Source organism: Flagellimonas algicida (assembly GCF_049629585.1).
In the GTDB taxonomy this organism is placed as follows: Bacteria; Bacteroidota; Bacteroidia; order Flavobacteriales; family Flavobacteriaceae; genus Flagellimonas.
This window is the reverse complement of record NZ_JBMYIX010000003.1, coordinates 403,355-518,697: the sequence shown is the minus strand read 5'-3', so window position 1 is coordinate 518,697 and position 115,343 is coordinate 403,355. Positions and strand designations below refer to the sequence as shown.

Sequence of the window (115,343 nt, the reverse complement as noted above, 5' to 3'; positions counted from 1 at the left end):
CGGTATCGACATTTATACAGAATACTTCAAATTTTCGCCCTCCATACGTGGCGTCTTTGCCCTAACGGATGAATTGGTCCCCGACGAAGACCCCAACAGTCCTTGGACCGGGAATATCAATGCCATGCGCACCCGGGGCATCTTTATCAATTTCACTTTTGAATAGGGTTGGATAGTTGGATAGTGAAGTTCAAAAAAATCCAAGAATCCACGAATCCAATCATCTTCTGATTTCATTGAGAAGAATGGCCGTGGCCGTGGCAACGTTCAGACTTTCGGTTGTGGTTTTTCCATATTGGGGAATGGAAATACGCGTAGTGACCAATCCACTAACAGCTTCAGAAATTCCATTGGCCTCGTTGCCCATCACCAAAACTCCTTTGGAGGGTAATTTTTGCTGATATACCGAGTCGCCATCCATAAAAGCACCATAAACAGGCAATGCCGTTTCTTCCAAATAGGCTCCCAAGTCCATGTAAGCCATATTGACCCGGGCTATGGAACCCATGGTGGCCTGTAGTACCTTGGGGTTAAAACAATCCACGGTATCTTGGGAACAGACCAAATGCGGTATCCCAAACCAGTCGCACAACCGTATAATGGTCCCTAAATTGCCCGGATCCCGAACGGCGTCCAAGGCAACCACCCAATCTGCCCCATCAACGGGTTTTGGAACGGGGATATGGAAAACGCCCAACACCCCATTGGGAGTGGACAGGCTACTCATTTGTTTCAATATGGTACTCGACACCAATTCCGGATTGTTAAAATCCGTTCCTTTTTCAACCTCATCCACAAACAGCCCAAAGGGCTTCAAGCCTGCGTTCAACAGCTCCGAAACCGTCTTTTCCCCTTCCACAACAAACAAACCGTGTTGAGTTCGGTACTTTTTTTGCTTTAGGTTTACAACTAGTTTAATTTGGTTTTTTGTAACCATCTAAATCGTGTATTTTTGGCGTCTATGAGGGGTTCTTTAGGTCTAATGCGCAACGTGACAAAAATAGGGTTATTGTTGCTTATATTGAGTGCGGCTGGTTGCAATACCCTTAAAAAGGTGGGAGATGATGAATTATTGCTCACCAAGAACTCCATTTATGTGGATGAGGAAAAGGTAAGCGATAGTGAAATCAAAGGCCTTATTTCCCAAAAACCCAACAGTAACGTCCTTGGATACCCCCTGCGCCTCAACCTCTATAATTTGGCCAAGGAAAATCCAGATTCTTCTTTTCAAGATTGGCTCCACCGCAAGGAAAAAAGGGAAAAAAGATTGAACAATCTCCTTTCCCAAAAACAGGTGAACCGTCTTCAGGAATCCTTTATTGTAAAAGGAGCCAGTGATTTTCTAAAACGGATCGGGGAACCTCCCGTAGTCATAGATACCGCACTTACCCGAAAATCGGTGGAAAGGCTGGAGGCGTATTACAGGAGCAAAGGGTATTTCAACAATTCGGGAAACTATGGCATCCTCGAAGGAAAAAGAAAAAAAAGGGCCGAGTTGGAATATAAACTCAATCTAGGAAAACCCTTTATCATTGACACCGTCCAAAAAAATATAACCTCCCCGGAACTGGATTCCATTTACGATGCATCATTGGATCTTACCTTGGTCAAAGAAGGCGATCAATTTGACCTGACCAACTTTAACCAAGAACGGGAACGATTGACCGCTTTGTTCCGAAACTCCGGGGTCTACAATTTTCAGGAAAGTTCCATCAGTTACGATATTCTTCGTGACACCACCCAACTGGCCGATGACCAATTGATGGACGTACAACTGAACATCAAAAAATTCAGAAGCACCTCGGACAGTACGGATGTCAACAGCCCGTATAGAATCCATCGACTTAAAAAAATAAATATCTATGCCGATTATGTAATCGGCGGAGAAACCGATTCGCTGCAATCCTTGGAATATGACAACTACACTATTTATTACAAGGACAGGCTCAGGTATAACCCCAAAGCATTGACCGACGCTATCTTTTTCCAAAAAGACAGCATTTACAGGGATCTGGACCGCATTCGCACCTACCGACAGATCACCAACCTGAACACATTCAAATATCCGAACATTGAATTTATTCCAGACACCACCCAAAACCAACTGATTTCCAATGTGTATTTGGCGCCAAGGCCCAAGTTTTCATTGAACCTCGACTTTGATGTGACCCACTCCAACATACAACAGGTGGGTACCGCATTCAGTACATCGGTCATTACAAGAAACGTTTTTGGCGGGGCAGAAACCCTGAACATTTCCGCAAGGGGTTCCATAGGCCTGTTGAGCGACGCCTCCCTCTTCTCCGACGAACCGTTTACCTCGGAGCTTGGTGGTGATGTGAACATTACCTTCCCCAGGATTTGGTTCCCGTTCAATACGGAGAAAATCATTCCATATTATATGCTTCCGCAAAGTAGGCTATCGGCAGGTACCAACTTCCAACGAAACATAGGGTTGGACAAACAGTCCCTGAATTCCATCCTATCCTACAATTGGTCTCCATCGACCCAATTAAAACACAATGTGGAATTGTTGAATGTGGAATTTGTGCGGAACACCAACCCGGACAATTTCTACAATGTATATCGAAATACCTATAGAAATCTGGACAATATAGCCGATGCCTTTGACCAAGACCCAGAATTTGCAGATTTCTTTAAGGAAGTGGACAATGAGGATGACCCATTTGAGTTAAACATCCCCGAAGGGGCCAATGGTTTTGTAGGGGCTGTCTTGAATAATGAAATACCCTTGGATTCCGAAGAGTTCAATGAAGTAAACCGTATAGAGGAACGTCGACAGCGATTGACGGAAAACAACCTCATCTTTGCCTCCAACTATACCTTTTTCAAAAATAGCCGGGTTGACATCAACGACAACAACTTCTATCAGTTCAGGGTAAAACTGGAAGGAGCCGGGAATTTGCTTTCACTACTGTCCAATGTGGTCCCGTACAACAAAAATGACCGAGATCAACTTTTGGTATTCAGCGTTCCCTTTTCCCAATATCTCAAAACAGAGGTTGATTTTATACGACACTGGGATGTGGATGACTCCAAGGTCATTGCCTTCAGGAGCTTTTTTGGCCTTGCGGTCCCTTATGGAAATTCGGACAACATACCCTTTGTACGAAGCTACTTTGGTGGGGGCTCTAACGACAACCGGGCTTGGAACGCCTATGAGTTGGGCCCTGGAAAGACCAATAACCTCAATGACTTCAACGAAGCCAACCTAAAACTTGCACTGAACCTGGAATATCGGTTTCCCATTGCCGGGGATGTAAAGGGTGCTTTATTTGCCGATGCGGGGAACATTTGGAACGTATTTGACAACGAGGACAACCCCGATGCCATCTTTACCGGCTTCTCCTCCTTGGCCGATATTGCCTTGGGTACAGGTCTGGGACTTCGCTACGATTTCACCTATTTTGTGTTCAGGTTGGATGTGGGATTCAAGGCCTACGACCCGGCCCGGCAGGGGTCAGACCGTTGGTTCAGTGGATACAACCTGAAAAATGCCGTTTTCAACATAGGGATCAATTATCCTTTCTAGAGTAAATATTTTAGGCAACGATATACTTGTGTAACCTTTGAAAGTTGATTGCTAGTTACTTTCAAATGCAAAGATAATATATGAAGTGAGTTCGTCTATACAAATGCATACATCAACACAATGAACTAATGGACTATTTTCTGATTTTTGGATTATGTCCATTTTTTGGTTACTAGATTAAATTTTCATTCCCTAAATATATATATGTAATGTGTGGAGGAAACATTTACATAGATAAATAGTGAATTTCTGATAGGATTATATAATCTTCATATATACAGTATTTTATAGTTATTTTCAATCACAAATGTTTTTCGTGTTAAAACTCAACTTATTAACGATCGTGTGTTGATAACATATTCTTTATGTTTTTGTGTTGTTTTGTTTAGATCTCTTAATTTTACGTTACTGAATCTATAATGTGATGAATAAGACAATAGAAGATGCTATTAGGCAACTTGAAGAAGAGATTTTATCGAAGCAGGCGGCTCTAAGGGAGTTGAAGCGTATGACGGGGGTACATTATGGCTCTAATAGCTACAATGAAAGTGATGTGGTTGCTGAAAAGGAATCTTCCTTAAATAAGGACTTCCCTATTGATGGTAGAAAAGATCAAAAAATAATGTACCTGTTTAATTATGTCATATCTAATGGGGTCAGAATGTCAGATTTACAAGAGTTTTTCAATCAGCACAATAAAGAATATGAGAAGGTCTCAAATGTTGTGAGAAGACTTAAAGATGGTGGAGAATTGGTTGCTATTAAATACAATAATCAAAATAAGTTGACTTTTTGGGGTTTGCCTGAGTGGGTAAATAAAGATGAGCAGGATTTTAAATCTGACTTTGCACCGAAAAGAGATTTACTTCCTATAAAAATAACGTCTCATGAAATTATTTTGACAAAAGATGAAGAAGAAAAAACAAGCCTCTTGTGAAAGAGGCTTAATGTTCAAGGGAAAAGAAGTTATGTTTTGCTCGTCCAAAATTTTCTTGGGTCCAAACCAAGAAAGTGTAGTTAAACTAAGCTTCCGAATCGGCCTCCAAAACCGATTCCCCTTTTTTTTAAAATATAGCGACGGGGGCTGAAGACTGTCTCATTAGCAGTAGTCGTGGGCCCTATCCCACTCTTAAGCCGAGTTTAGTAGACTCAACCCGTCAAGATTTCATTGGTCAGTCCTATTGGAAATACCGTCAACATACCAAGTTGGAAACTGGTTTCCAGTAGGGCTTTCTTAATACAAATATAAAGATAATAATGACTCGATCAAAGCGGACGTAAATTATTACGTATCATTTTTCACTATTTTGGTCAAAATTTCCTTGAACTTAGGTTTGTCCTTGTCAATGGTTACATCCTCTTTGGGGCGCTTAATATCCTCTTTCTTCTTTTTCTCTTTCACCGATTAATGTTTTATAATCCAGCCTTTTTGAACTGTTGGCGAGGCAAACATCAAATTTTGAACCCTCAGACAATTCGCGGTTGTTGTACCTAAAGGTAAACTCATTCACGTATTTATCCAAATGTTTTGGACTTACTTGGTGATAGATGCCATTGATTCCCCTTTTGAACAAAGACCAGAAGTTCTCAATACTATTGGTGTGGACAGTTCCATTGACATATTCGCTTGCATTGTGCTTCACGTATTTATGGTTGTAATCGGTCGCCAATGCTCTATATGGCCAATATTCATCGGTATATACATTCGCTCCATCAGCCACCTTTTCTCTCATAATTGGGATAATGGTAGCGCGTTGGGTATTATCAACTGGAATGGCGTATACTTTTCCATTTCTTTGTAGAATACCGAGAACTGGAGATTTGGTCTTTACGCTTCTTCCTTGCGTTCCCTTTACCCTTTTATTTTTGTGCTTATTGGATTGTTTCCCTCCCAAATATGTCTCGTCCAATTCCACTTCACCGTCAAATACTTCTTTATGGTCTGGGTTATAGGTTTCACGTATGCGCTGTAAAACGAACCATGCCGTCTTTTGGGTAATCTTTAGGTCACGGGCCAATTGGTGGGAGGACACCCCTTTTTTATGTGCTGTAACAAGGTAAATGGCTATGAACCATTTGCGTAATGATAGTTTGCTATCGTGGAATATTGTTCCAACCTTTACTCCAAACTGTTTTTTACAACCATAGCACTTGTACCTCCTTGTCTTTCCATTAAGATACTTTACATTTTCAGATTGACAATATGGGCATGTTGGCTGTCCGTTCCATTTGATAACTGCCAAATATTCCTCACACTTTTCCTCGGTTGTGAAGTAGTCCAATAAGTCGAATAAACTATCGAAATCACGTAAATCTTTTGTTGTCTGGCACATATCCTAAAATCTTATACGTAAATATATACGTATTATTTTACATGTACAAATATTTTTGTAAATATTTCCGTAATTATTTACATTTGGATATGATTCGAGACCTTAAGGCATTATATACGGCAGTGGTGGACAATGAGGTTGTCCTGTTCGAGACAAATCTTAAGCTTTTCGTTGAAAAATTGAACAAGATGGAACCTAGCTCAAGGAACTACCAATATTACTACCGACAGTTCCAGAAGAAAAAGCTATTGACACAGGAGTTGGGTAGCAAGAAATACCATATACAGGAATTGATGTAGGCGGTTATGTGTATGATCCCGCAGGTAATTCAACGAATATTGGTAATTATTTAGCTAATAATGTGTTAAAAGGTGTAATAATTAGCGTTATTGTACGTCTTAATAGTGTAGATAAGCTATGTCTAACAATGTTAAAGTTAGTGGTATAGTTATTGATATTATAAAAACATAACGTATTATTGTCTGTAACTAACACGTCAATTACCTCTAAGAAATGTTCCTTACTGTTAACCCTGGACATATCATTGAGCCTGTAGAAAGGCATAAAAGCCTAAGTGCTTTTGTGGCATCTAGATTAAAAAGGGTTATTGATTCATGGTACAAAAAAATTGTAAGTGATTTAATAACTGATTTAGATTCTGCAATTTTAGCAATAGAGGGAGGTATGCCTAGAATTGAGGATTTATCAATTGAGCAAGCCAAAGAATTATCTGTACGAAACTCTGATGCGATAGATCGCTTAGATAAAATAGCTATAAAGTTTTCCCATATTAATTTTTTTGAAAATGATGAGATTAAAAATAAAATGAAGTATTTACAAAAGTGTCTGTATCGTATGGACGCTAAACTTCATAAAAAAATCTATAAAGAATCTGAAAAAATTTCTACCCCCGAAGAGTTGCTTGATGGAGTAATTTCATTGAACTCAAATTACTCTAAAACGGGAAAAATCAATGGCTTATAATAGAGGCGACATTGTAGAAGTTTATTTTGACCTTCCTTACTCGAAAGAGACAAAATTACATCCTTCCGTAATTATATCTAATCAAGACGTGTATGATGCAGATGAAATATATATCTGTGCAATGATTACATCTTCTGACCAAACAGATCAGTTTTCATTTAAAATAACTGATGATATGTTGGTCAACAAATCCAAGAAGATCACCGGTCAAGTTAGATGTCATTTGGTCACATACATAAAAGAAAGTCACGTATTCAATGGGAGAGCATTAAATTCAATGAAACAACATGCGGTAAATAGACTAGTTGAAAGAATTAGTGAAGTTTCGTTGAGCGAAGATGAAGATTGATTTTTTTAAAAAACCTGATTGTTAAGTACTTAAAACCAAACCATAGATTTTCTCTATTTTCCGTGGTTACACAAGTATATCGTTGCCATATTTTATTACTTTTGTGGCCTGACTCAACTTAATAATCGTAATCAACAAAAATTATGTCCCATAATATTAAGCCTGGTGTTGCAACCGGTGATGAAGTACAAGCAATTTTTAACCACGCAAAAGAAAACGGTTACGCCCTTCCGGCAGTGAACGTGATCGGGTCCAATACCATAAATGCCGTATTGGAAACAGCCGCATCACTAAACTCTCCCGTTATTATACAATTTTCCAACGGCGGAGGCCAGTTCAATGCAGGAAAAGGACTTTCCAACGAAAACCAGAGAGCTGCCATCTTAGGAGCTGTTTCCGGAGCCAAGCATGTACATCAGTTGGCCGAAGCCTACGGTGCCACCGTAATTCTTCACACAGACCACTGCGCCAAAAAACTATTGCCTTGGGTAGATGGGCTTTTGGATGCCAGTGAGGAACATTTCAAGGCTACTGGAAAATCCTTGTTCAGCTCCCACATGATCGACCTTTCCGAAGAACCCATTGAAGAGAACATTGAAATTTGCAAGACCTATTTGGAGCGTATGAGCAAAATGGGGATGACCTTGGAGATTGAACTGGGAATTACCGGAGGTGAAGAAGATGGTGTGGACAATAGCGATGTGGATGATTCCAAACTCTACACCCAGCCCGAAGAAGTGGCATACGCCTATGAAGAACTGTCCAAGGTAAGCCACAGGTTCACCATAGCCGCTGCCTTTGGTAATGTTCACGGGGTATACAAGCCGGGGAACGTAAAATTGACACCCAAGATCTTGAAGAATTCCCAAGAATACATCACCAAAAAATATGGTGTTGAGGAAAACCATATCGATTTTGTATTCCACGGAGGTTCCGGTTCCACTTTGGAGGAAATCAGGGAAGCCATTGGATATGGTGTTATTAAAATGAATATTGACACCGATTTGCAATATGCATTTTTGGAAGGGGTACGGGACTATGTCCAAGAAAAATCAGCTTATCTTCAAGCACAAATCGGAAATCCTGAAGGAGATGACCAGCCCAACAAAAAATTCTACGATCCCAGAGTATGGCTTCGTGAAGGGGAGAAGACTTTTTCAAACCGTTTGAAAAAAGCCTTTGAGGATTTGAACAATGTAAACACCCTATAAGACTTTCGTTTAACTTAATTTTGATTGCATGTCGTCTTGGTTCAAAAGAAAGGAAAAAGGAATACAGACCACTACCGAGGAAAAAAAGGACACGCCCAAGGGGTTATGGTATAAATCCCCTACCGGAAAAATTGTAGAGTCCGAAGACCTCGCCAAAAACTTCTATGTCAGTCCCGAGGATGATTACCATGTTAGGATCGGCAGCAAGGAATACTTTGAGATTCTGTTTGATGACAACAAGTTCAAGGAACTTGATGCCAACATGACCTCCAAGGACCCTTTGAAGTTTGTGGACACCAAAAAATATTCCGATCGTTTAAAGACCGTACAGCAGAAAACGGGGCTTAAGGATGCCGTTCGTACCGCTGTGGGAAAATCCATGGGCAAGGATATTGTCATTGCCTGTATGGACTTCGGTTTTATTGGAGGATCCATGGGTAGTGTGGTAGGAGAAAAGATTTCCCGAGCCATAGATGAGGCCAAAAAGAAGAAAATCCCATTCTTGATGATTTCAAAGTCAGGAGGGGCCCGTATGATGGAAGCCGCGCTCTCCCTTATGCAATTGGCAAAGACCTCGGCTAAGTTGGCCCAATTGGCCGAAGCCAAAATACCCTATATATCATTATGTACCGACCCCACCACGGGAGGAACCACAGCTTCTTACGCCATGCTGGGGGACATTAACATAGCGGAACCCGGTGCCTTGATAGGTTTTGCCGGACCCCGGGTAGTAAAGGACACGGTAGGAAAAGACCTTCCCGAAGGCTTCCAGACCTCGGAGTTTTTGAAAGAACATGGGTTCTTGGATTTCATCTCCCATCGCAGGGACTTGAAAAAGAAAGTAAATCAATATATAGACTTGATCACCAATCAACCCATAAGAAAATAAAAAAATCCCCGAGTTCGGGGATTTTTTTTATTTTTACTATATGCATTGCGCATAATATTTTCTTCAGCCTCATCAATCCTGATAATGTCCAGCTATCATTGGATTGGATAATCTATAAGTATTGAAATATTAAAACTCCCACTACTATGGAAGTCAGTGCATCCTATTATTTATGGCACCCAAAGCTAGAAAAAAATGAAACAGCCATGAGTATCATTTCTTTCAATCTTACACCCACTCACCAAGATGATTTTCCCAACGGTCCCGAAAGTTTTTATGCAGAAATATTAAAAGATATGGATGTTCATTCGAGACCTTTAAAATGGCAAGTATTGCCCTATCGTTCCAACTATCTTGGAGAGGAAACAGAATATTGGGAAGATATGTGGAAAAAAGCTTGGCGTATTTCTATCCAATTAGCAGATAACATTGAAAAATTACCAAATTGGGATTGTGAAGAGCAAGAAACCTATGCCTTTTGTATAGAGGATGAATGGTACAACCAAGTGGAAGGCGACAAGATTCATTGTATTGTAATTGCTGATTTCAAAACATTACAAGATTTAAATAAAGCCAAACAAAAAATCATATCCGTTTATGAGCAAAATAGGTATAATTATTTTTCATCTTATCAGCCAAAATTTGAAGAGGTGAGTATAGGAAACGGTATGTTTTATCAATTACAAATTGATATAGGAACATTTGCAGATGATTTTTTTGCCAATGGTGCTAACTACGCAAAAGAGATAGAAAATATTTGTCGAGCTATGGGAGGAATTACCAATTTTGATGAAAGAATAGATAAATGGGATGAATATATGGGAGAGGAAGATTAGCCCCACTTTGCCAACATATAATGAAACGCCCCAATTTCAGAGCGTTTCATTATTATAAAATTAATTCTTAAACCGACGTAAAAATATTTCTTCTTCTGTTCCATCTGGATATGTGAGCACACCCTTGGCATCGCAGCTGCCATCCCCAAAATCCAAACTCACCGTATTGCCCAAACGTGAAATTTCCATGACACCACTTACAATGAACCTACAGGAAAGCTCCCTTCGCAACGGAGTGATCACCTCCTTGACAAACTCATTGCCTGCCCTGCTCACATAGGTTCTTTTCCCTGTGATCAAGAATACATTGTCTCCCCAAAAACCGGTTCCAAACCCTTCAATCCACTCCCGGGTTCGAGTCCCCGTATAGGATGCCGTGGTTGCATCTGGCCAAGTGGTTGAAAAACTGGCATTGGCCACCCCTTGCGGGTTTCCATTTTCGTTGGAACGGGACCGAACAATACTCGCCGAACCTTCCACGGCCACACTATTGAACATAAAATCCTCCAAGTTCAGCTCAATGGTATTTGTGGCTGCCTCCATATCCAAAGCATAGCTTAAATAGATAATTCCACTCAAGGTATTTCCATTGGGCATTTCACAGCCTTCACCAAAATCAAGGGTCACTTCTTTGGTCGTCTCGGTAAGCTCTATGGTTACAGTGGTGCAATCTGGTAAATACCCCGAGTTATAGTCTATTTTGGAAGTGGTCGAAATCTCATCGGCAGCATACATTTCTTCGGCAATGGCCGTAACCTCTTCGGAAATCATTTCGGTTTCATCACTGAATTTCAATTCTGTTGCCGATATGACCTCTGTCTCGGAGAGTTCCTCCCCCGTAGATCCATCCTCACTACAGGATACAACCGACAACATTAGCAAACCGGTCAGCGCAGGGGCATAACTTTTCAAACGCATTGGAATACGATTCTTTTTCATAATGATTGAATTTAAATGGTTTGGTGCTTTGACCCGCTAAAGCCAAAAAGGTTTAAAATGTTGCCAAAATTCATAGATTCAAAAAAAAGAACTTATCTTTGCACGCTGATTGCTTGTCCCCTGAAAGCCAGGGGAACTGTCAATCCATACATAAAAATCATTTAAATAAATATTGGAATGTATTTAACAAAAGAAGTAAAAGCCGAGATTTTCAAGAAACACGGTGGCTCTGAGAGCAACACCGGTTCTACGGAAGGGCAAATTGCATTGTTCACACACCGTATCAACCACTTGACACAACACCTTAAAAGGAACCACAAAGATTTTAACACAGAGCGTTCTTTGGTGGCGTTGGTAGGTAAAAGACGTAGTCTTTTGGATTACCTAAAGAAAAAAGATATTGAAAAGTACCGTTCTCTAATTAAGGAACTAGGTATCAGAAAATAAAAACGGTGGGGAAGCTTTGGCTTCCCCTTTGTTTTAGTTGGACGGGCTCCAACGACACAAAGTCCCATTGAATTGGGCAAACACAAAAAGCTTCAAATAGTTTTTCATTGGTCAGTGCCGAGAGGCAAACACAACAACAACACAACCCGACCGCCCGGATGGCGGTAGACCAAATGTTTAACGACCCGTATCTTTTTTGACGGGTAAGACGAATTCTTATGATTCCAAAAACTTTTAAAGAGGTCATTGACCTTGGTGACGGTAGGGAAATCTCTATTGAAACCGGAAAATTGGCGAAACAGGCCCATGGTTCTGTGGTAGTCCAATCAGGCAAGTGCATGTTACTATGTACCGTTGTCTCCAACTACAAACAAAGCGATGTTGATTTTCTACCACTTACCGTGGATTATCGCGAAAAATTTGCCGCTGCCGGACGTTATCCCGGCGGATTCTTCAAGCGTGAGGCAAGACCCAGCGATGGCGAGGTATTGACCATGCGTTTGGTGGACAGGGTTTTGAGACCTTTGTTCCCCAAAGATTATCACTCAGAAACACAGGTGATGATCCAATTGATGTCTCACGACGAAAACGTAATGCCCGATGCCATGGCAGGATTGGCCGCTTCTGCAGCCATCCAATTGTCCGACCTTCCTTTTGAATGTCCAATTTCCGAGGTTCGCGTAGGTCGTATCGATGGTGAGTTGATCATCAACCCAACCATGGAGCAATTGAAGAGTTCCGATATCGACATGGTGATCGGTGCTTCTGAAGATTCCGTAATGATGGTGGAAGGTGAAATGAGTGAAATTTCCGAAGAGGAAATGGTGGAAGCCATCAAATTTGCCCACGAAGCCATTAAAGTTCAATGTGCCGCACAGGTTAGATTGGCCGAAGCTTTCGGTAAAAAAGAAACCCGTGAGTACGAACCTGAAGTAGAAGATGAAGATCTTCAGAAGAAGGTTTATGACTTGGCCTATGACAAAGTATATGCTGTGGCCAAGGCAGGTTCTGCAAAACACGAGCGTAGTGCTGCTTTTGAAGAAATCAAGGAAGAAATCAAAGCTACTTTCTCCGAGGAAGAATTGGAAGAAATTGGCGGATTGGTGTCCAAATACTACCACAAAGCCGAAAAAGAAGCGGTTCGTAACCTAACCTTGGAAGAAGGACTTCGTTTGGACGGTCGTAAGACTACCGATATCCGTCCTATCTGGTGTGAGGTGGATTATTTGCCAAGTGTACACGGTTCTTCCATCTTTACCCGTGGTGAAACCCAAGCTTTGGCAACCGTTACTTTGGGAACCTCCAGAGAGGCCAACCAAATTGACATGCCATCTTATGAAGGTGAAGAAACCTTCTATTTGCACTATAACTTCCCTCCTTTCTCCACTGGTGAGGCAAGACCTATTCGTGGTACTTCCCGTAGAGAGGTTGGACACGGAAACTTGGCGCAACGTGCCCTTAAGGGCATGATTCCTGAAGATTGCCCATATACCGTTCGTGTGGTATCCGAGGTATTGGAATCCAACGGTTCCTCTTCCATGGCCACCGTTTGTTCAGGTACTATGGCCCTTATGGATGCCGGTATCCAGTTGAAAAAACCAGTTTCCGGTATTGCCATGGGATTGATCACCGATACCGAGTCCGGTAAATATGCCGTACTTTCTGATATCTTGGGTGATGAAGATCACTTAGGGGATATGGACTTTAAGGTAACCGGTACCGAAGACGGTATCACCGCTTGCCAAATGGACATCAAGGTAAAAGGACTTTCCTATGAAATCTTGGTAAAAGCTTTGATGCAGGCCAAGGACGGAAGATTGCACATTTTGGGCAAACTTACCGATACCATTGCAGAGCCAAGACCTGAGGTGAAGTCTTACGCACCAAAAATCATTACCAGAATCATTCCTGGTGAATTCATTGGAGCATTGATCGGTAAAGGTGGTGAGGTTATTCAAGACCTACAGAAGAAGTCCAAGACTACGATCGTGATCAACGAAGATCCAGATACCGAAGAAGGTATTGTGGAAATCTTGGGTACCGATCAAGATGGCATCGATATGGTATTGGCCAAGATCGATGCGCTCATGTTCAAGCCTGAAGTAGGCAGCGTTTATGAGGTCAAAGTCATCAAGGTGTTGGAATTTGGTGCCGTTGTGGAATATACCGATGCCCCTGGCAACGAAGTATTGCTACATGTATCCGAACTGGCTTGGGAACGCACAGACAATGTTACCGATGTGGTAAATCTAGGCGATGTACTTGATGTAAAGTATTTTGGCCTGGACCCAAGGACCAAAAAGGAAAAGGTTTCCAGAAAAGCTTTGCTTCCAAAACCTGAAGGATATACCGAAAGACCACCACGAAACGACAGAGGTGGTGATCGCAGAGGCGGTGATCGTAGAGGTGGTGACCGCAGAGGTGGTGATCGCGACAGAAAACCGAGAAGGGATTAATATCAATCTTTTATCAAAACAAAACCCCGGAATATCCGGGGTTTTTGCATTATTAAGAAATGTTTTACAAAAAAAACGCATCAAAATGTAACTTTTCTTCTTTTTCTACGTATAACCTAATGAGCTTCGGTTCACAAATTTAATTTGAAGGAGAAATTTTAGATGAGACAGTTAAAGATTACAAAGCAGGTTACCAATAGGGAAACCGCATCGTTGGACAAGTATTTGCAGGAAATCGGCAAGGTGGATTTGATTACCGCCGATGAAGAGGTGGAACTGGCACAACGCATCAAAGCGGGAGACCAAGTGGCCTTGGAAAAATTGACCAAAGCCAACCTTAGATTCGTGGTTTCTGTTGCAAAACAGTATCAAAACCAAGGATTGACCCTACCTGATTTGATCAATGAAGGAAATTTGGGATTGATTAAAGCCGCACAACGTTTTGATGAAACCCGTGGATTCAAATTTATTTCCTATGCTGTTTGGTGGATTCGTCAGTCCATCCTACAAGCATTGGCGGAGCAATCCCGTATTGTACGTTTGCCCTTGAACAAAATTGGATCCATCAATAAGATCAACAAGACTTTTGCGTTCTTGGAGCAAGCCCATGAGCGTACCCCATCTGCCGAGGAAATTGCCAAAGAATTGGACATGACCGTGGAAGATGTAAAACAATCCCTAAAAAATTCAGGTCGTCACGTATCCATGGATGCCCCATTGATCGATGGTGAGGATTCCAACCTCTACGATGTACTCCGTAGTGGTGAATCCCCTAACCCTGACAAGGAATTATTGCACGAATCCCTACGCACTGAGATTGAACGTGCCTTGGAGACCTTGACCCCCCGGGAAGCTGATGTAATAAGGCTTTACTTTGGTTTGGCCGGACAGCACTCCATGACCTTGGAGGAAATTGGAGAGACTTTTGACCTTACCAGGGAAAGGGTTCGTCAGATCAAAGAAAAAGCAATCCGACGCTTGAAACACACTTCCAGAAGTAAGATTTTGAAGACGTATTTGGGATAAAACGTAAGATTATGCCAACAAATTACAGTTAAACAAACCTTAAATTTGTTTTTTGGCAAGAAAGTTGTAATTTGTAAACCTACAACAGTTTATCATGACTGTTCGTTTTTTGATTGATGAATAAACTCCGGCTGATTACCGGAGTTTTTTCATTTATATACCTTTTCTTTTTTCCAACAAAAATGGTATTTACCGCCAAAAAGAGGTTATCCACGGGAGGTTTGCCATACACATGCCTCCTATTTTGTACTTTCATCTTTAAAATGGTGTTACTCCAAGGGATTTTCCGCCAAAATACTCTTGGAGGGAATATATATCAATATGATTGAAAGGATACTCAGCAGTCAGAACAGAATAACCTACCACGTCCTTTTTTGGTTGGGCTACATCTTGTTCTACACTGTTCTGTGGGGCAGTTATGAGGATAATTATTGGGACCAGTTTCTACAATTGCTGTTTTTATTGCCTTGGAAAATTATCCCTACCTACATTACCCTCTACTATTTGATGCCCAAGTACCTGTATCCCAAAAAAATGGTACAGTACATTGTGTTGTCCATAATTTTGGCACTGAGTATGGCACTGATAGACCGCTACATGAATTGGAGATATCTCTACCACTGGTTCTATCCGGAAGAGGAACATTGGAAAACCCCGGTCCTGTACCTTCCCAAGGTATTGAATTCCCTTATTGCCGTTTATACTCCCGTGTTTGTGGCCATGGCCATCAAATTACAACGGTTTTTCTATCAAAAGGAACAAATCAATAAAGCCTTGGAAAAGGAAAAAATGGAAACTGAGCTCAAATTTCTAAAGGCACAGATACATCCCCATTTTCTTTTTAACACCCTCAACAGTATTTATTCGCTCTCCTTGGAGAAATCCTCGAAAACCCCGGATGCTGTTCTTGGCCTATCCAAATTCTTGGATTATATGCTCTACGAATGCAATGACCGCTTCATCACCGTGGAAAAAGAATGGGAAGAATTGATGAACCTTGTGGCCTTGGAGCAATTGCGCTATGGAGATAAGCTTACCATTTCCACCCAGATAGAAAATGATAGCAGCGAGACGTTCATCCCTCCCCTTTTGTTGCTTCCCTTTGTTGAAAATGCCTTTAAGCATGGGGCCGACACCCTTCTTGATGACTCTTATATTAGTATCGATCTAAAACTGAAGAACCAGCAGCTCCACTTTGTAGTGGAAAACAGTAAATCTTCCACTCAGGAAACCACTGGACTGGACACAGACAAGAACATAGGACTGAAAAATGTAAAAAGGCGGTTGATGCTCTTCTTTCCGGAGAAACATCAGTTGGACATTCAAGAAGAACCTGACCGTTTTTTGGTAAGTTTGGAAATCGACCTAAGTGACATTAATTCGCAGACCACCTATGGATAGAAAAATCAGGTGTATTATAGTGGATGATGAGCCCCTGGCCCGAAAAGTTCTGGTGAAACACACCGAGCAGATTGACCAATTGGAGGTAGTGGCGGTATGCGCCAACGCGGTCGATGCATTTTGCCATCTTCAAAAAGGGAATATTGACTTGGTCTTTTTGGATATTAAAATGCCCAAAATCAACGGATTGGAGCTTTTGGAATCCCTCAACCCTGTCCCGTTGGTCGTCTTCACTACCGCCTATCGTGAATTTGCCATCAAAGCTTTTGAACTGGATGCCATTGATTATCTCCTAAAACCCATTTCCATGGGCCGGTTTATGAAAACCATAGCCAAAGCCAATAAATACTTGTCCGGGCAGTCCATTTCCACAACAGAACAACCGCCAAAAGCCGTTTCTGAAACAAGTTCTTCCACTGAACCGGAGCCATTGTACATCAAGGCCCAACGTAAGATCATAAAATTGGACCTGTCCCATATCACCTATTTGGAGAGTCTGAACGACAAAGTCATCATCCATACCTTGGACAATGAGATTACCACTTCGCAAAGGATTGGCCATCTTTCCGAAAAACTGCCCAAGGAACGTTTCATCAGGATACACCGTTCTTTTATGATTGCCGTGGACAAAGTATCTGCCTTCAATAGCATCATGGTGGAGATTAATGGAAAGGAACTCCCCATCGGCAGAAATTACCGATCGCACGTTTTGGACATCCTTCAAAATACATCCGATTAGAAAGCTTTTTCTAGGTCAACGCTGTTAAGCATTCCTTAAATCGCGGGTCAAGGTTCCCAAAATACTGTTTTCGACCCATTACATTACGTTTTCGGCACCAAACGCTCTCTCAACGACATTTACGGACCATACCAAGGCATTCCCCAACATCTCTTGATATTGATGTTACCAATACTGTTCTTTGGAGCCATCATCAAAAAACGAGCAGTTCATGAAAAGATTCTGGGCCGCGTCCTTATTAGCATTGGTCCCACTTGTAACCGTATCCCAAAATGGGGGTGGCAATACAAGGGCTTTGTTCAAGTATCAAATCCGAAAAACCACAGAGCCTATTGTACTGGACGGAACCATTGGGGAAAAAGAGTGGGAGCCACATCAACTAGCAACCAATTTCTTCAATCATTGGCCCAATGACGAGGGACAGGCCCAGAATCAAACTGAAGTACGGATGACGTATGACCATGAAAATGTCTACATCATGGCCAAATGCTATGATACAGGCAAGCGTATTGTGCAATCGCTGGTACGCGACAATGACGATGATTATTGGGGGAGCGATAATTTTTCAGTGGTCCTGGACCCCGTAAACACCAAACAAAGCGGATGGCTGTTCGGGGTTACCGCCGGAGGGTCGGAGCTGGAGGGCAGTTTGGTCATTGAAGATGGACAAACATGGATGTCCCCAAATTGGGACAACAAATGGTCTTCCAAAACCACACAATACCCCGACTACTGGGTGGCAGAAATAGCCATTCCCCTGAAAACCTTGCGCTACAACCCCAACCAACGGGATTGGGGCATTAATTTTATACGTGGGGACAAACAGAACAACGCCTATACCACCTGGACCCAGTTCCCGGTAAACTTCAATGGCGTGAGCATCAACTATATGGGAACCTTGGAATGGGACCAAAGTCCCGAAAAAGCTAAGGGAACCTTTATTTTGAATCCCTATGTCACCAGTTCTTCAATACGTGATTTTGAGGACGGTGAACAGGAAGAGGCCGAGCTCAACAATGACCTTGGTGGTGAGGTAAAAGTGGCCTTGACCAGTAGTTTGAATCTAGACCTTACCCTATTCCCTGATTTTTCCAATGCCGATGTGGACCAGCAGGTGACCAACATTACACGCTTTGATATTTTTTTACCGGAGCAGCGCAATTTCTTTCTGGAGAACAATGACATTTTCTCCAATTTTGGCACATACGATATTAAACCCTTCTTTTCCCGAAGAATCGGTATCATGGAAGGCGAAGCCATTCCCATTGATTTTGGAGGCAGGCTAACCGGGAACATCACCCAGAATCTTCGGGTTGGGGTCATGAACGTGCAGACCCGACGCACCGATGAATTTGCGGCACAGAACTACAGTGTCGCAGCTTTTCAGCAGAAAGTATTGCAGCGTTCCGCCATCAAGGCATTGTTCATCAACAGGCAGGCCACCAGTGCCACTTCGGAGATGGAGTATTCCAGAAATGCAGGGTTGGAGTTCAGTTATATTTCCGAAAGTGGTAAGCTCAACAACACCTTCATGTACCATACTTCCCTGACCCCAGAAAACTTGGAGGACACCCATTTTTATGGTTTTACCGGAAATTACCTGACCAAACGGTTCAGAACAGGATGGTTACTCAACGTAGTGGGTAAAAATTATATCACGGAACTTGGGGTGAACCCCCGTTTGGAAAATTACAATGCCCTTACCGAAGAAACCATAAGGTTGGGATATACCTTGTTCAATCCTTGGGTGCGCTATCTTTTCTTTCCTGAAGGGGAGAATAGCAAATTAAACTATCATGGACTACGGACCTGGAACAATCTCTATCTCAATTCCGATGGCAGTTTTAATGAGCTCGAGAACAATCTTGCCTACGATTTTGAATATCGGAATACCGCCAAACTCAACTTGATCGGTCGATATCAGAAAGTGGATTTGCTCTTCCCCACCGAATTGATCGGGGATGAATTCACTCCTATTCCCATAGGCAATTATTCTTTTTCCAGATTTGATGTGCAGTACAGCTCCGATGTTCGAAAAACCATCGTATGGAACACCAACGTGGGGTATGGCCAATTCTTTAACGGCACCCGCCTAGGGGCCATGCTACAGGGTTCGTTACGGTTTAGGCCTTGGGGAACCTTTGGTCTTACCTATGACTACAACGACATCCGTTTGGCCGAAGGATATGGGGAAAAGAACCTGCATTTGGCCCGATTCAATGGAAACATAAGCTTCTCCAACAAGCTTTTCCTCACCAATGTGGTCCAGTACAACTCCCGGGACAATAACTTCAGTGCATTTTCACGATTGCAGTGGCGTTACAGCCCCATGTCCGATATATTCCTGATATACAACGAGAACCATGACACCGAAGGTTTGGGCATCAAAAACAGGTCCATGGTACTCAAGGTCACCTATTGGCTATAGCAAATGAGTGTTTGATCCCATAAAGCCAGATCATTTGCTTATTTTTGTATCAGCTTTTAACGATCAAATGCAGAAAAAATTAGTTGCTCCCTCTCTATTGGCATCGGATTTTGCCAATCTACAACGTGATATTGAAATGGTGAACCAAAGTGATGCCGATTGGTTTCACTTGGATATCATGGACGGTGTGTTCGTTCCCAATATTTCATTTGGAATGCCCGTGGTACAGGCCATGGCCAAACATGCCCAAAAACCATTGGATGTACACCTGATGATCGTTGACCCCGATCGCTATATCAAAACCTTTGCGAAACTGGGTGTGCATCATTTGACCGTACACTACGAGGCTTGTCCCCATCTGCACAGAACCCTTCAGGCTATAAAATCCGAGGGTATGAAAGCTGGTGTGGCCTTAAATCCGCATACACCCGTAAGTTTACTGGAGGATATCATCCAAGATATCGACATTGTGATTGTGATGAGCGTGAACCCCGGTTTTGGTGGGCAGAGCTTTATCGAGAATACCTATCAGAAGGTAAAAGACCTGAAGGCACTCATTGAACGAAAAAAATCCAATGCCCTTATCGAGATTGATGGGGGTGTGAACGATGCCAATGCCAAAAAACTGGTGGATGCTGGAGCGGACATTTTGGTGGCGGGCAGCTTTGTCTTTAAAAGTGATAATCCCACCCAAACCATCAAGGGATTGAAAGAAAAAATTGCATAATGCAGGATTTTGATGTTGTCATTATTGGAGGCGGCCCCATTGGCATAGCCTGTGGGCTTGAGGCCAAAAAGCAAGGACTCACCTATGTGATCATTGAAAAAGGGCCCATTGTAAATTCCCTGTTCAACTATCCAATAAACATGCAGTTTTTTTCCTCATCGGAGAAACTGGAAATAGACGACATCCCTTTCATCAGCAAAGAAGCCAAGCCCAAACGCAATGAAGCCTTGGAGTACTACCGAAGAATTGTGACCTCCAACCAACTCAATATCCATCTTTTTGAAAAAGTATTGGATGTGGAGCAAAAGACAGCTTCCTTCAACATAAAAACGGATAAGGATACCTACAAGGCCAAGTATGTTATTGTGGCCACTGGTTTTTACGACCTGCCCAACAAAATCCATGTTCCGGGAGAGGATTTACCCAAAGTTTCCCACTATTACAAGGATCCCCATTTTTATGCCAGTCAAAAATTGGCCGTGGTGGGAGCCAGCAATTCCGCCATTGATGCCGCCTTGGAATGCTGGCGTAAAGGGGCCGAAGTTACCTTGATCATTCGTGGTCCCGAAGTGGGGCAACGGGTAAAATATTGGGTCCGTCCCGATATCGTCAATCGCATTGAGGAAGGCAGCATAAAAGCCTATTATAACGCCACGGTTAAAGAAATCACGGAAAGTGAAATTGTTGTAAACACCCCCCAAGGCGAAGTTACCTTGGCCAATGATTTTGTGCTGGCCCTGACCGGATACATGCCCAATTTTGATTTTTTGGAAAAACTGGGTATCCAACTTTCCGAAGATGGCAAAAGGCTACCTACCTACGACCCAGAAACCATGGAGACCAATGTACCCGGGTTGTTTTTGGCCGGTGTGATCTGTGGTGGTATGGAAACCCACAAATGGTTTATTGAAAATTCCCGTATCCATGCCCCCATCATCATGAAGGCCATCAAGCAAAAAAATGGCCTTGGAAGATAAGGCATCCTAAAACGTCCAAAATTTTGTATTTTCAGGGAACACACTCGGGTACCCATGAAAACCATCGAACAGTTCCATTTAGCAGCACAGTATCTTGCCATGGCCGGCAAAAGTTTCTTGCCTCACATGAAGGATGACAGCCATACGAATTTAGGTTTTTCCATAACCGACCAAAGCTTGCTCACTTGGCCCTTGGATGAATCGGGCATACAATTGGGATTGAATTACAGCACCTTTTCCCTTGACTGGAAATCCGACACCGTCCATTCGCTTTCCCTAAAGGGAAAGACCCATGGTGAAGTAGTGGAATGGATTTCCAAAATGGCAAAAATGTCAGGTCTTATGAAACCGTATCGGTTCGACCTTCATTACAGCTTGCCCTATACCATGGCAAATGACCAGGTATTTGAACTTTCCGATAGCAGTGAAGTCCAAGAACTCATTCGCTTGCGAAGTTTGGCCCAAAATGTACTTACCAATTTCTTGAAGGATGAAAAATTGGAATCTGAAGTGCGTGTATGGCCCCATCATTTTGATACGGGTGCTTTTGCACACTTGCACAACGGCTCTGGAAAATCTGTTGGATTGGGTCTAGCCATTCCGGATGAGATGGTAAACGACTTCTACTTTTACATCAGTGGTTACCGTGGCAATACCCAATTACGAACGTGGGCCTTTAAGCCGCTTTCCCAAGGCAAATGGAAAAACAACGGATTCAAAGGTGGCATTTTGCCCGCTTCCGATATGACCGAAGCTATGGTATTGAATTTTTTCAGGGAAGCCGTAAAGGCCTATAAGTCTTAAATTATATCACCTTTAATTTTGACTCCAAAGCCTCATGGGCCTTGAGCATGGCCCTACCATCCTTGAAGCTTAAATAGGAATGTCCTTTTTTATGGTTGAGGATACTCACTTGGTTCATATAGCCCCAATGTTTGGTGATTTCGCGCCATGCGAAAAACAGGGAATGCTTGGGATCGTAGATGTGTGTGGCCTCTCCCCCTGCCCCATTGATTTCGATCACACTAAAGTTTTTCCCTTGGCAAAGTTCCTCAAAAGAGTGGTACAGCACATCCAACCGACCATAGTGAAACTCTTTCATCTGGGAGCATATTCCATCAATCACACTTTCCAAATCATCATTCAGTTTATGGGTAATGTCCACAAATTTTGCGCCCCGAGTATGGCTTCCATAAGGCACCAGAATAAATTCCTCACCTTCCTTTAGCACTGTCTTTAACGTTTCTCCGAACTTCTTTTCCAAAGCCTTTAACTGTAAATGGCTACGATATTCCTTTTTGATCAGCTCTTCAATCGTATGGGTTCCATTTCCAATGACGGAAAGAAACTCTTTGGACACAATGCCCGTGACCCTACCCTTTTCAGCTCCCGGGATACGCACGTAAAAAATGCCCACTTCCTTGGTATAGGGAATGAGTTCCTGCACCAAAAAATGCGACGGGGTACGTTTAAGATAGTTTTTAAATTCGTCCTTATTGTGAATTTTATCCACCCCAAAGGCCTTCATCCCAATATCTGGTTTGGCAATGAAAGGAAAACCAATATCTGCTGCCAAAATCTTTTCCAAAGCCGATTTGGAAGATTCATTTTCACCAATGAACACGGTTTTGGGGATACACTGTTGGGGAATCATCTTGTAGATCTCCATTTTGGATTCCATGGCCATACCTCCGTTCTTCATGGCCGGGTTTGCGGCATTGAAAAAGAAAAAGGAACGTGCCTTGATGGAATAATACAGCCAAACCGGAAACAATGGATAGTAAATGGCCCAGAGTGGCCAGTACTCCCAATGGGTAAGTTTGTGCCATTTCAGTTTTAAGCTGCTCATTTTACAGGTACAATGGATGTAGTTGAAAAGGGCATTTCAAAGGTTTTGCCCTCAATAAGATCAAAATGTCGCAGTAACATCCCTTCTTGATCAATCACAGCTTGGGTAACGCTGAAGGTTTTAAGTCCGGTTTCACGATCAATGATAAAACCGTTTTCAAAATCCTCATGATTGTTGGAATGGAAATCTACCACATCGGAGGCTTCAATGTGATCTTGCTTCTTTAAAAAATCATCGAACATTTTGGCCCTTCGGGCAATCACCTCATCACTGTACAGGGTCGCCGAAGACCAAATATGGTTTTTGGACGTGTCCAATGGCCTAAAATACTTTTGACTGCCATCCCAGCGAAACTCCAATAGAGTTCCATTGAGCAACACCAAGGTAAAGGGTTCTATCTGGTGTAAATCCATTTTTTGCAACTGTAGTTCGGGTTCCATGGAAGCCATGACATCCAATACTATCAACCCCCTGCTCTTGGCATAGGGTCCTTGGGACTGATGCCGGACAAAGGCACCATTCAACAAAACGCCCACATGGCCCAGTTCATTGAGGGCAAACCAGGTGCCCCCAGCCTTGGGGTCTTTGGGAAACAACACCTTGACCGAACCTATCGTCTCCTCTCTCGGCTCAAAAGCCAAGGGGCGCGACACATGCTCATCCCGGTTGGAGGTCATAAAATATTTTCCCTTCTTGGAAATGAAGCTTACTGTGCACATGCCTGTTTATGTTGTATAGTGGAAGGAGCCACACCGAACGATTCCGGTAGCTCCATTTGGGTAAAATGCTGTATGCCCACCTTAATGAGCGCATGATGATGGATGGTATGTTCCAAATTGTACATAACCTCCCTAAAATAATTGGAATCCAAACAGGTTTCTGCCCCACATAATTCATAAGTGACCTTGATGGGTTTATTGGGACGTTCCAAGTGGGCTTGAATAAATTCCAACTGTGTCAGGGCATAGGACAGCTCTAATTCAATCCGTTGATTTCGTTCCCTACGGTCATAGGAAACATCGGCCTGATCATATCCCTTCAGCAGACATAAATAAAGTTCAATAATATGTCTGGTATGCTGACCAATGGTTGAGTTGGAAAGAACAGTGCATAATTTGGAGTAGCATTCCTCGGGGATTTGCTGGAGGATTTGCTTGAACTGCTCAATGGTGTCCACAGAAGATTTGAACATACTCATTGTGTTTTATAATTAAATCGTTTTTTGATGAATAGGTACATAAGATAGAAAGAAAATCCAAGGTACAGCAATCCCATAAGAAGATTGGTCACCTTGCTGTATTCGTTGTAATTGGTGAAAATATACTTCCCTGCCAGTACAAAAGCACCCAGTCCGATCAAGGTACCGATACCTATTCCCAATATATAGAAAGTATAATCCCTTCTGTTGGTTTCCAAAATACCCTTGTTTTCCAATACCTTGTTCCAGGTCATCCAAAAGGGAATTTGCAAGGGATTCAAGGCACTGAGTAAAAACCCGAGGACAAAAGTGGACTTGAACCTGGGCAATAACCCAATTTTGGAGTCCACTTCGGCTATCTTTGTTGAATCCATAAAATGGGATATGGAGAGATACATCAGCAATAAAATTCCCAGTGGAAGAAGGTAATCCATGACTTTTCCGTTCAATTGCAACTTTTCATTCCCGAACAAGGTCAATCGGACCACCACGAGCTCCACAAGTACAACGGCAATACAAAACCATAAGGCCGAGAGCAAGCCTTGGGAAGCAGCTATTTCAAAGGCTGTCAGATTCAGTGTTCCCAAGGGCAAAGCGCCCAAAAAACTGATGAGAAGACCGGAAAAAGCAACTTTTAAATAATGTATCATGCAGAAAAATGGGCCATGGGCTATAAAAAACAATACCCTAAAGTACTATTCTAGACCCAGTAAAAACAAATTACCTATCCAGTTTAGACTACCTTATATCCAAAAAGTTACCGCTTCTTTATTTTTTCCCAGTTTTTATCCGCTTTGGTTTTTAATTGGTCCGGGGATTCCTTCTGCCAAAGTTTCAGGGTGTTCGTATTTCCGGAATTATAGAACAGATATAGTTTATTGTCCCGGATTTCAAAGGTTTTGGGGTCAACATTCACTTTCTTTCCGGATACGGCCACGGCATAGGCACAATATCCTCCGTATTGGGGAAGATAATTATTGGGCATTGCCTTGAACTTGTCCAAATTTTCCTGGTTCTGGAACTTGAATTTTACACCATCGTATTCCGTGGAGAATTTCTTGAGTCCCTCTTTGGCCTTACCATCAAAATAAGCCACCACGTCATATCCATTGGCGGCATACCCTTTTTTAACGTTGTAATCCACAGACTGTGCCTGAAGAAAAGTTCCTATCATAAGGAACAGTACCACTGCTATTTTTTTCATGTTGATTGTGTTGAAGGTTACAAAAATGTTGGTTCCCTTGTGTAAAGACCAACCCATTTGTTCTTCTTAGTCCACAGAAAAGGGACTTCCTTTCAGAAAAAAGAAAAATAGCGCTAAAAACCTACTTGCTAATAGGTATGGAGCAGTTCGTGCATCATTTTTTTAAATCCGTGGGAAAAGGCATCTGAGACCTGAAACTCATTGCCATCCTCCATGATCAATTTTATGGTGCTTTTATTATTCACCAATTCACTGATGCGATGGTAGTTTACAATGGCCGATTTATTGACCCTAATGAAAGTTTGGGGCAACAGGCTTTCCAACTTCTTTAAAGATATCCGCAAAAGTTTTTTATCCCGGTCCATGACAAAATTGGCATAGTACCCTTCTGCATAAATGTATTGAATGGAATTTCTGTTGAGAAAATAATTTTTTATGCCTTCAGGGACCACGACGAGTTCTGTGCTAGACCATTTCAACCCCTGCATGACATCCTTCACCTTATGGAACTCAGCTTTGTCATTGCCCACCACTCTTTCAATGGCCTCATGGAAACGATCGGATTTAAACGGTTTCATCAGATAATCCAAAGCCCTAAGCTCAAATGCTTTTATGGCATAGTGGTCGTAGGCCGTTATGAATATGATTTTACCTTTGAATGTATCCTCTCCCAAATTTTCAAGAACGTCAAATGCAGTGGCGTCCTTAAGTTGAATATCCAACAACAACAAGTCAGGTTTGGTTTCGGAAATAATACGGATGGCATCCCCGGCGGTCATGGCAGTCCCCATCAATTCCAACAGGGGATGTTCGTTAACCATTTTAACGACCCTGCGCAATGCCGGGCCTTCATCGTCCACTACTGCCACTGAAAGCTTTTTCATCGTATCGGTATTTCGTTGATGACCCATCCATCCTCTTGGTACAATCTAAAGGATACACCATTGGGGTTATAGAGTTCCAATCGTTTTCTGACATTGGCCAGTCCATGACTTTCAATAACATTCGTTAGCTCCTGACCATTGTTTTTTACGATTATCATCCTATCTTTTGAGTTGATTTCCAATAGAATAGTGAGTTTTCCGGATTTCCCCTGAAATCCATGCTTGATCGCATTCTCCACTATGGGCTGAAGAATAAAGCTGGGGACCAATAGTTTTGAGCCCCCATCATCCATGTGTATTGTGTACTCCAACTGATCTTCGAACCTTATTTTTTCTATGGACAAATACTTTCCAACGTTTTCCAGTTCCTCCTCCAAAGTGACCAACTTTTTAAAATCCGAATTCAGGGTAATTCTTAGAAAATCACTTAGGTTGATGAGCATTTCCTGTGCCTTTACCTTGTTCTCGTCTATAATGGAAACCACACTGTTGAGCGAATTGAAAAGAAAATGGGGCTGCAATTGGCTCCTTAAAAGTTGTAGCTTGGATATCCCCAACTTTATTTCAAGATCCTTTTTATGGGTAATTTCTTCCCGCAAATTATGTACGAACTCATAGGCATAGATAATCGCTATCTGAAAAAGGTAATTCTTCAGGGTATGATTAAAGTTAGACAATATGAATCCCGTGAAGGCGTCTCTAAAATCCTCAAATGACCTTGCTATGAAAAGGGCATAAACACAGACCACCAATAAAACATACCATAGAACATACACCACCCCGAACAAGGCCAATAAAACAAGCCGCTTTCTTACCTTGAACTTGGCACAATAATCAAACAATGGAATCAAGTACACAAAAAGCAACAAAATTCCTATGACAAAGCTTCCCAGCGGAAAGACAAAAACTTCGGTCACCGTAATACTTTCGGGGTAAAGCACCCTCATCACGGTAAGTTGAATGAGGGTCAATACCCCTAAAAGACTCCATAATGCAATAATCCACTTGGTCCGGTTCATTTTGGGAAAAAATGAAACCCAATTTAGCTCTTTATGATGTGTTGTGCCCTTGAACAAGATGGTGTTGCTAACTTAAATCATGGAGGTTCATTGCAAGGTTTTCATGTTTTGTATCATACTTACCCTATTTCATATCAATTGGGCAAGTACTCTTTTGGGATAGGGTTTTCCTCGGTTTCTTGGGCCCAAAAAATGTTCATGACCCACCAACGTTCACCGGTATACAATAACTGGATGCTGTTGATTCCCCTCATGAACGGTTCAGCTTCCGTTCTGCCATGAAATGTTTCGTACGTGCTAAACACATGGGCAATAGGCCCAAATTGTTCCGTAGTCCTATGGATTTCATCTTCAAAAAACCCATTCGTCAACAACCAATCCCCCGAATTTGAAATATATTCTCCCGGGGTGAGGTAGCGCGCGCCCACTTGTCCCTCTGGGTTCTTTCCACTGGCAGCCATTTGTGCCCCTGGATAATAGAGGTACCGAAACAGTTCCCAGTCCCGTTCCTCTCCTTTTTCACCAGAAATTACGGAGTACAATGTGGCTATGGTACTATCCAAGGTTTTTACCTTTTCCCCATACTTCTTATCCAATGCAGCTTGTGCGCAGGTTGTGTTGGTCCATGCCATCAGAACCGTGGCCAAAACAAGTAGCTGGTTTTTCAACACAACCAGAATAGATTTCTTTTTCATGGATTGATTATCTAGAAGGGTAGTCGATATGTACCCGATTGCACCTCATCTATAATTTCTTGTACCCTTGGCTGAAATTGCTGTGGAGTTTCAGGTAAAACCGATTCCAATTCCTTTATGGCACGCTTGGGATCGTTCAAAAAATAGTGGCTTACCCCTTTATTGATTTTCAGAAACCAAGCCTCTGGATATTCCTTGATCTTGGAAGTGACAAAATCCAATGCCTTTTTTGGTTGATCCAACCGCAACATCAGCATGGAGGTACTATTGGCTTCCATAGCATTGTCCACCATTCCAGAAACCTCATCCAATACGGCAGACACCTCATCCGATCTACCCAATTGCTCCAAAAGCAATGCTTTGGTGGACATATTGGTCAGGTTATTGTCTGCCGCAAAGCCATTAAATCCTCCATTAATGGACCTATTGGCCCACTGCAAGGCTTCGTCCAGATTTGTATTGTGGTCCAAGCACCATCTTGCAGCATCGTTCCAAGCCTGCCAATGATACGTATTGATTCCCCGGAGCTCGCTTCTAAAACTTTCTACCACGGTGGTTTCCAAATCCACGGACACTTTAAATGGAACACGTTTGTCCGCCCACTCCAATCCGATGGTCACCGAATTTGGCGTCCAATCCAAAAACTCATAATCCAACTTTTCAGAAAATTCGCAGGCCTCCCCATTGACATTAACCGCTAGGGTAACATCATTTTCCCTATCCAGATAGTAGCTTCCCCATTGGTTATGGTTATGGGCAAATAGAAGTTCAAAATCATTCCCATCCGGAACAATATGATACCCATAGGTTCCCGCTTTAAGGGACTGTCCCTCAATGAGTACATCCGTACTAAAACTGATCGTAGTGTTCATATTGGCCCCTGCACGCCAAGCAATGGGTTGCTCTTTTTGGGGTATAATATTGGGATTGTTCCACACATCCCTACCATTTACGGATGGACTGCTGTAGCTTATAGTAATATCCGTCACGGCCAATTGCTGCGTTTCGGTGACCCGGTTACTGGTCTGTGGTATTTTTAAGGTGTGGAATTGGGCAAACGCCCCCAAAGGTGCACTTAGTAACAGGGCACATACAAAAAGTCTTATCATTATGTTTCTCATTTTCAACTTTATAATCGTTAACATTAATTGGCTTGCCATTAACCCATTGAATGGCTTATATTGTGCAAGCTTAGTTCGATTTTGGGCTTTTTCACTCCTGATTTTCGAATTCCGAAGATGTTTTTTATGAAAGATTTTCTTTTTTTGGCCTTCTTTTCAGGTATTGCCATAGCCTTGGGCTTCTTGATTTCCTTTTATCTCCTTTTTGTGCGAAACGAACAGCGTTTTAAACTAAAGTTTTTGGGTTTTCTCTTTATGGCCCTTTCCCTCCGGATTGTAAAATCCATTTTGTTTTTTTCGGGAGAGATTCCCAATCTCGCCGTGGCCATTGGATATTTGGGCCTTTCCAGTATTGGTCCCCTTCTTTGGTTATACTTTAAGTATTTTGATGCCGATGCTCCAAAGCTGGCCTCCAAAGACCTGCTTCATTTTTTACCGGCACTGATAGGCACAGTCCATATTGCCCTAGCCAAGAACCCAGTGGCCAACATCTACTATCTCTATACCACTTACGGACTTTTCATCTATGTATTGGCCGCTTGGCTAAAGTTTCGTCAGTATGGTGAAACCAAAGCCGTTTTCCATAAATGGAATTCTCTCTTAATACTGACCGTGGGATGTTTTGGGGGCATCTTTCTTTTTCAATTTTATACCGATACCATGTTCAATTATGCCATGGGAGCCGTAGTTGCCGCGATCATGGTCTTTGTGCTTTTGGTCTTTCTCCTGAACAATCCCGTGCTCTTTCCTTCAAAACGGAAAAGTATTTCTTTTGATTCTTCCCTGATCCATCACATCAAATCAGAGCTCAACACCCAAAAAATCTATCAGGAACCTTCACTTACCTTGGATAAGTTTGCAAAAAAATTAAATCGCCCTGCTTATCTGATTTCCAGAATCATCAAACAGGAATATGGGATGACCTTTCCTGAACTCATCAATTATTGTAGGATACAACAGGTGGCCACTTCCTTGTCCAACGGGAAGGGCAAAAATGTAAAAATTGAAACCCTCGCCTATGAAGCGGGTTTTAATACCCCTTCTACATTTTACACTGCCTTTAAAAAATTCACGGGAATGAATCCTACGGAGTTTCAAAAAAACCCGCCCAAGGTACAAGCAGAGGCGCTTTCCAACCCAAATCTGGCCTATTCAAAAAAATAGTCTTGCTTTTGGGAACAAAGGGAACAATCCAAAACAGATTGCTCCCTTTTCATCAATCGAATCAAAAAAATGTCAACCAAATGACTAATCTATATCCCAAAACAATTTGGTGGTCAATTGGTCACCTCCAATGGCGCTAGCAGCTGCCTCCCTATTGGCATTGTTCCTGTTTTGTTCATCTATGGGATAGGTAAGTCGTACTGGGATATCATCCAAGGTCAACTGCGGTGCCGCATTTAAGATGGGATAATCAAATCTGCGCCATTGCAACCAGCTTTCCTGGCCCCTGTTAAAAAGTGCTATCCACATCTGGGTCCCTATTTTTTGTTTGAAATCCCCCGCAGCTGTGTCATAGGCTACTTCTGGATTGGACAAATACGTATTGGCCTCTTCAGAAGTCAACCCCCAGTACTCAAAGGAGGCATGAATGGCTTCGTTATAAAACTCCTCAGGGGTACCACCTACACTATACCCCCTTGCAGAGGCATCGGCCAACAGGAATGACACTTCTGCATAATCCAATAGGTTCCCGGGAAGGTCTGGCTGTATAAAAGCCTCCCCAAAATGCGAAGTGGTATCAAAATCACCCCCTGCACCATACTCACCTCCCACATATTCCCCATCAATGGGATTGGAGAAAAATATATCCCTTCTTGGGTCATTGAGCCCATTAAGGGCATCCACAAAGGTATTGGCCATGAAATAGTCACTCCTACCGCTCTGTACCAGATCATCCCATAACGGATTATTGGCGGGAGGGCTTGCATAATAGGTCATAACCCCATTATCTGCATTGGACTGGAACACGTTTGGTGCCGCTTCTTCCACTAGACTTTTTGAGAGGGCAGGCTCAACATCGGCAAGGGTCATGGCCAACTTGAGCTTAAGGGAATTTCCAAACCGCAGCCACTTGTCAACATCGCCGGAATACATTAGATCTGCGGTCCCAAAGCTTTCAAAACCTGTATCAAGACTGGAAATGGCATTATCTATTCGGCTCAACAGGTCTTTATAGACCTCGAGGGCATCATCATAGGCCGGGGTCAGATTTTCCCCATCCAATGCTTGGCTATAGGGTATGTTTCCAAAAGTGTCTACCAATTGCCCTATGGTGTAGACTTCCAACAGTCCCAAAATCGCCAACCTATTGTCCCTGATCTTCAGTTCTGAAGAAGTGACATAGGAAGTAGAATTGTTCAACTCTTCCTTGGCCGCCTTAAAATCCGTGAGTACATCCCTGTACAAAGTCCTCCAATATACCCCTGGAATGGTCCTGCTCTGAAAATTGTATTGACTTTGCTGGGTATAGATTGGTGATGACACATACTGCGTCAGGAACCTAAAAATATTTAAATTGATGTTGATGGATGAATTTGCATCCACCAACTCCCGCTGGGCATTGGAAAAGAAAAGCTCATCCGGAACATTGGCTGTTGGGTTCTTGGGATCATTGTTGAGGTCGGACAATTTTTCATCCTTGGTACAAGATGCCAAAATTGCAAATCCTATCAGGCCTGTAATTATATATTTCTTCATTGTGATATTGTCTTAAAATTCCATTTTAATGTTCAAACCATAATTTTTGGTGGTTGGGTAGGCCCCTATTTGTACTCCTTGGGCATTTCCGGCACTGAACCCGGCCTCTGGATCACTGTATTTCAAATTTTTATGGATGATCCACAGGTTGGATCCCGTAAATGAGAAGGACAATCCTTCCACTCCCAATTTATCTGTAAGCTTGGAGGGCACATTGTACGTCAGTGCCACTTCCCTTAATTTCACGTAGGAACCATCTTCCACGTGGTAGGCTTGGGGCAGGTCGCCAAACAAACCTCCCGAATAAACCGCATCACTTACGTCTGCCAATACCGTATTGGAAGAGCCATCCGGGGCCACTCCCGGGAATACATATCCTCCACCGTCTTCCAAGTGATTTCTAATGGGATTGCCTAAAGCATTTGTGCCCACGGTCTCAGGATAGAGGCCACTTCCAAAACCGTAGTAGGTATCCAAAGAGTAGACATCGCCGCCTTTTCTCACATCAATGAGGAAATTGAAAGAGACGTTTTTATATCTGAATCCATTGTACAGTCCCCCTATCCAATCGGGGTTGGTGTCCCCAATTTCCTCGTTGGTATCTGAATGCAAATACGCTCCCGTATCTTGGTCAACCACAGGCTTGCCATCCAAATACACAAAATTTGAACCTCTCAATGTCCCATATGGTCTGCCCACCGTGGCATTGAAAGTAACACCAGACTGATAGGATTGCACCTCAAAATTGTCGACTCCATCGAACAAGGACAATACCTCACTCTGGTTTTTGGACCAGTTGGCCCTTACATTCCATTCGAAATCCGAAGTTTTAATCGGAGTTCCAAAGAGGGAGACTTCCAATCCCTTGTTCTCGATCTCTCCAGAATTCACATATTTTCTACTGTACCCGGTTGCCGTGGATACGGCCACATCGATAATCTGGTCGATGGAGTTGGTTTTGTAGGCGGCAATATCAAACCCTAAACGGCTCCGAAAAAAAGAAGATTCCAAGCCAATCTCGTAACTTTTGGTGCTTTCCGGTTTTAGCTTTGGGTTTCTCAAGGTGGAACTTATCGAGGCCAAGTTGGCACCCGAAAACGATCCCTGTCCATTCAACAGTACAGGGCTCACCAAACTTTGGGCCGTTCCAAAGTTCCCTACTTCGGCGTAGTTCAAGCGCAACTTTCCAAAATTCAGCCAATCCGCGTCCATCAAACTAGAAAAAACAAAGGATGTGGAAACCGACGGATAAAAGAAACTGTTGTTTTCCAAGGGCAAGGTCGAGGCCTTATCCTGTCTACCGGTCAAATCCAAATACAGGAAGTTTTTGTACCCCAATGATATGGACCCAAAAACCCCATCCACACCAATCTTGCTAAAATCCTCTGATGGCGGGTTGATGGGACTAAGTGAATTGGACAACGCATAGATTCCAGGGACTATGAGCCCACCATTGGTTTCGGCATAGATAGTCTCCGTAGACGTTCTTCTAATGTTGAGACCGGCCAAGGCCGTTACGCTTAAATCTTCCCAAAAGGTCTTGTTGAAATTTAGGGTCGCATCATAGTTATACTCACTGAACCTTCTGTTGAATGTTGAAAAGCTGGGAACCCCCACACTACCGGAGGCAATTCTTTGCTCCCTCAGTTCACTAAAATGATCCACAGATGCCCGCACATTGGCAGACAACCAATCGGTCATGGCGTAATTGAGGGCGATGTTCCCAAAAAAACGATTCCGTTGATCTTCGGCGATATTGTTGTTCACGGTCCAATAGGGATTGTCCCAATATTCGGGTTGTTGCGCATCTGGGGTTTTCCAGTTCCAGGTAATATTTCTACCAGTAGATTCATAGGCCCTGCGCAAGTCTTCCATATCCACGTTCACGGCCCACCATTGCCTAAAACTAGTCATCAGGTTTCTGGCATTGGCCCCATCATACCCCGTTCCATTTCTTCCTTTACCTCTTGTATTGGTATAGTTGGCACTGGTTGAGACCCGTAGTTTGTCGGACAAATTATATCCCAAGTTGATACTCATGTTGTTCCGTACAATCTCACTGTTGGGGATAATGCCCCTTTGGATGCTATTGGAATAGGTTGCCCTGTAATCCATTTTTTCATCACTCCCCGCAAATGAAATGGAATTGTTATAGCTATACGAAGTCTTAAAAAAAGTTGAAGGGTCGTTCTTGGCTGCCACCCATGGGGCTTTCTGCAAATACGTTGGTAATTCTTCCACCAATGCATTCCAATGGAACACATTGATATTTGGATCAAACCGTGGACCGAAGGACGCATCATCATTATATCTGGGCAATAGATCTATGGAACCGTCCCCATCAAGGTCCAAAGTGGTCCTGAAACCATTGGTAAAACTCCCCGAAGCAGTGGTTAAATCCCCAAAATAACTTTGTCCGTATTCTTTTTGATATCTGATAAAGGTACTCTTATCGTAATGTCCTACCGTGATTCCAGAGTTAATGGTAATCCCCAGTTTATTGTTTCCTTCCCCTTTTTTGGTGGTAATGATGATGGCACCATTCGCGGCTCGAGAACCATACAGGGCAGTTGCCGCTGCACCTTTCAAAATATTCACGGATTGTATCACGGAAGGGTCCAAGTCAGAAACCGGATTTCCATAATCATATCCACCCCTTCCCCGGGCCACATCATTGTTTCCGTTTCCGAAGGTTACATCCAAGTTCCCCGGTTCATTGTTTATGGGAACACCATCCACAACAAAAAGAGCCTGATTGTCCCCGTTGATGGAGGTAATCCCCCTAATGACCACATTACTGGACCCTCCCAAGTTGTTGTTCCTTGTAATGTTCACCCCCGCCGCTTTACCAGAAAGGGAATTAATGACATTGTTCTGTCCCGGGACATTGACCTGTTCCCCGTCGAGTTCCGTTGTGGCATATCCCAACGACTTTTTCTCCCGGGAAATCCCCAAGGCAGTCACCACCACTTCTTCCAATGCTTGATTGGACTCTTCCAAGATCACATTGATCTCATTGGCACCACCAACCCTCATGGTAACCGTTGCAAATCCAATGTAACTGAACTGTAATTGTTGCCCTTCACTTGCCTGAATGGTATAGTTTCCATCAAAGTCGCTCTGGGTACCCGTGGTAGTCCCCATCAGCACAATGGACACTCCCGGTAATGGAGTTGCATTTTGGTCTGTCACAGTACCCGAAATGGTTTTGGTCTGTCCGTAAATAAATGGACAAAATGCCATGAACAGCACTAATGCGTAGCCGCAATTTTTGAATTTCATTTAGTTAGGTTTTAATGTTAGAATTATTTGAGTTACTGTAGCTGGCAAAGCACGGAAAGGAGTTATCCCAGAACAGGGATGGGACTCCCATTTCCTACTTCCTACCAAGCTGACGCGTAAAACAACCCAATTCAATGACATCCCATTGGGCTTTGATATAAAACCTGAAAAGTTTGATATTAAGCTTGAAAAGTTTGAATCTTAAGACATAAACAATAGTGATACGCCCCAACCTGAAGTACTAAAAACCCACGGCACATAGCTAGTTTACGGCGGTACGATTCTTTAAAATTTTGGAAAGCATCTTAGGGCCAAGATGTATGTATCAGAATCTTGGGGTTTCATATCAAATAAAAAAAATGAAGTATGGTTGGGACTATTTTAGCCCCACATAAACATGAGCTTTGTTCTCATTTTATGATTTTTTGAATTAGCCAGCCTCCCAATGGGAGGCTTTTTTGTTTGAGCAGATTGATCTATTGTTAATCAGCCAAAAGGCCATTTTCAATCAAGGGAATCCTAAACCGTTCCGTTTCTGCATTGGTATGCTCTTGATCGAATATTTGCGCCGCTTTCTGGAGAATTTCGGGGTGGTCTTTTGCGACATTGTTGCTCTCAGCTGGATCTTGTTCCAAATCATACAGCTCCAAAGTGGGAGTTTCCTTGTCTTTTAAATGTTGACGCACCACTTTCCATTTTCCCATTCTGATGGCCACTTGTCCACCATACTCAGGAAATTCCCAGAACAAGAAATCGTGCTGTTGCTGCACCTCGGTTCCGAGCAAAGTGGGCAAAAAGCTAATCCCATCGGTGTCTTTAGGAGCTTCGTACCCCACAACATCGGCCAAAGTAGCCATGACATCATAATGGGCCGAAATATGATTGGATGTAGTGCCTGCCTTGATTTTTGCAGGCCATGAGGCGATCATGGGAACCCGTATACCACCTTCGTAAACAAACCCTTTGCCTTGACCATACGCCTCACCAAATGGACCTGAACTGTTAAAATAGGCTCCATCGGTCCCTCCCGTGAAGGTAACGCCATTGTCCGAGGAAAAAATGATCAGGGTATTTTCGTAAAGCCCTTCCGCTTTTAAATACGCCACCAATTTTCCCACGTTCTCATCCAAATAGGAGATCATGGCCGCGTAGCCCGCTTTCGGATTTTGATGAGGGAAATATCCCTTTTGTCCCAGATAAGGTTCTTCTTCCCCAAATTTTTGCTTGTAATGGTCCACCCATCGTTGAGGTGCCTGGATAGGATTATGGGGAATAGGTGACGCCCAGTAAAAGAAGAAAGGTTTCTCCTTGTTCTCTTGAATGAAGCCCATCATTTTTTCATACATCAACTCTGGAGCATAATCATTCAGATTATAATTCTTGTAGCTTTCTGGATCGTGAGGGTCCGCACCTTCCGCCAGTTTGGTGTTGGGGGCAATGGTATCATTGTTTAGGTATACCCTATTCTTGTTTTCATACAAATGGACGGGATAATAGGTATGGGCCTGCCTTTGGCAGTTGTAGCCAAAGAAATAATCGAATCCCATATGGTTGGGTACGGAATGGGTATGGGGTGCCCCCAAGCCCCACTTTCCAACAAGACCGGTAGTGTATCCCTTTTGTTGCAATAATTTTGAAAAAAACAGGGTGGAATCCGGTACAGGTCGTTGTCCTTCAAGAGTGGAATCCTTAATGGCTTCCTTATAATCCCATACTTTGCCCCGTTCACGCCATTCATCATTTCCTCGGATAAAAGCATGTCCGGCATGCCTGCCCGTGAGCAACATGTAACGGGCCGGAGCGCAGACAGGGGCCCCGGTATAATGCTGGGTAAAGCGCATCCCGTCCTTGGCCAAGGCATCTATATTGGGGGTTTCAATTTTTTCTTGGCCATAGGCCCCTAATTCCCCATATCCAAGGTCATCTGCCAAGATGTATATGATATTGGGCTTTTGATCAGATTGGGACGGTTTTGGCTCCTGCTTACAGGAAAGCATCAGCAGGAATACAGTACATGCGTATAAAAACTTTGTGGTTTGGAATGTTGGTTTCATAATATCATCTATGGCTATTGCCCCCTAAAATAGAAACTATTCGGAACCACCCCAAAACTTTCTCCTTTCCAAGAGGGTATTTATTGCACTCAAAACCTAGCCCAATGTGCATTTTCTCTATTATTCCCCTCAAAAGTGAAAACCTTATGTAAGCAAACACCAACTTACCCAAACACCCGTTTTTTTTCTGAATTTGGGTCAAATCTTTTCAAAAAATATATTTTTACGCGCCATAACCACTTACAATTTTCAAAAAACGAGTACATGAAATCCAACCTCTTCTTTTCCCTACTGTTGACTTCAATCTTATTGGCCGGATGTAAAAATACCCCTGAAGAAAGAAAAATACATAGGGTTGTCACCCATGATCACACCACTATTGTCTGTAACCCCAATAAGGGAAACAATCCGTTTCCTGCCTGGGGAGTTTTTCCCAGCAAAGAGGAGTCGGTAAGGCGCATCTTTATGGAAGTGGCATTAGGGCACCCAGACTCCATCAACATAGCCCATTGGGATTATCTGGACCCCATCCGAATAAAACGGGTCGGCGGAGTCAAAGGGGATACACTGGACTTGGAAATTGGCAAAATGCTGACTCCCTATGGCAGTAATTTCAAAAAGGATTGGCGCTGGCATTGGCGTATTGATGTGACCGACTTCGCAAATATTCTAAGGGACAGTGTTGAAATCGAATACAACCACACAGGCTATGAAGCCACTACTGTGGGTTGGGACCTTACCGTTAGTTTTGATATGGAATTGGGAGACCCCGTAGCCCAACCGATTACCTACAGCGAAGTATACGACGGCAACTTTAAATATGGTGATCCTGAAAACCCCATTGAAGAGTCGCTTACTCCCCAAAAGATAGCTATGGAGGAAGGAGCAGCATTCAGCAGGTTACGAATATTACATACGGGCCATGGCTATGATCGTCCCAAAGGCTGCAGCGAGTTTTGCAGCAGATGGCGTGAAGTTTTGGTAGATGGGAACAGTATTGATCAAAGGGACATGTGGAAAGAATGTGCGGATAACAATTTATACCCGCAAGGGGGAACTTGGATCTTTGATCGCGCCTATTGGTGCCCAGGGGACCTTCAGGCTCCGGACATCATTGATTTTCCGGTAACCAATACTTCCCATACCATAGATTTTGAGATGGAACCCTATACGGCCACCGAAAATATCCAGGCCAATGAAAGTATCAGTGCGGTACTCTTTCAATATGGAAAGCCCAACAAAAAATTTGATGTGTCCGTGGACCAAATACTGGTGCCCAATAGCGCTCCAGAATTGAATCGTTTTAATCCCTCGATTGTTGAACCAAAAATCGTCGTTAAAAACTTGGGCAGTGAGACCCTGACCGCATTGACCATTGAATATGGCACAAAAGGCTTTGAAAAGAAGTCTTTTGAATGGACCGGTTCACTAAAATTTTATGAGGAGGCAATCATTGTACTTCCCGGTACCATTGATTTCAACTTCGGGGAAAACACATTTTATGTGAAGCTGAAAAGCCCAAACGGTCAAACCGATGCCTGGCAGGCAGACAACCAGATGGAATCCAAATTCATTTCTCCCAAAGAAATGCCCAAGCAAATGGTGATATCCTATAAATCCAACAACACTCCAGAGGAAAACATAATTCGCATTGTGGATGAGGCCAATAGAGTAGTTTTTGAAAAAGATCCCGATACGGTCAAGAAGGACACCATTTATAAAGATACCATTGATCTTGGATCGGGACGATATCGGATGAACTTGGAAGATTCCGGCCACAACGGATTGGAATTTTGGTTTATGCCACAACAAGGGTTTGGTTATTTGCAGATATCGGACATGAACGGAAGGGTGCTGCATCGTTTTGAAAGTGATTGTGGAATCGGGGAACAATTTGATTTTACGGTAAAGAACGATCCCAAACTGGATGATTCCGTTGAGCAGAGCTTATTGAAACTTCATCCCAGAAGAATACAGGACCAAACACAATTGTTTGTGCAACTGGAGAAACCCATGGACGGGGAAATCCATATTTTAAAAGATGGCGATATACAAGAGAAGATTCCCTTCACCCAAATACGGGACACCACTTTTGATGTTGATATGACCCAGTACGAAGATGGTCGTTATGTAATAGAGCTGTTTCTGAACGGTGAATCCAAATTAAAACAGCGTATATCCAAACAAACGCGACAGCAATAGCGGAAAATAAGCCATGGCTGCTCCTTGGCTTGAGAGCTAAAAATACATCTCCTTGGGAATTAACAGAACTTTTACAAAACCTATGGCGCTCAAAGAGGTTAAAAGCGCAAAAAACACATAGTTTTATTCAAAAAATGACAAAAAAAAGATAATAGAGCAAAAAAAATATCATCATCTGTTAAAAAAAAGCAAATTCTGCTTTAAATTTTATTTACTTTTAGTCATGGCTATTGTACCATAAAATATTTTTTATAAAACAGTGCCAAAAACCCCATGGCAGGACTATTTGCACATACAGATGAAGTTTTGTTGAATCGTTTGCGAAACAACGATGAAAACGCCCTGACCGAACTGTACAACAGATATTGGAACCCAGTTTATCTCTATACATACAACGTACTCAGGGACAAAGAACTGTGTAAGGATATTGTACAAGACCTGTTCATGGACCTATGGAAAAGAAGGGAAAAACTCCATGTTACCTCTACTTTCAAGAGTTATCTTTTTTCCAGTGCCCGCTACCAAATATTTGCCCAAATACGTAAAAAGGAAAAAAACCTTGGTTCCCACCTTTTTGAAAATTTGGACCAACGATTGCACCATAATTCCCCAGAGTCCGAGTATCTCTATCAAGAACTGGTACAACGAATAAGTGCCACCGTGGAAAGCTTACCACAAAAGTGTAGGGAAGTATACACCCTTAGCCGGGAGGAACAGCTTAGTCATGCTGAAATTTCCCAATTTTTGGATATTTCCACAAAGACTGTTGAAAACCATATTACCAAGGCACTTAAAGTATTGCGCGGTTCGGTAGGCACCTATCTTTTGCCCATATTGTTCCTATTTCACGGATAATTCTCCACCACATACCCTTTGTTTACCACATAAACGAAAAAAAATAAAAAAAATACCTTCTTGGACTAGGGGATGTTTGCATTTACCAACACTATATAACTGAAGGACCCTAATTGGATCCACATTGCAACAATGGACAAAAAGAATTTTTTATCCCTTTTGGAGAGATATCAGGATGGGAACACCACTCCTGAAGAAGAGCAAATGTTATTGAACTATCTGGATAGCTTCCAGACTGAACAAGATGATCAATGGCCTTTGGCATTGGGAAATTCAGAAGCCCTTAAAAAAGATATTTTGGATGGAATACTCCAAAATATGGGCAACGAAAAGTCAAAGAATAGACTTCCCAAGCGGTTCTCTTCCCAAAAGTTTTTAAAGTATGCCGCTGGTATCACCATTTTACTTGGCTCAGCGTATCTGTTCTTTGAAATTGATGACCACAAGAAAGCGGACCTGCCCCTACTTCAACCGGAAAACAGTATAGTGTTGAAGTTGGATAACGGGAGTACCGATGTGATTTCAGAAAATGACCGTAAAAACATTACGGATTCGCAAGGAAACGTGGTAGGAGTGCAAACCGGGAACACCATTACCTATGCCCAGGAGAAAAAAGAGCAGAAGGAATTGGTTTACAATGAATTGACCGTTCCATTGGGCAAACGGTTCGATTTGGTTCTTTCCGATGGCACATCCATAAAACTCAATGCCGGGAGCACCATTAAATATCCCATTCAATTCATTGAGGGCCATAACAGGGAGGTTGAAATCTGGGGAGAAGCTTTCTTTGATGTTACCAGAGATGAGCACCATCCTTTCTTGGTGACCGCCAATAACGTACAGGTTGAGGTACTGGGCACAAAATTCAATGTTTCCTCCTATCCCGAGGACGATGACATCTCAACCGTTTTGGTGGAAGGTTCGGTGCAATTGACAAACAAGAACCGTTCAGATTTGGATGGTTCCATGGTTATTGTTCCCAACCAAAAAGCATCATGGGACAAGAATTCTCAGGAAATGACCATAGAGGAAGTGGAAACAGACATCTATACCTCATGGATCAACGGAAGGATAATTTTCAAGAACATTCCTTTCAAAAACATTCGTAAAAAACTGGAACGACGCTATAACGTTACCATCATCAACAACAATCAGGCCCTGGATGAAAAGTTTTACAACGCCTCTTTTGATATAGAGACCATAGAACAGGTCATGAAAGCTTTTAAAGAAAACTACTCAATAGATTACTCAATAATTGATAATCAGATAATTATTAACTAAAAACAAGAAAATACATGAGCGAAAACTAACAAACTAACAATTCCAAAAATCACAAAATCGGAGAATGGGCGAACATCCTCCGATCAGTAAAAAGTGATCAAACTAAAGTAAAACCACAATAACGTTTTTAAAAGTATGAAAAAAACAACTAATTCGGGTGTGTCCGCACGGTACATCCCGAAATTTGACCTCAAAATGAAACTCACTACAGTTTTGCTGATAGTTTCGTTGTTCAAGATCCAAGCTAGTTCATACTCCCAAACAACGAAAATATCGCTAAATCTAAAGCAAGTCAGTGTAGAAAAAGTGCTCGACGAGATTGAGCGTAACACTGAGTTTAAATTCTTGGCCGACACCCAAGAAGTGAAATTGGGACGGATTGTTTCAATCAGAGTAAGAAATGAAAAGGTTGAGACCATCCTTGATAGGATTTTCCGCAATAGCGGTGTCATCTATTCCATTTTGGACAAGCAGATTGTCTTGAAAAGGGATAGGGAGCGCCCAGCTGTGGAAGTCAAAACCACAACAGCGGTTCAAAGATCGGTATCTGGAACCGTTGTAGATGCAGACGGACAACCCTTGCCCGGGGTAAATGTCGTAGAAAAAGGAACGGGCAACGGAACTTCCACCGATTTTGATGGAAACTACAGCATTGCCGTATCCAATGATTCGGCAGTATTGGTATTCTCTTATTTAGGGTTTGTTTCCGTGGAAATCCCAGTGGGTGGCCAATCCACCGTCAATACTACCCTACAGGAAGATGTTGGCGAACTGGATGAGGTTGTTGTTACCGCACTAGGTATCCGAAAAGATGCCAAGGCCTTGGGTTACTCCGTGGCCAAAGTTGGTGAAGAACGGATTCTGGCCAGTGGTACTCCTGTGAATGCCCTACAATCCCTATACGGAACCGCTTCAGGGGTTACCGTGGCCTCAACAGCCACAGGCCCTTCAGGAGGTATGAAAATCAACATTCGTAATGCGGTATCCTTCGATGAGAACTCAACCACCCGCCCCTTGATCGTAGTGGATGGTATTCCAATTCACGATGAGAACACCAACATTACGGCCAACGCAAGGACAGGAAGGGACAATGGTACGGGTATCAACGACATTAACCCTGATGATATCCAATCCTTTGAAATCCTTAAAGGTGCAAAAGCATCCGTACTGTACGGTAGTGAAGGAGCCAACGGGGTAATCTTGATCACCACCAAGAGTGGTTCAAGAAACCGTGGATTGGGAATATCAGCTTCCTTTACCACTACCATGGAAGAAAGTGCTTTCATGCCCGAGTTGCAAAACCAATACGGGACAGGTAGAAGTGCCAGTACTTCCCAAACCGATGACCAAGGATACTTCTTGGATGAAAACAATGAAAGAACGTTGGATGTGGCAGGTTCTGCCTTTGGTCCTAAATATGACCCCAGCGTGGTATTGAACTGGTGGGATGGCTCCAGAAGGCCTTGGGTTGCCAACAACAAGTCTGTTTACGACCAGTTGTTCCGCACGGGCTCCCAACAAACGGCCAATGTTTCGCTAAGTTCCGGAGGTGAAAAAGGATCTATTCGTTTTTCCTATACCAATTTGAGGTACAACCCCATTTATCCTGGGGCAAAGTACACCAAGAACACCTTCAGTTTAAATACTTCTTATGAAATCAATGATAACATTTCATTGAAGTATGTCAGCAACCTGTTTACCACAAGCAACTACAACGCATCCTATGAAGGATCCTTTGATGCCCAGGGGGCCACGTCCAGTCTAGGGGCCTATTCCAGTGACATTGACGTTGACCTATTGCGAAGCTATTTGGTAACAGACAATGGTTTTAACTATTTCGCCAACCCAGAAAGACGAAGCAATTTCATTTCGAATGGTAGATCATCCGTGGTAAGCACCCTTTGGGACTGGACGCAGAACGTATCAGACTTTAACCGTTTGCACAGTCTGCAATCCCTTACTTTGGATCTGACGTTCAACGATAATTTGAGCGCCTCTATTTTGGGTGGATTGGATTACACCACTGAACGCAACATATACAAAGGGAAACTGCAAGACCCTGATTTGATAGGTCCCAATAGTGGATCTGTGTTCAGGGATACCAATAGGATCATTAGAAAGACCTACGGACAGGCCACCTTTAACTACGACTACACTTGGAACGACTTTGGTTTCAACGGATTTGTGGGTGGTGTTATCAGAAGCAACTATTTTGAGAGCAAAGGAGCCGAGAAAATTGGTGGTTTTGTAATCCCTAACTTCTTCTCTTTCTCAAACCTTCCTTCTGGAGTACAACCACAATATGTCTATGACAATGGTGAAGATATCCTGTATAGTCTCTTGGGTTCATTCCAAGTGGATTGGGACGATCAAATCTACGTAGAGGCCCAGGCCCGTCAAGATTGGTCTTCCATTTTGCCTCCTGGAAACAACAGTTATTTCTATCCTGGAGCAAGTGCCACTTGGATCGCTTCCAATTCATTTGAGCTTCCTGAGGCCATTCAGTTCTTAAAGGTGAGAACTTCTTGGGCCGATGTGGGTAGACCAGGTCCTTTGTATTTCAGTAACGTAAACCTAGGCGTATCTGCTTCTGGAGGTGGATTTATTTTGACTCCTCCTAACGACCTTCCTCCTATCGACGAAAACTTTGTTCCCAACTTAAAACCGGAACGTAAGCGTGAATACGAAGTAGGTCTTGAAGGATACTTCTTCCGAGGCAGGAGATTGGGGATTGATTTCTCTTATTACCACGCCAATACCTATGATCAGATCATGAAGGTGGCTGCACCTCCAGGATTGGGTGTGGACAACATCCGAATCAACGCCGGTGATGTGGAAAACAAAGGATGGGAACTTGCCCTGAGGACCAAGCCTGTTGCGGGCAAGGATTTTCAGTGGGATGTGGATATGACCTTCGCATCGAGCAAGACCAAGGTAAAAAGACTTGACGGTGATATTACTTCTCTATCGCTTTGGAGCAGAAACGGCTTGAATGCCGTTGCCGAAGTGGGTGGCGAATACGGACTTATTGTCCAGCAGAGCGGAAACTACCGCTACATCAACCCATCTGATGACAGCGACCCCAACAACGGGGAGCTTGTTGTGGACAGTAACGGACAGCGTTATGCCTATTCGACCCGAAGCAACAAAAAAGTTGGGAAATTGCTTCCGGATGTAACCGGAGGACTTTTTACAAGGTTCAACTACAAAAACTTCGGATTGGTCGTGAACATGGATTACTCCTTTGGGGCCACGTTCATCAACGAAGCGGAAACCTATATGATGGCTGCCGGTGTGCTTAACGAAAGTTTGGCCTACCGTGATGCAGCAAGCGGAGGTATTCCTTATTACTTGAACGATGAAGGTCAGAAAGTTGGCGGTACCAACCCCAATGGGGCAACGTACAACGATGGGGTATTGTTGAATGGTGTTCGTGCTGACGGTACACCCAACGCCCAAGTGGTATCTGCCGAAGAATATTATGGATCCTCTTACTTTTCAAACGGTTTCTTCCCTGAAGACAGGCTGTTTAAAAGCGATTATATAGCCTTACGGAACGTAGCTTTGGATTATAGGCTCCCAGACCTTTCAGATAAGATAGGCTTGCGGGATATCGTACTTTCCGTTTTTGCGAACAACGTTGCCTATATCTATAAGGCGGCACCGAACACCATTCCTGAATCTACCAATGGTACAGGATGGGCACAAGGTTCCTACGGAACCACGGCACTGCCATCACAACGTTCAATAGGATTGTCAATAAAGGCTAAGCTTTAATCAAAAAACATAACTATGAAAAATTCAGTAATTAAAACCCTACTATCCTTGCTTCTTGTATTTGGGGCAAACGGATGTCAAAGTGAACTGGAGGAACTCTACCAAGATCCCGATGGCTTTTCCAAAACCCAAGCGGACAAGGCAGGTGTTAGTATCATAGCAGGTTATTTTACCTCACAATTGACCCGCGGTTTTTTGCTTCGGGGCGATTATGGTTCCGCTTACCACCAATTAAGGAGTGGGTCGCGTATCATGGGAACCGGTGTTCAATTGTATTACACCACCAATGCATACGGATTTGCGTACACTTTATATGATGTGGAAAACGATTGGGGCTCCAATTCGTTCAATAGAACGGTGTTCAACAACATCAACAGTCCATGGATCAAGCAAGTACTATGGGGACAAAAGGAATATAACAAGATTCCCGAAGATCAAAGAACCCAGTCAGATGAGCTTTATATGCGATTGTTGCATGTATTGAAAGCCTATGGATACCAAAGGGCCATTGACCTTTATGACGAGGTTCCTTATTTCCAAACAGGTTCTGCTGGAGCCTTGGATGGGGAAAAGGCAGAATATCTGGGCCAAGAGGAAATTTATCCTATCATCATTGAAGAATTGAAGGAGATTGAAGAGTATTTGGCCAATTTAACATTGGACGATGCCACTCAAACCTCTTTTCAACAACAGGATGTAATTTTCAGCGGCGATATCACCCAATGGAGAAAGTACATCAACTCCTTGCGACTTCGTTGGGCCATGAACATCAGTGAGGTTATGCCCACTATTACCTCAACGGTAATTGCGGAATTGAGTGGAAAACCCATGTTCGATCAATCCACCGATGTGGCCGGATTGGCAGATATCGCCATCGTGGAGCCTTATCGCCTTCAGGTGGAACTGGGTATTACAAGAGCTTTCAGGGAACGTGCCGATGAGGCCCGTGCCCCAAAAAGATTCTTGCACGATGTGATGCACTGTATCCCTGAAGAGAAAAGTGTGGTGGTAAACGGGGAGACCCTTTATTATTACGACAGTGACAACGCCGAGGAAGGACTTGCCAATGGTACGGTAGATCCCAGGGTTGCCTATTTGTTCTCCAAGGACATTTTGGGTAGATATATAGGTGCCGAAACAGATTTTGACGATGGAAGTGACCCAAACAGTTACTTCAGTAGAGCCATGAGGGGGTACTATATCAACCACCCCATCATGACGGATTTGGCCGTGACCGAAATCACCTTTGGCGCCGCTGGAAACGAGCACACCATCAAACTAAATGATGAAGCTACCGCCGACCTTACCAAGCGGGAGGCATTTCTTTTGGATGCTTTTAGAACCTTTTGTGGGCAATACCAAGATATTGGTTGGGTAATTGGTACCGATAGAAACATGATCTCGGAATACAATGTACGTCCGCAGTTCAATTTTGACATACGCTATCCCACCCTTCACGCAGTGGAAACCGAGCTTTCCTTGGCGGAAGCTGCCGTAAGGGGACTTGGTTCTGTGAGTGGAAGTGCACGTGACCATTACAAAAGGGCCATTGAGCTGTCCTGCAAGTATTGGTACCAAATGAATACGGCCAATGCCTATTCAAAGCAGACCACACCATCATTCCCAAGCAACATGGACCAGTCCAGGATAGACCGTGACCGTCCAGATGTGGAGTATAACGAAAGTGCATATGCCGAATATGAGGCGCAGCGATTTGACGGATTGACCGATGAGGAAAAAGTAAGGTCCATCTTCAACCAGTTGCAGTTGCACTATAACATGTTCAACTTTGAGACCCCTTACACCAATGCCCGTCGTTTGATCAGTTACTTGGGCGACAACCCAGGGGCTCCTTATGAGGTATTCCAATGGAAGGAAAGATTCCTGTACAATCCAAGTATTCAGGCAACCGACCCAGAGAATTGGGCAAGGATCAGTCAACATGACGATTACAACCTGCCTATTTGGTTTACAGGTCGCCAGACGAAGTGGAAAAATGTTTTGGAATAAGATTATTAACCTTTAACCTAAAAGAAATGAAAAGAATATTGTTATTAGTATTCTCCTTGACCATATTTATTTCCTGTAGTAAAGATGACAGTGCCTCGATCATAGGTACGGCTAGCGCCAATGATGGGAATGTTGTTTCAGGAATCACGGTAAAACTCTATAACGAAAGTGCCTCTTTGGTAGAAAGTACCACTACCGGCAGTGAAGGAAATTTTTCCTTTACCGGACTGGAAGCCGGCAACTACTATGTGGGGGCCACCGTGACCATTGAGGGAAACGTCTGGGACACAGGAAATACACCACAGTTGGTTTATGTTAGTGACGAAATCGTTAAAGAGGTAGCCTTAACATTGAACCAAAAGTAAGAACTCATACCAAGTAGAAATCTTGGGTAAAAATGCAAATCCATTGTAAAAAATGGATGGGTAATGATTTGTTTTGAGTTAGTATAGTCGCGGGATGGCCGACCTATTTAGGTCGGCTTTCCTTTTTTATGGGCAGGGTTCCCTTTCCCAAATACATATTCTATTTGCCAAATATCTGGTCATATCCATTATAGGGCAAAAAAAACAACGCTAGAGGCAAATTTTGTATTAGCCATCGAATACAAATACACCTACCTTAACAGGTGTTTTCTTAACTTGAAAACCATCATATTCTAAACCAAACAATTACAAGTAGTTATAATGGACAGAAGAAAATTTGTCAAACAAAAACTTATGGCCACCACTGCCTTGGGGCTAGGAGGAATAGGTCTGGGTACTGCTGGACAGAAACTTGGCAATCCCACAGTAAAAAACACTTTCCAATTAAAATATGCTCCCCATTTAGGGATGTTCAAAAACCATGCAGGGGATGACCCAGTGGACCAACTCAACTTTATGGCCGATCAAGGGTTCACTGCCTTTGAAGACAATGGTATGAAGGGGCGACCTATTCAAACGCAAGAAAAAATGGCCAGCACCATGGCCAAACGCAATATGACCATGGGTGTTTTTGTGGCCCACGAGATTTTCTGGAAAGAACCCAATTTAACCAATGGCGACACGGAACTTCGGGAAAAATTCTTGAAGGAAATCCAGGAAAGTGTTGAAGTCGCCAAACGGGTCAACGCCAAATGGATGACCGTTGTTCCCGGACACATAGCCCCCCGCTTGAATATGGCCTACCAGACCACCAATGTGGTCGAATCATTGAAAAGGGCCTCGGATATTTTAGAACCCCACGGTATCACCATGGTTTTGGAACCCCTTAATTTTAGGGACCACCCGGGTCTGTTCCTATCTGAAAGTCCACAGGCATTCTCCGTTTGCAAATCAGTAAACAGCCCGTCGTGCAAGATTCTATTCGACATTTACCACCAGCAGATACAGGAAGGGAACCTTATTCCCAACATTGATGCTTGTTGGGATGAAATAGGATATTTCCAAATAGGCGACAATCCGGGAAGAAACGAACCCACAACCGGTGAAATCAATTACAAGAATGTCTTCAAACATATCCATTCCAAAGGATTCCAAGGAATATTGGGTATGGAACATGGCAATTCCATCCAAGGAAAGGAAGGGGAACTGGCCGTAATCGAAGCGTATAAAAAGAGTGATACTTTTTGAAGGAAAAATTAATGAACTTAAAAAAATATTTGATTCCCACGCTCTTGTGCCTTGGGATAAACCTAGGACAAGCACAAGACAAGGATGCTTACGTACAACAACTTACGGGAACTGATTTAAGCATCGATATGGTGGCCATCCCTGAAGGCGCTTTCATGTTGGGAAGCCCCGAAGGCGAACATGGAAGAAAAGAAGACGAAGGTCCCCAGCGAAACATGGACATCCCAAGTTTTTGGATGTCCCAATATGAAATAACCTGGGAATTGTACAATCTATTCCTTCAACGCAGCATAGACCAAATTGCAGAAGAACATAAAGGTTCCGATGTAAATTTGGAAGTAGATGCCGTGACCGGGGCAACCATCCCTTATGTGGACATGAGTCTGGGCATGGGTACGGAATCCGGGCTTCCCATTGGCAACGTGACCCAATTGGCGGCCTCCAAGTTTTGTGAATGGCTATCGGCCAAAACAGGACATTTTTACCGACTTCCCACAGAGGCGGAATGGGAGTATGCCGCTAGAGCCGGAAGCCAAGACCCATATTTTTTTGAGGAGAACAACCTAGAAGAATATGCTTGGTACAGCCAAAACAGCGATGACACCTACCACCCTGTTGGTGAAAAAAAACCTAATCCTTGGGGACTGTACGATATTTATGGCAATGTGGCCGAATGGACCTTGGACCAATATCAACCCGATGCCTACCAGAACAAGGACGCGTACTTTCAGCCTACACAAAAAGAATATCCGGTGGTGGTACGAGGAGGTTCGTTTAAGGATAAAGCCACGGAGCTGCGAAGTGCTTCGCGACAAGCTTCAAAACCACTTTGGAAACAAAGGGACCCACAGTTTCCGCGCAGCAAATGGTGGCATACCGATGCCCCTTTTGTGGGCTTCAGGATTGTACGTCCCAAGACCCCTCCACCCCCAGAGGATTATCACCTATATTGGATACATAAAAATTAACGACCCATTTGAAGAAAAAATCTAAGAAATGAAAAACCAAAACACCAAAAAAGAATCCCGAAGAAACTTTGTGAAGGGTACTGCGCTGCTCTCCACAGGGCTACTATTGCCCACTATGAAAATAGAGGCCATGGCCAATGTTTTCAACGAAAAGAAGCTAAAACTCGCTTTGGTCGGTTGTGGCGGTCGCGGAACAGGCGCTGCCAACCAAGCCTTGGAGGCCGATGATAACATTGAACTGGTTGCTATGGCCGATGCCTTTGAGGACCGATTGAACAGTAGCCTTGGAAGTTTAAGCGAAAAATATGAAGGTACTGGCAAGGTCAATGTCAAGGATCGCAATAAGTTTTATGGGTTCGATGCCTATAAAAAAGCCATAGATATGGCGGATGTGGTCATCTTGGCCACCCCTCCAGGTTTCAGGCCCTATCATTTTGCCTATGCGATTGAAAGTGGGAAACACGTCTTTATGGAAAAGCCTGTGGCCACAGATGCCCCAGGAATCCGAAAAGTGTTGGAGACCGCAAAATTGGCCGAGGCAAAAAAACTCAATGTTGTGGTGGGCCTTCAAAGAAGGTACCAAGAAAACTATTTGAACACTTTGGCGAGGATTAAAGCCGGTGATATAGGCAAGATTGTATCGGGGCAAGTCTACTGGAATAGTTCTGGAGTATGGGTGCGCCCTAGGGAGGCCAGTCAGAGCGAATTGGAGTACCAGATGCGCAATTGGTATTACTTTAACTGGCTATGTGGCGACCATATTTTGGAGCAACATATCCACAATATAGATGTGGCCAACTGGTTCATTGGCGAGTATCCCGTTTCCGCACAGGGCATGGGAGGAAGACTGGTTCGAAACGGCAAGGACCATGGTGAGATTTTTGACCACCACTTTGTCGAATTTACCTATCCCAGCGGAGCCGTAGTGGCCAGCCAATGTCGCCATCAGCCCAATACCATGAACAGGGTTGGCGAGGTGTTCCAGGGAACCAAGGGCTCTGTGAACACTAGTGATGCCGGAACCGCAAAACTCTATGATCTATCTGGGAATGAAATCCAGACCATTTCCAACTCGGAAGGACACAATCCCTACCAAGAGGAACACAACCAACTTTTTGCTTCCATCAGAAACAAAGGTGTGATCAATAATGCTGAATATGGGGCCAAAAGTTCCATGAGCGCCATTTTAGGACGGATGGCCACCTATAGTGGAAAAATAATCAACTGGGACGAGGCCATTAATTCGGAACTAAGATTGGTCCCCGAAGAAATGACTTGGAATTCCGAACCCCCAACCAAACCCAATGCGGAAGGAAAGTACCCTGTTCCCATCCCTGGCAAGACAATTGTTATTTAAAGGATGTCCGCTTAATTATAAGATAAAAGCCCGGAAATCAATATTTCCGGGCTTTTTACATTGAAAAAAGACGCAGCCTTAGCTGATTACTGCTCCTTTCCATCTACCAAACAAACTAACTAAGGTCAATACTTTTGCTGTGCTCGCTTGATTATCTGTGAAGGTTTTTACTTCTTAAAAAGTCGATGAGAATCTGTGGCCTATCTGTTTGGATCATATCGATATGATTTTCCAAGAACCACTCATACACGGAAGGGTCCAAAGCCGCTTTTTCATCATCATGCCCCCCATTATGCTGAGGCCATAAAGAGTTTACCCACACGGAAGCACCCTTTTCACGTATGTCATCGAAATCCCCAATAAGGGAAATGGTGTCCTGGGGTACGGTAAACTCAAAAGCCACTGGTATATCTTGTTCCAAGTATTCATCAATATGCTGTTTGGCCTTGGAATCGTTCAATCTAACAATAGGCATAAAAAACACCTTGTCCAAATAGGAGCCAAATTCTTCTTTAACCTGATTGTAAGGGATAGCTCCCTTAATGACCACTTGATTTTGGGTTCCCGTTTTCTCCATGACCTCATAGCACTTGTCAAAAATATCATAGCTCTTATCCAGGTTTACCAAGATTTTTCCCTTGCAAACTTCAAGGGCTTCTTCCAAGGTTGGAATCTTATGGGGGGTACTATGACCTATCCCATCCCTTAATTGTAGGCTCTGTAAATATTCCCAAGTCAGTTCAGATACTTTACCAGTCCCAGTGGTTGTCCTATCTACTGTAACATCATGCATCAACACCAATTGTCCGTCCTTGGTTTGCCGAACATCTATCTCTACCATATCCACGCCCATATCAATACAGTTTTGAATGGCCTGCAAGGAATTTTCAGGGGCATTTCGCCAATCCCCCCTATGGGCCACCACAATTACTTGATCATTATGGGAATCTTCAAGGTTGGCTATGAGCTCTTCAATGGAGACCGGGTTTGCATCCGCTTGTACAATTTGTGGTTCCACAGAGGCATTGTCCTGCTCTTGGACATTTTTTTCCTTGCACCCCATCAAGCCCAACAAACTGATCACGGTAATAAAAATGTACTTTTTCATATGGTTATGGTGTTTACTTTTTAAAGCTGTCAAAATTTCTGAGTCCTTTTCTATCCAAATACTTTATCAACTCCTCCGGACGATCCGTCATAATGGCATCGGCTCCCTGCTCCAATAACCACCCCCATGCACTATCAGGCCCTTCCAACAAGGCTTTTTCATCGGTCCTTCCCGCACATAATTCATCCCAGAGCGCAATGGCCAAAAAACCATCGCCTTTTTTCTTCATAATCGTCTTGGCAATGTTAAGGGGTTCGGCATCTTCAGTATCAAAGATTGTTTCGTAATAAAAGGGATCAAGATCATCCTCATAGTCTTGATGAAACTTTTTCACACTTGGATTTTCCGGCCATAGTTTGGGCATATAAATGATGCTATCCATCAAACTGCCGTATTTGTCCCGCATGGTCTTTACATCATCATTGCCCTTAAAAATGGCATGATCCACCGTACCTGTCCGTTGTAACACCTCATAAGCTTCCCGCACCCATTTACTTTCAGTCTTGTCCAAATTTACCATGATTTTGCCCTTGACCAATAGCATTACTTCTTCCAAAGTGGGTATTTGTTGCCTTGAGTGCCTTACCCCTGCCGCATTCTTTAATCGAAAGCTCTTGATTTCTTCAAGGGTAAGCTCACTTACCTTGCCCTTTCCATTGGTGGTACGGTCTACCGTGTAATCATGCATGGCCACCAAATGACCATCTTTGGTGAGTCGAAAGTCCAGTTCAATGACATCCACACCCAAATCGATGCAACGTTGAATGGCCATTAAGGAGTTTTCCGGGGCATACCGCCAATCCCCTCTATGTGAAATGACCACAATATAGTCTTCGGAAGGGTCCTTAAGGTGTTGTAATATCTGTCCTGCCCTGTTAGTTTCAGGGCCGTGGGCCTCTTGGCCCACAACCCCATGCAAACTAACCACAAATAACCATATGACCAGACCTATAATTTTATTCAGGTGAATGTCCATAATTCTTGTTGATGGATTTAAAATCAATATCCCGGATTTTGTTGTAAAGCGGGGTCTGCCGCTATCTGACTGGCAGGTAAAGGCAACAACAACTTATTGGCATCCGTAATGCCCAATATGGATTGTGCGCGGTCCTGCCTTAAAAGGTCAAACCATCGATGGCCTTCCCAAACCAACTCCAACCTTCTTTGAAGATCAATTTCTTCAAAGACCGATTGTTGGTCCGTTGCTCCGGCATAGTCTCCTAAATTGGCCCTGTTCCGAACCAGGTCCAAATAGGATATGGCCTCATCCGAATTGTCCAATTCATTTTCAATTTCAGCCAGCATGAGCAATACATCGGCATAACGCAATACCACCCAATCACTTCCCGAATCACCCACTACGGTAGAGGGAACAGCAATTTTGTTGGTATAGGCCAATCCAGACTCCAAGGCACCGACATAAACTCCTTTTCGGGCATCGTCATCAGCATACAAGGCATAAAAATCAGGTTTTAGCACTCCATGGCCCTTTGTTCCTGCCAACCCTCCATCTTGTCGTCCTGTAGGATTGAACATTCTGTAAGCATCGGAACCTTCACTATTGGAATTGATTCCAGAGGCATACTGTACTACAAAAATCAATTCCTCATTTAACTCGTTCTCCAAGGAAAACACTTCATCCACCACAACCAGATCATGCACATTGGAGCTTACCACCTCCAAAAGGCTTGATCTTGCACTGGAATAATCCTTGAGGGTTAGGTGTACTTTTCCAAGCAAGGCCTGAGCGGCAGTTTTCACCACTCTCCCTTTATTGCCATCATTCCGTACGGGCAATAGATCTATGGCTTCGTCCAAATCGGCAATAATCTGGGAATATACCTCACCAACGGGAGTTCTCACTTGACCAAAATATTCTTGGGGATTGGTCACCTCATCGGTAACCAAGGGGACATCACCAAAGGTGCGCACCAAATTAAAGTAGAGCATGGCCCTGATAAAGAGCATCTCCCCAATCCTTGTATTCTTTGTAGCGCCAACTTCAAAATCAATATCCTGAATCCGGTTGATGACAATATTGGCCCTTTGGATCCCTTTGTAGCTGTCTTCCCAAACATTGGCTATAAGGCTACTTTGGGGTATCACATTAAAGTCATCCAACATACCGTACACCCCTCCATCATTGGCAGGAGTCTCATCATAGGCGTCCTCACCGGGCAGTTCTCCCACGGCAGGCATTGCGGTATTGTACACCCCGGTAAACTGTAAGGTTGCAAAAACCGCATTCACAGCCTCTTCCAACTCGGCCTCATTGGTATAAAAATTATCCGCAACCTTGGTGGTCCTAGGATTTTGTATAAGCTCTTTTTCGCACGACGTTGTGACCATGGCCAAAACAGCGATCAATAGATATGAAAACTTTTTCATTGTACTAGCTTTGATTTTTTTAGTAAGATATTTTTAAGCCTACCGTATAGGTTTTGGCTATAGGATAATTACCACCGGTATTGTATCCCGATGTAAGGATATCACTTGAAGTACCGTCTGGGTTCCACCCCCTCCACTTGGTGGAAGTGAACAAATTGTTCCCGGAGAGGTAGACCTGCAGGCTTGACAGCTTGATCTTGTCCAAGAAGTTTTTCTGGAAGCTATACCCCACGCGCAAATCCCTGAACCTTAGATAATCGCCATTACCGTCTTCCACGGTCACAGAGCTTCTTAAAATCTTTCTGGAATTTGAAAAGTTTCCAAAATTGGGCTGTCCTAAAAATCCATCAGGGTTGTTCTCTGGATGGTATCTATTGTTGAAGTAATAGGTGGTAGGTAAGGCAAAACCTTCCCCTGCCTCGGTCAATGAGCTTAGGTCACCATCCAACAAAGTTCTACCCTCGACCCCCACAAAGTTGAAACTCAGGGTGAATCCCTTGTAATCCAGGTTTGCCCCAAAGCCATAGGTGAAATCTGGAGCAAAAGTGCCCTTTGCCACTTTATCATCATCATTGATGGTACCATCGCCATTCACATCCACCGCTCTAAGGTCCCCGGTAAGGGTTCCATCCAAGTGGGGATAGCTATCGATCTCTTCCTGTGTTTTAAAAACCCCATCGACCTTGTAACCATAGATCTCCGCAATGGGATGGCCAATCTGGGTGACAAACAATTGATCCCTACCTGTGGCAATCCTATCTTGACCAGGCCCAAGTGCCAATACTTTGTTTTCATAAGAAGTAAAATTAGCATTGAATCCAACCCCTACTTCGCCAATGGCAAAGCCATTACCAAAGACTTGGAATTCCCAGCCTTTGTTTTCCATTTCCCCAATATTGGCCAGAACATTATCGTATCCGGTTTGTTGCGGAACAGGAACATCCAACAAAAGATCTTTGGTATTGGTCTTGTAATAGGCCATATTAAGGTTCAACTTATTGTTGAAGAGACCCAAATCCAACCCAATGTTCAAGGATGAGGCCACTTCCCATCCCAAATCTGGATTGGGTGCTGAAGTGGTAATATACCCTGGGGCAATTCCACTATCGAACACATAATTGGAGTCGGTGACCAACGCTTTGGAACCATAGGTCCCAATCTGATTGTTCCCGGTCTGGCCCCAGCTAGCCGAGAGCTTTCCAAAACTTACGATATCGTTGCTTGGGAAGAAATTCTCCCTACTGAATACCCAGCCCCCTGAAACGGATGGGAAATTACCCCATCTGTTGTTGACACCAAATCTGGAAGAACCATCACGTCGGATAGCCGCGGAAAAGAGGTATTTCGAGTCAAAATCGTACTGCAAACGTGCCAGATATGATTCCAAGGTCCATATTCCTATACTTGCTGATGCCGTATATGCACTGGCCCCAGCGATATTCTGAATATTATCATCGGCAAAACCTGTTCCTGTGACCCTTGTATAATCCGTTCTTTCCTTTTGAAAAGTATACCCTCCCAAGAGGTTAAAATGGTGCTTGCCAAAATCTCTGTCATAGGTCAGGGTATTTTCAATGAGATAATTGACTTTGTTCTGCTTATACTGGTCGGCATTGGCATCGGCCCTCGGTGCCGGGGTTCGGTACGATCCCACTCCAATGGGATAGTAATAGTCCCTGACATAGGTATCGTAATCCCCTCCCAAAGACAATCGATAAGTCAACCCTTCAAGGATTTTGGCATCCATGAACAAGTTTCCAAAAGTTCTAAAACGTTGTTTCTTGTCCGTCACCAAGGTCGATGTCGCCACAAGATTTTCAACCGGTGTGCCATTGATACGAACCCCCTCTATTTCATGTTGTTCGTTCACCAATTGTTCACTGATATTTATACTACCATCTTCCTTGTAAGGGCTATAAAATGGAAAATTCAAAGGAATCAAGCCCAAAACACCATTGCTACGGCTCCCCTGATCCACGGAGTTTTCAATGGAGTAGGATGGTTTAAGATTAATCCCAAACTTGATCTTGTCATTTATCTTACTTTCCAAATTTACAGAAGCAGAATAGCGCTTAAAGTCGGTACCGATAACCACCCCTTCTTGATCGAAATAACCTAGGGAAGTGTAATATTTGGTTTTTTCATTTCCTCCTGAAACAGAAAGGGCATAGTTGGAAATGGGAGCGGTCCTAAATCCTTCATCCACCCAATCCGTATTGATGAGACCAGATTCGCCATTAAGGTATGGCAGCAGTTCCGGCAAGAACAGTTCCCGTCCATCTATCTGTTTTCCATTGATAAGCTTGGTCACCCGAACCGCATTGGGGTCGGATTCACTTCGATTGGCTGGGTCTTTTGACACATAGCCCCAGTTACGGGCCTCCGTCAAAAACTGGGCAAATTGATAGCCATCCACCAACTCTACCCCTGAACTTTGCTGCTGAACACCCCCATAGGTTTCCAAGGTGATTACGGGTTTTTGGTTCGCAGAAAAGGAACCTGCCTTGGTCGTGATCAAAATAACCCCATTGGCAGCCCTTGAACCATAAATGGCGGCAGAAGCGGCGTCTTTAAGAATGTTGATCTCTGCAATATCATTCGGATTCACTGAGCTGAGGGCACTGCCTTCAGTCAAAGGAAAACCATCTACCACGATCAAGGGGTTTGTCCCAGCCGTAAGGGTACCTGTACCCCTAATAATGATTTGGGAATCCGCCCCTGGTTGCGCATTGGACTGGTTAACGATTACCCCTGAAAGCTTTCCGGCCAATTGCTGGTCCACAGTGGCAGCGGTTACATTTTCTAGCTCTTCGTTCTTGATTTCCGAAACAGAACCTACCACTTTGGCACGTGCCTGCTGTCCGTAACCGATCAGTACCACCTCTTGTAACGCAGAGGAGGCCAATTGCAACTGAACAATAAGTCCACTTTGCCCGGCTACCAATACTTGTTCGGTGGTATAACCAATGTAGGAGACTTCCAAAATAGCTTCTGGACCCACTTCCAATGTAAAATGGCCATCAAAGTCTGTAGCCGTTCCATTCATAGTTCCCTTTTCAACCACCGATGCACCTGGAAGGGGATCTCCATTTTCATCTATGACCGTGCCCGTAACCTCTTGAAAGGCCACTTCAACCACTTTTTGTGGGGCATTGGGTCTTCTATCAATTGAAATATTCTCATCTATACGCCTAAAAGCCAATCCAGCATCCTTGGCCAACAACTCCAAAAGGGACCTCAGGGAAACATTCTGATATTTAAGACTGTACTTGTTCCTTAATCTGGAAATACCACGTCCGTATACAAAATTGAAAGTAGTCTGCTCTTCTATATTACTGAGAATCTCCTCAATTGAGGCATTTTTGACCGATATATCGACCGAAACCTGGTCCAACTTTTGCGCTTTTACCGTTGATGCAAAAATTGGGTTCAGAAGCGCAACAATCACAATAAGGAAAGAAATTTTCATTGTCAACGCTATAAATTGTTTTATCGTTAGTGAATTCATAACTTCACAAAATGTTTAATGGTTATTTTTTAATCGTTAAATGGCCGCAGTCTGTTGATCCTCGCCAAAGTGTCGCAGACTGCTTTTTTGTTCTAGGGGTCTTATATCATAGGCTTGTTTCTTTTTATTTTCATTTAGTTTAGTTCTTACAAAAACCCTTAAAAAGGATATTTTCTTGATCTATAAATTCGTAATCCATACCCTTGGTGGCATACTTGATACTTTCAAGGACCACTTGTAGTTTGGCATTTTCATACCGTGCCGTGACATGGCAATTTTTCAGTTTACTGTTTTCAAAATCAATATGGATGCCATACCATCTGGACAGCATCTTTGAAGCTTCCAAAAACGTAATGTCATTAAAGCGAATGATACCGTTTTTCCAATCCAAATAATTATCGTTGTCCAGTTTTGATTTTGTGATCATATCATTCTCCCTGCTGTACTCGGCCTTTTCATTGGGCAAGAGATATACGGTGTTCACATGACCGTTTTTTGAAGTGGATTGCACCTGTACCTTTCCGGTTTTCACGGTAACGGAAATATGGTCATTGAAGGCATATGAATTTACATTGAACGAAGTTCCCAATACTTTGGTGGTGACACCTTCGGTTGTGATGAGAAAAGGCTTGTTCGGATTTTTGGCCACTTCAAAAAAGGCTTCCCCATTCAAGGTCACTTGCCTTACCGTAGTTCCTTCAAAACTTTCTGGAAACTCAATACTGCTACCAGCGTTCAGGGTTATCTGGGTGCCATCGCTCAGCACAATATCACTCCTTTGCCCCCATTCAGTGGTTTTGGTAATAATAGACTGTGCCAATTCTTGTTCAGGCTGTGTCTTGGACTCCAAATAGACGGCAGAACCCAAACCAACCAATATAAGCAGTGAAGCTGCAATCTTGACCGCGTAGTTGTAAAAGGGCTTGGGAGTTTTTTTGGTTTCTGGGGCTATTCCTGCTTTTTCCGCGAAGCCCGAGTATATTTCTTCCTTGATGTTCTTTTCCCCATCAAAATAAATCCCGTCTTCTTCTTGATCATCATAAGAGTCAAGAATCTTGTCCAAAAGTTCTTTTTCTTGTTGGGTACAGCTACCCTCCAAATACTTATTGATAAGGTGTTTGATTTCTTTTTCGTTCATTCTTTGTTGTGGCCTCTACCTTATAAGAGGGAAAAATGAAACAGAACCCTAAAAAGAAAAACGATTTTTTTAAAAAAAAGATTCAGGATACCAACACAGAACCCCTTAATTGCTTGATGGACTGGGTAATATGATACTCTACCGTTTTTGTGGAAATGTTCAATTTATAAGCAATCTCCTTGTTTGTGAGTTCATCGTACCTGCTCATTTTAAAGATTTGTCGGGTCTTCGAGGGCAATAAATCTATACGCTTTGCCAAGATATTTTGGGTTTCCTTGAAGTGTATCTCCTTTTCCACATTGTTTTCCCCTAAAAAAAAGTGGGCCTTATCCAAAAAGGTAGTGTCCAACCTTTTTCGCCTTAAAGACTCCAGACATCTATATTTGGTGGTGGCAAACAGGTATGCTTTGATATTATTTATCTCGAGTTCCTTTCTTTTGGACCATAGTGTAAAAAATACTTCCTGGACCACATCTTTGGCTTCAGTTTCGTCTTTTAACAGCTTAAGGGAAAAAAGATAAAGCCTCTTCCAATGCCTATCGTAGAGTTGCCGAAAGGCAAGTCCATTGTCTTGTTGGGACAATAATAATAGATGGGCATCGGAGGTATCCATATAGTTGAGTGATGTGGTACAATACTACTTAGAATACTTAAATGCAGTATTAATTAAACTTTAATTTTTAGGGTATTCCTTAACAAGATATATCTCCATGACCCCAAAGCCACCAAATCAACACATATAATACATCAATATCCTATACGCATAAATTTACTGTCAGTCAAAGGACTGGGTCGCACCTTCCAGCTTTTCAAAAAATTTCATTTCCGCCAAAAACTGCCAATCAAAATTCAAGGATTGATTGGCCAAGTGCACATGGTGGTCCTGATCCAAAATATAGTCTTTGGGTTTCTGCAATATCCGGGTTTTGGAATACACTTCTTCAAAACCCTTGCGCAGTTCCGTGAAAGCTTCTTTTTGCGCAAGAATTTCCTGTAAGCCCTTTTTCCTTTCTTCAACAGACGGCAATGCGTCCACTTTTGCCAATTCCACAACAAGGTTTGCTGAGAAAACGACCAAACCGGCCACTTCTTTGTACACCTCCAACGTATAGGTGTTCCTGTCCGCAACTTGGGAAAGTGAATCTATAATACCCAACACCTGTTCTCCCGTGGCAGAGATTTCTTTTGCATGGGCTATTCTTTCCAAATTGGCCTCGGTCCATTTACCTGGGTTGTTTACATCCGGCAAGTCCATCATTCCCTTTTCCATAGGTGATTCCATGGTCTTTAAGTAATTGCGTTGATTTCCTTTCAGGAGAATGTTTTTCCATTTGGCAACCGGGTCCTCCAATGCATCGATAAAGGCAAACTTCCCATCCATGGCCGTATCACCAAAATATCGAAAACGAAAAACATCCTTAAACTCCTCTTTTGAGCGTTTGTCACCAGCCCATGCATATTCGGCAAAGGCCAAGATGCCCCTTTTGTACAATTCAAAGTGGGGCGAATCGTCATCCCACAAGGTCAATAACAAGCCATTCAATCCATTGTCAATGGAACTTAGGGCAAAACTGCGGATGTTCTCAATATTACTCTCATTCTGGGGCATTAAAACCCATCGGGTTTGGCCTGCCGTGGCACCTATGGCTTTTAGTCCATGGTCTTCAAACCATTTCATGGCCCTTTTGTTGCCGTAAATCTGGGGAGATCTATAGTTCCATCTCATGTAGATGGTGTTTCTAGGAAAATCATCCAAAAACTGGTTCAAATCGGTTTCTTTGACAGCCCAAAGACTATCTACTTGTCCTTTGGTGTACTCATCGTAGTGCATGGTTCTATATACCCCTACCTCCTTGAATAGCATATCATCCGACATGATCGGGATGCGGTCATGTTCCTCTGCAAATTGGGAAACCTTGTCCAACCACTCCAATTGCAGGTCCAAACTGGATCTACCGCTATTGCCACCGGTGGTATGTACCTCATCCCCTCCCAAGTGCAGGTATCTACCATGCGGAAAAGCTTCCAAGGCATCTCGGTACAAATCAAACTGTACCTCATAGGTTTCATCCAATAAGGGATTGAAGGCCCAGTCACTTTTAGGATCGTCCCTCAAATGTTCAAAGGCTTTATGCTTCAAAACAAAAGATGCGTGGCCCAACCCTTGCACCAATGGACTGATCCTGATGTTGCGCTTTAGGGCATATGTACTGATTTCCTTCCATTGTTCCTTTGTCAAGGCATCTCCCGAAGCCACTGTAGGCCTTCTGGTATATTTAAGCTTATCCTCTATCTCAATAATGATGGCATTGATTTTATAGTCGGCAAGTTCATTGATCAGCTTAAGGTAGTAATCATAGGTATCCAAATGGTGTTTTACATCCAAATGGATGGGTCTATAGGCCAACTTGGGCGCATCAATGATTTTACAAATAGGTAAGTTGACATTTTGATCTTTGGCATCCTGAATCAGTTGTTCCAATGTCTTCATGCCATAAAAAGCACCCGCCTGATCCTTGCCAATAATTTGAATGGTTTCCTCCCCAATGACCAAGGAATACCCTTCAGCGTTGGTCTCCAGATTTTCATCAATGGTGATGGCAACATCTGCATCATCCATTTGTTCCGCCAAATTAAAGCCCCCACTCATTTGGAATTCCGTTTCAAAAGAATGCCCATAGGTTTGGATATCCTGGGGTTCAATCTTGCTGACTCCTGAGATCTCGAAGGAATCCGGCGAAGGTAAAATATGAAACTCACCCAAGGTTGTTGATTTTTCGCCACAGGCCATCATGATCACGGCCATCAGGCCATACACTACTCTATGAATCATCTACGTCTAGTTTTAAAAATTTAGAAAGATTTCGCAAGTTTTCTTATTCAAAAAAAGGTATTCAAAAGAAAAATACTTATTTAATCTTTTCTTTAAAACTACGCAATCTCATGAAAATTGGAAAATTTTATCGGAATTTTTAGTAAAAAACCTGCAACACCATTCGAAATAACAAACGTATAAGTAGGGACAACATCCTTCGCTATCCTTTTGGTTTTAGGATTTTCCTATTGGAAATGCTCGGTACAATTTCATCGCCAATGGCAAGGGTAGGATAATTGTCAACCCCCAATTCGGCAGGTGACTCTCCCTGCCATTCGCTTTTCTTTCCGGTAAGCGTTACGGTTCGTGTCTCGGGGTCTATGGTCATAAACGCAAACAACGAGTCCTTATAGGGACAGGTATAGGAAATCCATGGATGGTCTTCATGGATTTTTTCAGAGTAACTTTGGTGCTGATAATCCCCACCTACCCACAAATAGGAAGCAGAGTTAAGATGGAGATAGGGTATCCCGTCCTTTTCCAAAAGCATATCAATATGGGTATGCCCATTGATGGCAAATAAAATCTTCCCTTTTGCCGCAGAAAGAATACTTTGTATTTCCTCGGCATTATCCACAGCCAATGGCCCCAATAAAGGTTGATGGGAAACTATGATTATGGGACCTTCAATGGTTTTCAACTGGTCTACCAACCAAGACTGCTGTTCCTTTCCGATATAGGATGCGTACCCTCCCTCATGTGTGGGCGACCCTTTCTCATTACCATCCAAAACAATGAAATGGATGCCTTCCACCTCTTTGGCATAGTACCGTGCCGGCATGCCCCAGTAAGAAAGACATTGGTCCGTGGTATATCCCGCATCGGTATCGTGGTTGCCGATAACATGGAGTGCTTGCTCGTGGGCATTGTTAAAAAGCTGGATCACCTCTTTGTTCTTTTCCCCGGGATAGGCAAAATCCCCCAACTGCATTATGGCATGGGGTTGTTGCACCTTTACTTGCTCCACGAAGGCCTGCATACGTTGTACCCCATCATGCATAATGTCCTGGTGCAAATCCGTAATTAACCCGATTTTGACGGGAGCCGAGCCCTTGAAAGTTGAACATGCCATGTTTGGCAACGAAAAAGCCAGGCAAGATAAGGCCGTGCTTTTCACAAAATCTCTACGGGCAATACCCTTTATCGGTTTCTCCATGGTCTTTTCTCTCTTCAACATTCTAGACTATTTAATTGTTATTAAATGAAATATAAATCAAAATAATTCAACATCTGTTTTCCATGCATGACTTAGGCCACACTTCTACTTTGAGACACCCTTCGTCTGAAATAAAAAATAGTGACCAGCACCAAGAAAGCTATGGATAACCCAGAAATGAAATTCAAGGAGACGAAGAACCCTGTCCAAGTTCCCTTGTAATCCATAATCTCCTTTAAAAATAGGACACCCACACTGCACAAGTACCCCAAAGCATCCGCCGTATAGAACAAAAAGCCGACATTCCCCCGATAGTGAAGCAAAGCAATCAACCTTTCAAACAAGAGACAATGGAACAGGATATAGGGCAAATACACCCCCATACCGGTACTTATCATCCAAGCAATGGGAGAAATAAGGGATTCCTGAAACAAAAAAGTGGACAATAACAAGGTGGCCGTCCCAGCCAGGGTAAGCCACATACCCATGTTAAAGGCCCGTTGATTGTTACGGATAAGAATGCCCAATGCGGCCAATACCAATACCACCAAGGCCACTGGGATTTCGGTAAGGGTAATGAGCTCCGGCTCTTGGGCATAACCGAGCTCGGACCAAAACTCCACTACAAAATTGTCCCTAAAATCCCTGATGATGGTCAGAAATATATAAATCAACACAAGCCCCAAATACCCAAGACCGTTCTGCTTTAAAAAGGTTTTGCGCTTTTGTGCATCCATGGGCATACGCTCCGTTCGCTCTTCTATGTCTTCACTACTGGGCTTTTTGGAGCGATTGAGCATCCACACGGACAGCAAAAAAATGGGAAAGAACAGTAAGCCGGTGGCAAAGGGCATAACGTATTCATCAATTCCATATTCCTGGATCAAAATTACCCCTACGGTTTTCACCAAACCGGTCGAAAAAATAAAAGTGGCACTCAAGGCCGCGGCAAGCAATTCGGTATTCTTCCGCCCTTCCAAATAGGACAAAACCACTCCGAAGACCATTCCCAAGGGAAGGCCGTTCAAGAAAAGTGCAATAATCTTTAATTGTGGGGGCAGCACAGCAAAAACCAACAGCATTGCCAATCCAAAACTCACTAGGCCAATCAACCATTGTACCCGTTTTGAGGACTCCATCTCCGAAATCATCTTGATGCCAATAAACTTGGAAAGCATATACCCCAACACCTGGCTAATGACCAAAACGGTCTTGGGGTCTGCCTTAAAGCCCAGGGCCAAATCCACATACTGCCCGGCCAAAAAGGACTTTCTTACGGCATACATTCCCGTGTAGCATAGAAAACCCGCTACCATCAACCAAGAGGTATGCAACCATTTTTTATTGATCATCCGTGTTGCCATGGTACTTTTCCAATCTTTAAGGTTTACGAAATAGGATGTATCAAAAGTAGGTTTCGATGGTCTCTTATCTGTGAAGTAAATGTAAAACAACCATTAATTTTTCTTTATGATGAATTTTATTTCTTCTAAAGAAAATATTTCAGTTTACCTTTGATAAAAATTTTAGCAAGTGGACGAGAGCAAACACATTTTAAAGCACATGGGCTCAAAGATTCGTAACCTACGAATGGGCAGGGGGTGGAAGCTCGGGGAATTATCGGAAAAATCTGGAATAAGCATGGCCATGTTGTCCAAAATAGAGAATGGCAGGGTATACCCAACCTTTCCTACTCTACTCCGTGTATTGAAGACTTTGGAAGTAGACCTCAACGCCTTTTTTGAGGACATGTCCATGAACACTGATTTTCCAGGCTACATATTCCACAAAAGGGAAGACTATACCGAAATCACCAAAGAGGATTCAGTGGGTTTTCGGTACGAGAACATCTTAACCCAAAGCTTGAGCGGTATTTCTTTGGAAGTCTCATTGCTGACCCTTAGCCAAGATGCTGAACGGGAACTGTTGACCACGGACGGTTTTGAATATATCTTTTTGGTGAAAGGGGATATCAATTACGTTTTGGACAACAAAACATTCCACTTAAGGGAGGGGGACTCGTTATACTTTGATGGACGCCTGCCCCACGTACCCAAGAACAACTTGGAATCGGAAGCTATTCTATTGGTCGTTTATTTTATCACAGAACTTTAATCAAATCCTATCATGCAAAACCCACAAGCAAGAGCAATGGTCTTTGAAGCGGTCGGACAACCATTTTCCCAAGTTCAAATGGAATTGCCTGAGCTCAACACCGATGAAGCCCTGATCCAAATCGATTACACCACCATTTGCACCAGCGACCTACACACCTTTTACGGAAAAAGAGGGGGCGCTTGCCATAGTATCTTGGGGCATGAGATCATGGGGACCATTGTAAAGGTACCTGTTGAAGGTATCCAAGATTACCATGGCCACTCTCTTCAGATTGGGGATCGGGTCACTTGGTCGGTTTATGCCCACGACAAAAGCGACCCTATGGCCAAAAAAGGTATTCCGCAAAAGTCCGGTGACCTTTTTAAGTACGGACACGAACCCATGAATGGTCAGAACCCATTGAATGGCGGTTTTGCCACCCATTGTCATTTAAGGCATGGGTCAACCCTTTTTAAATTGCCGTCAAACCTTAGTCAAAAGGAAGCCGCCCCCTTGAACTGCACCCATGCCACCATGGCCGGAGCCATACGCTTGGCGGGTGATTTAAACGGAAAAAATGTTCTGGTAAACGGCGTAGGTATGTTGGGACTTTCAGCCTGCGTCATGGCCAAGGAATTGGGAGCAAAAACTGTTTTCTCCATGGATGTGGATGAATCAAGGCTCACCTATAGTAAAAAATTTGGGGTTTCCATGGGGTTGGACGCTGTCTTGACCGCCTCTGAAGTAGTGGAAATTGTCGCAAAAAAAGGAGGAATTGATGTGGTCATCGAAACCAGTGGTGTTCCCTCCGCAATTGAAAAAAGTATGGCCATCCTGAACATTGGTGGGATTTGTGTCATGGTCGGTGCAGTGTATACCCAACGGGACTTGGCCATCAATGCAGAACATATAGTGCGAAAGCTTTTAACCCTGAAAGGGTTGCACAACTACGCCCATGATGATTTGCGTTTTGCCATTGATTTTTTATCCAAGAACCACAAAAAATACCCTTTTGGGGAATTGGTGGGCGCTGAATTTCCACTACATCAATTGGATGATGCCTTTGAACTGGCCCATGAGGGTACCTATTATCGAGTGGGCATCCACCCGTAAGAACGGATGACCGTTCCCATCAACTCTCGGGCCAATGGGTTTCAAGACCTTGGGTCCTGATCCAGTCCTGAAATTCGGCAAGTAGGTTTTTCTGTTCCCGAACCGCTCGGGGAGGTACATTTTTCCGTTGGGCAAAAGCCACCAACATCCCAACTGCCTCTCCTATACTCCACTCCACAGGATGCAGTCGAAAACAGCCATTGGTAATGTGGGTGGTCCCGATATTTTTATTGGCCGGAAGCAAATTGTTCATTCTTTGGGGAAGCAATGCGCCCAGAGGAATCTGGAACGGCAACGATCCAAAATCCACATAATTGACTCCCTGATTGCTGGGATGCAAATCAATATGGTAGTATCCGGTCCCTACGCTATCGTAAAAATCTGCGGAGGTTTTTCCCGCTTCATCCCCCGCCACCATACGGCGGTTCTCAGCACCAACATGCTCCTCCAATACGGTAAACTCAGCTTTGACTCTTCTGGCTTCTCGGATGTAGGGATATTTGGCCATGCCGTCTTCGGTACCCATCACATCCCCTCGGAGCCGTAAGCCCGGCCATCCTTGTCCGCCATCAGGTCGTGGCGCCTCAGTTTGCAACCAGTAAAACAAAGAAAGGTTCAGTTGGCGGGCACCGTCCACATGTTTTTGGAATTCTTCTTCGCTGACATCGATTAGGTTGCCCATAAAATAGTCGTTTTGCGGCCAATTGACCACCGTGATGTCCCCATCATATGTACCAGATACAAAATTGGCTTTGTTGATAAGCCTGCGGTACAACCAAAGGTTGAGCATTTCCCCTGTTTTCTTTCCTTCGGGGTGGAACCCCAAGTTTTTGGGTTTCAGCGTCCGGGGATCGGAATAGTTCAACTCCAGTAATTTCCCGGCCCAAGGCGTATCCATTTGAGGAACATAGTTGCTCCAAAAATCATAATCCTTTGGCCGATCGATAATATTGTTGACCCCGGGTTGGTAATCCATTGCAAAGCACAAGGTAAATGCCTGATTGTTTTTGGGATTGGCCACTTCTGGAGCGTGTAATTCCCCAGTCTGACTTTTAGACTCCGTTCCGGTAACATACTCTGTACCCGTGAGCGGAAGCAAGTCACCACATTCGGTGGCATCAATAAAATAAGGGGCTTGAAGAACCAAAGCATTTCCATTTTTCAGATTCTTAGCCTGAATGGATCGTACCTCATCCCCAGTGACATCGGCCGCCTCAATCTTGTGTTCGGTCAGAAGGGTCAATTTTCCGGAACTGATGAAAGGAAGCAACATTTCTGTCAAAACCTCCACGGTTACGCGAGGTTCATGACAAATTCGGGAAACCGAACCATCCCCTGGATTCAAATGGGAACGACTTTTTGCATCAGCCGTAAGTGGATAGTTTCGTTTATAATACTCCCTAATTCGATTTCGGTATTCACGATAAGAGGCAGGAGCTCCGTGTGTTTCTATCCAATTATGTTCGTCCGGGGGCACTCCTTGCTGGGATACTTGACCACCTATCCAATCGGTCTCTTCGGTTAGAATAACTTTGAGCCCGTTTCTACAAACTGCCAAAGCGGCTGCAAAACCCCCTAATCCGCCCCCGGCAATGACCACATCGGCCTTTAATTCCTTCGTAGTTGTTGTAAAAGCATAACCTTTCTTGGGTGATTTTGCATTGGAAACCATAGGTCCTGCCAGCAATATCCCGCTAGTTCCGGCAGAAACCGAGGACAAAAAATTCCGTCTCTTCATATTTCGTTTTAAGTGAGGTTATATATCCTACGAAATATAGTCAAAAATACCTTTCTGGGGGCAGGCTCCAAATACCCGTTAAGATTGTCACTGCTTTGCCTTAACGATTTCCTCTTTCCCATCAAGCCTTATCTTCACCTTAACCTTGGGATTTCCGCTCACCACGGCGCAATCAAATTGTACTTGGTGATTGCCTTGCCCCAAATTGGGTAGGTTGTTCAGCTGACGCTGTTTCAAGATTTGGCCCTTACTATCGGAAATGGTCAGTAGGCCATTATCTATGACCAGTTCTTCACCAGACCGTACTGTTTCAGGGATATTGATTTTTGAATAGTTGCTTACTTCTATGTTGACATTGTCCACTGCACCGCCATTTTCGGCATCCAAATGAAGGATTGCCCTAAAAGGTTGTTCCTCTGCGTGGTCGTTGCTAAAACTCCATTCCGCATAGGTAGGTTGTCCAGGTTGAACTTCAACTTTTTCGAAAACAAAATCGTAGTCTTGGAACATCATCAGCTTCCACTCTTTATCCTGAATGGTTTCTTCCAAATGAAACTCTTTGCTTAAATCCTTCAATTGTAATTTTTGTTCATCCGAAAAAGCTCCACTAAGCCTCGCTTTTTCCCATATCCTGATCAAATCCAGAATAACGGATGTATGGGGGTTGTCCCGCAAAGCATCAGGATTGGCCGAAAACGCAAAACCTGCATTGTACGCCGCCCCCCTGGCCAACATCCATTCTATATCTGCAATAGTGGTGTAGGGTTTCAATGAAAACCAGCCTAGCATATTGGGCAAGTAATTGGCTTCCAAAAAGGGCTGGTTGTTAAAGCGGTATTCCGACTGACTCTGTCTAAATCCGCCATACCAAGGTTCCCCCCAATTGATGTAATGGTTGATATGCCAATAGTAATGCGTGGTTCGACTAGATCCGTTTACCAGATTTTTCTCGGTTCCCTCAAACACCCGTTTTGCAAAATCGTCCATGCTGTATGTGCCTTGCCCGGTGGCCAAGGCCCCCTCATGACCATCAAAGTCCATTTGTGTGATGCCCGTTTCATTAAAGAAATCGACCATATTCCCTGCCATTTCCTTTTGGAGATCAAAATCAGGAAAAAACACCTTGTAGGCATGGTCCAACAACTTCCCAACAACATCTCCTTTTTCATGATTTGAGGCGATGGTACCAAAGGCACCTCGCTCACAATCCAATAACCTGTAGGGCGCTTCCTTACTTACGGACCGATACCGAACAAGTTCATCCCCAATCTTTACGGTATGCATCCAGTTGTACTGCTCATTGTTGAAAAACTGATTGGTGCTCACAGGTATTTCCGTGGTAGTGGCATCAATATTCCCGGACAGTGTTCCCTGACCTGTAAAAACAAGCCCCTCGTTGGGCACAGGTGTCACGAACGGGTCATTCGGGGTAATAAACGTTGTCAAGGTATGGGCCCCAACCCGTATTCCCTGTGCATTGGCCCTTTCCACTAAAGCCTTCATACCTGCCCTGCCATTGGGAAACTGATCGGGAATCAGGTCAAAAGCTCCCCAATTCTCAAAAGGGTGTGCATGATAAATGGCATTCATACCCGCCTTTTGGGTATACGCCAACATCTCATCGAAATTCTCTTCGGTAAAAGTGGTAATCAGATAGGCTTTGCTCCGTTCCGGATGGGTCTTGATCCATTGTCCATCAACCATGGGGTGTGGCAGGCCTTCTTGCACTTCAATCCCACCTATGGTTTCCAGTACATTCTCCGGGGCACATCCAAAAACAGCAATTTTAGACCCTATTACCGTTTCACCTTCAATGGGCTCTACGGGCATATCCCTATAATGTTTGTCCCAAACATCGGCCGTACGCCCTATAGATCTATCTATTGAAAAGGCGTTGAGTGTACATCCGAAATCTGTTTTGGTCGCAGCTCCTTTCCGATTTTCAACACCACCCTCATCGTTTGTCAATTCCCCTCCAGTGGTTTTAAGGTTCAGTGCTTGCAATCCTATGGCAAAATCTTCATTTCGTGCCACACCAACCACTTCTCCCACAATGCCTTCAATAGAAACTGGGTAACTGCCCCAAACTATGGCAGGAACTTTTTCTATGGGCTGGGCCGAAACTACCTCAAAAGAGAGGTACCCTTCTTTCTCCGCGTAGGCCACTTCTATCCTTGCACCATTGTCAAAAGACAAACCTATGGTTTGGGCTTGGGAATCCATATCTGCAGACCGGGGGTACTGGGCAATACTGTCTTTCGGATTTTGAATGGACAGTAATGGTGCTTCTTGGTTCATGGCCAAGTATTCCGTGCCATCCCTTTTATCTTGAATGGAAGTCAATCTTCCTTGATTATCCAAGGAAATGGACAATGTTTTGGTTGATAATTCAAAATCCTTTGAATTGCACGACACCACTAAACCCATCAGTGCCATAAGAAACACTACAGCACTGATTCTTTTATTTTTTTGAAAGGCCATCTCTTTTTTTTAGTTAGACACATAAAAACCACAGAACCAGAATAAAGCAGCAGTTTTATTTTAGCATACCAAATAATCTGGGAACGGTTCGCATGAACTAAAAATAGGTAACGTACTTTCAGTTTTCTACCAAAATTTCAAGCAATCCGAATACTTTTTTTGCTTTTTCCTTCTTAATTGAAGCATGTGTAGCCATCAATACTGGCGAGACAGCAGAAAAAAGTTCCAAAAACAAAAAAGCCACGCTTATAGCGTGGCTTTTTTGTTGTAGTGACCGCGGGAGGATTCGAACCCCCAACCCTCAGAGCCGAAATCTGATATTCTATCCAGTTGAACTACGCGGCCTTGATACTTATGAACTTAATTTTGCCTTTACAATGTTTGAAATGGTCTTTCCGTCTGCCTGACCGGCCAATTCCTTGGAAACGATGCCCATAACCTTGCCCATATCCTGCATTCCCGAAGCACCAATGGAATCAATGGTCTGTACCACCACTTTTTCTATTTCCTCTTCCGTAAGTTGTTCCGGTAAGAACTTTTCAATAATGGCTACCTGTGCCAATTCGGGTCCAGCCAAATCTTCACGGCCTTGCTCCTGAAAAATGGCAGCACTGTCCTTACGCTGCTTTACCAGCTTTTGGACCAACTTTACTTCTTCCTCCTCGGAAAGTTCGGAACCAGCTCCTTTATCGGTTTTCGCCAATAAAATTGCCGATTTAATGGCTCGCAATGATTCCAGGGCAACAGTGTCCTTGGCCTTCATTGCAGCCTTCATTTCTGTCATCACCTTTTCTTGCAAATCCATTTGAACTTATTTTGGGCTGCGAAGATAAAAAATAAACCCGAAAGTCTATTAACTTCCGGGTTCATGATTTCCATTAAAAATGGATATCGATTTTAAACACTACTAATCAACATTATCGTGTAAAAATGAGTTGTTGGAACGCAATTGCAAATCGTCATTGCTATCCTCACCCAATGTGGTCCTGGATACCTTTTGTTCCTTGGGAACATCGTTCAGGTCCACTCCTTGTCTTTTATAGGCAGGCTGCTTTTCTATATCATCAATACTGTTCCGGTTGTTCTGGAATTTATAGTTGAAATTTTTCAGCTTTCTCCTGCGCTCGTCGGCCCTATCTTTTAAAATATCGCTTATGGAACTGTTAAAGGGGTCCATACTGGCAGTACTCTCTTCTTCCGCCTTGGCTTCAACCTTTACGGTCTTCTTTTCAAAAACAAGTTCGTTTTCGACCAATTTAGGCTCATGGGTCTCAGCCTTTGATTTTGCCCCTGTCAACTTGGTTTCCAACTCCATGTATTCTTCCAAATTGTATCGGGTCTCACCTTGGTTCTTATATTCCAGAACAGGTTTTACCTCTACGTAGTGGTTTACATCAATGTCTTTGACATCGTCATCCAAATTAAAGGTAATGGTGTGCTCCTTTTCATCTTCTTCCTCTTCAAAGGTATTGTTGAGGGGCATATCAAAACTCAAGGCAAACTGATCTTCATTTTCCTTGTTTTTGGGTGAAACCACTTCTGGGTCCACTACTTCTATTTCGTTGATGATATTCTTGGCCTCAATGATGATAAAATCATCATCCACGTTTTCAGGAACGACTTCATCATAGAATACATTGAAGTTTCGGATATAGTTTGTGGTCGGGATAAGGTCCATCTCTTGGATCTTGGGCTTCACCTCTTCTTCTTCCACCTCCAAAGTGTGCTTTACAATCTCTGGTTCAGGTTCAGGTTGAACCGGTGCCTTTTTAACGGGAACCTCCTGTACCGATGTGGCCTCTGGTCTCAACTCTTGTTGTGCAGTCTGTTCGTCTTCCAAAGTGTAAAATACCTTTTTGGATTCCGTGTTCACGATATCATCCTGCTGATCCACGTTAAATCCCGTGGCAATAACAGTTACAGCAATGGATTCTCCTAAATTTTCGTCTTCACCAACCCCCATGATGATGTTGGCCCCATGACCGGCCTCAATCTGGATATGGTCATTGATTTCCCCAATCTCATCAATGGTGATTTCTTGTGAGCCAGAAACAATGAGCAGCAATACATTTTTGGCCCCGTTGATCTTGTTATCGTTCAGCAATGGGGAATCCAATGCTTTCATGATGGCCTCACTTGCCCTTGCCGAGCCTGATGCCGTTGCGGAACCCATAATGGCGGTTCCACTGTTGGAAAGCACCGTCTTGGCATCCCTAAGGTCAATATTTTGTGTGTAGTGGTGCGTAATTACCTCTGCGATACCCCTTGCCGCAGTGGCCAATACCTCATCCGCTTTGGAGAAGCCGGCCTTAAACCCAAGATTGCCGTACACTTCACGAAGTTTGTTATTGTTGATCACGATCAACGAATCTACATTGGAGCGCAGTTTTTCAATCCCCAGTTGCGCTTGTTTGTTTCGCATGGCCCCTTCAAACTGGAAGGGAATGGTAACGATACCCACGGTAAGAATATCCATTTCCTTGGCCAATTTGGCAATGACAGGAGCGGCCCCTGTACCGGTTCCACCTCCCATACCCGCAGTGATAAAGGCCATTTTGGTGGTGTGCTCCAGCATACCTTTGATGTCTTCCATACTTTCCAAGGCAGCCTGTTCCCCAACTTCAGGGTTGGCCCCAGCTCCCAGTCCTTCGGTAAGGGATACCCCCAATTGAATTTTATTGGGAACGGAACTGTTCTGCAAAGCTTGGGAATCGGTATTGCAGATTACAAAGTCCACTCCGTTGATCCCTGCTTGGAACATGTGGTTGATGGCATTGCTACCTCCTCCACCAACTCCAATTACCTTGATTACGTTGCTCTTGTTCTTGGGCAAATCAAAAGCGATGTTGTCAAATTCAGTGTTCTTACTCATGACAGTTGTGTTTCTTTATGGGGTTATTATTCTGCGTTGTCCAAAAAATCCTTCAACTTCTCGGACCATTTGTCAAAAATGGATTTTCGTTCCTTGTGCGACACCGTATTGGTGCCCGCCATTTGTTCTTGTCCTACCAAGACCTTTTCTTCCTCATCCAACCCATCCATATCTCCCTCAACAGGAATTGTCTTGGTTTCCAATGCCTTCATCAACAGTCCAACTGCGGTGGCATATAGTGGACTTGCCACTTCTTCATCGGAATCGCCCGCCAAATGCTCGTTGGGGTATCCTATTCGGGTGTCCATTCCGGTAATGTATTCCACCAATTGCTTCAAATGCTTCAACTGGCTTCCCCCACCGGTAAGGACGATGCCCGCAATCAGTTTTTTCTTTTGTTCCTCGTGCCCGTAGTTCTTGATCTCCACATACACCTGCTCTATGATTTCCACCACTCGGGCATGAATGATCTTGGAGAGGTTTTTTAGGGTGATTTCCTTGGGTTCACGACCGCGCAATCCGGGAATGGAAACAATTTCATTGTCCTTGTTCTCCCCCGGCCATGCGGAACCAAACTTCATTTTAAGCAGTTCGGCCTGTTTTTCTATAATGGAGCACCCTTCCTTGATATCCTCGGTGATAACGTTTCCACCAAATGGGATTACGGAGGTATGGCGAATGATGCCGTCCTTAAAAATGGCAAGGTCGGTGGTTCCACCCCCTATATCGAGAAGTGCCACACCGGCTTCTTTTTCCTCTTGGCTCAAAACCGCTTCTGCGGATGCCAAGGGTTCCAAGGTAATATTGCCCAGTTCCAATCCTGAGCTTTTAATACATCTTCCAATATTTTTGATGGAGGAAACCTGACCCACCACCACATGGAAGTTGGCTTCCAATCGGCCACCGTACATTCCCCTGGGTTCTTTGATCTCAGCCTGGCCGTCCACTTTGTACTCCTGTGGCAATACGTGGATGATCTCCTCACCGGGAAGCATGACCAATTTGTATACTTGGTTGCAAAGCTTGTCCAGATCATCATTGTTGATGACCTCCTCGGAATTTGGCCTGGTGATATAATCACTGTGCTGCAGGCTACGGATATGTTGTCCTGCGATACCTGCCACCACGGAACCAATCTTTAGACCCGAGTTGACCTCCGCCTGTTCCACGGCCTGCTGAATGGAGGAAATGGTCTGTGTAATATTGTTGACCACACCTCTGTGCACACCTAAGCTTTTGGCTTTTCCCGAACCCAAAACCTCAATTTTACCATACTCATTTTCCCTTCCAATGATCGCTACGATCTTGGTGGTTCCAATGTCCAAACCAACTGAATAATTACCCTGTGCCATATCTTAAATTTTGGTACAAACCACTTGATTGCTATATTCCAAACTCACTATTGCATAACTCTCCAAGGAATTGTCCTTGGTCGCCTTGACATAAAAGGCCATAAAATTTTTGAACTTTTCGTTCAGATTGTCCACCCCTCCCAAATTCACCACAAAGTTTTCCATTCGGAACCTTAACTGGTACTTTCCTTCTTCCTCAATATGTATCCCGATGACGTTTTTCCGCAGAAAATCGTCCTCGTTGATATAGTTCAATATCTCATACGCATCTTCAAGGGTTTTACCTGTAATCTCACCTGTGATTATAGGCACCCTTGCCGAATGATGTTTGGAAAGCGGCATGCGCTTCCCTAGATCATCCAAATAAAATTTAGAGATTCCCTCCACTCTTCCAATGGGTTTACGCTGAACAATCTTAGAGATAAGTTCTCCGTTCACAGTAAGATAGACCTGGGCGCTTTTAACCATATCGTTGGACAGAATTACCTCCTCTATGGTATTCAAAACTAACTGTTCTTTGGCCCTATTTTTTACAGGTCCGTAATTTTGTATTAACAATTTATTAACTGCGTCCTCTGTGAGATACAAACTATTGTCTCCCAGAAACTTAATGGACATATCATTCACCTCCCTCTTTTTGCTCCGCATATCGGCAAAACCATAAAGGGCAACCAGCGAAATGGACAAGAATGCCAATTTTATGTAATTCCAATTAACTCGCATAGGTCAGTTCTTTTTTGATCTTGGACACTTCCAATCCTATGTCCCCCGCACCAATGGCGACCAAGACCCCTGTTCTATATTTTTTTATTTCATCAATCAAATCCGATTTGGAGACCAGCCTCTTATTTGGATTATTGATTTTCTCCAACAACCAAGTCGAATTCACCCCTGGAACGGGTTCTTCCCGGGCAGGGTAGATTTCCATCAATAAAATCTCATCAAACTTGGATAGGCTCGCGGCAAAATCATCCACAAAATCCTTTGTCCTTGAGAAAAGATGGGGCTGAAATATGGCCGTGACCTTTTCACCCGGATGCATTTCCCGTATCGCTTGATGTACCGCTTCAATTTCTGTGGGATGGTGCGCATAATCATCTATAAAGGCAAAACCCTTTTCCTTGATCTGATAGGAAAACCTGCGCTGCACCCCCTTAAAACTTTCCAATGCCCTGGCCAACTGTTGTGGTGAACAGCCTGTCTGCTCCGCCATGGCAAAAGCGACCAATCCGTTGAGCAAATTGTGCCTTCCCGGTTTATTGAACTTCACATCCGAAATTGTTCCGGAAGGGGTGACCAAATCAAATATGTAAGTCCCTTGTTCCGTTTTAATATTTTCTATACAATAGGCCGAGCCATCCTCTATGCCATACGTAATACCTTCCATGGGCAATCCGTTGCGCACAAAAAGAGTGCCCCCCGGTTTAATCTGCCCAGCAAATGCCCTGAAAGTATCTTCCAATTGTTCCTTGGTCCCATAAATATCCAAATGATCGGCATCCATGGAGGTTATGCAGGCCACATTGGGGAACAATTGCAAAAAGGAGCGGTCAAATTCATCGGCCTCCACCACAGAGTATTCAGTCCCGTCCAATACAAAATTGCTGTCAAAGTCTTCCGAAACGCCTCCCAAAAATGCCGTAAAGGGTAAACCGCACTCCCGTAGCAAATGGGCCAAAATACAGGATGTGGTGGTCTTTCCGTGTGTCCCGGCCACCGCTAGGCAGAAGGTATCCTTGGTGATGATTCCCAATACCTCGGAGCGCTTCTTGATCTCAAAGCCATTGTTTTTGTAAAACTGCAGCTCCGAATGACTTTTAGGTACCGCAGGGGTATACACCACAAGGGTTCCTTCTTGCTTGAAGTTTTCTGGGATGACCTCCACATTGTCCTCAAAATGCACGGCAATGCCCTTTTCCACCAACCCATCGGTAATAGGGGTGGATGTACGATCGTATCCGGCCACATCTTTTCCAATAAAATGGAAATACCGGGCCAAAGCGGACATACCTATACCTCCGATTCCGATAAAATAGACGCTATGGATATCCTTTACATTCATTTTTCTGTTATGAATTGTCAGTTCGAGCGCAGTCGAGAACAAGACTCATAAGACTGTGCACCTTTCGACTGCGCTCAAGGTGACATAACTTTAGACTTTGTGTGCCCTCTTCCAACATCATTCTTTTAATAATTTTTCAATTTCATCAACAATATGTTCCGTAGCCTTGGGCATGGCCAATTTTTTAATGTTCACCCCCAACTTTTGCTGTATTTCTTCCGAATCCAATAGACCCGAGAATGCATTTTCAAATGTGCTGTCCAGTTCATCTTCCTTGAGCATGATGGCCGCATCCTTTACCGCCAATGCCCTTGCATTTTGGGTTTGATGATCCTCGGCCACATTGGGCGATGGGATAAAAACCACTGGTTTTCCCACCAGACACAACTCTGATACCGACCCAGCACCGGCACGGGAAATGATGACATCGGCCATGTTGTAGGCCAAATCCATCCTGTTGACAAAGGCCAACACTTTCACCGTATCCGAATCATATTTTTTATACTCCTCATAGTAGAGTTTTCCACATTGCCACAGTACCTGCAATCCTCTTTTTTCAAAGAAATTGAGCTCCTTTTCTATCAACTGGTTGATGCGACGCGCCCCTAAACTTCCCCCCAGCACCAAAACCGATTTTTTTCGGGCATCCAATCCAAAAAAAGTACCAGCTTCATCTTTGGTCGATTTTAAATCCACCAAATCCATTCGGATAGGATTTCCGGTCTTTACAATCTTTTCCTTTGGAAAAAACCGTTCCATACCGTCATAGGCTACACATATCTTTTTGGCCTTCCCAGCCAATAGTTTGTTGGTAATTCCCGCGAAGGAATTCTGCTCTTGCAACACACAGGGAACGCCCGAATTTTCGGCCATCCGCAACAATGGTCCGCTCGCAAACCCTCCCGTACCTATGGCCACATGGGGTTGAAACTGCTTTACTATTTTGCGTGCTGCCAACAAACTACTTATCAGTTTAAAGGGAAACATGAGATTCTTCAATGTCAGTTTCCGTTGTATTCCACTTATCCACAGGCCTTTAATTTCGTATCCGGCCTGCGGTACTTTTTCCATTTCCATTTTATCCTTGGCCCCCACGAACAAAAATTCCGCATTGGGATGCCTTTTTTTTAGCTCATTGGCTATGGCTATGGCCGGATAAATGTGGCCGCCCGTTCCACCTCCAGAAAGTATAAACCTATATCTGTCCACTCAATACTTCTAAAGGGTTGGTCTCATCTATATCATAGGATTGCTCCTCCAAATTCTCTTTTTTGTTGCTTGCGCTCAACACAATTCCGATGGCCATACAGGTCATCCAAATGGAGGTACCTCCCATACTGATCAGTGGCAAGGGTTGCCCCGTAACCGGAAACAACTGTACCACTACGGCCATATTGATGAAGGCCTGAAAAACAATGGGCAGTCCTACCCCTATCACTAGCAATTTCGAAAACACTGTCTTGGCCGAATGGGCCACCACCACTATTCTGAACAATAGCAGCAAATAGAAAAACAACAAAGCACCACCGCCCAACAGCCCATATTCCTCAATAATGATGGCAAAAATGAAATCCGAAGTACTTTGCGACAGCATGTTCTTCATGACGCTTTTCCCTGCCCCTTTGCCTACAACACCGCCTTCTGCAATGGCAATCTGGGCCAAGGTCAACTGGTGCAGGTCGTCCTTATCCGCCTGTTCAGGGTGGATGAAAGTCTCTATCCTGGATTTCCATGTCCCTGCCCGTTGGGGCAACGCTTCGGGGGCCTTGAACAGTACAAAAAGGAACATTCCTGCCAGCACAATTCCGGTACCCACCATGGCAAACAAATATTTTAGGGGATATCCGCCCAAAAAACAGAGTACCATCACCAAAAAACAGATGATGGCCGCGGTTGAAAAGTTTTCGGGCAATATCAATAATACCACCAAGGCGGTTGGTAACCACAAGGGCAGAATACTTTCCTTAAAGGTGATCTGGGTATCCTTGATCTTCGTCAAATACCTCGCAATCCAAATCATAAGCACCACAGATGCCAAGGTCGATGTCTGAAAATTGACCCCAACAAATGGAATCTTGATCCAGCGATTTGCAGTCACCCCTCCAATCTCTGTCTCCACGGTAAGCGTGTACCCCAGCAAAATCAGCACAATGGGCAACGCAATTATGGAAAGTCCTTTAAAATAATGGGTGGGTATACGATGGACCGCATAAATGATCCCAAATCCCAAAAACAACAGTACAGCATGCTTTACCAAATGACCCAAAGTGGTTCCATCTCCATTTACGTAGACTAGGTTGGTACTGGCACTATAGACCGGCAAAAATGAGAAAAGGGCCAATAGGGCCACTACGCCCCAAATGGCTTTATCTCCTTTCAAATTTTTGAACACGGTTTTCACGGTTTATAGGTTTTTTACGGTTTCCTTAAATTGATTTCCTCGGTCCTCATAGTTCTCAAACAGGTCGAAACTGGCACATGCCGGAGATAACAACACGGCATCTCCTCGCTCAGCAATCTTATAGGCTACCTTTACGGCCTCTTCCATGGAATAGGTCTCCACCATAAGATCAATGACATTGCCAAAAGCTGACTTCAGCTTGGAATTGTCCATTCCCAAGCAGACAATGGCCTTCACTTTTTCCCGAACCAAGGGCATCAATTCGGAATAATCATTGCCTTTGTCCACTCCACCTACGATCCAAACAATGGGTCGTTTTATGCCATCAAGGGCATAATAGGTGGCATTCACATTGGTAGCCTTGGAGTCGTTGATGTACTCCACGTGGTTGATTTTCAAAACCTTCTCCAATCGGTGGGGCACCCCTTGGAACGACTGGATACTCTGACGGATGGTCTCCTTCCTCACTTTCACCAATAGGGCAGCCATACTGGCGGCCATGGTATTCTTTACGTTGTGTTGCCCTTCCAAGGCCAAAATATCTGTACTCATTTCCAAGGTTTTATGTTCTAATTTTATATGTATCGTTTTATCTTCCAACCAAGCTCCTTCCCCTACTTTCCTTTTTAAGGAAAATGGAACCAATTTGGATTGAACGGGGTTCTTTTTGAGCCAATCTCCAATCACTTCATCATCTGCATCATAAATCAGGTAATCTTTTTCATCCTGATTCATCGCGATGCGAAATTTGGAGGCGATATAATTTTCAAATTGATAGTCATATCGGTCCAAGTGGTCGGGGGTAATATTGGTGATCAGGGCAATATGGGGTTTAAAATCCACGATTCCGTCCAGTTGAAAACTGCTGATTTCCAACACATACTGGCTATAATCCTTTTCCGCTACCATTTTAGCATAACTGTCGCCAATGTTTCCGGCCATACCCACGTTCATTCCTCCTCCTTTCAACAGATGGTAGGTCATCATGGTGGTAGTGGTTTTGCCATTGCTACCTGTGATTCCAATTAAGGTCGCATCCGTATATTTTGAAGCGAATTCTATTTCCGAAATCACTGGAATACCTTTTACCACCAATTGTTTCACCAAGGGGACCTTATCTGGAATCCCAGGGCTTTTCATGACCACATCAGCATTCAGGATCTTGGTCTCGGTATGCTGGCCCGACTCCCATTCAATCTCAAAATGTTCAAGAACTTTTTTATAGGTTTCCTTTATTTCGCCTTTATCCGAAACAAAGACTTCAAATCCTTTTTGTTTTCCCAAAATGGCGGTTCCCACACCACTTTCTCCTCCTCCCAATATCACCAAGCGAGCCATTTATCGAATCTTTAAGGTGACAATCGTCACGATGGCGAGCAAAATCCCTATAATCCAAAACCGGGTGACTATTTTGCTCTCGTGATACATTTTTTTCTGATAGTGATGGTGCAAGGGTGCCATCAGGAATATGCGTTTTCCTTCACCATATTTCCGCTTCGTATGCTTAAAATATCCCACCTGCAACATGACCGATAGGGATTCGGCAAAGAAGATTCCGCACAAAATGGGAATCAACAGTTCCTTTCTAACGATGATGGCAATCACGGCAATGACCCCACCAATGGTGAGACTTCCCGTATCTCCCATAAACACTTGTGCCGGATAGGCGTTGTACCATAAAAATCCGACCAAGGCCCCTACAAATGCCGCGATGAACACAACCAACTCCCCTGCCCTAGGTAAATAGAAAATATCCAAGTAATTGGAGAATTGCACATTGCCCGAAACCCAGGCGAAAATTCCCAAGGTCAACACAATTATGGCCGAAGAGCCTGCGGCCAACCCATCTATTCCGTCCGTGAGGTTGGCTCCATTGGACACCGCTGTAACAATAAGAATGACCACCGGGATAAAAATTATCCAAGCATATTGTTCCATTCCTTCGCCGGTCCATGCAATCAAATCTGCATAATCCAATTCGTTGTCCTTAAAAAAGGGAACATTGGTACGGACCGCCTTGGTCTCTTCACCAAATACCCTCTCTACCCTAAAATTTTCATTGATCTGGGTGGTATCCTTTTCTTTAATGGTCACTTCGGGATGGAAATAGAGTACAGCGCCAACAATCAATCCCAAAACTACTTGCCCCAAAACCTTGAACCTGCCTTTAAGTCCTTTTTTATCTTTTTTGAAAATCTTGATGTAATCGTCCACAAATCCAATGGTACCCATCCATACCGTGGTAATGATCAAGAGGATGATGTAGATGTTTTGTACATCGGCAAACAGCAGCACCGGTAAAAGGGTGGACCAAATAATGATAAGCCCTCCCATGGTAGGAGTCCCCGCCTTTTGTTTTTGTCCTTCCAATCCCAAATCACGTACGGTCTCCCCAATCTGTTTCTTCTGCAGGTATTGGATGATACGTTTTCCGTAGACCATGGCAATCAAAAGAGAAAGCAGCACCGACATGGCGGCACGGAAGGTATAGAACTGAAAAAGTCCCGCCCCTGGCAGTTGGTATTGCTTCTCTAAGTATTCGAACAAATAATATAGCATGGGCTACAAATCAATTTTGGCTATCCAAAGCCTCTTTAACTTCTTTAAAATCATCAAAATCCACACGGACCCCATTGGTTTCCTGATAGGTTTCGTGTCCTTTTCCGGCCACTAGGATGATATCATTGGTCATCGCCAGTTTGCAAGCTGTTCTTATAGCCTGTCTCCGGTTTTCTATGGACAATACTTTTTTGGTATTCTGGGCTTCCACCCCAGCTTCCATATCGGCAATGATTGCTTCGGGGGATTCCGTTCTCGGATTGTCCGAGGTAAAAATGGCCTGATTGCTCATTTCGGATGCGATATGACCCATAACCGGACGCTTAGACTTATCACGGTCACCACCACACCCCACTACGGTGATGACGTTTTCATTTCCAGTCCTCAATGCGTTGATGGTAATCAACACATTTTTTAGTGCATCCGGCGTATGGGCATAATCAACAATAGCCGTTATTTTATCTTTTGATATATAGTATTGAAACCTACCATCCACATTCTCCAACTCGCTCATCAAACGGAGGGTTTCCATTTTTTCCAAGCCCAAAATATCCGCAGTGGCATAAATGGCCAATAGGTTATAGGCATTGAAATCTCCAATCAATTTGGACCACAGCTCATTATCATCCAGTTTCAACAACTGTCCATTGAACTGTTTTTCCAAAATCTGGGCCCTATAATCCGCGTAGGATTTTAAGGCGTAGGTATATTTTTTGGCCTTGGTATTCTGTAACATGACCAATCCGTTCTTGTCGTCTATGTTCACCAAGGCGAAGGCGCTCTTGGGCAAGCCATCGAACAGTCTTTTCTTGGTATCCCGATATTCCGCAAAGGTTTTGTGGTAATCCAAGTGATCGTGTGAAAGGTTGGTAAAAATGGCTCCGGCAAAATGGAGTCCTTCCGCCCTTTTCTGGTGGATACCATGGGAACTGACTTCCATAAAACAGAACTCCACACCAATCTGATTCATCTGGGACAGATAGGTATTGATGGTCATTACATCTGGAGTGGTATGGCTGGTAGGATGCTCCTTATCATCCACCATCACCTTGATCGTGGAAATAAGTCCGACCTTATATCCTGCCTTCTTGAACAGATTGTACAATAATGTACTCACCGTGGTCTTTCCATTGGTTCCCGTTACCCCGACCAATTTTAGGTTCTTCGATGGATTATCGAAAAAATTGGCGGCCATGACAGCCAATGCACTGTTGCAATCGGACACCTTAATATAGGTGACACCATTGATCAACAATTCTGGAAGCTCCTCACATACGATAGCCTTTGCACCGGATTCCACCGCTTTTTGGATGTACTGATGACCATCGGTAATGGTCCCCCGAACAGCTACAAAGACATCATCCATCTCTACCTTTCTGGAATCGAAATGGATTTGGTTCACCAACACATTGGTGTCTCCACTTACCGCTGAAAGGCTTACTCCATATAATATGTCCTTCAACAACTTCATGAAAGTTCCAGTACTATTTTTTTAACTTGTTTGATATCTGTTCCTTGCTTAATGGACTGCCCTTTTACCTTTCCATTGCCACGCACCTCCACTTCCAATCCCAGATTTTCCAATAGGGAAACGGCATCCATTCCACTCATCCCTTTTACATTGGGAATGGTGTTGTATTTTTTTTGGGCCTGTGCGAAGTAGTGCTGGTACTCTTCATCCAGAACATCGTACTCTTGCATTCTTTCTTCCACTTCATCCACCAAAGGCGAGATGGCATGGATTTTCTGCGCCATGGACTTGAACACCGGACCAGAAACATCCGCACCATAATAGCCTACACTTTTATCCGGCTCATGAATGATCACGATACAGGAATACTTGGGATTGTCCGCTGGGAAATAGCCCGCAAAAGTGGATATATAGGCCAGCTTATCCGGGTCCTTGGTTTCATAGTTTTTCTGACAGGTTCCTGTTTTTCCTGCCATGGAAAAGTTTTTGGAATACAGTTTATGTCCGGTTCCATAATCCTTTTCCACCACGTCTTTCATCAATTGCTGCATCTTCAGAACAGTCTCTTCGGAACAGATGGAAGGATTCAGCACCTGCTTATCGAACTTTTTAACGATTTTACTTCCTTCCCTTACCTCTTTTATCAACCTAGGCTTTACCAACTCTCCATCATTGGCAATGGCATTGTAAAAAGCAAGGGTCTGCATGGGGGTCAAGGACACTTCATATCCATAGGACATCCATCCCAAGGAGATTCCGGACCAGCCTTTGTCTCCGGGATATCGGATTACAGGCGCACCTTCTCCTTTAATAGGTATTCCCAATCTTTTATGTAGCCCCATGTTCATCAATCGATTGACAAACTTTTCGGGCTGTTCCTTGTAATTTTCATTGATGATCTTGGCAAATGCCGTATTGGAGGAAACCGCAAAGGCCCTAGCCGTTGAAATCTTGCCGTAACCTCCCCATTTGGAATCCCTGACCACCCCGTCATAAATACGGTATCTTCCTTTTTCGGTATCGATTACCGTACTGGTATCCACCACCTTGTCTTCGAGTGCCGCCACCAAAGACATCAATTTAAAAGTGGAGCCTGGCTCATGGGATTCCCCAATCGCATAGTTCAACTTTTCATAATATTTTCCTTCGGATGTACGACCTAGATTGGAAATGGCCTTTACCTCCCCGGTCTTGGTTTCCATGACCACCACACAGCCATGATCTGCCTTGTATTTCTCCAATTGGGCCAAAAGCTCATGGTGCGCAATGTCCTGAATGTTGATATCTATTGTGGAAACCACATCCAGTCCATCCTCAGGCTCCACTATATTGTCCAACCCAACAGGTTTCCACTGTCCTTTTGCTATTCTCTGTTTCAGGCGCTTGCCTTCTTTCCCTCTCAAGTAAGATTCTCCAAAGGCCCCATCAAGTCCCACACGGGTATAATATCCATTTTCATCAACCCTTTCATAGCCAATGCTTCGAGCTGCCATTTTTCCCAAGGGATATTCCCGCACCACACGATGGGTCTCAATAAAACCACCTTTATAAGGTCCTAACTTGAACAAAGGAAACTGCTTTATGCGCACATAATCCAGATAATCCACATTACGGGCCACCAACTTGTATCGGTTACCATTGGCCCTGGCCTTTCTGAACAGTTGCCTATAATACGATGATGGCCTGTTGAACATTTTCCCCAACGAATCGGAAAGTGCAGCCACGTTGTTCTGGAAATTTTCCTCGGAAACCGTTTTGGCATCAAACCGAATCTCATATTTGGGTACGGATGCTGCCAACAAGCTTCCATCTTCCGAATACAAGTTCCCCCGATTGGGCTCAATGGTGAACATTTTTTCGGTTTTGCTCAGGGCCAGCTCTTTGTACTCCTCTGCCCGTACCATTTGGATATCCACTAGCTTCACCACCACCGCTATGGCCAATACACAAAGTCCCCCGGCAACGAGGTACAGTCTGTTCATGATATTTTTTTCGGTGATCGCCACTATCTTATTCCGCTGATTTAACCACGATTTTTCTAGGCGGGTTTTCCGAGGGCAAAAGCCCTTTTTCCGCCACAGTCTTCCTTAAAGTGGATTCCAATTTTAATTGTTGCACATGGGAACGCCCCTCCACAAACTCGCTTCGCAACTCCCGAACTTCTTCGTTCAAGGCCGCTATTTCGAGCACTTTTTTATCGGCATTATGGCTACTGGAAATCATCAAGGCAGCCAGAAAAGAAGCAAACAGCAAAAACATCCAGTTCTTGGGAGCATCCCCGCTCACCAAAAACTTTCCTTTTAATATGTCCAACAAACCCTTTCTCATTTCATTTTCAATTTGTCATTCCCTCGAAAGTGAAAATCCATCCACAAGTCACCTTTCGACTGCGCTCAAGATGACATTTCCACAACACCCTATATTCTTTCCGCTATGCGGAGTTTTGCACTTCTCGCCCTATTGTTCCTTGCTATTTCTTCTGCTGATGGCACAATGAGCCCTCCCACTTTTTTCAAGGGAACATCTATATTCCCATAAAAATCTTTTTCCGGTTCTCCTTCAAACTTTCCCGCCCTGATAAAGCGCTTCACCAACCGATCTTCCAAGGAGTGGTAACTGATCATACTCAACCTCCCTCCTTTTTCCAACATATCGGGCACTTGCAACAAAAACTCCTTGAGCACCTCTATTTCTTGGTTGACCTCAATCCGGATAGCCTGATAAATCTGGGCCAGGATTTTGTTCTCTTTCATCTTGGGCAGAAAACCGGCCAAAACTGTCTTGAGCTCGTCCGTGGTCTTGATTGGCGCATCTGACCGGGACGCTTCAATGGTCTTTGCCATGGCCCTTGCATTTCGCAACTCACCATACTGATATAAAACCGACGCCAAATCTTCTTGGGAATAGGTATTGACCACCTCGTAGGCCGACAATTCATTGTTGCGGTTCATCCGCATGTCCAGATCCGCATTGAAACGGATGGAGAAGCCACGTTCGGCCTCATCGAACTGATGGGAAGAAACCCCAAAATCCGCCAAGATTCCATCAACTTTCCGAATGCCATAGAACTTTAAAAACTGCTTGAGATAGCGAAAGTTCTGATTGATCAATTGAAACCGTCCATCGTCGATTGCATTCTGTAGGGCGTCCTCATCTTGATCAAATGCAAATAACCTTCCTTCATCCCCAAGCCTTTTCAATATTTCCCTAGAGTGCCCACCACCACCAAAGGTGACATCCACATACACTCCATCATGTTTTATGTTCAATCCGTCCACCGACTCGTGCAACAGCACTGGATTATGGTACGGACTACTCATCGTCTGCAAAAATCTCTTCCGCTAGATCGGCATAGTCTTTTTCTCCCTCGGCCAAGACTTTTTCATACTTGTCCTTGTCCCAGATCTCTATCTTGTCAAAAACCGCATTAAGTACCACTTCTTTCTCAATCCCGGCAAAGTCCACCAAGTTTTTGGGTATCTGTAGCCTTCCTGAATCGCCATCAATGGCCACTTCTTTCATACCGGCCACAAAGTTTCTGACGAAGGCATCATACTTACGGTTGATCTTGCTCTTCTTCATGACTTTCTGCATCAAAACATCAAATTCCTGCTTGGGATACAATTCCAAACATTGCTGAAAAACCGATCGCTTGATGACAAACCCATCCTTTAAAACAGGCAACAGCTGATTCTTCAAGGAAATGGGCAACAAAACCCTTCCTTTTGAATCCGCCTTACAATCATGTTGTCCGATGATATGGGTCACTAGAAATCAATTGGTTACTTAATACAACTCAAATATATTGATTTTATTTCCACATTTCTCCACTTAAAGACACTTTTGTTAATAAATTCCCCACTTTTCGATAAAAAGTCCATGATTCGGCCTCAAATACATCCCGTAAAAAATTCCAGCCATGGGCACACATATGCGGCGGAATTGAAAAAACATGATTTAGAGATAACATAAGCTGGATTTTGTGTTATATGAAATGCCTATATTTGCCCCTCGACCAACTGACTATTGATGGAAGAGCATATAATCAAGGACGGCAAGTACCGATACATAGAAATGGGTGAAGGAACCCCTATGATTATCTTGCATGGGCTTATGGGAGGATTGAGCAACTTCCAAGGCGTATCCGAATATTTCCCATCAAAAGGCTATCAGGTACTGATTCCCGAACTTCCCATTTACGAAATGCCCCTACTCAAAACCACGGTAAAGAACTTTGCCAAGTTCTTGGAGGAGTTTATTGAGTTCAAAGGGCTTAAGGATGTTATCTTGTTGGGCAATTCACTTGGGGGACATATTGGCTTATTGCACACCAAAATGTATCCGGAAATAGTCAAGGCATTGGTCATCACCGGTAGTTCTGGTCTCTATGAGAGCGCCATGGGCGATGGTTACCCAAAACGCGGTGATTACGAGTTTATTAAAAAGAAGGCCCAGGATGTATTCTATGACCCTGAAGTGGCCACCAAGGAAATTGTGGATGAAGTATTTGCCACGGTGAACGACCGGATGAAATTGGTAAAGACCCTTGCCATTGCCAAAAGTGCCATTAGGCACAACATGTCCAAGGACCTTCCACACATGGACACACCCACTTGTATCATCTGGGGAGAAAACGATACGGTAACCCCTCCCAACGTTGCCAAGGAATTCCACGAGCTGCTACCCGACTCCGACCTGTTTTGGATTGAAAAATGTGGGCACGCTCCCATGATGGAGCATCCCGAGGACTTTAACCGTATCCTTGAGGCTTGGCTGAAAAAGCGTAACTTCTAAGCATGAAAATCACTTCTGCGGAATTTATCATGAGCAACTCCAGTGTGGCCAAGTGCCCCAATGAGCCGTTGCCCGAATATGCCTTTATTGGACGATCCAATGTTGGAAAATCGTCCTTGATCAATATGTTGGTAGACCGCAAAGGCCTGGCCAAAACTTCAGGGAAACCCGGAAAAACACAACTCATCAACCACTTTAAGATCAACAACAATTGGTTTTTGGTGGATTTGCCCGGATATGGCTATGCAAGGGTCTCCAAAAAGGACAAAAAGACCTTTCAAAAATATATTACCGAGTATTTTCAGAAAAGAAAGCAGCTGGTCTGCGGTTTTGTTTTGGTGGACATTCGGCATGACCCCCAACCCATTGACCTTGAGTTTATGGAGTGGCTTGGAACCAACCAAATTCCCTTTGCCATAATTTTCACCAAGGCGGACAAGCTCAAACCCAATGTAATCGAGAAACAAGCCAATACCTATCTCCAAAAGTTACTGGACAGCGCATGGGAAGAAGTCCCTCCACATTTTACCACTTCATCTTCCAATCGTATGGGACGTGAGGAATTGTTGGGGTTCATTGATAAAATCAACCAGGACTTTTTCAGCAACAATTCTTAGCCGTTTCCGTCCATTCCACTTATGGCAAGTTCTGTAAGTCAACTTTGCCTTTTACGACTTATTATCGATAACTGAGTATTAATAAATCAAGAAGGTTAATAGCATGAAAACCGTATTGCACAAAGCAGCCACAAGAGGTCACGCCGACCACGGCTGGCTCAACAGCCACCATACTTTTAGTTTTGCAGGCTACCAAAATCCAGAGCGGATGCATTTTGGAGTGCTCCGTGTTTTGAACGATGACCAAGTTGCACCTGGGAAAGGCTTCGGCACCCACCCCCATGACAACATGGAGATCATTTCCATTCCTTTGGAAGGCGATTTGGAGCACAAGGACAGTATGGGGAACACCACCACCATAAGAGAAGGTGATGTACAGGTCATGAGCGCCGGAACCGGGATTTTCCATAGCGAATACAATAAAAATGAGGACAGGGACGTGAAGTTTCTCCAAATATGGGTATTCCCCAACCAACGAAATGTGGAGCCCCGGTACGACCAAATCTCCATTCGGGATATTGCCAAAGAGAATACCTTCTACCAAGTGCTTTCTCCCAACCCAGAGGATGAGGGTGTTTGGGCACATCAAGACGCTTGGTTCCACTTGGGGAAATTTGAACCCAATTCCTCGGATACCTATACTTTAAAAAAGCAAGGGAATGGTGTTTATGTCTTTGTTCTGGAAGGTGAAGTGGAAATCAACGGACAGCCATTGGAAAAACGGGATGGTTTTGGTATATGGGAAACCGATTCTTTTGACCTTACCGCCCTGACAGATAGCAGAGTACTATTGATGGAAGTCCCCATGGCGCTTGAAGCCATAGGATAAATTCTCAAGACTACTTAACTACGCCCCTTTAAAGGGGCGTTTTTTATGCGTTGCTCCACCAAGGCGACCAACTCACCGGCCGTTTGAAGTTGGTTCAGCTCATCCGTGGTAATGAACACTTCCAAATCCATAGGGGTTTCAATCAAGACAATGGGAAACGTGAATTTGGCCCCAAACTTACTGGCATATTGATTCTTGAACTCATCCCTGTGCAAAAACTCCAGTTGTCCACCCCTCTCCTTTCGGAATTTTTTCCAGACCCTGTTCTCTGAAACCAAGCCATAAGTGATGTCACAGAGATTGCACGCATAGGTAGACGGACTGAACACTTTATGCATGCTGTCCAAAATGGCATTTCGGGTGCCAGAATCGGCATTATAGACCAACAAAAGTCGTGGCATTTTGTTTTTATGTTTTACATCTGAACGCTCCTGAAAAATCCCAAGTCTTCACATTTGTCGATATTTTGTGTTTCTTTATACAACAAACCAAATTATGAAAAACACCACCACCCCGATCACCCCCAATAGTTTTATTAAAACCCTATCCTTTTTGCACATGGGGATTATGGCCGGTCCCGTGATTTTGGGTATTTTCTTTTACACCCAAGTTCAAAATCCCGTTTTGGACTTCTCAGATTCGGAAGATGTGTTTCTGGCCATCATTCCAGTTATTGCCATCACTGGTATATTCTTGGGAAGTTTTATTTTCAGGAAAATGATCGGAAGCATTCCCAAAGACCTTGATCTGCGCCAAAAATTGGCTCGGTTTCAAACCGCCAGCATTATTAAATATGCTTTATTGGAAGGTCCGGCCTTGTTCGCCATCGTAATCTTCCACAACACCCAAAACCTTGCTTATTTGATCATTGCCTCTTTTTTGATTTTCTATCTTTTTCTCCAAAGACCCACAAAAGACAAAGTTGAGCGCCATCTAGACCTTCGGGGGGAAGAAAAATCAAAATTCAATCGGTATGACCAACCTTTGGGGGAATAGTGCTTACTTCAATTCCATTTTTTCCGCGAAATAATCGCAAAAATCCTTCATGGTCGCCGTCATTTTTTCATCTTGTGTGGCTTTCATAAAGGTATCTGCCATGGTCGTCAAGGTTTGATGGAAAAACAATTTCATTTCATCGACCGGCATATCCTTGGTCCAAAGATCAATCTTTAAGGACTCTTGGTTCTTACTATCCCAAACGGACAACATCATGGCCTTGGCCTCCTCATTTTCCACACCGCCGTCCTGCGCCGACCACCTGAGCTCCTCGGGAACCCTGTTCTCATCCAATCCTACCGTCAATTTTATTTCCGAAGTATGTTCTACTGCCATCTATTTTCTGGGTTTGTAATTTGATTTTTTCAATATTTCATCGGCCGGAATATCCAAAAGTTGTTGAAGACCAACGGGATTCCTCTCCATAAACGCTCTCACAATCTGCCATCCCATATAGCGACCCAAGCGACCTGGGGACTCATTATCCAGCTCCAGACCGAATTTGGAAAAGGGTGCCGGGTCCAAAAACTTTCTGTCCAATTGGGAATCGGTACTGTAAAGCAGCTCGCGCTCCACAAAATACTTCCACATTTGCTCCTCATTGGTCTTGGCCCAATCCATTTCTTCTTGGGAGTATCCTATTTTTTGCGCATCGGTGATGGAGGGAAGCAACCTATCCTTTAGATATAGCTCCTTGCCATAATACACCATTCGAGATAGAAAGCTTCGGTTTCTGGGATAGTTGAGCACTTTCTTGGCAAAGGCACTGGCCACATCCGAAGCAAGGAATTTTTTATCGAGCCCTTCCGCGATATACCGTTGAATGCCTCCATAAAAATGATGGTCCTTTCCCAAATAATTGTCCAAACCTATCAGTAAAAGGGTATCCGTGAGAATAATACGGTCATTGTACCGAACATCCGAAGTAAGGGTCACCACCTTGGGCACCACAACATTGGGAAAATAATATTTGATGTGCTTAAAAAGGGATTCCAAATCCTCCGCTTCCTGCTCAAAACTTCCAAATGCCTTACCCACTTCCCCTGAAAGTTCAACCTGAAGGGTATCGGTCAACTTGGCCACCCATATGCTGTCCGAAAACTGCTCAGGGAATAAGTACGGATATTTGGATTTTAACTTTGGGATATCCTGGGGCTTTGCTTCCGCAAATTCCCGATCAAACCGAAACACCTCAAGATCAATGGGGATATTGGCAATTTCCTCCTCACGCTTATCGGTTTCCTCGCATCCCAACGTTAAAAAAAGGGAACCACACAAAATGTAAAAAAGAAAGTATTTAGGCAAGCGCTTCATTTTTAAGGCAACAGCGTTTAAATTTACAGGGCACAAAGGTAATTTATAGAATCTAAAAATAGGATATGCAAACAGAAAAGGTAATAGACCATATCGTGGATTGGCTTCGGGAATATGCCACAAACGCCAAATGCAAAGGTTTTGTAATCGGTGTGTCCGGAGGGATAGACTCGGCTGTGACCTCTACCCTATGTGCCAAAACAGGTCTGGACCTTTTGTGTTTGGAAATGCCCATACACCAAGGTGAAAACCAAGTTACCCGCGCGGACCGGCATATTGACTGGCTTATGGAGAATTTTTCCAATGTATCCCGTCAACCTGTAAACCTGACCCCTGTCTTTGACAGTCTCGTAGATGCCTTCCCAAAGGTTGAGGACGAAGAGGAACGGTTTATGTCGCTGGCAAATACCCGTGCGCGACTTCGGATGACCACCTTATACTATTTTGCGGCATTGGAAGGCTACTTAGTGGCCGGAACGGGAAACAAAGTAGAGGATTTTGGAGTGGGCTTTTATACCAAATATGGTGATGGTGGGGTAGATTTAAGCCCTATTGCCGATTTGGTAAAGACCGAAGTCTATGAGTTGGGACGGGTACTTGGGGTAAACCAAGACATTATGGAAGCAGCCCCTACTGACGGTCTTTGGGGCGACAGCCGAACCGATGAGGACCAAATAGGTGCATCATATCCAGAATTGGAATGGGCCATGAAAATGGATGACCAAGGAAAAACCGTAGCTGATTTTGCCGATAGGGAAAAAGAGGTCTTTACCATTTACAAACGGTTCAATACAGCGAATAAGCATAAGATGATTCCTATACCTATTTGTGAGATTCCAAGCCACTTAAAATGACCTTTTGTCCCAAAAATCCCAAATTAAGACGAAAAAAACCATAGAAATTCTATGGTTTTAAGAAAAAAATTACAGTTTTACGTCATCAAATTGTTATCTTGCCTGCCATACCGTGTAGGTAAATTAGTCACTAACCAACCAATTAATTATACTAAACTCAAACCAAATGATAAAAGTATTGATTGCTGATAATCATCCGATTGTCAGACTTGGCATTAAGCAAGTGCTCGAATCCAGTCAAGATATAGAGATCATTGCAGATGTTTCCACAACGTCTGAATTATTTGAGACACTTGCCAAAGTTACCCCCGATGTGGTGATGCTGGAAATGGATATTCCTGAAATCAATGGAATTGCCACTCTAAGAAAATTGAAATTGGAGTTCCCCGACATTAAAACCCTAATGTACAGTGGACAATCTGAAGATGTCTACGCCCTGAGCACCATCCGTGCCGGTGCATTTGGTTATTTGTCCAAAACTGCCGATTTGGACTACATCATCTCTGCCGTAAAAAAGGTAAGCGAAGGCAACATGTTCATTACCAACGAACTTGCCCAACGCCTTGCTTTTGATGAGGGCACCCAAAAACCGAGAAGGTTCTTTAGGAAATTATCATCCAGAGAGGTCGAGGTATTAAAGCTTTTGGCCAGTGGAAAACGTAACAAGGAGGTAGCCGAAGGGCTCAACCTCAACGAAAAAACGGTAAGTACGTACAAGGCCCGTTTAATGAAAAAGTTAAATGTGGACAACTTGGTAGATCTACTACAACAAGCAAAAGCTTTAGAACTTTATTAAATAACCAACCCAAACAAACTAAAGCTGGTAAATCCTGGGCATTTTTGCCCGGGATTTCTTTTTAGGACAATACCCTGTTCAGTTTGGCATTGAGCAGCTTGTTCAATTGCAGGTAGTTCATGATCTCTTCCAAAACTTCGCTGTTATCCCCATTGTTGTCTTGGGTGTGTTCCTGTAGCTTTTGTATCCGGTTTTTTATAAGGTTGCAGCGTAAGGTCAGGATGGTCTCCCCCACCAACTGTGCAACACCGGATTGCTTTTCTTTTGGATAGATGTCCTTACGCTCCCAATCGTGCAGAGTGTACTGCTCCTCTTCCATTAAAATGGATGATACTTCGGGAATGATTTCCTGGTCCAACTCGGACAAAAAGGTGTTCACCGCAAAATCATCATTCTCGTTCAAGCTTTCTATAAGCTTGTAATAAATGGCCCTAAACTGCTCGTTGGTAAGTTCAATCTCATCCTCCTGAAGGTCCAAATAGACTTTTTCATACACTTTGGCCTCAACCACTTCGGGTTCCAAGACCAATTCCCCATCCTCGTTCTCTTTCAACACCAAGTCCTCAAACTCTTGCTTTTGGTTTCCGTAGAGCAGTAGCATCTCTATGATTTTTCGCTCCAGCTCATATTGCACATCCACCTTTTGCACCACAGGATCATTTTTGACCACTTCAAAGGCTTTCTGTTCCTGCTTGTATGCTTTATTTACCTCCGTCGCCAATTTCTTATCAATCTGGGCCAAGGTATTGTAGAGAACCGCTTCGGAAATCGCCATTATTTTGGCACACTCCTGAATGTAGATCTCTTTTTTGATACGGTCCGGTATCTTACTGATACTGTTCACAATATCCCTGACCGTATCGGCTCGTTTTATAGGGTCGTTGGCTGCTTCTTTTGTTAAAATGGAAGCCTTGAACTGGATAAAATCCTTGGCGTTCTCCTCCAAATAGAGTACCAAATCCTCGTAGGTATTGTTCTTCGCAAAACTATCAGGATCTTCCCCATCAGGAAAGGTGCAGACCTTTACGTTCATGCCCTGTTCCAAGATCAAATCTATACCTCTTAGTGAGGCCCGCAACCCTGCCGCATCCCCATCAAAAAGTACGGTGATGTTCTTAGTGAGCCTATTGATCAACCGAATCTGTTCCGGGGTAAGGGCCGTTCCACTGGAGGATACCACATTCTCCACCCCACGTTGGTACATTTGGATGACATCGGTATAGCCTTCCACCAAAAAACAATTGTCTTCCTTGGCAATGGCCTGTTTGGCGAAGTATATCCCGTAAAGCACCTTGCTCTTGTGATAAATCTCACTTTCGGGCGAATTAAGGTACTTGGCCGCCTTTTTATCGCTGGTGAGGATACGACCTCCAAATCCCAGCACCCTGCCACTCATGGAATGGATGGGAAACATGACCCTTCCCTTGAACCTGTCGAACTTTTTGGTCTCGCCCCCAGTTTGCTCCTTTACAATGGTGAGTCCAGTTTTTTCCAGAAACTCCAGTTGATACCCTTCTTCCAAGGCCGATTGGGTAAACGCTTCCCACTCGTCCAAACTATAACCCAGCCCGAATTTTTTTATGGTCTCATCGGTAAAACCGCGTTCCTTAAAATAGCTGAGTCCTATGGCTTTTCCCGGTTCGCTGTCCCATAAGGTCTGGGAAAAATACTTCTGGGCATATTCCGAGACCAGATACATGCTCTCGCGCTCATTGGCCTGCTCTTTTTGTTCATCGGTCTGCTCGGTCTCCTCTATCTCTATGTTGTATTTCTTGGCCAAGTATTTAATGGCCTCAGGGTAGGTAAAGTGTTCGTGCTCCATGAGAAAGGCCACCACATTGCCCCCTTTGCCACTACTAAAATCTTTCCAAATTTGCTTTACGGGACTGACCATAAAACTGGGGGTACGCTCATCGGTAAAGGGGCTCAACCCCTTAAAATTGGACCCCGATTTTTTCAACTGTACAAAATCCCCGATCACTTCCTCTACCCGGGAAGTTTCATATACCTGATCTATGGTGGTTTTTGAAATCAATGGAATTCTTCTTTGCAGCCTTTAAAGGTAGCTAAAAAACAAAATTTTGACCAATTGCACTCTAAGATTTCGTGTCTTGAATGCATCATCCCCATCCTGATCATTATCATAGACTACATCGGATTATTTTCGTGACTTTGGGGTATCACAATAAAAAATAACACAGTCATGAAAATCTTGATCATTTATGGGACCATTGAAGGGCAGACTCGAAAGATTGCCCGGTTCATGGAGGAAGTTCTCCAAGAAGCCGGACACCAGGTTACCATTTCCAATGCCATGGAAGAACCACCCGCTCCTTCCAATTTTGATGCGGTTGTTGTAGGTAGTTCCATCCATATGCACAAATACAACAATGCCATCAAACAATACATTATGGACCATGTGGAGGCACTGAACGGAAAACCAAGCGCCTTTTTCTCGGTAAGCATGGCCGTGGCTTCCAACATTCCGGAAGAACACGAGGAAGCCGAAAAGATTTCCAAGGATTTTTTGGAACAGACTGGTTGGCAAACCAGCACCGTTTGGCAGATAGCAGGGGCGTTGCGCTACACCCAATATGATTATTTTAAAAAATTGATCATGCGCATGATCGCCAAGAAACAGGGTGGTGCCACCGATACAGGCAAGGACCATGAGTATACGGATTGGGGTAAGGTGAAAACGACCATTTTGGGATTTATCAATGATATTGGTTAACTTAACCTTATGGACAACTATAATTTTGACACCCTTTCCGAAGCCGTGAACACCTTGACCCAAGAGGGCTATAAAGAAGACTTTGAAGCTAAGGACGATTGTATCAAGGCCCTATATTCCAAAAAGGAATATCAACCCAACGAACTGATCATTTTGGCGTCGTATCGTTTTGAGGGCATGACCAATCCCAGTGATCAAGCCACAGTTTTTGCCATAAGGGCCAGCGATGGCATCCATGGCACCTTGGTCATGTCCAACAGTGCGGAACACAATCAAAATGTGGATTTGATCCAAAAAATACCCTATCACAAAAAATAAGGAGGCCTATCCAAAAAACTGCCCCAGAACCGAAGGTTGGTACAATAGCCATCCGGTTAAGCTAAATCGACTTTTATGGGATTGGAGCACTGCATGGGGAACCTCGGCACTCTTGAACATTACACAACGACCGGCCACAGGCTCCACCAAAAAGCTGGACCCATCTTTCTCAAAAATCTCCAATTCGCCCCCGTCCCCTTTCTGCCAACCTTCATTGAGGTAGATCACCACAGAGATCATTCGGTTGTTCCGGTTTTCAAACTGATCTAAATGTTTATCGTAATGCCCACCAGATGGGTAATGGGCCAAATGGAATTCGTATCCGGAAAGACTCAAAAAGCAGTAGCGGTTGAACATGTGCAGTATCTCGTCCACCACGCTCCAAAAGGGCTGGAGTTGTTCATCTCTTTTACGGTCCAACCAATAAGTAAAATCACCCCGGATAGTATTATCTATCTGGTTATCGATATCGGTCCCAATCCCCGCTTCCTTAAAATTGGGCAACTTGGAGAGAAAAAATGACCGAATCCTGGAATAAAGCTCCTCCCGAAGAAAACAATCAATGATCACATAATCCTTATCAGAGACATCGTCCATCCAGGACAACCAATTCTCTATACTGTGATAGGCTTTCAACTTTTCAACTTGTGTGCGAATGTAGAAAATATTTAAAAGCAGAAAATCAATTTGTTTGGTAAGGTATTTGATTTCAAATAAATAATCCTATTCAAAAGCTTATCATGAAAAATGTCTTCCCAGTCCTTATTCTATTATTTCTATCACAAAACCTTATGGCTCAAAGGGTTTTCCCAACCGATGCAGATTACAAAGCTGATTATAGTGTTTTTGAAGTGGACCGGGACTACAAAGCCGATCTTTTGGTCCATAAAGTGGATCGGGATTACAAAGCGCATGGCAACAAGGGGCTTTGGTATTTTACCGATAGGGAGTATCAGGCAGATTTTACCATTTTCATGGTCGACAGGGAATATCAAGCTGATTTGAAGGTCTTTTTTGTTGACTCGGAGTACAAGGCCGGTTGGCGTAACAATTCCCTAAAAAATGAAATTGACCTATTGATACAGGAGTAAAGCAAACACGGTATCTTTGCTATACAAAATGCATTGTATGATTCTTTTCTTTGGGACAAAGTCAGGAAAAAAGGAAACCAAGACCCTACATCACGTGGTCTGTCCCCATTGCCATCAAACGGGCACTTTGACCGCCGTTCGTCAGGCCAATCAGGCCCATGTGTTCTGGATTCCCGTTTTTACCATAAACAATACCAGTTATGCAGAGTGCTCTCATTGCAAGCGGGTCTATTATAAAGAAGAGTTTACCCCTGAGATGGAACAGGCATTGATATCTTCAAAATAGAGGCTCTTGGAAAATCGTGTAAAGCTTATTTTTCGTTCTCGACTGCACTCGAACTGACAACTGAATGAACTTGAATTTGAGCTTGAACCTGTCCTCTGATACGAACACTACTTTTTACGGTCCACAACGTAGTTCACCATCAGAGTAAGGGATGCTTTGTAATCTGAATCAGGGTAATTGTCCAGCAAAGCAAGGGCTTGGTCCTTAAATTCCAACATTTTCTCCACGGCATATTCCAAGCCACCCATTTCCTTTACGTAGGCGATAACCTCTTTTACCCTTTTCTTGTCCTTGTTATGCTTTTTGATGGAGTTGATGAGCCAACTTTTTTTCTCCTTATCGCTTTGATTAAGGGCATAGATCAATGGAAGGGTCATTTTTTGCTCCTTGATGTCGATTCCAGTAGGTTTTCCAATCTTTTCGGCACCATAATCAAACAGGTCGTCTTTAATTTGGAACGCCATACCACAAAGTTCCCCAAACTTCCGGAAAGTTTCCACTTCTTCGGAATCTGGGCGGACGGAACAGGCCCCCATACTGCAGCAGGCTGCGATCAAGGTGGCTGTTTTTTGGCGAATGATATCGTAATAGACCTCCTCGGTGATATCCAAAAGTCGAGCCTTCTCAATTTGAAGGAGCTCCCCTTCGCTCATATCCCGAACCGCATTGGAAATAATATGTAGCAAATCGTAATCCTTGTTTTCCAAGGCCACCAAAAGTCCTTTAGAAAACAGAAAATCGCCCACCAAAACGGCAATTTTGTTCTTCCACAAGGCATTTATGGAAAAAAAACCGCGCCTTTTGTTGCTATCGTCCACCACATCATCATGGACCAAACTGGCCGTGTGGATCAACTCAATGATGGATGCCCCGCAATAGGTCCTTTCATTGACTTCACCATTGAGTAATTTTGCGGTAAGGAAGACGAACATGGGCCGCATTTGCTTGCCCTTTCGGTTAACAATGTAATAGGTGATCCTATTGAACAAAGCCACCTTGGATGACATGGATTTTAGAAACTTTTCCTCGAAAAGTTCCATCTCATCTTCAATGGGTTCCCTAATCTGAGAAACGATTTTCAATGCGTTAGGTTTGGCGAATTTGATTTAAAACCCTAAAAGTAGCGAAAATGAAAGAGTTGGTCATAGGAAGGAGTAAGTTTTAGAACAGATGAACCAAATGCTCGATGATTGGATGATGGTTGATCGTCAGAAATCGGACATCAGACATCGGATATCAGATATCAGATATCAGACATCGGACATCGGACATCGGACATCGGACATCGGACATCCTAAAACTACGTCTTATTGGCCAACTGCCCGCAGGCAGCATCAATATCCTTTCCTCTAGATCTACGTACGGTAACAGTAATTCCATTTTTCTCCAAGGTACGCTGGTACATATCCACTGCAGTACTTGAAGCTTGCTGAAATTCGCCATCATCAATGGGGTTGTACTCTATCAAATTCACTTTGGATGGGGCAAACCTGCAAAATTTGACCAGGGCATCGGCAGCTTCCTGAGTGTCGTTGATACCTTCCCAGACCACATATTCGTATGTAATCCTACTTTTGGTCTTGCTGTACCAATATTCCAATGCCTCCCGTAAATCGGCCAAGGAAAAAGTGGCATTAAAGGGCATAATGGAGGTTCGGACCTCATCAATGGCGGAGTGTAGGGAAACCGCCAGACCAAACTTGACCTCCTCATCGGCCATTTTCTTGATCATCTTGGGAACCCCCGATGTGGAAACCGTAATTCTCTTTGGGGACATGCCCAATCCTTCGGGCGAGGTGATCATATCAATGGCCTTCAACACATTGTTGTAGTTCATGAGCGGTTCTCCCATTCCCATGAAAACAATGTTGCTCAGGGGTCTATCAAAATACAATCGACTCTCATTATCTATAGCCACCACTTGGTCGTAAATCTCATCCGGATTGAGGTTACGCATGCGCTTCATCCGTGCCGTAGCGCAGAACCTGCAGTCCAAACTACATCCCACCTGACTGGACACACAAGCCGTGGTCCGGGTTTCGGTAGGAATAAGTACGGACTCCACAATCAAACCATCATGGAGGCGCACCGCATTTTTTATGGTCCCGTCCGAACTCCGCTGCATTTGGTCCACCCGAATGTGATTGATCACAAAGTGTTCCTCCAACATTTGCCGGGTTTCTTTGGAAACATTGGTCATGGCATCAAAGGTGTGAGCCGATTTCTGCCAGAGCCACTCATACACCTGATTGCCCCGGAAAGCTTTATCACCGCGCTCCACGAAAAAATTCCGCAGTTGTTCCTTGGTCAAGGCCCGTATGTCTTTCTTCTTTGTTTCCACAGTTTAAAGATAATCAAGAAAAAAATCCCGCTGGTCGTTGAACCAAACGGGATTCTTATCTATTTAAAGTTTTATCCTAAAGGATAAGCATGGCATCTCCGTAAGAGTAAAAACGGTACCCTTCCAAAATAGCCTGCTTGTACGCTTTCTTTATCAGGTCATGGCCAGCAAATGCAGATACCATCATCAGCAAGGTCGACTTGGGTAAATGGAAGTTGGTGATCATGCAATTGGCAATACTGAAATCGTAGGGAGGAAAAATGAACTTGTTGGTCCATCCCTCAAAAGTATTGAGCGTGTGCTCAGATGAAACGGCGCTCTCCAAGGCCCGCATTACCGTAGTACCCACGGCACATACTTTTTTCTTATCGTCCTTGGCCGAATTTACCACTTCGGTGGCTTTTTCATCGATGACCAACTCCTCGCTGTCCATTTTGTGCTTGGACAAATCCTCCACCTCAACCGGGTTGAAGGTTCCCAAACCAACATGAAGGGTCACTTCGGCAAAATCGATTCCCTTGATCTCCAAACGCTTCAACAAGTGCTTGGAAAAATGCAATCCAGCAGTAGGTGCCGCAACGGCTCCTTCGTATTTTGCATAGATGGTCTGGTATCTTTCCTCATCCTCTGGCTCAACATTTCTTTTGATGTATTTGGGAAGTGGTGTTTCGCCCAATTCACGGAGTTTTCTCCTGAAATCGGTATACGATCCATCATACAAAAAGCGCAAGGTCCTTCCTCGGGAAGTGGTATTATCGATTACCTCTGCCACCAAACTTTCGTCTTCACCAAAATACAATTTGTTTCCAATTCTTATCTTTCTGGCTGGATCTACCAAAACATCCCACAACCTTTGTTCTTGGTTGAGCTCCCTGAGCAAGAAAACTTCAATACGGGCACCGGTCTTCTCCTTGTTTCCATAAAGTCGTGCTGGAAACACCTTGGTATTGTTCAGGACCATTACATCACCTTCATCAAAATAATCGATCAGGTCCTTAAACATTTTGTGTTCAATTTTTCCAGTGTCCCTATGAACTACCATCAGTTTGGATTCGTCCCTGTTCTCAGCAGGATATTCGGCCAATAATTCTTTTGGTAACTCAAAGTTGAAGTTTGATAATTTCATCTAAGCTTTTTTTCGATTTTTTTTAAGAGCGGCAAATATACAACCTCACCATAGGGGATGTCAAGTAATTTGGTGATTAAATGCCCATTACACTTCGGCAACCCCAAAACCTAGGGTGGACAGGTCGTTCCAAAAATCTGGATAGGATTTGGAAACCACCTCGGCATCATTGACCCTAAAGGAAGCTTTAACCGCCAAGGGACCAAAGGCCATGGCCATTCTGTGATCGTTGTAGGTATCTACCGCCACGTCCGATTTCAAACTTGATGTAGGTTGTAACGTTAGACTCTCGGCATCAATGTCCACTTTTGCACCAAACTTGGACAGCTCGGTTTGCATGGCCGCCAAACGGTCGGTTTCTTTTATGGGGAGGGTATGCAATCCTGTAAGATGGCACCCCATTCCCAATCCTAAACAGGTAACAGAGATGGTTTGGGCGGTATCCGGTGCATTGGACAGATCGTATTCTACATGTTGAGGGATTTCATCCGTAGTTTTTGTCAAGGTAATGGTATGCTCCCCAAAAGTGGTTTCCACCCCAAAATCCTTATAAACTTCCGCCATAACACTATCGCCCTGTAGCGAATCCTTTTTATAGGACGACAATTGGATGGTCGTACCCACTTCGCAAAGTGCCACAATGCTGTAAAAATAGCTGGCCGAGCTCCAGTCCGATTCCACTACAAGAGTGGTATCCTGAACAGTTTCTTTGGGCTCAACCTTGATGGTATTCCCCTCAAAGGAAGTACTGACCCCTATCTGTTCCAAAAGGGACAAGGTCATTTTAATGTAGGGTACGGAAGTGATCTTCCCCACAAGCTCCAACTCCAATCCATTTTTGAGACTGGGGGCTATCAAAAGTAGGGAAGAAATATACTGGCTACTGATGTTGGCCGGCAAGGAAACCTTGTCCTTGTCCAATTTTTTTCCGGAAATTTTTATGGGAGGATACCCCTCCTCCTTCACATATTCAATACGGGCACCCAAATTTCTCAATGCTTCTACCAAAACCTTGATGGGACGTTCCTGCATTCGCTGGGAACCTGTCAATATCACCTCTTTGTCTTCTTGCGAAGCAAAATAGCCCGTTAAAAAACGCATGGCGGTGCCTGCATGGTGGATATCCACTTCCCCGCTCGTCTTCTTCAATCCTTTTTGCATGACCTGGCCATCATCAGAATTGGAAAGGTTTTCAATCCTTACATTGGGAAACAGGGCCTGAAGCAACAAAGATCGATTGGTCTCACTTTTGGAACCTGTGATCTGAATGGTTTTTTGCAGCTTTTTGTCTTGCGGAGCGGAAAGTTGAAGTCTCAAGATAATTGTGGTTTGATAGAAAGTCCAAAACTAGAAAAAACGTACCTAATGTCCTTTTAGCAGGACAACTTTATTTAAGCTTTTTGTTGTTTTGGTGACGATCGTGGTCCCGTTTGGTCTTTATCTCCAATTTTTTATCAAAAGCCTCCTGAAGATCAATGCCTGTTTGGTTGGCCAGGCAAAGGACCACAAAGAGCACATCGGCCAATTCTTCCCCAAGATCCTTAGCCTTGTCGGATTCTTTTTCGCTTTGTTCCCCATAGCGCCGGGCTATGATCCGGGCCACTTCCCCTACCTCTTCCGTGAGCTGGGCCATATTGGTGAGCTCGTTGAAGTAACGCACTCCATGGTTCTTGATCCATTCGTCTACGGCCAATTGTGCATTTTGTATATCCACGTTGATTTTGTTTAAGTTACCAAAAGTTGCATTGCAAATTTAAGAAGCTCGGAGGTATTCCTACAGTTTTTCCAGCACCAAGTAGCTTTGGTTCTGTACATTTACCGCCCTTTCGAAAAACTTTTTTATGTATGCGTAACCTTCACTGTTGTATTGTGTTGAATTGAGCTTAAAGTTGAAGTACACATTGATTATACCTTGATATTCCTTGCACTCAAACCGAAGTAAAGCACTTTGGTCCGGCAAAGCCAGATTGACCACCTCTGGAAACTCCTTTACCCTGTACCCCTCGGGAATCTTTATGTTCGCCATGTACCTGTAATTTCTCAGGAAACCAAAATCAATTGGGTAGTATCGCTGTTCGGATTTGAAAGGATTAGTAGCAAAAAAACGGACCACAAATGGGTTAAAAAACACCGTATTATCCATATTCATGTTCTGCAACTCAAACTCAAAATGTTCCACCAAAGTTCTCTCATCCGACTTTTCGGAATTGGTTTCATAGGTTTGGATGACAAAATCATCGTCCATTTCCTTTTCCATTTCGTCCAAATATTTTCCTTTAGAGGTCTTGGCCACCTCGTCCCGCTTGAAAAAGGCTTCATAACCCATGGTAATATCATCCAATGTCCCCACAGCCTTATCATCTTTCAGTTCCATTTTAACCTGTACGCTCCGGCTGTTGTTTTTTTCCGGTAAGATGTCAAACCAATAACTTTCCCCATCCAGATCCATGACCCTTCCATAATAGTTTAAACAGCGATAGGGTAACATTCCAAAGGGCATTTCTTTCTCTGTGGCGTCCAACAGGTATTCGTTTCCATCAATGGTGGTCTTGGCAACCACATAGTTGAAATTGGACATTACCGGGTGGTTACGCTTGGGTAAACCGTGGGATCGGGTAGAAAGTACCATAAGGTCTGTCTTAATATCGGCAGCATTGAGCAGATTGATAAGGGTGATGTTGATTTCTGCCACATTTCCTGTTCTCCTGTCAAAGGCATCTTTTACATTATTGTTTCTGAAAATACTGTATTTGTTGTTCCAGGTATAGTGTTCCTTAACGAACCCATAGATGTTTTTGGCTTTTTCCAAATCACTTTCTCCTCTGGCAATCAGATCCAGCTCAACATTTTTTTCAAAGAAATTCTTCTTCCTTAATTGTCCGCCAATATCCTTATCGGTCCTGAACTCTTTATCCACATCCCTCCAAGTCTTGGTAAACTTTTGTTTGATGCCATCCAGTGATACGTATTCCGAAAGCTCAAACTCCAGCGTAGACCTGTAATTGTCCGAAGAAAGCATATACTCTTCGTCTTCTTTAAAAGCGGGCACATCTTTCATCACATATTTTAACACCTCACAATCGGCCCTCTGGGAAATACCTGGCACACTAAAGCAACTCTTCTTGATACTGGCATCATTTACATCCAAACCGATTTCACCAATTAAGGATCTATTGTATTTAAAGTTCCCAGGAATTTTGGCATTGTACTCCGAGTACAGCTTTGGAATCCTACTTTGGAATTCCCACCCCGAAAGATTATAGAAAAAAGGGGATTGGATTTCATAGCTATACTCCAAAACCGATCCCACCTCCACACTTGGGAAAGTGAATTTTATTTGGGACAGCCGTTCGTTCACATCCACATCGAAAATCTTGTCGCTGGAAACCACTTGTCTTCTGTTCCCATTATGGGTCATTGCTTTTATCGCATTGACCCTTTCCTTCCCCGACTTGGCACGGTAGTACGGGATAATGATCTCTGCCTCATCAAAACCTTGTTTCTTGAGTATCTTCTTTTTTGCATGGTAGGTTGTGATCAACCAAATATACCCTTGCCTGGCCTCAAAATAGTTTTCACCTTTTTCATAGAGATAGATGGCAGCGGCGGTGGTATCCTTCTCGTAAGACTTAAAGTCTTTTTCAAACTGGTCCAATACCCCAAACTCACTTGCCTGTTGGGCAGAGAGCAACCCCGCAAGGTTAAATACCATGAATAAAATAATGCCCTTATGCAACTTTGAGCAAATCAAATCCTTGACAAAACCACTTTTTCCGATTCCTTTTCAACCACTTGACGATAAAACTCTTTGAGTCCCAAATAATAATTTGGAGGAAAAACGGCCGTATTCATGCTTAGTTCAACACGAACATTGATAAAGTCTTGGTTTGAGGATATGTTGTACTTGAATTGTCCCAAATTATCGGGCAACACCATGGCCATGGGTTCGGGCAAATGTTCCACCTTATATCCTTCGGGAATGTTAATGGTAATCATGTATCGGTCTTGCCAAGGAAACCCATAATCTATTGGATATTCCCTTTCCTCCGACTTAAAGGGGTTCTCACTTACGGCCAAATGGAACATGGGTGAGAGATACAATTTTCCTGAAATGGATTCAAAGGCATCTTCCTTGAAAAAGTTGAAATTCTGCACTACCGGCTTGTCCAAATCCAGATTGTTCTGCAAATCATAGTCCGAAATCTCTATATCGCCCAATTCCTTTTCCAGATTCCCTAGAAACGTTTCCTCTGTCCCTCCATTGTACAAATTCCTGAACAGCAACGCATTGTGATTGGTATACTGTTGCCTACACTTGGCATCCATGGAACCGTCATCGTTAAGGTCAACGGTCATCATTATGGCATCCATGGAGCTTTTTCTGGGCATAAGGTCAATTTCTTCAGAGTTTCCATTTTCCGAAATAATTCGTCCAAACCAGTTCAGTGTCCTAGTGGGTAATACATCCATGGTGGTGAAAACATTGGTGGCATCGAACAAATGATATTCCCCATCTATTTTGCCCACGGCCACCACGTAGTTGTACCCTTGAAGGGTTGGAAACAAGGGAATTCCATTGTCGCGCGTGCTTACCAAAACGGGGTATGCCGGAATATTGGCATGGTTGAGCATGGATACCAACATTAAGTTAATATCAGCGCTGTTTCCTGTTCCTTCCTTGTACGCCTTTCTGGTTCCTTCATCGGAAGTGTACCCCACAAAGGAATTCCATTTTACTTTTTCCTTGACAAATGCCAATATCCTTTTGGCCTTTTCCTGAGGTTCACTGGCGCCTTGAAGGACCATGTTGAGCTCTTCCTCAAAATAGTTGCTTCGTTTCATTTCATCGCCAAAAGAGCTGTTCTCATAAACCGTCCTTGCCACATCATCCCATGTTTTGGAGTATACATCGTAGGTAGACCCCGGTATTTCCAAGGACATGATCTCAAAGGTGACTCCAGACCTAAAATTGGTAATATTGGGAACAAACTTTTCCTCTTTTAGAGCCGGAACATCTTGCAAGTTATAGGTAACCTTTGTCACTTCCATGCCCAACCCGGCATCCCTGATCTTATCCACTTTAGGAACAAGGGGAAGGAAGCCCTTCTGTCTTTGGTTGAATTTAAAATACTCCAGGATTCTCATTTCAGCTTCCAATCTTTTGATGGGAATGGAATGTTGAAACACGAACTCATCTATATTCTGCACAAAGGGCGATGTTATCCTATATTGATACTCCACAACAGATCCCGCCTTTACATTGGGCATGGTAAACTTAACTTGGTTCCTATTCTTTGACTGTTGGGATTTAAAGATGCTGCCTTTGCCCAGCTTGGTCTCAACAACTTTACCCCCCTCCAAGGTATAGGTATACCCTTTGATGGAAGTGGCCTTCTCATCTGACGCCCCACTTTCGTATAGATCAATGGTCTTAGTGGCGTAATCAAACCCGTCCGTATTATAGATTTTTATTCGCTCATGCACCTCCGTCACCAGATTAAGCCCCACCCCGCTGTTGTAGGTATAGTAGGATTCCCGCTTTTTCAACAGATAAGCAGCAGCAGCCGATGTATCCTTGGGATGGGTGGCTTCCATAAGTTCTTCCTTGGAAATTTTCCCGAATTTCAATTCCTGTCCTTGGGCACAGACCGAAACCAGGGCAATCAGTAACGCGATTTTTCGTATCATAGGTCTTGACGTTTTAAAACAATTTTTTGGTTGTCCATTTTGGCAATGGTCCTTCTAAAAGATCTGTACTTGTTATACTCCTCTTTGGGATAATTGCCTTTTTTTATGAGTAGTTTTCTCTTATACAGTAATTCCGTATCGCTCTTTTTCACAACCTCAACTTCATAGGTTCCAAATTTGGTCTCCTCCTTGTGTTTCTCCGGCAAAAATGTGAATGCGAAGTTCTTGGGCAATTGGATGGTAAACTCATCCTCATCCAAATATCCCCGTTGGATCACAAATGAATGTTTTCTGTTCCGATATCTGGGAGGTATAAAAGAATTGTTATCCAACACGTTCAAAGTCAATAAATAATCATCCCCGTTCTTGGACACAAAATCATGGGCCTTTAACTGGACTTTCTCCGTAAAAACCACATCATCCCTATTGTTTTCGAAACTAAAATCAGAGATGGACAACCCATTGATGTTGCCCCAAAAGTTTTTGTAATATTCGATGATATCTTCTTTCTTGTTTCCCTCCAATCCAAAATGATTGTCATAACGAACGCCCATGGTTTCAATAGTGACATTGGCCTCAAGGGAAAGGTCCTCCTGAATTGTATAGGTGGAACTCATTCTCATGAGGTTTTCCTCATTTACATATGAAGTTGTGGTAACAATTTCCCCGCCATCGGGCTTTACGATCAAAACTTTTCTATCATCTGTAAAGTCCCCTATAAATCCGAAAGGATGTACTTGGGATGTACAATCTATCCAATAATATTCCCCTTGGTAGGGAATGGCAACAATGGCATGGTTGCCTTGGGAAAGATCTGCAAAATCTTCCTTGAAATCGACTTTGGTGCCCCCTGCCTCCACTACGGCATAGTACGATTCCACCCCAACAGCCTTCAGCAGGGCCATAGTATAATTGGAAAGCCCTTTACAATCGCCATATTTTACCCTATCCACCTCAATGGCACTTATCGGTTGAAAACCTCCTATTCCTATCTGCACACTGATATACCTTGTGTTGTCCTGCATGTATTGGTATACAATCTTTGCTTTTTCAATATCATCATCCACTCCTTCCACAAGCCCCCTTACCTTTTGTACCGTGCCGTCCTCCAAATCTGCACGACCAGATAACAGCTCCTTCTGGATCCAGAGTCCCAAATCGTTCCAATTGTCCACCTTGGCATTATAACCCTTGTAATGAAAATTGGGTAACCGTACCGATAATTTTGGACATATGGCATTGAATGACGGGCTAAGGCTTTCCGCTACCACTGCCGGGATGTTTTTGGCCGTATAGCTTATTTTTCCTTGACTTTCATCCTTATCAACAGTAATGTCAAAAAGGTTTGATTCCTCAATGATCGGCTTCAAACCATTGGAAAGGTAACTGATGGCATATTTACTTTCCTCCACACTGATATCATACCCCGATAAAAAATACCATGGAGGCAAAATGCCCGTATCCGAGGTTTCAATCTCATAACTAAATTCCAATGTATATGGGTATTGAACGGGCACATATCTATAATACAGTAATCTATCGTCCAGATAAAGGGAAAAACCATCCACTGCGGCTATATCATTAAAGTCCCTACGCTTGATCCGCTGAATCTCATTTCCAGAAGCATCATAGACTACGGCTTCAATTTTCTTTATTTTTTTCTCTTTGTCATAAAATGCCCGTGTTCTGGCAAAGGCATCGCCAGATTTGTTCAGCACCGTGACAACTTGCCTTGCGGTATAGGTCATTCTATCCATGGCCTCAATACGGATATCCATCTCATCAAGCCGGGCCACAGCATCGGCATTCTCCATCAGTTCTGCTGGAATAGTATGATAGCTGTAGTTTTGGGAAAACGAAAAATGGACACTAAGAATCAGTAGGCATTGGAAAAGAGCACGCATTGTTGAGGTTGATCGGTTACATTACTATAGCAATATGACCAATTTCTTACAAAAATGGAAACCTAAATCGACAAAAGATCGTTATTCCTTGTTCTTTGTATCGATAAGGATGGTCACGGGACCGTCGTTCAGGAGCTCTACCTTCATGTCGGCACCAAAAACACCTGTACCGACCTCTTTACCAAGGTCCTGCTCCAGCTTTTTCACAAAAGCTTCATAGATGGGAATGGCCACATCGGGTTTTGAGGCTTTGATATAAGATGGCCTGTTACCCTTTTTGGTCAAGGCGTGCAGGGTAAACTGACTTACCACTATGACCTCTCCCCCAATATCCAGAACGGAGCGGTTCATAACTTCATCATCGTCATTGAAAATCCGGAGATTGACCATTTTTTTGGATAGCCATTCGATATCCTCCTTGCCATCGGCATCCTCTATGCCCAACAGTACCAAGAGACCTTGGCCTATGTTTGCTGTTTTTGTCCCATCCACTGTGACACTGGCGCTGGATACGCGTTGTATAACCGCTCTCATTAACGTTCCCTGTAATTATCCGTTCTGTAATTTTCTTCTTCCCCGGTTATCATCTGAACATAGCTCCTATATCTGCTCCATGCAATTTCGTCGTTCTCCAACGCTTGCTTTATGGCACATTTGGGTTCATCCATATGCAGACAATTATTGAACTTGCATTGGGATTTCAGCTCAAAAAACTCTGGAAAATAGTCGCCAATCTCGTCGGGTTCCATATCCACTATACCAAATCCCTTTATTCCGGGGGTATCAATAATCCTTGCCCCAAACGACAGGTCGTACATCTCTGCAAAGGTAGTAGTGTGTTGCCCTTGTAGGTGCTGTTCGGAAATTTCCGCGGTCTTCAATTGAAGTCCGGGTTCCAAGGCATTGACCAAAGTGGATTTCCCCACACCGGAGTGCCCTGAGAACATGCTTGTTTTGTCTTTCATCAAATCCTTGACCAAGTCAACATTCTTTCCTTCCTTGGCAGCGAGTTCAATACAGTGGTACCCAATTTTTTGATACAGATCAATCAAATATTTCACCTCCGCCGCCTCATCGACATCATAGACATCCATCTTATTGAACAGAAGTACCACAGGGATGTCATATGCCTCTGCCGTCACCAAAAAGCGGTCTATAAAACTGGTAAAGGTGGTAGGGTTGTTCAGCGTGATCAATAAGAAAACCTGGTCCAGATTGGCTGCTATGATGTGGGTCTGTTTGGAAAGTTTCACCGACTTTCGAATGATGTAGTTCTTCCGCTCCCCTATTTCAGAAATAACGCCAACGGGTTCATCCCCAATCTTTTCCAAATCAAAGGTAACAAAGTCACCCACCGCAATGGGATTGGTACTTTTTATGTTTTGGGTCCGAAACTTGCCTTTGATCCTACACTCATAAAAAGCCCCATCCTCCGCTTTCACGGTGTACCAACTTCCAGTAGACTTATAGACAATTCCGTTCACTATTTGTTCATATTTACCTGCAAAGAAACAATAATCCTTGTTTTTGTCCGTATATCTTTGTTTACAGTTTTAACAATCAATCTCATATTTATCATGAAAAAAATCATTTTTACCGCTGCGATCGCACTTGCTTCCCTGTTCAGTATGAATGCCCAGGAATACAAGGTAATCACCAGTGTAGAATCCATTGTACCCAACGGTCTGGGTAGATCTAGGATCATTAACGCCCTTGAAGACAAGGATTATAAGGAATTTACAAGTGTACAGACCGAGGACGACAACACCCGAAACAAATCGGACAGAAGTGATATCCGTGTAAAGAATTTTGAGGAAACCAAATTATTGAACTTCTATAATTTGGGAGGAATCCGTTTCCAGAACATTGCCGCCAATGATGCCATGATCACCTCCATGATCAACGATATGATCGCCAATGGCTGGGAATTGGCCTTTGTGGTAAGTGGTGTGGAAAGTGAAGGCGGAAAAGGCGATGGCCAAGGTATCTTCATTACGCGATACATCTTTAGGAAATAAATACAGACAATTGTTCTGTAAAAAGAAAAAGGCCCAACAATTGTTGGGCCTTTTTCATATTCACTCTTTCCTTGCTTAAGAATTGATGATCTTCTCTTGGTGGTTAATGGATTCTTGGTGAATGGCCTTGAACATCTTCAAGACAAATTCCTCGCTCAATCCTCGTTGCTCCCCTTCCAAGATCATATTGCCCAAAATGGCATTCCATCGATTGCTTTGAAGTACGGCTACGTTTTTTTGCTTCTTCAAGGCACCAATACCATCGGAAACTTTCATACGCTTGCCCAAAAGATCTACCAATTGGTTGTCCAAAATATCAATCTGGGCCCTTAGGTTACTCAAGTTGTTATTGTACTCCGCTTCCTCGTCGGTTTCCTTTCTGATACGCAAATCCTTCATGATCTGTATCAAGCTTTTTGGGGTCACCTGTTGTGCGGCATCACTCCACGCATTGTCTGGATCGTAATGGGTTTCTATGATCAAACCATCAAAATTCAAGTCCAAAGCAGTTTGCGACACATCAAAGATCATATCCCGGTTACCGGTAATATGGCTTGGGTCATTGATGATGGGCAGATCAGGGAACTTGGTCTGAAGTTCAATGGCCAACTGCCATTCTGGAATATTTCGGTACTTGGTTTTTTCGTAGGTTGAAAATCCACGGTGGATCACCCCCAACTTTTTAATATCCGCTGAATACAGACGCTCCACAGCTCCCAACCAAAGGGAAAGGTCTGGGTTTACCGGGTTTTTAACCAACACGATCTTGTCCGTGCCCTTAAGGGCATCTGCAATTTCTTGGACGATGAAAGGGCTTACCGTAGATCGTGCCCCGATCCACAATAGGTCAATATCATGTTCCAAAGCCAAATCAACATGGGCTTTGTTGGCCACTTCGGTAGCCGTTTTTAAACCGGTTTCCTCCTTTACTTTTTGCAACCACTTCAATCCAATGGCCCCTACACCTTCAAAATTCCCGGGGCGGGTTCTTGGTTTCCAAATACCGGAACGAAAGTAATTGACATCCGTATCCTTAAGTTCATGCGCAATCTTCAGCACCTGTTCTTCGGTTTCGGCACTGCAGGGACCTGCAATCACCAATGGATGCGATAGGTTCATGTCATCCAACCATTTCCTCATTTGCTTACTGTTTTCCATACTATGTTCTGTTTTTTGTGAGTGGAATTCCTTTTAATATCTGTTTTATCTTATTTGTATTGCTCATCTCCGTATGCACCTTTCCATACTCTTGGTCCAAAAGGAGTTGTTTAAAATTTTCAAGGTTTTGGATGTACTCCTCCAAAGTTTCCACCACATTGTCCCTATTCTGCTCAAAAATGGGGGTCCACATGTCCGGAGAACTTTTGGCCAAACGCACCGTACTCTCAAAACCACTTCCCGCCATGTCAAAAATATCACGCTCGTTCTTTTCTTTCTCAATTACAGTCTTTCCCAACATAAATGAGCTGATATGTGACAAATGCGATACGTAGGCAATATGCTTGTCGTGGGCCTTTGGATTCATGTACCGGATACGCATTTGCATCTTTTGAAAAATGTCCAAAGCCTTTTCCTGAAGCTTAAAGGCCGTTTTTTCTACCTCGCATATGATATTGGTCTTTCCTTCGTACAAACCGTTTATGGCCGCGGAAGGTCCCGAAAATTCCGTACCCGCAATGGGGTGGCATGCCATAAAATTTCTCCGATTGGGGTGATCTGCCACTGATTCACAAATCAAACGTTTGGTGGATCCCGCATCCATGACCACGGTCTCGTCTCCCACAACATCCAAAATCTTAGGCAATTCGTGTACCAAGGCGTTCACGGGAATGCTCACATAGACCACATCGGCAGTGGCCAAGACCCCATAATCCCCTTTTTCATCAATCAGGTTCAGTTCCAAGGCCTCATCCAAATGGGAATCGTTCTTATCAATCCCGATAATATGGGCCTCTGGAAACAATTGCTTTACATCTTTTGCAAAAGAACCTCCAATCAACCCTATTCCTATGACAACTACGTCCATTGCTTAAAATCTTTCTATGGCTTCTTTTATTTTTTCCTCTTTCACACAGAGTGAAAAACGGATATACCCCTCTCCATTGCTCCCAAATATGGTGCCCGGAGCTATAAATATGTTTTTATCATACAACACTTCATCAACAAATTCCTCAGAAGATGGAGCTCCTTTGGGTAGTTTGCACCACACGAACATCCCTACTGCGTCTTCGCTATATGCACAGCCCAGTTTGTCCGCCAGTTGGAACATGAGCTTTCGTCTCTTGGTATATACCTCATCCAAATCCGCGAACCATTCGGGACCACTCTGCAATGCCGCTATAGCCCCTTTTTGAATACCGTAGAACATGCCGGAGTCCATATTGCTCTTTACTTTGAGCACCGCATTGATGTTCTCCTTACTTCCCAATACCATTCCCACACGCCATCCGGCCATGTTGAAGGTTTTGCTCAAACTGTTCAGTTCCAAGGTACAATCCAAGGCTCCATCTATGGACAAAATACTGGTGGGGTTACTGGACAACACAAAACTGTACGGATTGTCATTGACCAATAAAATATCGTTTGCCTTGGCAAATTCAACCAAGGACGTCAACTGTTGCATGGTGGCCGTGGCCCCGGTGGGCATATGTGGATAACTCACCCACATCAGCTTCACTTTGGACAAATCTTCCTTGGAAAGTGCCTCTAGGTCGGGAAACCAACCATTCTCTTCGGAAAGATCGTAGGTTCTTGGAACGGCTTCCACCAATCGGGTCACCGAACCGTAGGTAGGGTATCCCGGATTGGGCAACAATACCTCATCACCCACATTCAAGAATGCCATACTGATGTGCATGATCCCTTCCTTAGATCCCATTAAGGGCAATACCCCGAGTGCTGGGTCTATGCTTACCCCAAATTTTTGTTGATAGAACTCCGCAATGGCTACCCTTAGTTCTGGCAAACCCTGATAGCTTTGGTATTGGTGCGCTCCTGCATCAGTTATTGAATCCCTTAGGGTGGTCAAAACTTCTGGTGAAGGTGCCAAATCCGGGCTTCCAATTCCCATATTGATAATGGGCCTACCCTGAGCCATAAGCTCCCGCACCTCCCTCAATTTTTTGGAGAAGTAGTATTCCTGTACACTATTCAATCTATTTGCCGTAATCATACCAACAATGCATTTTTATATTCGCCCAAAATCCTAAAGTCTTCGGACATGATATCCAACAATGACTTTGCCTTGGTAAAGTGCCCATACTTCTCAAAAGTGACGTCCACAAAAAAGGCATACTTCCATGGGGTTTCAATAACCGGAAGGGATTGAATCTTGGTAAGGTTGAGGTTACAATCGCTCATAACGTTCAACACTGTGGCCAAACTTCCTCTTTTGTGGTCAGTTATAAACCGCAACGATGCTTTATTAATTTCTTCTTCGGGTAACACCTTGTTCTGTTTTTTCAGTATGATAAAACGAGTAGCGTTATTTTTTATCGTCTGGATTTCAGAAGCAATAATATCCAAATCATAGAGATTTGCCGCCATTTTCGGAGCAATTGCAGCAATATTGGTCAATTGACCTTCCATGATCCGTTTTGCCGTTTCTGCTGTATCCACACTTTCCACCAGTTTTATTTGGGGATACTCCTTAAAAAACTCCTTGCATTGCAATAAAGCCATTGGATGCGAGTGTACTTCCTTGATATCTTCCATGGAACCGCCCTTGAACACCATAAGGTTATGGTGTATGCTCAGATAGTGCTCTCCAATAATGTGCATATTATTGTGATACACCAAATTATAATTTGGTATGATGGACCCCGCTATGGAATTTTCTATGGCCATGACCCCCTTGTCCGCCGTACCATCTTTTAAATGATCTATTACGGCATCAAAGGAAAGACACTCCAATAATTCAATGTCGTCCCCAAAAAAATCCTTGGCTACCTGATG

The 115,343-nt window shown here is 43.6% G+C and carries 100 protein-coding genes and 1 tRNA gene (2 of these 101 running past the window's edge); 41 read left to right on the top strand and 60 right to left on the bottom strand.

Annotation, left to right across the window (positions count from 1 at the left end):
- Positions 1–166 carry the 3' end of a type IX secretion/gliding motility protein PorT/SprT gene (porT, locus tag ACPD8L_RS16125; RefSeq protein ID WP_116217677.1) on the top strand. Its footprint begins 533 nt before the window's first position, so 166 of the gene's 699 nt are visible here — the last part of the coding sequence; the start codon falls outside the window, past its left edge; it ends in the stop codon at positions 164–166.
- Between the two features lie 54 nt (positions 167–220).
- Here the strand turns inward: porT and ACPD8L_RS16120 are convergent, their stop codons facing one another.
- Positions 221–937 (bottom strand): TrmH family RNA methyltransferase, encoded by a 717-nt coding sequence (locus ACPD8L_RS16120; RefSeq protein ID WP_423944586.1) that lies wholly within the window; start codon positions 935–937, stop codon positions 221–223.
- A 72-nt stretch (positions 938–1,009) separates the two neighbouring features.
- On the opposite strand from ACPD8L_RS16120, the gene tamL reads away from it, so the two are divergent.
- Together tamL and ACPD8L_RS16110 are read left to right on the top strand one after the other, a co-directional pair.
- On the top strand, positions 1,010–3,553 hold the full coding sequence (gene tamL, locus ACPD8L_RS16115) for a translocation and assembly module lipoprotein TamL (protein ID WP_423944584.1): 2,544 nt from the start codon (positions 1,010–1,012) through the stop codon (positions 3,551–3,553).
- Between the two features lie 424 nt (positions 3,554–3,977).
- Complete coding sequence (locus ACPD8L_RS16110; protein WP_423944582.1) at positions 3,978–4,490, top strand: hypothetical protein; 513 nt, start codon at positions 3,978–3,980, stop codon at positions 4,488–4,490.
- 433 nt (positions 4,491–4,923) lie between these two features.
- On the opposite strand, the gene ACPD8L_RS16105 is transcribed toward ACPD8L_RS16110, so the two are convergent.
- Positions 4,924–5,886, bottom strand: coding sequence for an IS1595 family transposase (locus ACPD8L_RS16105; protein ID WP_423944579.1), 963 nt, complete (start codon positions 5,884–5,886; stop codon positions 4,924–4,926).
- Between the two features lie 89 nt (positions 5,887–5,975).
- On the opposite strand from ACPD8L_RS16105, the gene ACPD8L_RS16100 reads away from it, so the two are divergent.
- From ACPD8L_RS16100 to ACPD8L_RS16075, 6 genes are all read left to right on the top strand, one after another.
- Positions 5,976–6,185 carry a hypothetical protein gene (locus ACPD8L_RS16100; protein WP_423944576.1) on the top strand — a complete coding sequence of 70 codons (210 nt, stop codon included), beginning with the start codon at positions 5,976–5,978 and terminating at the stop codon, positions 6,183–6,185.
- A gap of 214 nt (positions 6,186–6,399) precedes the next feature.
- Positions 6,400–6,870 (top strand): hypothetical protein, encoded by a 471-nt coding sequence (locus tag ACPD8L_RS16095; protein WP_423944574.1) that lies wholly within the window; start codon positions 6,400–6,402, stop codon positions 6,868–6,870.
- The gene (locus tag ACPD8L_RS16090; RefSeq protein ID WP_423944571.1) at positions 6,860–7,219 is read left to right on the top strand and encodes a type II toxin-antitoxin system PemK/MazF family toxin; all 360 of its coding nucleotides are present in this window, start codon (positions 6,860–6,862) and stop codon (positions 7,217–7,219) included. The genes ACPD8L_RS16095 and ACPD8L_RS16090 overlap by 11 nt, the downstream gene beginning before the upstream one ends.
- Before the next feature lie 143 nt (positions 7,220–7,362).
- The gene (gene fbaA / locus ACPD8L_RS16085; RefSeq protein ID WP_116217425.1) at positions 7,363–8,430 is read left to right on the top strand and encodes a class II fructose-bisphosphate aldolase; all 1,068 of its coding nucleotides are present in this window, start codon (positions 7,363–7,365) and stop codon (positions 8,428–8,430) included.
- Between the two features lie 28 nt (positions 8,431–8,458).
- A complete protein-coding gene (gene accD, locus ACPD8L_RS16080) occupies positions 8,459–9,319 on the top strand; it encodes an acetyl-CoA carboxylase, carboxyltransferase subunit beta (RefSeq protein ID WP_116217424.1) in 861 nt (286 codons plus the stop codon).
- Between the two features lie 146 nt (positions 9,320–9,465).
- Positions 9,466–10,155: a hypothetical protein gene (locus ACPD8L_RS16075; protein WP_423944568.1), complete on the top strand. Its 690-nt coding sequence runs from the start codon at positions 9,466–9,468 to the stop codon at positions 10,153–10,155.
- Positions 10,156–10,215: 60 nt separating this feature from the next.
- Here ACPD8L_RS16075 and ACPD8L_RS16070 read toward each other — a convergent pair whose 3' ends face one another.
- A complete protein-coding gene (locus tag ACPD8L_RS16070; RefSeq protein WP_421808865.1) occupies positions 10,216–11,094 on the bottom strand; it encodes a hypothetical protein in 879 nt (292 codons plus the stop codon).
- A 177-nt stretch (positions 11,095–11,271) separates the two neighbouring features.
- On the opposite strand from ACPD8L_RS16070, the gene rpsO reads away from it, so the two are divergent.
- The 9 genes from rpsO to ACPD8L_RS16025 all read left to right on the top strand — a co-directional run bounded on the left by rpsO (position 11,272) and on the right by ACPD8L_RS16025 (position 22,099).
- Complete coding sequence (rpsO, locus tag ACPD8L_RS16065; protein WP_116217422.1) at positions 11,272–11,541, top strand: 30S ribosomal protein S15; 270 nt, start codon at positions 11,272–11,274, stop codon at positions 11,539–11,541.
- A 218-nt stretch (positions 11,542–11,759) separates the two neighbouring features.
- Positions 11,760–13,997: a polyribonucleotide nucleotidyltransferase gene (locus ACPD8L_RS16060; RefSeq protein ID WP_116217421.1), complete on the top strand. Its 2,238-nt coding sequence runs from the start codon at positions 11,760–11,762 to the stop codon at positions 13,995–13,997.
- A 162-nt stretch (positions 13,998–14,159) separates the two neighbouring features.
- Positions 14,160–15,023, top strand: coding sequence for a sigma-70 family RNA polymerase sigma factor (locus ACPD8L_RS16055; protein WP_072878578.1), 864 nt, complete (start codon positions 14,160–14,162; stop codon positions 15,021–15,023).
- Positions 15,024–15,344: 321 nt separating this feature from the next.
- Positions 15,345–16,424 carry a sensor histidine kinase gene (locus ACPD8L_RS16050; protein ID WP_293302675.1) on the top strand — a complete coding sequence of 360 codons (1,080 nt, stop codon included), beginning with the start codon at positions 15,345–15,347 and terminating at the stop codon, positions 16,422–16,424.
- Positions 16,417–17,163, top strand: a complete 747-nt coding sequence (locus tag ACPD8L_RS16045; protein ID WP_293302678.1) for a LytR/AlgR family response regulator transcription factor — start codon at positions 16,417–16,419, stop codon at positions 17,161–17,163. The genes ACPD8L_RS16050 and ACPD8L_RS16045 overlap by 8 nt, the downstream gene beginning before the upstream one ends.
- A gap of 211 nt (positions 17,164–17,374) precedes the next feature.
- Positions 17,375–19,591, top strand: a complete 2,217-nt coding sequence (locus ACPD8L_RS16040; RefSeq protein ID WP_423944562.1) for a DUF5916 domain-containing protein — start codon at positions 17,375–17,377, stop codon at positions 19,589–19,591.
- Between the two features lie 67 nt (positions 19,592–19,658).
- A complete protein-coding gene (rpe, locus tag ACPD8L_RS16035) occupies positions 19,659–20,318 on the top strand; it encodes a ribulose-phosphate 3-epimerase (RefSeq protein ID WP_293302684.1) in 660 nt (219 codons plus the stop codon).
- Complete coding sequence (locus ACPD8L_RS16030) at positions 20,318–21,295, top strand: YpdA family putative bacillithiol disulfide reductase (protein ID WP_423944559.1); 978 nt, start codon at positions 20,318–20,320, stop codon at positions 21,293–21,295. The genes rpe and ACPD8L_RS16030 overlap by 1 nt, the downstream gene beginning before the upstream one ends.
- A gap of 54 nt (positions 21,296–21,349) precedes the next feature.
- Complete coding sequence (locus ACPD8L_RS16025) at positions 21,350–22,099, top strand: hypothetical protein (protein ID WP_423944557.1); 750 nt, start codon at positions 21,350–21,352, stop codon at positions 22,097–22,099.
- A 1-nt stretch (position 22,100) separates the two neighbouring features.
- Here ACPD8L_RS16025 and ACPD8L_RS16020 read toward each other — a convergent pair whose 3' ends face one another.
- The 9 genes from ACPD8L_RS16020 to ACPD8L_RS15980 form a co-directional block, all read right to left on the bottom strand.
- Positions 22,101–23,144, bottom strand: coding sequence for an ATP-grasp domain-containing protein (locus ACPD8L_RS16020; protein WP_423944554.1), 1,044 nt, complete (start codon positions 23,142–23,144; stop codon positions 22,101–22,103).
- Complete coding sequence (locus ACPD8L_RS16015; RefSeq protein ID WP_423944551.1) at positions 23,141–23,863, bottom strand: NRDE family protein; 723 nt, start codon at positions 23,861–23,863, stop codon at positions 23,141–23,143. The genes ACPD8L_RS16020 and ACPD8L_RS16015 overlap by 4 nt, the downstream gene beginning before the upstream one ends.
- Positions 23,851–24,336 carry a DinB family protein gene (locus ACPD8L_RS16010; protein ID WP_423944549.1) on the bottom strand — a complete coding sequence of 162 codons (486 nt, stop codon included), beginning with the start codon at positions 24,334–24,336 and terminating at the stop codon, positions 23,851–23,853. The genes ACPD8L_RS16015 and ACPD8L_RS16010 overlap by 13 nt, the downstream gene beginning before the upstream one ends.
- A gap of 2 nt (positions 24,337–24,338) precedes the next feature.
- Positions 24,339–24,992 carry a LysE family transporter gene (locus ACPD8L_RS16005; protein WP_116217411.1) on the bottom strand — a complete coding sequence of 218 codons (654 nt, stop codon included), beginning with the start codon at positions 24,990–24,992 and terminating at the stop codon, positions 24,339–24,341.
- A gap of 107 nt (positions 24,993–25,099) precedes the next feature.
- Positions 25,100–25,546, bottom strand: a complete 447-nt coding sequence (locus ACPD8L_RS16000; RefSeq protein ID WP_116217675.1) for a YHS domain-containing (seleno)protein — start codon at positions 25,544–25,546, stop codon at positions 25,100–25,102.
- Positions 25,547–25,674: 128 nt separating this feature from the next.
- On the bottom strand, positions 25,675–26,430 hold the full coding sequence (locus tag ACPD8L_RS15995; RefSeq protein ID WP_293302702.1) for a LytR/AlgR family response regulator transcription factor: 756 nt from the start codon (positions 26,428–26,430) through the stop codon (positions 25,675–25,677).
- Positions 26,427–27,449 (bottom strand): sensor histidine kinase, encoded by a 1,023-nt coding sequence (locus ACPD8L_RS15990; protein ID WP_423944545.1) that lies wholly within the window; start codon positions 27,447–27,449, stop codon positions 26,427–26,429. The genes ACPD8L_RS15995 and ACPD8L_RS15990 overlap by 4 nt, the downstream gene beginning before the upstream one ends.
- A gap of 134 nt (positions 27,450–27,583) precedes the next feature.
- Positions 27,584–28,144, bottom strand: a complete 561-nt coding sequence (locus ACPD8L_RS15985; protein WP_421810966.1) for a hypothetical protein — start codon at positions 28,142–28,144, stop codon at positions 27,584–27,586.
- A gap of 11 nt (positions 28,145–28,155) precedes the next feature.
- Entirely contained in the window at positions 28,156–29,253 is a 1,098-nt protein-coding gene (locus ACPD8L_RS15980; protein ID WP_423944542.1) for a DUF2911 domain-containing protein, read from the bottom strand.
- 138 nt (positions 29,254–29,391) lie between these two features.
- Here ACPD8L_RS15980 and ACPD8L_RS15975 point away from each other — a divergent pair, with 138 nt between their 5' ends.
- Positions 29,392–30,429, top strand: coding sequence for a helix-turn-helix transcriptional regulator (locus ACPD8L_RS15975; protein WP_423944539.1), 1,038 nt, complete (start codon positions 29,392–29,394; stop codon positions 30,427–30,429).
- An 84-nt stretch (positions 30,430–30,513) separates the two neighbouring features.
- Here the strand turns inward: ACPD8L_RS15975 and ACPD8L_RS15970 are convergent, their stop codons facing one another.
- The 3 genes from ACPD8L_RS15970 to ACPD8L_RS15960 all read right to left on the bottom strand — a co-directional run bounded on the left by ACPD8L_RS15970 (position 30,514) and on the right by ACPD8L_RS15960 (position 37,301).
- Positions 30,514–31,965, bottom strand: coding sequence for a SusD/RagB family nutrient-binding outer membrane lipoprotein (locus tag ACPD8L_RS15970; protein ID WP_423944536.1), 1,452 nt, complete (start codon positions 31,963–31,965; stop codon positions 30,514–30,516).
- A 12-nt stretch (positions 31,966–31,977) separates the two neighbouring features.
- Positions 31,978–35,247, bottom strand: a complete 3,270-nt coding sequence (locus tag ACPD8L_RS15965) for a SusC/RagA family TonB-linked outer membrane protein (protein WP_421810962.1) — start codon at positions 35,245–35,247, stop codon at positions 31,978–31,980.
- A gap of 482 nt (positions 35,248–35,729) precedes the next feature.
- On the bottom strand, positions 35,730–37,301 hold the full coding sequence (locus ACPD8L_RS15960; protein ID WP_421810961.1) for an arylsulfatase: 1,572 nt from the start codon (positions 37,299–37,301) through the stop codon (positions 35,730–35,732).
- 264 nt (positions 37,302–37,565) lie between these two features.
- Between ACPD8L_RS15960 and ACPD8L_RS15955 the strand changes: the two genes are divergently transcribed.
- The 9 genes from ACPD8L_RS15955 (at position 37,566) to ACPD8L_RS15915 (ending at position 51,364) form a co-directional block, all read left to right on the top strand.
- Complete coding sequence (locus ACPD8L_RS15955; protein WP_421810960.1) at positions 37,566–39,503, top strand: peptide-N-glycosidase F-related protein; 1,938 nt, start codon at positions 37,566–37,568, stop codon at positions 39,501–39,503.
- A 273-nt stretch (positions 39,504–39,776) separates the two neighbouring features.
- The gene (locus ACPD8L_RS15950; RefSeq protein ID WP_421810959.1) at positions 39,777–40,358 is read left to right on the top strand and encodes an RNA polymerase sigma-70 factor; all 582 of its coding nucleotides are present in this window, start codon (positions 39,777–39,779) and stop codon (positions 40,356–40,358) included.
- Between the two features lie 132 nt (positions 40,359–40,490).
- Entirely contained in the window at positions 40,491–41,639 is a 1,149-nt protein-coding gene (locus ACPD8L_RS15945) for a FecR family protein (protein ID WP_421810958.1), read from the top strand.
- Between the two features lie 135 nt (positions 41,640–41,774).
- Positions 41,775–45,416, top strand: coding sequence for a SusC/RagA family TonB-linked outer membrane protein (locus ACPD8L_RS15940; RefSeq protein WP_421810957.1), 3,642 nt, complete (start codon positions 41,775–41,777; stop codon positions 45,414–45,416).
- Positions 45,417–45,431: 15 nt separating this feature from the next.
- Positions 45,432–47,426 carry a SusD/RagB family nutrient-binding outer membrane lipoprotein gene (locus ACPD8L_RS15935; protein ID WP_293302732.1) on the top strand — a complete coding sequence of 665 codons (1,995 nt, stop codon included), beginning with the start codon at positions 45,432–45,434 and terminating at the stop codon, positions 47,424–47,426.
- Between the two features lie 26 nt (positions 47,427–47,452).
- A complete protein-coding gene (locus ACPD8L_RS15930; RefSeq protein ID WP_116217402.1) occupies positions 47,453–47,791 on the top strand; it encodes an SdrD B-like domain-containing protein in 339 nt (112 codons plus the stop codon).
- Positions 47,792–48,112: 321 nt separating this feature from the next.
- A complete protein-coding gene (locus ACPD8L_RS15925) occupies positions 48,113–49,039 on the top strand; it encodes a hydroxypyruvate isomerase family protein (RefSeq protein WP_116217401.1) in 927 nt (308 codons plus the stop codon).
- Between the two features lie 11 nt (positions 49,040–49,050).
- Positions 49,051–50,007 (top strand): formylglycine-generating enzyme family protein, encoded by a 957-nt coding sequence (locus ACPD8L_RS15920; protein ID WP_423944529.1) that lies wholly within the window; start codon positions 49,051–49,053, stop codon positions 50,005–50,007.
- 28 nt (positions 50,008–50,035) lie between these two features.
- Positions 50,036–51,364 (top strand): Gfo/Idh/MocA family protein, encoded by a 1,329-nt coding sequence (locus ACPD8L_RS15915; RefSeq protein ID WP_421810954.1) that lies wholly within the window; start codon positions 50,036–50,038, stop codon positions 51,362–51,364.
- A gap of 151 nt (positions 51,365–51,515) precedes the next feature.
- On the opposite strand, the gene ACPD8L_RS15910 is transcribed toward ACPD8L_RS15915, so the two are convergent.
- The 9 genes from ACPD8L_RS15910 to ACPD8L_RS15870 all read right to left on the bottom strand — a co-directional run bounded on the left by ACPD8L_RS15910 (position 51,516) and on the right by ACPD8L_RS15870 (position 64,901).
- On the bottom strand, positions 51,516–52,472 hold the full coding sequence (locus ACPD8L_RS15910; protein ID WP_421810953.1) for a glycerophosphodiester phosphodiesterase family protein: 957 nt from the start codon (positions 52,470–52,472) through the stop codon (positions 51,516–51,518).
- A gap of 13 nt (positions 52,473–52,485) precedes the next feature.
- Positions 52,486–53,448 (bottom strand): glycerophosphodiester phosphodiesterase family protein, encoded by a 963-nt coding sequence (locus tag ACPD8L_RS15905; RefSeq protein WP_421810952.1) that lies wholly within the window; start codon positions 53,446–53,448, stop codon positions 52,486–52,488.
- 23 nt (positions 53,449–53,471) lie between these two features.
- Positions 53,472–54,860 (bottom strand): RagB/SusD family nutrient uptake outer membrane protein, encoded by a 1,389-nt coding sequence (locus ACPD8L_RS15900; RefSeq protein ID WP_423944525.1) that lies wholly within the window; start codon positions 54,858–54,860, stop codon positions 53,472–53,474.
- A gap of 19 nt (positions 54,861–54,879) precedes the next feature.
- Positions 54,880–58,329 (bottom strand): SusC/RagA family TonB-linked outer membrane protein, encoded by a 3,450-nt coding sequence (locus tag ACPD8L_RS15895; protein WP_423944523.1) that lies wholly within the window; start codon positions 58,327–58,329, stop codon positions 54,880–54,882.
- Positions 58,330–58,507: 178 nt separating this feature from the next.
- On the bottom strand, positions 58,508–59,506 hold the full coding sequence (locus tag ACPD8L_RS15890; protein ID WP_423944520.1) for a FecR family protein: 999 nt from the start codon (positions 59,504–59,506) through the stop codon (positions 58,508–58,510).
- Positions 59,507–59,588: 82 nt separating this feature from the next.
- The gene (locus ACPD8L_RS15885) at positions 59,589–60,119 is read right to left on the bottom strand and encodes an RNA polymerase sigma-70 factor (protein WP_293302755.1); all 531 of its coding nucleotides are present in this window, start codon (positions 60,117–60,119) and stop codon (positions 59,589–59,591) included.
- Between the two features lie 162 nt (positions 60,120–60,281).
- The gene (locus ACPD8L_RS15880; RefSeq protein WP_423944517.1) at positions 60,282–62,339 is read right to left on the bottom strand and encodes a glycoside hydrolase family 20 zincin-like fold domain-containing protein; all 2,058 of its coding nucleotides are present in this window, start codon (positions 62,337–62,339) and stop codon (positions 60,282–60,284) included.
- Between the two features lie 202 nt (positions 62,340–62,541).
- Positions 62,542–63,558 carry a metallophosphoesterase family protein gene (locus ACPD8L_RS15875; protein WP_423944515.1) on the bottom strand — a complete coding sequence of 339 codons (1,017 nt, stop codon included), beginning with the start codon at positions 63,556–63,558 and terminating at the stop codon, positions 62,542–62,544.
- Positions 63,559–63,629: 71 nt separating this feature from the next.
- Positions 63,630–64,901 (bottom strand): DUF5690 family protein, encoded by a 1,272-nt coding sequence (locus ACPD8L_RS15870; RefSeq protein WP_423944512.1) that lies wholly within the window; start codon positions 64,899–64,901, stop codon positions 63,630–63,632.
- A 199-nt stretch (positions 64,902–65,100) separates the two neighbouring features.
- Between ACPD8L_RS15870 and ACPD8L_RS15865 the strand changes: the two genes are divergently transcribed.
- Positions 65,101–65,652, top strand: coding sequence for a helix-turn-helix domain-containing protein (locus tag ACPD8L_RS15865; protein ID WP_423944510.1), 552 nt, complete (start codon positions 65,101–65,103; stop codon positions 65,650–65,652).
- 12 nt (positions 65,653–65,664) lie between these two features.
- Positions 65,665–66,747, top strand: a complete 1,083-nt coding sequence (locus ACPD8L_RS15860; protein WP_423944508.1) for a zinc-binding dehydrogenase — start codon at positions 65,665–65,667, stop codon at positions 66,745–66,747.
- 19 nt (positions 66,748–66,766) lie between these two features.
- Here ACPD8L_RS15860 and ACPD8L_RS15855 read toward each other — a convergent pair whose 3' ends face one another.
- The 17 genes from ACPD8L_RS15855 to mraZ form a co-directional block, all read right to left on the bottom strand.
- Complete coding sequence (locus ACPD8L_RS15855; RefSeq protein WP_423944505.1) at positions 66,767–68,485, bottom strand: FAD-dependent oxidoreductase; 1,719 nt, start codon at positions 68,483–68,485, stop codon at positions 66,767–66,769.
- 87 nt (positions 68,486–68,572) lie between these two features.
- Positions 68,573–70,966 (bottom strand): hypothetical protein, encoded by a 2,394-nt coding sequence (locus ACPD8L_RS15850; protein WP_423944503.1) that lies wholly within the window; start codon positions 70,964–70,966, stop codon positions 68,573–68,575.
- Positions 70,967–71,237: 271 nt separating this feature from the next.
- Positions 71,238–71,311, bottom strand: a tRNA-Arg gene (locus ACPD8L_RS15845).
- Between the two features lie 7 nt (positions 71,312–71,318).
- Positions 71,319–71,771: a GatB/YqeY domain-containing protein gene (locus ACPD8L_RS15840; protein WP_116217385.1), complete on the bottom strand. Its 453-nt coding sequence runs from the start codon at positions 71,769–71,771 to the stop codon at positions 71,319–71,321.
- A gap of 102 nt (positions 71,772–71,873) precedes the next feature.
- Entirely contained in the window at positions 71,874–73,838 is a 1,965-nt protein-coding gene (ftsZ, locus tag ACPD8L_RS15835; RefSeq protein ID WP_116217384.1) for a cell division protein FtsZ, read from the bottom strand.
- Positions 73,839–73,864: 26 nt separating this feature from the next.
- The gene (ftsA, locus tag ACPD8L_RS15830) at positions 73,865–75,190 is read right to left on the bottom strand and encodes a cell division protein FtsA (protein ID WP_293302781.1); all 1,326 of its coding nucleotides are present in this window, start codon (positions 75,188–75,190) and stop codon (positions 73,865–73,867) included.
- Positions 75,191–75,193: 3 nt separating this feature from the next.
- Positions 75,194–75,877, bottom strand: coding sequence for a cell division protein FtsQ/DivIB (locus ACPD8L_RS15825; RefSeq protein ID WP_423944498.1), 684 nt, complete (start codon positions 75,875–75,877; stop codon positions 75,194–75,196).
- A gap of 25 nt (positions 75,878–75,902) precedes the next feature.
- Complete coding sequence (gene murC, locus ACPD8L_RS15820; protein WP_423944496.1) at positions 75,903–77,252, bottom strand: UDP-N-acetylmuramate--L-alanine ligase; 1,350 nt, start codon at positions 77,250–77,252, stop codon at positions 75,903–75,905.
- 117 nt (positions 77,253–77,369) lie between these two features.
- Positions 77,370–78,461: an undecaprenyldiphospho-muramoylpentapeptide beta-N-acetylglucosaminyltransferase gene (gene murG, locus ACPD8L_RS15815; protein WP_423944493.1), complete on the bottom strand. Its 1,092-nt coding sequence runs from the start codon at positions 78,459–78,461 to the stop codon at positions 77,370–77,372.
- Positions 78,448–79,653 carry an FtsW/RodA/SpoVE family cell cycle protein gene (locus ACPD8L_RS15810; protein WP_423944491.1) on the bottom strand — a complete coding sequence of 402 codons (1,206 nt, stop codon included), beginning with the start codon at positions 79,651–79,653 and terminating at the stop codon, positions 78,448–78,450. The genes murG and ACPD8L_RS15810 overlap by 14 nt, the downstream gene beginning before the upstream one ends.
- A gap of 3 nt (positions 79,654–79,656) precedes the next feature.
- Positions 79,657–80,991, bottom strand: coding sequence for a UDP-N-acetylmuramoyl-L-alanine--D-glutamate ligase (gene murD / locus ACPD8L_RS15805; RefSeq protein ID WP_116217378.1), 1,335 nt, complete (start codon positions 80,989–80,991; stop codon positions 79,657–79,659).
- A complete protein-coding gene (gene mraY, locus ACPD8L_RS15800) occupies positions 80,992–82,212 on the bottom strand; it encodes a phospho-N-acetylmuramoyl-pentapeptide-transferase (protein ID WP_116217377.1) in 1,221 nt (406 codons plus the stop codon). It abuts the gene before it with no gap.
- Between the two features lie 10 nt (positions 82,213–82,222).
- Positions 82,223–83,683, bottom strand: coding sequence for a UDP-N-acetylmuramoyl-L-alanyl-D-glutamate--2,6-diaminopimelate ligase (locus ACPD8L_RS15795; RefSeq protein WP_423944487.1), 1,461 nt, complete (start codon positions 83,681–83,683; stop codon positions 82,223–82,225).
- A complete protein-coding gene (locus ACPD8L_RS15790; protein WP_421810937.1) occupies positions 83,680–85,689 on the bottom strand; it encodes a penicillin-binding protein in 2,010 nt (669 codons plus the stop codon). Before ACPD8L_RS15790 ends, ACPD8L_RS15795 begins: the two co-directional genes overlap by 4 nt.
- A gap of 4 nt (positions 85,690–85,693) precedes the next feature.
- On the bottom strand, positions 85,694–86,011 hold the full coding sequence (locus ACPD8L_RS15785) for an FtsL-like putative cell division protein (protein ID WP_116217374.1): 318 nt from the start codon (positions 86,009–86,011) through the stop codon (positions 85,694–85,696).
- An 89-nt stretch (positions 86,012–86,100) separates the two neighbouring features.
- A complete protein-coding gene (gene rsmH, locus ACPD8L_RS15780) occupies positions 86,101–87,003 on the bottom strand; it encodes a 16S rRNA (cytosine(1402)-N(4))-methyltransferase RsmH (RefSeq protein WP_423944482.1) in 903 nt (300 codons plus the stop codon).
- The gene (mraZ, locus tag ACPD8L_RS15775; RefSeq protein ID WP_129654650.1) at positions 86,996–87,451 is read right to left on the bottom strand and encodes a division/cell wall cluster transcriptional repressor MraZ; all 456 of its coding nucleotides are present in this window, start codon (positions 87,449–87,451) and stop codon (positions 86,996–86,998) included. Before mraZ ends, rsmH begins: the two co-directional genes overlap by 8 nt.
- Before the next feature lie 261 nt (positions 87,452–87,712).
- Between mraZ and ACPD8L_RS15770 the strand changes: the two genes are divergently transcribed.
- The 3 genes from ACPD8L_RS15770 to ACPD8L_RS15760 all read left to right on the top strand — a co-directional run bounded on the left by ACPD8L_RS15770 (position 87,713) and on the right by ACPD8L_RS15760 (position 89,923).
- Positions 87,713–88,477, top strand: coding sequence for an alpha/beta fold hydrolase (locus ACPD8L_RS15770; RefSeq protein ID WP_293302797.1), 765 nt, complete (start codon positions 87,713–87,715; stop codon positions 88,475–88,477).
- A 2-nt stretch (positions 88,478–88,479) separates the two neighbouring features.
- Positions 88,480–89,094: a ribosome biogenesis GTP-binding protein YihA/YsxC gene (gene yihA / locus ACPD8L_RS15765; RefSeq protein ID WP_116217370.1), complete on the top strand. Its 615-nt coding sequence runs from the start codon at positions 88,480–88,482 to the stop codon at positions 89,092–89,094.
- Between the two features lie 103 nt (positions 89,095–89,197).
- Positions 89,198–89,923 (top strand): pirin family protein, encoded by a 726-nt coding sequence (locus ACPD8L_RS15760; protein ID WP_293302799.1) that lies wholly within the window; start codon positions 89,198–89,200, stop codon positions 89,921–89,923.
- A gap of 14 nt (positions 89,924–89,937) precedes the next feature.
- Here the strand turns inward: ACPD8L_RS15760 and ACPD8L_RS15755 are convergent, their stop codons facing one another.
- Entirely contained in the window at positions 89,938–90,324 is a 387-nt protein-coding gene (locus ACPD8L_RS15755; RefSeq protein WP_423944477.1) for a GTPase, read from the bottom strand.
- Between the two features lie 94 nt (positions 90,325–90,418).
- Between ACPD8L_RS15755 and ACPD8L_RS15750 the strand changes: the two genes are divergently transcribed.
- Positions 90,419–90,919, top strand: a complete 501-nt coding sequence (locus ACPD8L_RS15750; protein WP_423944475.1) for a hypothetical protein — start codon at positions 90,419–90,421, stop codon at positions 90,917–90,919.
- A gap of 3 nt (positions 90,920–90,922) precedes the next feature.
- Here the strand turns inward: ACPD8L_RS15750 and gldC are convergent, their stop codons facing one another.
- Both gldC and gldB read right to left on the bottom strand, forming a co-directional pair.
- Positions 90,923–91,255, bottom strand: coding sequence for a gliding motility protein GldC (gene gldC, locus ACPD8L_RS15745; protein WP_116217366.1), 333 nt, complete (start codon positions 91,253–91,255; stop codon positions 90,923–90,925).
- Complete coding sequence (gene gldB, locus ACPD8L_RS15740) at positions 91,256–92,233, bottom strand: gliding motility lipoprotein GldB (protein WP_423944473.1); 978 nt, start codon at positions 92,231–92,233, stop codon at positions 91,256–91,258.
- 65 nt (positions 92,234–92,298) lie between these two features.
- Between gldB and nadE the strand changes: the two genes are divergently transcribed.
- Complete coding sequence (gene nadE / locus ACPD8L_RS15735; protein ID WP_116217364.1) at positions 92,299–93,087, top strand: NAD(+) synthase; 789 nt, start codon at positions 92,299–92,301, stop codon at positions 93,085–93,087.
- 166 nt (positions 93,088–93,253) lie between these two features.
- Positions 93,254–93,883, top strand: a complete 630-nt coding sequence (locus tag ACPD8L_RS15730) for a response regulator (protein WP_116217363.1) — start codon at positions 93,254–93,256, stop codon at positions 93,881–93,883.
- A gap of 61 nt (positions 93,884–93,944) precedes the next feature.
- Here the strand turns inward: ACPD8L_RS15730 and dnaG are convergent, their stop codons facing one another.
- Entirely contained in the window at positions 93,945–95,918 is a 1,974-nt protein-coding gene (dnaG, locus tag ACPD8L_RS15725; RefSeq protein ID WP_423944469.1) for a DNA primase, read from the bottom strand.
- 168 nt (positions 95,919–96,086) lie between these two features.
- On the opposite strand from dnaG, the gene ACPD8L_RS15720 reads away from it, so the two are divergent.
- Together ACPD8L_RS15720 and ACPD8L_RS15715 are read left to right on the top strand one after the other, a co-directional pair.
- Positions 96,087–96,617, top strand: a complete 531-nt coding sequence (locus tag ACPD8L_RS15720) for a flavodoxin domain-containing protein (protein WP_293302813.1) — start codon at positions 96,087–96,089, stop codon at positions 96,615–96,617.
- Between the two features lie 9 nt (positions 96,618–96,626).
- Complete coding sequence (locus ACPD8L_RS15715; RefSeq protein WP_293302816.1) at positions 96,627–96,935, top strand: phosphoribosylpyrophosphate synthetase; 309 nt, start codon at positions 96,627–96,629, stop codon at positions 96,933–96,935.
- 6 nt (positions 96,936–96,941) lie between these two features.
- On the opposite strand, the gene ACPD8L_RS15710 is transcribed toward ACPD8L_RS15715, so the two are convergent.
- A complete protein-coding gene (locus ACPD8L_RS15710) occupies positions 96,942–97,571 on the bottom strand; it encodes a 2OG-Fe(II) oxygenase (RefSeq protein WP_423944466.1) in 630 nt (209 codons plus the stop codon).
- Positions 97,572–97,726: 155 nt separating this feature from the next.
- Here ACPD8L_RS15710 and ACPD8L_RS15705 point away from each other — a divergent pair, with 155 nt between their 5' ends.
- Both ACPD8L_RS15705 and ACPD8L_RS15700 read left to right on the top strand, forming a co-directional pair.
- Complete coding sequence (locus ACPD8L_RS15705; RefSeq protein ID WP_423944463.1) at positions 97,727–98,026, top strand: 7(1) septoil knot domain-containing protein; 300 nt, start codon at positions 97,727–97,729, stop codon at positions 98,024–98,026.
- A gap of 37 nt (positions 98,027–98,063) precedes the next feature.
- Positions 98,064–98,312, top strand: coding sequence for a zinc-ribbon domain-containing protein (locus ACPD8L_RS15700; protein WP_423944461.1), 249 nt, complete (start codon positions 98,064–98,066; stop codon positions 98,310–98,312).
- 107 nt (positions 98,313–98,419) lie between these two features.
- On the opposite strand, the gene ACPD8L_RS15695 is transcribed toward ACPD8L_RS15700, so the two are convergent.
- The 10 genes from ACPD8L_RS15695 to rsgA all read right to left on the bottom strand — a co-directional run bounded on the left by ACPD8L_RS15695 (position 98,420) and on the right by rsgA (position 110,855).
- Positions 98,420–99,394: a polyprenyl synthetase family protein gene (locus ACPD8L_RS15695; protein ID WP_116217357.1), complete on the bottom strand. Its 975-nt coding sequence runs from the start codon at positions 99,392–99,394 to the stop codon at positions 98,420–98,422.
- A 218-nt stretch (positions 99,395–99,612) separates the two neighbouring features.
- The gene (gene rlmN / locus ACPD8L_RS15690; protein ID WP_116217356.1) at positions 99,613–100,653 is read right to left on the bottom strand and encodes a dual-specificity RNA methyltransferase RlmN; all 1,041 of its coding nucleotides are present in this window, start codon (positions 100,651–100,653) and stop codon (positions 99,613–99,615) included.
- 76 nt (positions 100,654–100,729) lie between these two features.
- Positions 100,730–101,779, bottom strand: coding sequence for a tRNA preQ1(34) S-adenosylmethionine ribosyltransferase-isomerase QueA (queA, locus tag ACPD8L_RS15685; protein ID WP_116217355.1), 1,050 nt, complete (start codon positions 101,777–101,779; stop codon positions 100,730–100,732).
- A gap of 87 nt (positions 101,780–101,866) precedes the next feature.
- Positions 101,867–103,096: a 3-phosphoshikimate 1-carboxyvinyltransferase gene (locus ACPD8L_RS15680; RefSeq protein WP_293302829.1), complete on the bottom strand. Its 1,230-nt coding sequence runs from the start codon at positions 103,094–103,096 to the stop codon at positions 101,867–101,869.
- Positions 103,097–103,166: 70 nt separating this feature from the next.
- The gene (locus ACPD8L_RS15675) at positions 103,167–103,493 is read right to left on the bottom strand and encodes a nucleotide pyrophosphohydrolase (RefSeq protein ID WP_129654675.1); all 327 of its coding nucleotides are present in this window, start codon (positions 103,491–103,493) and stop codon (positions 103,167–103,169) included.
- Positions 103,494–103,553: 60 nt separating this feature from the next.
- Complete coding sequence (locus tag ACPD8L_RS15670) at positions 103,554–105,491, bottom strand: DUF3857 domain-containing protein (protein ID WP_423944456.1); 1,938 nt, start codon at positions 105,489–105,491, stop codon at positions 103,554–103,556.
- Between the two features lie 35 nt (positions 105,492–105,526).
- Positions 105,527–107,467: a transglutaminase family protein gene (locus tag ACPD8L_RS15665; RefSeq protein ID WP_116217351.1), complete on the bottom strand. Its 1,941-nt coding sequence runs from the start codon at positions 107,465–107,467 to the stop codon at positions 105,527–105,529.
- Positions 107,464–109,371: a DUF3857 domain-containing transglutaminase family protein gene (locus ACPD8L_RS15660; protein ID WP_423944454.1), complete on the bottom strand. Its 1,908-nt coding sequence runs from the start codon at positions 109,369–109,371 to the stop codon at positions 107,464–107,466. The genes ACPD8L_RS15665 and ACPD8L_RS15660 overlap by 4 nt, the downstream gene beginning before the upstream one ends.
- An 81-nt stretch (positions 109,372–109,452) precedes the next feature.
- Positions 109,453–109,905, bottom strand: a complete 453-nt coding sequence (gene dtd, locus ACPD8L_RS15655; RefSeq protein WP_116217349.1) for a D-aminoacyl-tRNA deacylase — start codon at positions 109,903–109,905, stop codon at positions 109,453–109,455.
- The gene (gene rsgA, locus ACPD8L_RS15650; protein WP_423944451.1) at positions 109,905–110,855 is read right to left on the bottom strand and encodes a ribosome small subunit-dependent GTPase A; all 951 of its coding nucleotides are present in this window, start codon (positions 110,853–110,855) and stop codon (positions 109,905–109,907) included. Before rsgA ends, dtd begins: the two co-directional genes overlap by 1 nt.
- A gap of 93 nt (positions 110,856–110,948) precedes the next feature.
- Here rsgA and ACPD8L_RS15645 point away from each other — a divergent pair, with 93 nt between their 5' ends.
- Positions 110,949–111,389, top strand: a complete 441-nt coding sequence (locus tag ACPD8L_RS15645; RefSeq protein WP_116217347.1) for a hypothetical protein — start codon at positions 110,949–110,951, stop codon at positions 111,387–111,389.
- A gap of 75 nt (positions 111,390–111,464) precedes the next feature.
- Here ACPD8L_RS15645 and ACPD8L_RS15640 read toward each other — a convergent pair whose 3' ends face one another.
- The 4 genes in view from ACPD8L_RS15640 to ACPD8L_RS15625 are tightly spaced (at most 3 nt apart) and all read right to left on the bottom strand, a layout consistent with a single transcriptional unit that may run on beyond the window.
- On the bottom strand, positions 111,465–112,547 hold the full coding sequence (locus ACPD8L_RS15640) for a chorismate mutase (RefSeq protein ID WP_116217346.1): 1,083 nt from the start codon (positions 112,545–112,547) through the stop codon (positions 111,465–111,467).
- A 1-nt stretch (position 112,548) separates the two neighbouring features.
- Positions 112,549–113,415: a prephenate dehydrogenase gene (locus ACPD8L_RS15635; RefSeq protein ID WP_423944446.1), complete on the bottom strand. Its 867-nt coding sequence runs from the start codon at positions 113,413–113,415 to the stop codon at positions 112,549–112,551.
- A gap of 3 nt (positions 113,416–113,418) precedes the next feature.
- On the bottom strand, positions 113,419–114,561 hold the full coding sequence (locus tag ACPD8L_RS15630) for a pyridoxal phosphate-dependent aminotransferase (RefSeq protein WP_293302853.1): 1,143 nt from the start codon (positions 114,559–114,561) through the stop codon (positions 113,419–113,421).
- A protein-coding gene (locus ACPD8L_RS15625) for a prephenate dehydratase (RefSeq protein ID WP_116217343.1) crosses the window boundary here: on the bottom strand, positions 114,558–115,343 show its 3' portion. 45 nt of this gene lie beyond the right edge of the window; only the last 786 of its 831 coding nucleotides appear in the window; its start codon lies off the right edge, out of view — the gene reads right to left on this strand; its stop codon occupies positions 114,558–114,560. The genes ACPD8L_RS15630 and ACPD8L_RS15625 overlap by 4 nt, the downstream gene beginning before the upstream one ends.

Bases quoted from the DNA above. Each gene is read 5' to 3' on its own strand.
- ACPD8L_RS16120 (WP_423944586.1), bottom strand. From the start codon at position 937: ATGGTTACAAAAAACCAAATTAAACTAGTTGTAAACCTAAAGCAAAAA.
- ACPD8L_RS16110 (WP_423944582.1), top strand. From the start codon at position 3,978: ATGAATAAGACAATAGAAGATGCTATTAGGCAACTTGAAGAAGAGATT.
- ACPD8L_RS16105 (WP_423944579.1), bottom strand. From the start codon at position 5,886: ATGTGCCAGACAACAAAAGATTTACGTGATTTCGATAGTTTATTCGAC.
- ACPD8L_RS16100 (WP_423944576.1), top strand. From the start codon at position 5,976: ATGATTCGAGACCTTAAGGCATTATATACGGCAGTGGTGGACAATGAG.
- ACPD8L_RS16095 (WP_423944574.1), top strand. From the start codon at position 6,400: ATGTTCCTTACTGTTAACCCTGGACATATCATTGAGCCTGTAGAAAGG.
- ACPD8L_RS16090 (WP_423944571.1), top strand. From the start codon at position 6,860: ATGGCTTATAATAGAGGCGACATTGTAGAAGTTTATTTTGACCTTCCT.
- fbaA (WP_116217425.1), top strand. From the start codon at position 7,363: ATGTCCCATAATATTAAGCCTGGTGTTGCAACCGGTGATGAAGTACAA.
- accD (WP_116217424.1), top strand. From the start codon at position 8,459: ATGTCGTCTTGGTTCAAAAGAAAGGAAAAAGGAATACAGACCACTACC.
- ACPD8L_RS16075 (WP_423944568.1), top strand. From the start codon at position 9,466: ATGGAAGTCAGTGCATCCTATTATTTATGGCACCCAAAGCTAGAAAAA.
- ACPD8L_RS16070 (WP_421808865.1), bottom strand. From the start codon at position 11,094: ATGAAAAAGAATCGTATTCCAATGCGTTTGAAAAGTTATGCCCCTGCG.
- rpsO (WP_116217422.1), top strand. From the start codon at position 11,272: ATGTATTTAACAAAAGAAGTAAAAGCCGAGATTTTCAAGAAACACGGT.
- ACPD8L_RS16060 (WP_116217421.1), top strand. From the start codon at position 11,760: ATGATTCCAAAAACTTTTAAAGAGGTCATTGACCTTGGTGACGGTAGG.
- ACPD8L_RS16055 (WP_072878578.1), top strand. From the start codon at position 14,160: ATGAGACAGTTAAAGATTACAAAGCAGGTTACCAATAGGGAAACCGCA.
- ACPD8L_RS16050 (WP_293302675.1), top strand. From the start codon at position 15,345: ATGATTGAAAGGATACTCAGCAGTCAGAACAGAATAACCTACCACGTC.
- ACPD8L_RS16045 (WP_293302678.1), top strand. From the start codon at position 16,417: ATGGATAGAAAAATCAGGTGTATTATAGTGGATGATGAGCCCCTGGCC.
- ACPD8L_RS16040 (WP_423944562.1), top strand. From the start codon at position 17,375: ATGAAAAGATTCTGGGCCGCGTCCTTATTAGCATTGGTCCCACTTGTA.
- rpe (WP_293302684.1), top strand. From the start codon at position 19,659: ATGCAGAAAAAATTAGTTGCTCCCTCTCTATTGGCATCGGATTTTGCC.
- ACPD8L_RS16030 (WP_423944559.1), top strand. From the start codon at position 20,318: ATGCAGGATTTTGATGTTGTCATTATTGGAGGCGGCCCCATTGGCATA.
- ACPD8L_RS16025 (WP_423944557.1), top strand. From the start codon at position 21,350: ATGAAAACCATCGAACAGTTCCATTTAGCAGCACAGTATCTTGCCATG.
- ACPD8L_RS16020 (WP_423944554.1), bottom strand. From the start codon at position 23,144: ATGAGCAGCTTAAAACTGAAATGGCACAAACTTACCCATTGGGAGTAC.
- ACPD8L_RS16015 (WP_423944551.1), bottom strand. From the start codon at position 23,863: ATGTGCACAGTAAGCTTCATTTCCAAGAAGGGAAAATATTTTATGACC.
- ACPD8L_RS16010 (WP_423944549.1), bottom strand. From the start codon at position 24,336: ATGTTCAAATCTTCTGTGGACACCATTGAGCAGTTCAAGCAAATCCTC.
- ACPD8L_RS16005 (WP_116217411.1), bottom strand. From the start codon at position 24,992: ATGATACATTATTTAAAAGTTGCTTTTTCCGGTCTTCTCATCAGTTTT.
- ACPD8L_RS16000 (WP_116217675.1), bottom strand. From the start codon at position 25,546: ATGAAAAAAATAGCAGTGGTACTGTTCCTTATGATAGGAACTTTTCTT.
- ACPD8L_RS15995 (WP_293302702.1), bottom strand. From the start codon at position 26,430: ATGAAAAAGCTTTCAGTGGCAGTAGTGGACGATGAAGGCCCGGCATTG.
- ACPD8L_RS15990 (WP_423944545.1), bottom strand. From the start codon at position 27,449: ATGAACCGGACCAAGTGGATTATTGCATTATGGAGTCTTTTAGGGGTA.
- ACPD8L_RS15985 (WP_421810966.1), bottom strand. From the start codon at position 28,144: ATGAAAAAGAAATCTATTCTGGTTGTGTTGAAAAACCAGCTACTTGTT.
- ACPD8L_RS15980 (WP_423944542.1), bottom strand. From the start codon at position 29,253: ATGATAAGACTTTTTGTATGTGCCCTGTTACTAAGTGCACCTTTGGGG.
- ACPD8L_RS15975 (WP_423944539.1), top strand. From the start codon at position 29,392: ATGAAAGATTTTCTTTTTTTGGCCTTCTTTTCAGGTATTGCCATAGCC.
- ACPD8L_RS15970 (WP_423944536.1), bottom strand. From the start codon at position 31,965: ATGAAGAAATATATAATTACAGGCCTGATAGGATTTGCAATTTTGGCA.
- ACPD8L_RS15965 (WP_421810962.1), bottom strand. From the start codon at position 35,247: ATGAAATTCAAAAATTGCGGCTACGCATTAGTGCTGTTCATGGCATTT.
- ACPD8L_RS15960 (WP_421810961.1), bottom strand. From the start codon at position 37,301: ATGAAACCAACATTCCAAACCACAAAGTTTTTATACGCATGTACTGTA.
- ACPD8L_RS15955 (WP_421810960.1), top strand. From the start codon at position 37,566: ATGAAATCCAACCTCTTCTTTTCCCTACTGTTGACTTCAATCTTATTG.
- ACPD8L_RS15950 (WP_421810959.1), top strand. From the start codon at position 39,777: ATGGCAGGACTATTTGCACATACAGATGAAGTTTTGTTGAATCGTTTG.
- ACPD8L_RS15945 (WP_421810958.1), top strand. From the start codon at position 40,491: ATGGACAAAAAGAATTTTTTATCCCTTTTGGAGAGATATCAGGATGGG.
- ACPD8L_RS15940 (WP_421810957.1), top strand. From the start codon at position 41,775: ATGAAAAAAACAACTAATTCGGGTGTGTCCGCACGGTACATCCCGAAA.
- ACPD8L_RS15935 (WP_293302732.1), top strand. From the start codon at position 45,432: ATGAAAAATTCAGTAATTAAAACCCTACTATCCTTGCTTCTTGTATTT.
- ACPD8L_RS15930 (WP_116217402.1), top strand. From the start codon at position 47,453: ATGAAAAGAATATTGTTATTAGTATTCTCCTTGACCATATTTATTTCC.
- ACPD8L_RS15925 (WP_116217401.1), top strand. From the start codon at position 48,113: ATGGACAGAAGAAAATTTGTCAAACAAAAACTTATGGCCACCACTGCC.
- ACPD8L_RS15920 (WP_423944529.1), top strand. From the start codon at position 49,051: ATGAACTTAAAAAAATATTTGATTCCCACGCTCTTGTGCCTTGGGATA.
- ACPD8L_RS15915 (WP_421810954.1), top strand. From the start codon at position 50,036: ATGAAAAACCAAAACACCAAAAAAGAATCCCGAAGAAACTTTGTGAAG.
- ACPD8L_RS15910 (WP_421810953.1), bottom strand. From the start codon at position 52,472: ATGAAAAAGTACATTTTTATTACCGTGATCAGTTTGTTGGGCTTGATG.
- ACPD8L_RS15905 (WP_421810952.1), bottom strand. From the start codon at position 53,448: ATGGACATTCACCTGAATAAAATTATAGGTCTGGTCATATGGTTATTT.
- ACPD8L_RS15900 (WP_423944525.1), bottom strand. From the start codon at position 54,860: ATGAAAAAGTTTTCATATCTATTGATCGCTGTTTTGGCCATGGTCACA.
- ACPD8L_RS15895 (WP_423944523.1), bottom strand. From the start codon at position 58,329: ATGAAAATTTCTTTCCTTATTGTGATTGTTGCGCTTCTGAACCCAATT.
- ACPD8L_RS15890 (WP_423944520.1), bottom strand. From the start codon at position 59,506: ATGAACGAAAAAGAAATCAAACACCTTATCAATAAGTATTTGGAGGGT.
- ACPD8L_RS15885 (WP_293302755.1), bottom strand. From the start codon at position 60,119: ATGGATACCTCCGATGCCCATCTATTATTATTGTCCCAACAAGACAAT.
- ACPD8L_RS15880 (WP_423944517.1), bottom strand. From the start codon at position 62,339: ATGATTCATAGAGTAGTGTATGGCCTGATGGCCGTGATCATGATGGCC.
- ACPD8L_RS15875 (WP_423944515.1), bottom strand. From the start codon at position 63,558: ATGTTGAAGAGAGAAAAGACCATGGAGAAACCGATAAAGGGTATTGCC.
- ACPD8L_RS15870 (WP_423944512.1), bottom strand. From the start codon at position 64,901: ATGGCAACACGGATGATCAATAAAAAATGGTTGCATACCTCTTGGTTG.
- ACPD8L_RS15865 (WP_423944510.1), top strand. From the start codon at position 65,101: ATGGGCTCAAAGATTCGTAACCTACGAATGGGCAGGGGGTGGAAGCTC.
- ACPD8L_RS15860 (WP_423944508.1), top strand. From the start codon at position 65,665: ATGCAAAACCCACAAGCAAGAGCAATGGTCTTTGAAGCGGTCGGACAA.
- ACPD8L_RS15855 (WP_423944505.1), bottom strand. From the start codon at position 68,485: ATGAAGAGACGGAATTTTTTGTCCTCGGTTTCTGCCGGAACTAGCGGG.
- ACPD8L_RS15850 (WP_423944503.1), bottom strand. From the start codon at position 70,966: ATGGCCTTTCAAAAAAATAAAAGAATCAGTGCTGTAGTGTTTCTTATG.
- ACPD8L_RS15840 (WP_116217385.1), bottom strand. From the start codon at position 71,771: ATGGATTTGCAAGAAAAGGTGATGACAGAAATGAAGGCTGCAATGAAG.
- ftsZ (WP_116217384.1), bottom strand. From the start codon at position 73,838: ATGAGTAAGAACACTGAATTTGACAACATCGCTTTTGATTTGCCCAAG.
- ftsA (WP_293302781.1), bottom strand. From the start codon at position 75,190: ATGGCACAGGGTAATTATTCAGTTGGTTTGGACATTGGAACCACCAAG.
- murC (WP_423944496.1), bottom strand. From the start codon at position 77,252: ATGAATGTAAAGGATATCCATAGCGTCTATTTTATCGGAATCGGAGGT.
- murD (WP_116217378.1), bottom strand. From the start codon at position 80,991: ATGGCTCGCTTGGTGATATTGGGAGGAGGAGAAAGTGGTGTGGGAACC.
- mraY (WP_116217377.1), bottom strand. From the start codon at position 82,212: ATGCTATATTATTTGTTCGAATACTTAGAGAAGCAATACCAACTGCCA.
- ACPD8L_RS15795 (WP_423944487.1), bottom strand. From the start codon at position 83,683: ATGAAGTTGTTGAAGGACATATTATATGGAGTAAGCCTTTCAGCGGTA.
- ACPD8L_RS15785 (WP_116217374.1), bottom strand. From the start codon at position 86,011: ATGAGAAAGGGTTTGTTGGACATATTAAAAGGAAAGTTTTTGGTGAGC.
- rsmH (WP_423944482.1), bottom strand. From the start codon at position 87,003: ATGAGTAGTCCGTACCATAATCCAGTGCTGTTGCACGAGTCGGTGGAC.
- ACPD8L_RS15770 (WP_293302797.1), top strand. From the start codon at position 87,713: ATGGAAGAGCATATAATCAAGGACGGCAAGTACCGATACATAGAAATG.
- yihA (WP_116217370.1), top strand. From the start codon at position 88,480: ATGAAAATCACTTCTGCGGAATTTATCATGAGCAACTCCAGTGTGGCC.
- ACPD8L_RS15760 (WP_293302799.1), top strand. From the start codon at position 89,198: ATGAAAACCGTATTGCACAAAGCAGCCACAAGAGGTCACGCCGACCAC.
- ACPD8L_RS15755 (WP_423944477.1), bottom strand. From the start codon at position 90,324: ATGCCACGACTTTTGTTGGTCTATAATGCCGATTCTGGCACCCGAAAT.
- ACPD8L_RS15750 (WP_423944475.1), top strand. From the start codon at position 90,419: ATGAAAAACACCACCACCCCGATCACCCCCAATAGTTTTATTAAAACC.
- gldC (WP_116217366.1), bottom strand. From the start codon at position 91,255: ATGGCAGTAGAACATACTTCGGAAATAAAATTGACGGTAGGATTGGAT.
- gldB (WP_423944473.1), bottom strand. From the start codon at position 92,233: ATGAAGCGCTTGCCTAAATACTTTCTTTTTTACATTTTGTGTGGTTCC.
- nadE (WP_116217364.1), top strand. From the start codon at position 92,299: ATGCAAACAGAAAAGGTAATAGACCATATCGTGGATTGGCTTCGGGAA.
- ACPD8L_RS15730 (WP_116217363.1), top strand. From the start codon at position 93,254: ATGATAAAAGTATTGATTGCTGATAATCATCCGATTGTCAGACTTGGC.
- ACPD8L_RS15720 (WP_293302813.1), top strand. From the start codon at position 96,087: ATGAAAATCTTGATCATTTATGGGACCATTGAAGGGCAGACTCGAAAG.
- ACPD8L_RS15715 (WP_293302816.1), top strand. From the start codon at position 96,627: ATGGACAACTATAATTTTGACACCCTTTCCGAAGCCGTGAACACCTTG.
- ACPD8L_RS15705 (WP_423944463.1), top strand. From the start codon at position 97,727: ATGGCTCAAAGGGTTTTCCCAACCGATGCAGATTACAAAGCTGATTAT.
- ACPD8L_RS15700 (WP_423944461.1), top strand. From the start codon at position 98,064: ATGATTCTTTTCTTTGGGACAAAGTCAGGAAAAAAGGAAACCAAGACC.
- queA (WP_116217355.1), bottom strand. From the start codon at position 101,779: ATGAAATTATCAAACTTCAACTTTGAGTTACCAAAAGAATTATTGGCC.
- ACPD8L_RS15670 (WP_423944456.1), bottom strand. From the start codon at position 105,491: ATGGTATTTAACCTTGCGGGGTTGCTCTCTGCCCAACAGGCAAGTGAG.
- ACPD8L_RS15665 (WP_116217351.1), bottom strand. From the start codon at position 107,467: ATGATACGAAAAATCGCGTTACTGATTGCCCTGGTTTCGGTCTGTGCC.
- ACPD8L_RS15660 (WP_423944454.1), bottom strand. From the start codon at position 109,371: ATGCGTGCTCTTTTCCAATGCCTACTGATTCTTAGTGTCCATTTTTCG.
- dtd (WP_116217349.1), bottom strand. From the start codon at position 109,905: ATGAGAGCGGTTATACAACGCGTATCCAGCGCCAGTGTCACAGTGGAT.
- ACPD8L_RS15645 (WP_116217347.1), top strand. From the start codon at position 110,949: ATGAAAAAAATCATTTTTACCGCTGCGATCGCACTTGCTTCCCTGTTC.
- ACPD8L_RS15640 (WP_116217346.1), bottom strand. From the start codon at position 112,547: ATGGAAAACAGTAAGCAAATGAGGAAATGGTTGGATGACATGAACCTA.
- ACPD8L_RS15635 (WP_423944446.1), bottom strand. From the start codon at position 113,415: ATGGACGTAGTTGTCATAGGAATAGGGTTGATTGGAGGTTCTTTTGCA.
- ACPD8L_RS15630 (WP_293302853.1), bottom strand. From the start codon at position 114,561: ATGATTACGGCAAATAGATTGAATAGTGTACAGGAATACTACTTCTCC.